Source organism: Roseateles sp. SL47 (genome assembly GCF_026625885.1).
Lineage (GTDB): Bacteria > Pseudomonadota > Gammaproteobacteria > Burkholderiales > Burkholderiaceae_C > Roseateles.
On sequence record NZ_CP113068.1, the window covers coordinates 57,672 to 173,014 of the forward strand.

The 115,343-nt window shown below is 65.3% G+C and carries 91 protein-coding genes (2 of these 91 cut by a window edge); 48 read left to right on the top strand and 43 right to left on the bottom strand.

The features are described from left to right. From OU995_RS00180 to OU995_RS00195, 4 genes are all read right to left on the bottom strand, one after another. Positions 1-1,185, bottom strand: partial view of a BCD family MFS transporter gene (locus OU995_RS00180; RefSeq protein WP_267833341.1) — the 5' portion only. It extends 153 nt beyond the left edge of the window; only the first 1,185 of its 1,338 coding nucleotides appear in the window; the start codon lies at positions 1,183-1,185; its stop codon lies off the left edge, out of view. After that, entirely contained in the window at positions 1,182-2,060 is an 879-nt protein-coding gene (gene chlG / locus OU995_RS00185; RefSeq protein WP_267833342.1) for a chlorophyll synthase ChlG, read from the bottom strand. Before chlG ends, OU995_RS00180 begins: the two co-directional genes overlap by 4 nt. A 57-nt stretch (positions 2,061-2,117) precedes the next feature. Continuing rightward, positions 2,118-3,641 (bottom strand): transcriptional regulator PpsR, encoded by a 1,524-nt coding sequence (ppsR, locus tag OU995_RS00190; protein WP_267833343.1) that lies wholly within the window; start codon positions 3,639-3,641, stop codon positions 2,118-2,120. Positions 3,642-3,765: 124 nt separating this feature from the next. After that, a complete protein-coding gene (locus tag OU995_RS00195) occupies positions 3,766-4,722 on the bottom strand; it encodes a cobalamin B12-binding domain-containing protein (protein ID WP_267833344.1) in 957 nt (318 codons plus the stop codon). A 400-nt stretch (positions 4,723-5,122) separates the two neighbouring features. Here OU995_RS00195 and bchF point away from each other — a divergent pair, with 400 nt between their 5' ends. From bchF to OU995_RS00260, 13 genes are all read left to right on the top strand, one after another. Further along, the gene (bchF, locus tag OU995_RS00200; RefSeq protein ID WP_267833345.1) at positions 5,123-5,737 is read left to right on the top strand and encodes a 2-vinyl bacteriochlorophyllide hydratase; all 615 of its coding nucleotides are present in this window, start codon (positions 5,123-5,125) and stop codon (positions 5,735-5,737) included. Beyond that, entirely contained in the window at positions 5,734-7,038 is a 1,305-nt protein-coding gene (locus OU995_RS00205; RefSeq protein ID WP_267833346.1) for a ferredoxin:protochlorophyllide reductase (ATP-dependent) subunit N, read from the top strand. The genes bchF and OU995_RS00205 overlap by 4 nt, the downstream gene beginning before the upstream one ends. 12 nt (positions 7,039-7,050) lie before the next feature. After that, positions 7,051-8,760, top strand: coding sequence for a ferredoxin:protochlorophyllide reductase (ATP-dependent) subunit B (bchB, locus tag OU995_RS00210; RefSeq protein WP_267833347.1), 1,710 nt, complete (start codon positions 7,051-7,053; stop codon positions 8,758-8,760). Between the two features lie 16 nt (positions 8,761-8,776). Then, positions 8,777-12,538: a magnesium chelatase subunit H gene (locus OU995_RS00215; RefSeq protein ID WP_267833348.1), complete on the top strand. Its 3,762-nt coding sequence runs from the start codon at positions 8,777-8,779 to the stop codon at positions 12,536-12,538. After that, positions 12,535-13,443 carry a ferredoxin:protochlorophyllide reductase (ATP-dependent) iron-sulfur ATP-binding protein gene (gene bchL / locus OU995_RS00220; protein ID WP_267833349.1) on the top strand — a complete coding sequence of 303 codons (909 nt, stop codon included), beginning with the start codon at positions 12,535-12,537 and terminating at the stop codon, positions 13,441-13,443. The genes OU995_RS00215 and bchL overlap by 4 nt, the downstream gene beginning before the upstream one ends. Further along, positions 13,443-14,144, top strand: a complete 702-nt coding sequence (gene bchM, locus OU995_RS00225; RefSeq protein WP_267833350.1) for a magnesium protoporphyrin IX methyltransferase — start codon at positions 13,443-13,445, stop codon at positions 14,142-14,144. Before bchL ends, bchM begins: the two co-directional genes overlap by 1 nt. Further along, positions 14,141-15,604, top strand: coding sequence for a BCD family MFS transporter (locus tag OU995_RS00230; RefSeq protein WP_267833351.1), 1,464 nt, complete (start codon positions 14,141-14,143; stop codon positions 15,602-15,604). The genes bchM and OU995_RS00230 overlap by 4 nt, the downstream gene beginning before the upstream one ends. Before the next feature lie 9 nt (positions 15,605-15,613). Continuing rightward, complete coding sequence (gene puhA / locus OU995_RS00235) at positions 15,614-16,369, top strand: photosynthetic reaction center subunit H (RefSeq protein WP_267833352.1); 756 nt, start codon at positions 15,614-15,616, stop codon at positions 16,367-16,369. Further along, positions 16,366-17,061 (top strand): photosynthetic complex putative assembly protein PuhB, encoded by a 696-nt coding sequence (gene puhB, locus OU995_RS00240; RefSeq protein WP_267833353.1) that lies wholly within the window; start codon positions 16,366-16,368, stop codon positions 17,059-17,061. The genes puhA and puhB overlap by 4 nt, the downstream gene beginning before the upstream one ends. 3 nt (positions 17,062-17,064) lie before the next feature. Further along, entirely contained in the window at positions 17,065-17,541 is a 477-nt protein-coding gene (gene puhC / locus OU995_RS00245) for a photosynthetic complex assembly protein PuhC (protein ID WP_267833354.1), read from the top strand. Beyond that, positions 17,525-18,601, top strand: coding sequence for a magnesium-protoporphyrin IX monomethyl ester (oxidative) cyclase (gene acsF / locus OU995_RS00250; protein WP_267833355.1), 1,077 nt, complete (start codon positions 17,525-17,527; stop codon positions 18,599-18,601). The genes puhC and acsF overlap by 17 nt, the downstream gene beginning before the upstream one ends. Before the next feature lie 17 nt (positions 18,602-18,618). Then, entirely contained in the window at positions 18,619-19,395 is a 777-nt protein-coding gene (gene puhE, locus OU995_RS00255; protein ID WP_267833356.1) for a putative photosynthetic complex assembly protein PuhE, read from the top strand. 117 nt (positions 19,396-19,512) lie between these two features. Further along, the gene (locus tag OU995_RS00260) at positions 19,513-21,171 is read left to right on the top strand and encodes a UDP-N-acetylglucosamine-peptide N-acetylglucosaminyltransferase (RefSeq protein ID WP_267833357.1); all 1,659 of its coding nucleotides are present in this window, start codon (positions 19,513-19,515) and stop codon (positions 21,169-21,171) included. Positions 21,172-21,188: 17 nt separating this feature from the next. Here OU995_RS00260 and OU995_RS00265 read toward each other — a convergent pair whose 3' ends face one another. The 8 genes from OU995_RS00265 to OU995_RS00300 form a co-directional block, all read right to left on the bottom strand. Beyond that, positions 21,189-21,566 (bottom strand): glutaredoxin family protein, encoded by a 378-nt coding sequence (locus OU995_RS00265; protein ID WP_267833358.1) that lies wholly within the window; start codon positions 21,564-21,566, stop codon positions 21,189-21,191. Position 21,567: 1 nt separating this feature from the next. Then, on the bottom strand, positions 21,568-22,470 hold the full coding sequence (locus OU995_RS00270) for a hypothetical protein (RefSeq protein ID WP_267833359.1): 903 nt from the start codon (positions 22,468-22,470) through the stop codon (positions 21,568-21,570). Next, the gene (locus tag OU995_RS00275) at positions 22,463-22,897 is read right to left on the bottom strand and encodes a DUF4265 domain-containing protein (protein ID WP_267833360.1); all 435 of its coding nucleotides are present in this window, start codon (positions 22,895-22,897) and stop codon (positions 22,463-22,465) included. Before OU995_RS00275 ends, OU995_RS00270 begins: the two co-directional genes overlap by 8 nt. Further along, positions 22,897-23,721, bottom strand: a complete 825-nt coding sequence (locus tag OU995_RS00280; RefSeq protein ID WP_267833361.1) for a hypothetical protein — start codon at positions 23,719-23,721, stop codon at positions 22,897-22,899. Before OU995_RS00280 ends, OU995_RS00275 begins: the two co-directional genes overlap by 1 nt. Further along, a complete protein-coding gene (locus tag OU995_RS00285; RefSeq protein ID WP_267833362.1) occupies positions 23,708-28,798 on the bottom strand; it encodes an RHS repeat-associated core domain-containing protein in 5,091 nt (1,696 codons plus the stop codon). The genes OU995_RS00280 and OU995_RS00285 overlap by 14 nt, the downstream gene beginning before the upstream one ends. 14 nt (positions 28,799-28,812) lie before the next feature. After that, the gene (locus OU995_RS00290) at positions 28,813-35,346 is read right to left on the bottom strand and encodes a PKD domain-containing protein (protein ID WP_267833363.1); all 6,534 of its coding nucleotides are present in this window, start codon (positions 35,344-35,346) and stop codon (positions 28,813-28,815) included. Between the two features lie 305 nt (positions 35,347-35,651). After that, positions 35,652-36,407, bottom strand: a complete 756-nt coding sequence (locus OU995_RS00295) for a response regulator (RefSeq protein ID WP_267833364.1) — start codon at positions 36,405-36,407, stop codon at positions 35,652-35,654. After that, positions 36,391-37,836, bottom strand: a complete 1,446-nt coding sequence (locus tag OU995_RS00300; RefSeq protein ID WP_267833365.1) for an ATP-binding protein — start codon at positions 37,834-37,836, stop codon at positions 36,391-36,393. Before OU995_RS00300 ends, OU995_RS00295 begins: the two co-directional genes overlap by 17 nt. Before the next feature lie 136 nt (positions 37,837-37,972). Between OU995_RS00300 and OU995_RS00305 the strand changes: the two genes are divergently transcribed. The 9 genes from OU995_RS00305 to OU995_RS00345 all read left to right on the top strand — a co-directional run bounded on the left by OU995_RS00305 (position 37,973) and on the right by OU995_RS00345 (position 50,309). Then, the gene (locus OU995_RS00305; protein WP_267833366.1) at positions 37,973-39,352 is read left to right on the top strand and encodes an efflux RND transporter periplasmic adaptor subunit; all 1,380 of its coding nucleotides are present in this window, start codon (positions 37,973-37,975) and stop codon (positions 39,350-39,352) included. A gap of 10 nt (positions 39,353-39,362) precedes the next feature. Next, on the top strand, positions 39,363-42,620 hold the full coding sequence (locus tag OU995_RS00310; protein ID WP_267833367.1) for an efflux RND transporter permease subunit: 3,258 nt from the start codon (positions 39,363-39,365) through the stop codon (positions 42,618-42,620). Continuing rightward, a complete protein-coding gene (locus tag OU995_RS00315; RefSeq protein ID WP_267833368.1) occupies positions 42,617-44,251 on the top strand; it encodes an efflux transporter outer membrane subunit in 1,635 nt (544 codons plus the stop codon). Before OU995_RS00310 ends, OU995_RS00315 begins: the two co-directional genes overlap by 4 nt. 225 nt (positions 44,252-44,476) lie before the next feature. Continuing rightward, positions 44,477-46,201, top strand: a complete 1,725-nt coding sequence (gene pilB, locus OU995_RS00320; RefSeq protein ID WP_267833369.1) for a type IV-A pilus assembly ATPase PilB — start codon at positions 44,477-44,479, stop codon at positions 46,199-46,201. A 151-nt stretch (positions 46,202-46,352) separates the two neighbouring features. Further along, on the top strand, positions 46,353-47,585 hold the full coding sequence (locus OU995_RS00325; protein WP_267833370.1) for a type II secretion system F family protein: 1,233 nt from the start codon (positions 46,353-46,355) through the stop codon (positions 47,583-47,585). Between the two features lie 3 nt (positions 47,586-47,588). Further along, positions 47,589-48,527: a prepilin peptidase gene (locus tag OU995_RS00330; protein WP_267836405.1), complete on the top strand. Its 939-nt coding sequence runs from the start codon at positions 47,589-47,591 to the stop codon at positions 48,525-48,527. Positions 48,528-48,543: 16 nt separating this feature from the next. Continuing rightward, complete coding sequence (coaE, locus tag OU995_RS00335) at positions 48,544-49,137, top strand: dephospho-CoA kinase (RefSeq protein WP_267833371.1); 594 nt, start codon at positions 48,544-48,546, stop codon at positions 49,135-49,137. A gap of 76 nt (positions 49,138-49,213) precedes the next feature. Further along, positions 49,214-49,969 carry a cell division protein ZapD gene (gene zapD, locus OU995_RS00340; protein WP_267833372.1) on the top strand — a complete coding sequence of 252 codons (756 nt, stop codon included), beginning with the start codon at positions 49,214-49,216 and terminating at the stop codon, positions 49,967-49,969. A 37-nt stretch (positions 49,970-50,006) separates the two neighbouring features. Then, a complete protein-coding gene (locus OU995_RS00345; protein WP_420714786.1) occupies positions 50,007-50,309 on the top strand; it encodes a DNA gyrase inhibitor YacG in 303 nt (100 codons plus the stop codon). A 17-nt stretch (positions 50,310-50,326) separates the two neighbouring features. Here OU995_RS00345 and OU995_RS00350 read toward each other — a convergent pair whose 3' ends face one another. From OU995_RS00350 to tal, 3 genes are read right to left on the bottom strand one after another with little or no spacing between them, the layout of a single operon-like run. Then, complete coding sequence (locus tag OU995_RS00350) at positions 50,327-50,947, bottom strand: HAD family hydrolase (RefSeq protein ID WP_267833373.1); 621 nt, start codon at positions 50,945-50,947, stop codon at positions 50,327-50,329. Between the two features lie 5 nt (positions 50,948-50,952). Further along, the gene (gene pgi / locus OU995_RS00355) at positions 50,953-52,581 is read right to left on the bottom strand and encodes a glucose-6-phosphate isomerase (protein WP_267833374.1); all 1,629 of its coding nucleotides are present in this window, start codon (positions 52,579-52,581) and stop codon (positions 50,953-50,955) included. Then, entirely contained in the window at positions 52,578-53,528 is a 951-nt protein-coding gene (gene tal, locus OU995_RS00360) for a transaldolase (protein ID WP_267833375.1), read from the bottom strand. The genes pgi and tal overlap by 4 nt, the downstream gene beginning before the upstream one ends. A 283-nt stretch (positions 53,529-53,811) precedes the next feature. On the opposite strand from tal, the gene zwf reads away from it, so the two are divergent. Beyond that, positions 53,812-55,257, top strand: coding sequence for a glucose-6-phosphate dehydrogenase (gene zwf, locus OU995_RS00365; RefSeq protein WP_267833376.1), 1,446 nt, complete (start codon positions 53,812-53,814; stop codon positions 55,255-55,257). Positions 55,258-55,288: 31 nt separating this feature from the next. Continuing rightward, entirely contained in the window at positions 55,289-56,149 is an 861-nt protein-coding gene (locus tag OU995_RS00370) for a MurR/RpiR family transcriptional regulator (protein WP_267836407.1), read from the top strand. A 57-nt stretch (positions 56,150-56,206) separates the two neighbouring features. On the opposite strand, the gene OU995_RS00375 is transcribed toward OU995_RS00370, so the two are convergent. The 6 genes from OU995_RS00375 to OU995_RS00400 form a co-directional block, all read right to left on the bottom strand. Beyond that, the gene (locus OU995_RS00375; RefSeq protein WP_267833377.1) at positions 56,207-56,533 is read right to left on the bottom strand and encodes an STAS domain-containing protein; all 327 of its coding nucleotides are present in this window, start codon (positions 56,531-56,533) and stop codon (positions 56,207-56,209) included. A gap of 4 nt (positions 56,534-56,537) precedes the next feature. Then, a complete protein-coding gene (locus OU995_RS00380) occupies positions 56,538-57,179 on the bottom strand; it encodes an MlaC/ttg2D family ABC transporter substrate-binding protein (RefSeq protein WP_267833378.1) in 642 nt (213 codons plus the stop codon). 77 nt (positions 57,180-57,256) lie between these two features. Next, the gene (locus OU995_RS00385) at positions 57,257-58,411 is read right to left on the bottom strand and encodes a VacJ family lipoprotein (protein WP_267833379.1); all 1,155 of its coding nucleotides are present in this window, start codon (positions 58,409-58,411) and stop codon (positions 57,257-57,259) included. After that, on the bottom strand, positions 58,408-58,884 hold the full coding sequence (gene mlaD / locus OU995_RS00390; RefSeq protein WP_267833380.1) for an outer membrane lipid asymmetry maintenance protein MlaD: 477 nt from the start codon (positions 58,882-58,884) through the stop codon (positions 58,408-58,410). Before mlaD ends, OU995_RS00385 begins: the two co-directional genes overlap by 4 nt. Before the next feature lie 74 nt (positions 58,885-58,958). Continuing rightward, the gene (gene mlaE, locus OU995_RS00395; protein ID WP_267836408.1) at positions 58,959-59,735 is read right to left on the bottom strand and encodes a lipid asymmetry maintenance ABC transporter permease subunit MlaE; all 777 of its coding nucleotides are present in this window, start codon (positions 59,733-59,735) and stop codon (positions 58,959-58,961) included. Positions 59,736-59,743: 8 nt separating this feature from the next. Then, a complete protein-coding gene (locus OU995_RS00400) occupies positions 59,744-60,589 on the bottom strand; it encodes an ABC transporter ATP-binding protein (RefSeq protein ID WP_267833381.1) in 846 nt (281 codons plus the stop codon). A 372-nt stretch (positions 60,590-60,961) separates the two neighbouring features. Here OU995_RS00400 and OU995_RS00410 point away from each other — a divergent pair, with 372 nt between their 5' ends. Genes OU995_RS00410 through OU995_RS00435 form a run of 6 tightly spaced genes read left to right on the top strand, consistent with a single transcriptional unit; the run spans position 60,962 to position 68,150 of the window. Further along, positions 60,962-61,441, top strand: a complete 480-nt coding sequence (locus OU995_RS00410) for a type IV pilin protein (protein WP_324288684.1) — start codon at positions 60,962-60,964, stop codon at positions 61,439-61,441. Continuing rightward, a complete protein-coding gene (locus OU995_RS00415; protein WP_267833382.1) occupies positions 61,432-62,058 on the top strand; it encodes a pilus assembly FimT family protein in 627 nt (208 codons plus the stop codon). Before OU995_RS00410 ends, OU995_RS00415 begins: the two co-directional genes overlap by 10 nt. Further along, positions 62,055-62,468: a type IV pilus modification PilV family protein gene (locus OU995_RS00420; RefSeq protein ID WP_267833383.1), complete on the top strand. Its 414-nt coding sequence runs from the start codon at positions 62,055-62,057 to the stop codon at positions 62,466-62,468. Before OU995_RS00415 ends, OU995_RS00420 begins: the two co-directional genes overlap by 4 nt. Before the next feature lie 2 nt (positions 62,469-62,470). After that, the gene (locus tag OU995_RS00425) at positions 62,471-63,700 is read left to right on the top strand and encodes a PilW family protein (protein WP_267833384.1); all 1,230 of its coding nucleotides are present in this window, start codon (positions 62,471-62,473) and stop codon (positions 63,698-63,700) included. 47 nt (positions 63,701-63,747) lie between these two features. Further along, a complete protein-coding gene (locus OU995_RS00430; RefSeq protein ID WP_267833385.1) occupies positions 63,748-64,344 on the top strand; it encodes a pilus assembly PilX family protein in 597 nt (198 codons plus the stop codon). An 8-nt stretch (positions 64,345-64,352) separates the two neighbouring features. Further along, positions 64,353-68,150: a pilus assembly protein gene (locus tag OU995_RS00435; protein ID WP_267833386.1), complete on the top strand. Its 3,798-nt coding sequence runs from the start codon at positions 64,353-64,355 to the stop codon at positions 68,148-68,150. A gap of 98 nt (positions 68,151-68,248) precedes the next feature. On the opposite strand, the gene OU995_RS00440 is transcribed toward OU995_RS00435, so the two are convergent. The 11 genes from OU995_RS00440 to OU995_RS00490 all read right to left on the bottom strand — a co-directional run bounded on the left by OU995_RS00440 (position 68,249) and on the right by OU995_RS00490 (position 83,781). Next, positions 68,249-69,724, bottom strand: a complete 1,476-nt coding sequence (locus OU995_RS00440; RefSeq protein WP_267833387.1) for a glutamate synthase subunit beta — start codon at positions 69,722-69,724, stop codon at positions 68,249-68,251. Between the two features lie 41 nt (positions 69,725-69,765). Then, on the bottom strand, positions 69,766-74,499 hold the full coding sequence (locus tag OU995_RS00445) for a glutamate synthase-related protein (RefSeq protein WP_267836409.1): 4,734 nt from the start codon (positions 74,497-74,499) through the stop codon (positions 69,766-69,768). Positions 74,500-74,695: 196 nt separating this feature from the next. Beyond that, positions 74,696-75,397, bottom strand: coding sequence for a transposase (locus OU995_RS00450; RefSeq protein WP_267833388.1), 702 nt, complete (start codon positions 75,395-75,397; stop codon positions 74,696-74,698). A 158-nt stretch (positions 75,398-75,555) separates the two neighbouring features. Next, positions 75,556-76,695 (bottom strand): deoxyguanosinetriphosphate triphosphohydrolase, encoded by a 1,140-nt coding sequence (locus OU995_RS00455; protein ID WP_267833389.1) that lies wholly within the window; start codon positions 76,693-76,695, stop codon positions 75,556-75,558. Between the two features lie 28 nt (positions 76,696-76,723). Then, positions 76,724-77,935, bottom strand: coding sequence for a 3-dehydroquinate synthase (gene aroB / locus OU995_RS00460; RefSeq protein WP_267833390.1), 1,212 nt, complete (start codon positions 77,933-77,935; stop codon positions 76,724-76,726). Continuing rightward, complete coding sequence (locus tag OU995_RS00465) at positions 77,932-78,582, bottom strand: shikimate kinase (RefSeq protein WP_267833391.1); 651 nt, start codon at positions 78,580-78,582, stop codon at positions 77,932-77,934. Before OU995_RS00465 ends, aroB begins: the two co-directional genes overlap by 4 nt. A gap of 8 nt (positions 78,583-78,590) precedes the next feature. Next, a complete protein-coding gene (gene pilQ / locus OU995_RS00470) occupies positions 78,591-80,798 on the bottom strand; it encodes a type IV pilus secretin PilQ (protein ID WP_420714909.1) in 2,208 nt (735 codons plus the stop codon). 35 nt (positions 80,799-80,833) lie between these two features. Next, complete coding sequence (locus OU995_RS00475) at positions 80,834-81,385, bottom strand: pilus assembly protein PilP (RefSeq protein ID WP_420714910.1); 552 nt, start codon at positions 81,383-81,385, stop codon at positions 80,834-80,836. Then, the gene (locus OU995_RS00480) at positions 81,385-82,077 is read right to left on the bottom strand and encodes a type 4a pilus biogenesis protein PilO (protein WP_267833393.1); all 693 of its coding nucleotides are present in this window, start codon (positions 82,075-82,077) and stop codon (positions 81,385-81,387) included. The genes OU995_RS00475 and OU995_RS00480 overlap by 1 nt, the downstream gene beginning before the upstream one ends. Positions 82,078-82,084: 7 nt before the next feature. After that, a complete protein-coding gene (locus OU995_RS00485; RefSeq protein ID WP_267833394.1) occupies positions 82,085-82,705 on the bottom strand; it encodes a PilN domain-containing protein in 621 nt (206 codons plus the stop codon). Then, a complete protein-coding gene (locus tag OU995_RS00490) occupies positions 82,702-83,781 on the bottom strand; it encodes a pilus assembly protein PilM (protein WP_267833395.1) in 1,080 nt (359 codons plus the stop codon). The genes OU995_RS00485 and OU995_RS00490 overlap by 4 nt, the downstream gene beginning before the upstream one ends. 319 nt (positions 83,782-84,100) lie before the next feature. On the opposite strand from OU995_RS00490, the gene OU995_RS00495 reads away from it, so the two are divergent. After that, on the top strand, positions 84,101-86,524 hold the full coding sequence (locus OU995_RS00495; protein ID WP_420714788.1) for a penicillin-binding protein 1A: 2,424 nt from the start codon (positions 84,101-84,103) through the stop codon (positions 86,522-86,524). Between the two features lie 64 nt (positions 86,525-86,588). Here the strand turns inward: OU995_RS00495 and cyaY are convergent, their stop codons facing one another. Next, the gene (gene cyaY / locus OU995_RS00500) at positions 86,589-86,921 is read right to left on the bottom strand and encodes an iron donor protein CyaY (RefSeq protein ID WP_267836411.1); all 333 of its coding nucleotides are present in this window, start codon (positions 86,919-86,921) and stop codon (positions 86,589-86,591) included. Between the two features lie 58 nt (positions 86,922-86,979). Between cyaY and OU995_RS00505 the strand changes: the two genes are divergently transcribed. After that, on the top strand, positions 86,980-87,222 hold the full coding sequence (locus tag OU995_RS00505) for a lipoprotein (protein ID WP_267833397.1): 243 nt from the start codon (positions 86,980-86,982) through the stop codon (positions 87,220-87,222). A 7-nt stretch (positions 87,223-87,229) separates the two neighbouring features. Here OU995_RS00505 and OU995_RS00510 read toward each other — a convergent pair whose 3' ends face one another. From OU995_RS00510 to OU995_RS00545, 8 genes are all read right to left on the bottom strand, one after another. After that, positions 87,230-88,270 carry an ABC transporter ATP-binding protein gene (locus tag OU995_RS00510; RefSeq protein ID WP_267836412.1) on the bottom strand — a complete coding sequence of 347 codons (1,041 nt, stop codon included), beginning with the start codon at positions 88,268-88,270 and terminating at the stop codon, positions 87,230-87,232. Positions 88,271-88,307: 37 nt separating this feature from the next. After that, positions 88,308-89,309, bottom strand: a complete 1,002-nt coding sequence (locus OU995_RS00515) for an ABC transporter ATP-binding protein (RefSeq protein WP_267833398.1) — start codon at positions 89,307-89,309, stop codon at positions 88,308-88,310. A gap of 13 nt (positions 89,310-89,322) precedes the next feature. Next, positions 89,323-90,276, bottom strand: coding sequence for an ABC transporter permease (locus OU995_RS00520; protein ID WP_267833399.1), 954 nt, complete (start codon positions 90,274-90,276; stop codon positions 89,323-89,325). 134 nt (positions 90,277-90,410) lie between these two features. Then, positions 90,411-91,625, bottom strand: a complete 1,215-nt coding sequence (locus OU995_RS00525; RefSeq protein WP_267833400.1) for a M20 aminoacylase family protein — start codon at positions 91,623-91,625, stop codon at positions 90,411-90,413. A 1-nt stretch (position 91,626) separates the two neighbouring features. Then, positions 91,627-92,604: an ABC transporter permease gene (locus tag OU995_RS00530; RefSeq protein ID WP_267833401.1), complete on the bottom strand. Its 978-nt coding sequence runs from the start codon at positions 92,602-92,604 to the stop codon at positions 91,627-91,629. Positions 92,605-92,805: 201 nt separating this feature from the next. After that, on the bottom strand, positions 92,806-93,867 hold the full coding sequence (locus tag OU995_RS00535; protein WP_267833402.1) for a porin: 1,062 nt from the start codon (positions 93,865-93,867) through the stop codon (positions 92,806-92,808). Between the two features lie 288 nt (positions 93,868-94,155). Beyond that, the gene (gene ltrA, locus OU995_RS00540; RefSeq protein WP_267833403.1) at positions 94,156-95,541 is read right to left on the bottom strand and encodes a group II intron reverse transcriptase/maturase; all 1,386 of its coding nucleotides are present in this window, start codon (positions 95,539-95,541) and stop codon (positions 94,156-94,158) included. Positions 95,542-96,004: 463 nt separating this feature from the next. After that, positions 96,005-97,039 carry a porin gene (locus tag OU995_RS00545; RefSeq protein ID WP_267833404.1) on the bottom strand — a complete coding sequence of 345 codons (1,035 nt, stop codon included), beginning with the start codon at positions 97,037-97,039 and terminating at the stop codon, positions 96,005-96,007. A gap of 272 nt (positions 97,040-97,311) precedes the next feature. On the opposite strand from OU995_RS00545, the gene coq7 reads away from it, so the two are divergent. Continuing rightward, complete coding sequence (gene coq7 / locus OU995_RS00550; protein ID WP_267833405.1) at positions 97,312-98,058, top strand: 2-polyprenyl-3-methyl-6-methoxy-1,4-benzoquinone monooxygenase; 747 nt, start codon at positions 97,312-97,314, stop codon at positions 98,056-98,058. Between the two features lie 25 nt (positions 98,059-98,083). On the opposite strand, the gene OU995_RS00555 is transcribed toward coq7, so the two are convergent. Then, entirely contained in the window at positions 98,084-98,506 is a 423-nt protein-coding gene (locus OU995_RS00555; protein WP_267833406.1) for an OsmC family protein, read from the bottom strand. Between the two features lie 484 nt (positions 98,507-98,990). On the opposite strand from OU995_RS00555, the gene ilvA reads away from it, so the two are divergent. Beyond that, positions 98,991-100,565: a threonine ammonia-lyase, biosynthetic gene (gene ilvA, locus OU995_RS00560; RefSeq protein WP_267833407.1), complete on the top strand. Its 1,575-nt coding sequence runs from the start codon at positions 98,991-98,993 to the stop codon at positions 100,563-100,565. A gap of 210 nt (positions 100,566-100,775) precedes the next feature. After that, positions 100,776-101,861: a nicotinate-nucleotide--dimethylbenzimidazole phosphoribosyltransferase gene (locus tag OU995_RS00565; protein ID WP_267833408.1), complete on the top strand. Its 1,086-nt coding sequence runs from the start codon at positions 100,776-100,778 to the stop codon at positions 101,859-101,861. Positions 101,862-102,039: 178 nt separating this feature from the next. On the opposite strand, the gene OU995_RS00570 is transcribed toward OU995_RS00565, so the two are convergent. Further along, positions 102,040-102,705 (bottom strand): hypothetical protein, encoded by a 666-nt coding sequence (locus tag OU995_RS00570; RefSeq protein WP_267833409.1) that lies wholly within the window; start codon positions 102,703-102,705, stop codon positions 102,040-102,042. A gap of 64 nt (positions 102,706-102,769) precedes the next feature. On the opposite strand from OU995_RS00570, the gene gspG reads away from it, so the two are divergent. The 13 genes from gspG to OU995_RS00635 all read left to right on the top strand — a co-directional run. Next, the gene (gene gspG, locus OU995_RS00575) at positions 102,770-103,204 is read left to right on the top strand and encodes a type II secretion system major pseudopilin GspG (RefSeq protein ID WP_267833410.1); all 435 of its coding nucleotides are present in this window, start codon (positions 102,770-102,772) and stop codon (positions 103,202-103,204) included. 64 nt (positions 103,205-103,268) lie between these two features. Then, positions 103,269-103,727, top strand: a complete 459-nt coding sequence (locus tag OU995_RS00580) for a type II secretion system protein (RefSeq protein ID WP_267833411.1) — start codon at positions 103,269-103,271, stop codon at positions 103,725-103,727. Next, positions 103,724-104,098 (top strand): type II secretion system minor pseudopilin GspI, encoded by a 375-nt coding sequence (gene gspI / locus OU995_RS00585; RefSeq protein ID WP_267833412.1) that lies wholly within the window; start codon positions 103,724-103,726, stop codon positions 104,096-104,098. The genes OU995_RS00580 and gspI overlap by 4 nt, the downstream gene beginning before the upstream one ends. Next, positions 104,098-104,712: a prepilin-type N-terminal cleavage/methylation domain-containing protein gene (locus OU995_RS00590; RefSeq protein WP_267833413.1), complete on the top strand. Its 615-nt coding sequence runs from the start codon at positions 104,098-104,100 to the stop codon at positions 104,710-104,712. The genes gspI and OU995_RS00590 overlap by 1 nt, the downstream gene beginning before the upstream one ends. After that, a complete protein-coding gene (gene gspK / locus OU995_RS00595) occupies positions 104,709-105,785 on the top strand; it encodes a type II secretion system minor pseudopilin GspK (protein WP_267833414.1) in 1,077 nt (358 codons plus the stop codon). The genes OU995_RS00590 and gspK overlap by 4 nt, the downstream gene beginning before the upstream one ends. Positions 105,786-105,947: 162 nt before the next feature. Further along, a complete protein-coding gene (gene gspL, locus OU995_RS00600) occupies positions 105,948-107,216 on the top strand; it encodes a type II secretion system protein GspL (RefSeq protein WP_267833415.1) in 1,269 nt (422 codons plus the stop codon). Continuing rightward, on the top strand, positions 107,213-107,710 hold the full coding sequence (gene gspM, locus OU995_RS00605; protein ID WP_267833416.1) for a type II secretion system protein GspM: 498 nt from the start codon (positions 107,213-107,215) through the stop codon (positions 107,708-107,710). The genes gspL and gspM overlap by 4 nt, the downstream gene beginning before the upstream one ends. Then, the gene (gspN, locus tag OU995_RS00610; protein WP_267833417.1) at positions 107,707-108,570 is read left to right on the top strand and encodes a type II secretion system protein N; all 864 of its coding nucleotides are present in this window, start codon (positions 107,707-107,709) and stop codon (positions 108,568-108,570) included. The genes gspM and gspN overlap by 4 nt, the downstream gene beginning before the upstream one ends. A gap of 14 nt (positions 108,571-108,584) precedes the next feature. Then, a complete protein-coding gene (gene gspD / locus OU995_RS00615; RefSeq protein WP_267833418.1) occupies positions 108,585-110,837 on the top strand; it encodes a type II secretion system secretin GspD in 2,253 nt (750 codons plus the stop codon). 32 nt (positions 110,838-110,869) lie between these two features. Beyond that, complete coding sequence (gene gspE, locus OU995_RS00620) at positions 110,870-112,303, top strand: type II secretion system ATPase GspE (RefSeq protein WP_267833419.1); 1,434 nt, start codon at positions 110,870-110,872, stop codon at positions 112,301-112,303. A 17-nt stretch (positions 112,304-112,320) separates the two neighbouring features. Continuing rightward, positions 112,321-113,529, top strand: coding sequence for a type II secretion system inner membrane protein GspF (gspF, locus tag OU995_RS00625; protein WP_267833420.1), 1,209 nt, complete (start codon positions 112,321-112,323; stop codon positions 113,527-113,529). A gap of 16 nt (positions 113,530-113,545) precedes the next feature. Next, positions 113,546-114,445 carry a 5'-nucleotidase gene (locus OU995_RS00630; protein ID WP_267833421.1) on the top strand — a complete coding sequence of 300 codons (900 nt, stop codon included), beginning with the start codon at positions 113,546-113,548 and terminating at the stop codon, positions 114,443-114,445. Between the two features lie 27 nt (positions 114,446-114,472). Continuing rightward, positions 114,473-115,343 carry the beginning of a S41 family peptidase gene (locus tag OU995_RS00635; protein ID WP_267833422.1) on the top strand. It continues 2,798 nt past the right edge of the window, so 871 of the gene's 3,669 nt are visible here — the first part of the coding sequence; it begins with the start codon at positions 114,473-114,475; its stop codon lies beyond the right edge, outside the window.

Consider the following 115,343-nt stretch of genomic DNA (forward strand, 5'->3'; position numbering starts at 1 on the left):
ACGCGTCAGGTCACTGGCGGCGGTCCCGACCAGCCCCCCCAGGGCGAACGCCTGGGCCTGCGCCGCGCCCCAGAGACCCATGCGCACACCTTCGCGACCCGGGCCGTCCGCACCGGCCAGGCTCATCATGGCGGCGATGGCCGCAATCGAGAACGCACCGGTACACAGCCCCAGCAGAAAGACATTGGCTGCCAGCGGCCAGCCCGGCCCGGTCAACCCGGCGAGAACCAGCCCGCCCAGCGACAGCCCGGCCGCCACGCAGCCCCAGACGGTCCATTGGCGCAGGCTGCCCCAGCGGCCGCCCGCCCAGCGGCTACCGGCGCCTGCAGCCAGCACCATGCCCAGCAGGGCGCCGCCGTGCTGGGTTCCGGACAGGCGCGTGGTGCCCCCCGGCGTCAAGCCGAACACCACGCCGGCAAACGGTTCCAGGATGAGGTCCTGCATGCTGTAGGCCAGCATGGAGATGAACACAAACACGGTGAAGCGCCGCGAACGCGGATCGGCCCACGCGTCCCGCAAGGCCTGTGCAAACGGCACCGACGCCGCAGCACGGTCGTGTCGTGCCGATGCCATGGGAACGGGCTCGGACCGCCCCTCCAGCCGGAACAGCGCCAGCGCCGCCAGCAACACCGCAGACACCGACACACCTCCGGCCACCATCAGCAGCCGTTGCGGTGTGAACGGATCCAGGAAGCGGCCAGTCACACCGGCCGTCACCACAAAGCCGGCAATCATCATGATCCAGACCATGGTGGCCGCCGCCGCGCGGCGCTCCGGCGCCACCCGCTTGGCCAGCAAGGTCAGCAGCGAGGTGCCGCTGGCCGACACGCCCAGGCCGATGAGGCCATACGCCAGCACCGCCATCGCGATGCCTGCGGCCAGGTAATCGGCCATCAGCACGGTCGCCCCGGCGGCCAGCCAGCCGCCTGCAGCGAGGGTCACCATGCCACCCAGAATCCACGGCGTGCAGCGCCGGCCCTGGTCCGCGCCATGGCCCATGCGCGGCCGGGCCGCCTGCACGACGTAATGCCAGGCCAGCAGCAGCCCGGGCAGCAGCGCGGGCAGCGCCATTTCCACCACCATCACCCGGTTGAGCGTGGAGGTGGTGAGCACCACGATCGCGCCCAGCGCGGACTGCACCAGCCCCAGGCGCACCACACCCAGCCATCCCATTGAAGGCGTCATGACACCACCCCTCGCAGCGCAAAGGCGCTGATCAGCATGCCGCAGACATACAGCGGCACTCCCACACCGCTGTACCAGCGGGCACGCGGCACCGGGTCCGCCAGGAAGCGCCGCATCAGCAGCCCCTGCGCCACCAGCAACACCACCACCGCCACGGCATGGCCGACCTGCCCCCAATGGATCAGCAGGCCGATGACGATCACCTGCGGCAACGCCATCACCGCACAGGCCACCTGTGCCGCGCCGGGGTCGCCCAGCATGACCGGCAGGGAGCGGATGCCCATCTGCCGGTCGCCGGCCGTGGACTTGAAATCGTTCAAGGTCATGATGCCGTGGGCCCCCAGGCTGTAGAGCAGCGCCAGCGCCAGGGAGCGGCCATCGGGCCACTCGCCCATGGCCATCACCGCCGCGCCGGTGATCCAGGCGAGGCCCTCATAACAAAGGCCGCAAGCGGCATTGCCCCACCAGCCATTGCGCTTGAGCCGCAGGGGCGGCGCGCTGTAAGCCCAGGCCAGCAGGAGACCCAATACCGCCGCGAGGAAACCCACCACACCAATCTGCCAGGCCAGCAGCAGCGACAACAGGGTCCAGAGCAGCGCGATGTAGAGGCCCCAGTAACCCGGCATGCGGCCGGACGGGATGGGACGTTGAGGTTCGTTGATGGCGTCGACCTCCCGGTCGAACCAGTCATTCACCGCCTGGCTGGTGGCACACACAAAAGGGCCCGCCAGCAACACGCCCGCCACGATCACCGGCCAACGGCCATCCGGATGCAGGCCCGAAGCCACCACGCCACACGCAAAGGCCCACATGGGCGGGAACCAGGTGATGGGCTTGAGCAGTTCGGCAATGGCCGACAGAGCGGGGCGCTGCATGCGGCCTATTCTGGACCGATGCAGGGAGTTGTCAATCCACCTTTACATCATAGGGTGTCAATGCGGCGGTGCCGACTCCTCCGGCCCGTTGTCACCGAGGATGCCGTAGCGGCGGAGCTTCACATACAGGCTTTGACGAGAGAGGCCCAACATCTCGGCAGCCGAGGCGCGGTGATCCCGTGTCAACTCCAGGGCGGCCTCAATGCACAGGCGCTCGATGAGATCGGTGGTTTCGCCCACGATGTCCTTGAGCGGCATGCGGCCAACCAACCCGGTGAGCTGGTCCACCGAACGCGGCAGCTGCCGCGCCGGGCGTGTCTCGGCGGGGAGGCGCCGCGCCACATCGCGAATGGCAAAACCCAGGCACGCCTGGCTGCCGTCCGGCACCGCCACGGCAGAAATCTCCACCGGGTTGAGTTCACCCAGGCCACTGCGCATGGTGGTCGGGAACAGCCGTAGCACCCCGTGCTGACGCAGATTGCCGATCAGCACATTCATATCCACCGAGGTGCGGCCCAGCCAGCGATCCAGCGACTGGCCCTGGACCGATTCGCCGGGGGGCAGTTGCAGCATGTCGCTGAAGGCCTGGTTGGCCGCCAGGATGCGGCCCTGCATGTCGGTCAGCACAAAGGCGTCGGGCAGGGTGTTGACCACATCGAGCAGGGAAGGAGCATCGCTGCCATTGGCACCATGAGCGCCATCACGCCCGGATGAGGACAACCCGGATGACCGGCTGGAGGACTTGCCCTTCATCGCGCCCGGCATCGGCGAGAGCCGCACCAGCAGCAAGGTGGTGCTGTCCTGCCTGAAAGCGGACGCCGACAGCATCAGTTCCAGGGTGCTGCTGGCCAGCCGGATGGTCAGTTCATCACACCGCCCGCCTGCCCGCGCCTGCGCCAGGCCGGATTGCACGTCGGCATGGCTGCCCGGGGCCAGCACATCCAGCATGCTGCGGCCCACCACCCGTTTGCCGACATCACCCAGCAGGCGGCTGGCGGCGGCATTCTGCTCAAACACAACCAGCGAGCTGGCATCCACCACCAGCACCGCCTCATCCACCGCCTCGAACAGCAGACGGTAGCGGGCCTCGGTGTGACGCAGACGGAGATAGTCCCGCTCCATGGATTGCTGGGCATCCACCAGGCGCTGCTGGACGGTGGCGACCTCCCGCAGATCTCGCCCGAGGGCCAGCACGGCGCCCTGGCTGTCCAGCGGGACGATGCTGTAGCTGATGGGCAGGTCCACCCCGCCCGAGAGCGCATGCGTGACCTGCCGCTCCGGCGGCAGGCCGACACCGGGCGCCGGGCCTCCGGCGGACAGCATGGACTGCACCTTGACGCGGTTCTCGATGGTGACGGTTTCCGCCCAGCGACGTCCCACCCACTGTCGGAGTTCGGCCAGCTCCGCTGCGGCGGAGGCTCCCAGGGACACGTCCCGAATGACGCCCTGGCCGTCGACGACCAGCGCCACGTCGGACGCGGCGGCGACGATTCGAGCCAGGAGGTCGGCGTTCAGCCCAGCGAAATGGCGCTCCGGCGCCTCAAATCGCTGTGGGTGGGCCGCGTTACCTTGGGTCTGCATCAGGTTCCCTGTTGTGATCAAGCGGCAGCACGGCCTTCCCGAGCCGCCAAGCCATCAAAGAACGATCGAGGATTCCCTCCACCTGACCAGCGCCGGGCCCGAACTCGGGACCCGGCAGAAGCGCTCAGACGCCCCGAACCCGGCGGGGCAGGCTGGCATCAGCCAAGGCCACGGCCGAACGGGCGTCGCTGGCCATGGCATCGGCCCCGCAACGTTCCGCGAGGTCCGGCATCAAGGCTGCCATGGGTCCACCGACCATCACAAAAAGGCGGGGATTGGCCGCCGTCCTGCGTATGTCAAGAATACCAGACACCACCTCGGCGATCTGCTCGCCCGAAGAGATTGACAGCCCGAAGACCTCAAAGGGTTCCTGTGCCAGCCGGACGCGAAGGTCCTTCCAGCCGATGCGGGGCTCGCAGTCGACATCCCAGCCGGCACGGCTGAAGAATTCCGCCACGATGGACAGTCCAAAGGTGTGCTGCGTGCCCGGCACGGCCGCCAGCAGGCATCGACGGCCCGCAGCGGCCCCCGTCAGGCGCGGTGGCTCCAACTGGGCAAACTCGTGCAGCACCCGCTGCAAGCGCCACAGGCCGATGGTGACCTCGGAGAAGCTGCAGAGGTCCTCCTCCCACAAGCGCCCCATGTGGCGGGCGCTGGCGGCCAGCAGGTCCAGCAACACCTGCTCATGGGTCGCACCAAGGTCCACCAGACTGCGCACATACAGCAATGCGGCCTCACCATCGTCGTGGACGGCCAGCGTGCTGAGCGTCAGCACATGCGCCTGCGTCGGCACGAACATCGGGCACGGCGGCAGCTCCGCCAGCGGCGGCGGCCGGTGCAGCAGCATCAGGCGCGGAATGATCTCCGCCTCCACCAGCCGCGTGAGCTGCTCATGGGGCCCGGCGCGCGCCCGATGCGGCAGCGGCGTTTCACCGTTCGATTCCAGACGGGCCGCCAGCAAGGCGTCCAGGGTCAGCACTTCGGTCGGGCTGCGCGCGGCGCCGGAGGGCGTTGCATCCAGCTCCGCACGTCGGCGTTGTGGCGGCCTTTTGGCCTGCCGATTGGTCGTCCATCCAGCCACCACGTGTCTCCTCAGAGGTGGATCGGCAGCTTGGGTTCCCTGTGAGGGGCTGGAGAACATCGGCTCCGCCCTCGGCGCTAGGCAGCGTCAGAAATCGCCACTGCAAACAGTTTGGGTAGGTTTGATCTGATTTTTTAGTAGTGACAGCGATTTGTTCAGTCAACTCAAGTCGATGAACAAGCCGATGCAATGTCCCCCTCGCCAAGCCTGACGTCAAGCTGAATTTCCTGAAGCCGATTCAAGTGTCCAGTTTTTATTACGTCAATCTGGATTGACATCCATTTCGGGCAGGCCTAGATTCGGCCCCATGCTTCCACCCCTCGCCTCACCCTCTTCGCTGAGGCCCCCATCGGGCGCTGCGGCGCATGCTGCGCCTCGGCCCCCACGCAGGGGCCCAGGGATGGCGCTGCGGCATGAGACGCTTCAGCAGCCCCATCAGGAGCCCCATCGGCTGGCCCCTGACCAGCCTCGCCACCCGGCGCTCTACACCCCTGAGGAACGCGCCCGCCGGGACGCCACCCGCTGGACCCTGGTCCAGGGCGTGTTGGCCCCGGTGCAGTTCCTGGTCTTCCTCGTCAGCCTGGTGCTGGTGTTGCGCTTCCTGGTCACCGGCGCCGGCGAGCAAACGGCGGCGGTCTCGGTGCTCATCAAGACCCTGCTGCTCTACACCATCATGGTGACCGGCTGCATCTGGGAGAAGGTGGTGTTCAACCGCTGGCTGTTTGCCCCGGCCTTCTTCTGGGAAGACGTCTTCAGCATGGCGGTGCTGGCGCTGCACACCGGCTATTTGATGGCGTGGTTCACCGGCTGGCTGGACAGCCGCAGCCAGATGCTGCTGGCGCTGGCGGCCTATGCGGCCTACGCCATCAATGCCACCCAGTTTGTGCTCAAGCTGCGGGCTGCGCGATTGCAAGGGATGGCGGGGGCGCCAGACGTGCCCGCCGATTTGCCCACCGACTTGCCCGCAAAACAGGGGACATCGCCCCCCCGCTCAATGCCGGGGGCCTGCTCATGAGCCCGATCATTCCCATTCAGGCGCAAGGCGGCTGCCCCGGCAACAGCCCGGGCGCCCCGGTGCTGCGTGAGCGCGGCCAGCGGGAAGTCTTCTGCGGCCTGACCGGCATCATCTGGCTGCATCGCAAGATGCAGGACGCCTTCTTCCTGGTGGTGGGGTCCCGGACCTGCGCCCATCTGATCCAGTCCGCCGCAGGCGTGATGATCTTTGCAGAGCCCCGCTTCGCCACCGCCATCCTCGACGAACGGGACCTGGCCGGCCTGGCCGATGCCCAGGACGAACTGGACCGGGTGGTGCAGCGGCTGCTGGAGCGTCGGCCGGACATCCGCCTGCTCTTTCTGGTGGGCTCCTGCCCGTCCGAGGTGATCAAGCTGGACCTGTCCCGCGCCGCCGGCCGGCTGAGCCAGCGCTACCACCCGCAGGTGCGGGTGCTCCACTATTCCGGCAGCGGCATCGAGACCACCTTTACCCAGGGTGAAGACGCCTGCCTTGCCGCGCTGGTGCCGACCTTGCCGGCCCTGTCCACGGCGCAGGACACCGCAGCGCCCGAGCTGATGGTGGTCGGCACACTGGCCGATGTGGTGGAAGATCAGTTCCGTCGGCTGCTGGAAGCCATGGGCCTGCAACGGGTGTCGTTCTTCCCCTCCCGCAGTTCCACCACACTGCCTGCCGTCGGCCCGCAGACGCGATTCCTGCTGGCCCAGCCTTTCCTGGGCGATACCGCGCGGGCCCTGGAAGCGCGCGGAGCCCAGCGCATTGCAGCGCCCTTCCCTCTGGGGGCCGAAGGCAGTGCCGCCTGGATATTGGCCGCCGCTGATGCCATGGGCGTGGCGGCCACCACCGCGACCCGGGTCATCACGCCGGCTCGCCAGCGGGCCGAATCGGCCTTGTTGACGCATCGGGCGCAGTTGGCCGGCCGGCGTGTGTTCTTCTTCCCGGATTCGCAGCTCGAAATCCCGCTCGCCCGCTTCCTGGCGCGGGAACTGGGCATGCAACTGGTGGAAGTCGGCACACCGTATCTGCATCGCACCCATCTGGCCGAAGAACTGGCCTTGCTGCCCGCAGGCACGGCCCTGTCGGAAGGGCAGGATGTGGAGCGGCAACTGGACCGTTGCCGTACGGAGCGGCCCGACCTGGTGGTCTGCGGACTGGGTCTGGCCAACCCGCTCGAAGCCGAAGGCCTCACCACGAAGTGGTCCATCGAGCTGGTCTTCACCCCCATCCAGGGTTTCGAGCAGGCGGGCGATCTGGCTGCGTTGTTCACCCGCCCCTTGCATCGTCGGCAATTGCTGGCGGCCTGAGACACCACCACCATGCAGCTCACGCTCTGGACCTATGAAGGCCCGCCCCACGTCGGGGCGATGCGGGTGGCCACGGCCATGCGCGGCGTGCACTATGTGCTGCATGCGCCGCAGGGGGACACCTATGCTGACCTGCTGTTCACCATGATCGAACGGCGTGGCGAACGCCCACCGGTCACCTACACCACCTTCCAGGCGCGAGACCTCGGCGGCGACACCGCCCAGCTGTTCAAGGACGCCGCCCGCGAGGCCTACACACGCTTCCAGCCGCAGGCGCTGCTGGTGGGAGCCTCCTGCACCGCCGAACTGATCCAGGACGATCCAGGGGGCCTTGCCGCTGCGCTGGACCTGCCCGTGCCGGTGATCCCGCTGGAGCTGCCCGCCTACCAGCGCAAGGAGAACTGGGGCGCCGCCGAAACTTTCTATCAACTGGTGCGCACACTGGCGGTCAAGCCGACACAGGCGCCGCAGCCACGCCAGCGCGGCGCGGTGCCGCGCTGCAATGTGCTCGGTCCTGCGGCGCTGGGCTTCCGGCACCGCGATGACCTGCGGGAAATCTCGCAACTGCTGACGCAACTGGGCATCGAGATCAACGTGATCGCGCCCTGGCAGGCCACGCCGGCTGATCTGGCCCGGCTGGCCGATGCCGACTTCAATGTGGTGCTGTATCCGGAGCTGGCCCAGACAGCAGCTGCCTGGCTGAGCCGGACCTTCGGTCAACCGGCCACTCGCACCATTCCGATCGGGGTGCGTGCCACCCGCGAGTTCATTGCTGAAGTCGCCACGCTGGCCGGCATCGATCCGGACCTGGCCACTGCACAGGCGCAGTCCCGCTCCGGCTGGTATGCGGCCTCGGTGGATGCCAACTACCTGACCGGCAAACGGGTGTTTGTCTTTGGTGATGCCACCCATGCGGTGGCAGCCGCTCGTGTCGCCGCACAGGAGTTCGGCTTCGAGGTCGTCGGGCTGGGCAGCTACAGCCGCGAATTCGGGCGTGAGCTGCGGGCGGCTGCACAGACTTACGGCCTGGAAGCCTTGATCACCGACGACTATCTGGAGGTCGAAGCGGCCATGGCGGCTGCTGCGCCCGACCTGGTGCTGGGCACGCAGATGGAGCGCCACATCGCCAAGCGCCTGGGCCTGCCCTGTGCGGTGGTGTCCGCCCCTGTGCATGTGCAGGACTTCCCGGCGCGGCATGCCCCGCAAATGGGTTTTGAGGGCGCGAACGTGCTGTTCGACACCTGGGTGCACCCGCTGATGATGGGGCTGGAAGAACATCTGCTCGGCATGTTCCGAGGCGATTTCGAATTCCACGAAGCGGCGGCACCGTCGCACCTGGGACACGCAGCGGCTCCGGCCGGATCGGAATGGCACCCGGCGTCAGGCTCGGCCGTGGCACCCGCTGCAATGGCCGCCAGCACCCACCCTGAGGCTTCTCCCGCACCGACGGTGCCACCCGAAAGTGCCCCCCCCTCTGCCATCGGGATTCCTGCGGTCACGGAGGCGGCGCTCCCCCCAGCCACCGCTGAAGCAGCCACTGCCACGGCAGCCGCCACCGCAGCGGCGACTTGGTCGCCCGACGCCGAGCAGGAGCTCCGCAAGATTCCCTTCTTTGTTCGTGCCAAGGCGCGCCGCAATACCGAGGCCTATGCCCGGACACGAAGCCTGCCCCTCATCACGCTGGAGACGCTTTATGACGCCAAGGCGCACTTCAGCCGGTAGCCCTGCGGCGCCTGCGATGAACGTGGTCATCGTGACCATGGATTCGCATCTGGCCAGCGCTGCCGAACGGGCCAACGTGACCCTGGCCCGGCATCTGCCCGGCCTGCGGCTCACGGTGCATGCGGCCGCCGAATGGGGCGACCAGCCGGAAGCCCTGGCCCGCTGCCGCGCCGACATCGCCGCCGCCCACATCGTCATCGCGTCGATGCTGTTCCTGGAAGACCACTTCATGCCGGTGCTGGCCGATCTGCAGGCCCGGCGCATGCACTGCGACGCGATGGTCTGTGCCATGTCGGCCGGCGAGGTGACCCGCCTCACCCGCATGGGCGGCTTTGACATGAGTGCTCCCGCGAACGGCGCCCTGGCCCTGTTGAAGCGGCTGCGCGGCAAACCCGCCGGCAAGGAGGGCCGCCCGGCGAGCGCGGGGGCGCAGCAGATGAAGGTCTTGCGCATGCTGCCCAAGATCCTGCGCTTCATCCCCGGCACCGCGCAGGACGTGCGGGCCTATTTCCTGACGCTGCAATATTGGCTGGCGGGATCGCAGGACAACATCGCCAACATGGTGAAGCTGCTGGTGGAGCGTTATGCGGACGGCCCGCGCCTGACGCTGCGCGCCAGTGCCCGGCCGGACCAGCCCATTGCCTATCCCGAAGTCGGTCTTTATCACCCGCAGATGAACCACCCTGGCGCCATCGGCCAGATGGCCACGACGCTGGACGCCCTGCCCAGCATGGCCACCACCGGCCCGCGCGGCACGGTGGGGCTGTTGCTGATGCGCTCCTATCTGCTGGCCGGCAATGCCGACCACTACAACGGGGTCATCACGGCGCTGGAAGCGCGCGGGCTGCGTGTGATCCCGGCATTTGCCACCGGGCTGGACCAGCGCCCGGCCATCAGCGCCTATTTCCAGGACAGCAGCGGGCGACCCCGCATCGACGCGCTGGTGTCGCTCACTGGCTTCTCCCTGGTGGGCGGGCCAGCCTACAACGATGCCAAGGCCGCCGAAGACGTGCTCGCGGCGCTGGACGTGCCCTACCTGGCCGTGCATCCGGTCGAGTTCCAGACGCTGGACCAATGGGGTGGATCCTCGCGCGGGCTGCTGCCGGTGGAATCGACCATCATGGTGGCCATTCCCGAGCTGGACGGTGCCACCGGCGCCATGGTGTTTGGCGGGCGCGCCAACGGCACTCACATCGCCTGCACCGGCTGCAGCCATGCCTGCCGCTTCGAGAACACCATCGACTCGCACGACATGCACAGCTGCATCGAGCGGGCCGATGCCCTGGCGGCCCGCGTGGGCAAGCTGGTGGACCTGCGCCGCAGCCAACGCGCCGAACGACGGGTGGCGGCGGTGATCTTCAACTTCCCGCCCAATGCCGGTGCCACCGGGACGGCCGCCTTCCTGTCGGTCTTCGAATCGCTCTACAACACGCTGGTGTCGATGGCGCGCGAAGGCTACACGGTGGAGCTGCCGACCAGCGTGGACGACCTGCGCGAACGCCTCATCCACGGCAATGCGGCGCGCTACGGCGCATTGGCCAACGTGCATCACCGCATCCCCGCCAACGAGCACCTGCGCCGCGAGAAGCACCTCAAGGAGATCGAGGCGCAATGGGGGCCCTGCCCCGGCCGGCAGCAGACGGACGGCAGCCACATCCAGATCCTGGGCGAGCGCTTTGGCAATGTCTTTGTTGGCATCCAGCCCGCCTTTGGGTATGAAGGCGACCCGATGCGGCTGCTGTTCGAGCATGGCTTTGCCCCCACCCATGCGTTTTCCGCTTTCTACCGCTGGCTGCGCGAAGACTTCGCCGCCCATGCGGTGCTGCACTTCGGTACCCATGGCGCGCTGGAATTCATGCCGGGCAAGCAGGCCGGCATGTCGGCCCGCTGCTGGCCGGACCGGTTGATCGGGGACCTGCCCAATCTCTATCTCTACGCGGCCAACAACCCGTCGGAAGGCAGCATTGCCAAGCGCCGGGCCGCCGCCACGCTGATCAGCTACATGACACCGCCCGTGGCCGAGGCCGGCTTGTACAAGGGGCTGGTGGAGCTGAAGGAACTGCTGGAGCGCTACCGCGGCCTGGAACCGGAAGCTGCAGCCGAGCGGGACGAGTTGGCCACGATGATCCAGGCGCAGGCCGCCACGCTGGACCTCGCACCGGTGGCGCCGGCCTGGGCGGATGGCGCGGAGGCGGCCATTGCACGCTTGGGCGAAGCGGTGCTGGAGCTGGAATACACACTCATCCCCCACGGGCTGCATGTGGTGGGGCAGGCCCCTAGCGCGGCGGAGCGGGTGGATCTGCTGATGTCCTTTGCTGACGCGTCTGAAGGCATCAAGCCCGACCGGGCCGTGATCGAAGCGCTGGTGTTGCACGGCATGCCCGCCCACAGCGACGCCCTGGAACATCGCGAGCTGCTGCAAGGTCTCGCCGACATGGACCGTCTGATGGCGGACGACCGCGAGATCGACGGCATCCTGCGGGCCCTGGACGGCCGCTTCCTGCGGCCCGCGCCCGGCGGGGACCTGCTGCGCACCCCCGCCATCCTGCCCACCGGCCGCAATCTGCATGGCTTCGACCCCTTCCGCTTGCCCAGCGCCTATGCGGTGAAGGACGGTGCCCGCCAGGCCCAGCGCCTGCTGGACCGCCATCAGGAAGGCGGCCATGCACTGCCCGAATCGATTGCGATGGTGCTGTGGGGTACCGACAACCTCAAGAGCGAGGGCGGCCCGATTGCACAGGCCCTGGCGCTGATGGGGGCACGGCCGCGCCAGGACAGCTATGGCCGACTCGCCGGTGCCGAGCTGGTTCCGCTGGCTGAGCTGGGCCGCCCCCGCATCGATGTGGTGATCACCCTCTCCGGCATCTTCCGCGACCTGTTGCCGCTGCAGATCAAGCTGCTGGCCGAAGCCGCCTTCCTGGCGGCCAGCGCCGACGAGCCCGACCATCTCAACTTCATCCGCAAGCATGCGCTGGCCTTCCAGGCCGCCCACGGGGGCGACCTGGAAACCGCCTCGCTGCGGGTGTTTGGCAATGCGGAAGGTGCCTACGGAGCCAACATCAACAGCCTGATCGACAACAGCCGCTGGCAGGACGGGGATGAACTCGCCGACACCTACAGCCGCCGCAAGGGATTTGCCTACGGTCGAGCCGGGCGCCCGGTGCAGCAGGCTGCCCTGCTGCAAAGCGTGCTGGCCGATGTGCAATTGGCCTATCAGAACCTGGATTCGGTCGAGCTGGGCATCACCACGGTGGACACGTATTTCGACACGCTGGGCGGGGTGAGCCGTGCCATCCGCCGCGCCAAAGTGGCGCGGGAAGGCGCCGAAGCGCAGATGGCGCCGGTCTACATCGGCGACCAGACCCGCGACGGCCTGGGCGGTGGCACCGTGCGTACCCTCAGTGAGCAGGTGGCGCTAGAGACCCGCACCCGCATGCTCAATCCGAAGTGGTTCGAGGCCATGCTCAAGCATGGCTACGAAGGCGTACGCCAGATCGAGGTGCATGTCACCAACACACTGGGCTGGTCGGCCACCACCGGGCAGGTGGCGCCCTGGGTGTATGAGCAGCTCAGCGCCACTTTCATCCTGGACCCGGCCATGCGCGAGCGCCTGGCCCAGTTGAACCCGACGGCCTCCACGCGCGTCGCCCATCGCCTGCTGGAAGCCGTGGATCGCGACTACTGGCAACCCGACGCCGCCACCCTGCAGGCCTTGCGCCAGGCGGGTGACGAGCTGGAAGACCGCCTCGAAGGCGTCATTGAAAAGGCCGCTGCATGAGCACCATCACCGCCGTCCCCCTGAATGAGATCGGCAACCGGCGACCGGACGGCGCCGGCAGCGTGCAGGTCCAGATGGACCCGACCTTGCAGATCGGCACCGCCAAATGCTTTGCCATCTACGGCAAGGGCGGCATTGGCAAGAGCACCACCTCCAGCAACCTCTCGGCCGCGTTCTCCAAGCTGGGCAAGCGGGTGCTGCAGATCGGCTGCGACCCCAAACATGACTCCACCTTCACGCTCACCAAACGCATGTTGCCCACCGTCATCGACGTGCTGGAGACGGTGAACTTCCACGCCGAGGAACTGCGGGTGGAGGACTTTGTCTACGAAGGCTACAACGGCGTGATGTGTGTGGAAGCGGGCGGGCCGCCGGCCGGCACCGGCTGCGGCGGCTATGTGGTGGGCCAGACGGTCAAGCTGCTGAAGGAGCATCACCTGCTGGAGGACACCGACGTGGTGATCTTCGATGTGCTGGGCGATGTGGTGTGTGGGGGCTTTGCCGCGCCGCTGCAGCATGCCGACCGCGCCATGATCGTCACGGCCAACGACTTCGATTCCATCTTCGCGATGAATCGCATCGTACAGGCCATCGGCGCGAAGGCCAAGAACTACAAGGTCCGGCTGGGCGGCGTGATTGCCAACCGCAGCGCGGCCACCGACCAGATCGACCGCTACAACGAGCGCATCGGCCTGAAGCTCGCGGCGCATTTCCCCGACCTGGACGTCATCCGCCGCAGCCGGCTGAAGAAGTCCACGCTCTTCGAGATGGAAGCGTCACCGGAGCTGGAGAGGGTGCAGCAGGAATACCTGCGCCTGGCCGCTTCGATGTGGACCGGCGGCGCGCCGTATGAAGCCGTGCCGATGAAGGACCGGGATCTCTTCGACCTGCTGGGATTCGACTGATGCGCCACTCCGACTACCTCCAACGCCGCGGCCAGATCGAGGCCTATTTCGACCGCACGGCCGTGGACGCCTGGGCGCGGTTGACCTCGGACGCGCCGGTGGGCCGCGTGCGGGCCAGCGTGCGGGCCGGGCGTGACCGCATGCGCAGCACCCTGCTCTCCTGGCTGCCGGCGGACCTGCGCGGGCGGCGGGTGCTGGATGCCGGTTGCGGCACCGGCGCACTGGCCGTGGAAGCCGCCCGACGCGGCGCCGAGGTGGTGGCCATTGACCTGTCCCCGACGCTGGTGGATCTGGCACGTCAGCGGCAACCCAGTTTTGACAGCGGCGGCCGCATCGACTTCCGGGCCGGCGACATGCTGGACCCCGCCCTCGGCCAGTTCGACCATGTGGTGGGCATGGACTCATTGATCCACTACGAACCGGGTGATGCGGTGGCCGTGCTGGCCGGCCTGGCCGAGCGGACACGCCATTCGGTGCTGTTCACCTTTGCCCCCAGCAATCCGGCCCTGCAGGTGATGAAGGCGGTGGGCAAACTCTTCCCGCGGGGCAATCGGTCCCCGTCGATCGTGCCGGTGGCGGAGCAGCGGCTGCAGCAGCTCATCGGCGCGCATCCCCGCCTGCTGGCCTGGGACCTGCAACGCAGCGAGCGGGTCTACAGCGGCTTCTACACCTCGCAGGCGCTGGAGCTGGTGCGGCCATGAAAGCCACCGTGCCCCGCCCGTTCAATCAGCGCCTGGCGCTGAAGTGGTCCCGGCTGAGTCTGAAGTTTCTGCCCTTCGCCGATGTGGCCACCACCGAGCTGCCGCTGAGCCGGCTGATGCGGCTGGCCCTGTTCCAGGTGTCGGTGGGCATGGCCTATGCGCTGCTGGTGGGCACCTTGAACCGGGTGATGATCGTGGAGCTGGGCGTGGCGGCCTGGGCGGTGTCGGTGATGGTGGCGCTGCCGCTGCTGGCGGCCCCGTTCCGTGCGCTGGTGGGCCACCGCTCCGATACGCATTTGTCCGCTCTGGGCTGGCGGCGCGTGCCCTACCTGTGGTTTGGCTCCCTGCTTCAATTCGGTGGCCTGTCCATCATGCCGTTTGCGCTGGTGCTGCTGCAGCCTGGCGCCGAGGCCAGTGCGCAGCCGGGTGGCGTGATGGTCGGCCGGCTGGCGGCGGCACTGGCATTCATCCTGGTGGGCGCCGGCATGCAGACCACGCAGACCGCCGGCCTTGCCCTGGCCACCGATCAAGCCCGGCCGGACACCCGCCCGCGTGTGGTCGCGCTGATGTATGTGATGCTGCTGCTGGGCATGGTGCTGGCCAGCACCTGCTTCAGCCTGCTGCTGCAGAGCTTTTCACCCACCCGGCTGGTCGCCGTGGTGCAAGGCGCCGCACTCGCCACGATGGTGCTCAATACCGTGGCGCTGTGGAAGCAGGAAGCGCGCGGCACGGTGAAGCGGCTGCCGCCCGGCGAGCGGGTGCCGCCTTTCCGCGAAGTCTGGCGGCACTTCGCTGCCCAGCCGCAGACGCGTCGCTTCCTCGTGGCGGTGGCGCTGGGCACGGCGGCATTCAACATGCAGGACATCGTGCTGGAGCCCTATGGCGGCGCCATCCTGAAGCTGCCGGTGGCTGCGACCAGCCTGCTCACCGCTGGCATGGCGCTGGGGTCGGTCATGGCATTTGCCCTGGCCGCCCGGCTGCTGGGGCGTGGCTTCGACGCCCATCGCCTGGCCGCACTGGGGTTGCTGGTCGGCATCGTGGCCTTCTCGGCCGTCATCTTTGCTGCGCCGCTGGATTCGGGCTGGCTGTTCCGCATCGGCAATGTGCTGATCGGCCTGGGCGGCGGGCTGTTTGCCGTCAGCACGCTGGTGGTGGCCATGGGGCTGGAAAGCACCAGTGGTGCGGGCCTGGCCCTGGGCGCCTGGGGCGCCATGCAGGCCACGGCCGGCGGGCTGGCCGTGGCGCTGGGGGGCACCTTGCGAGACGGTTTTGAAGCCCTGGCGGCACATGGCTGGCTGGGCACGGCCATGTCCGAACCGCAGGTGGCCTACAGCGTTGTTTATCACCTGGAGATCGCCCTGCTGTTCGGCACGCTGATCGCCATTGGTCCCCTGGTGCGCCGCCGTGGCGCATCCCCACCATCCCGCCAGCGCATTGGGCTGGCCGAGTTTCCAGGCTAGGAGGCCTCCATGCAAACCGGTGCCATCACGGGCTACATCGACGTGGCCCAACTCGTGCTCTACGCGTTCTGGATCTTCTTCGCGGGCCTCATCTACTACCTGCATCGCGAGAACAAGCGCGAGGGCTATCCGCTGGAGTCCGACCGCTCACACGCCATCCGGGTGGAGGGCTGGCCGGCGGTCCCCGCACCGAAGACCTACCAACTGGCCCATGGCGGCACGGTGCAGGCCCCCAATGCCCGTCGCGACTCGCAACCGCCGGTGCATGAGGGCGCCTATCGCGGCTCGCCCTTCCAGCCGGACGGTGACCCGCTGCTCGCGGGCGTGGGGCCCGGCAGTTGGGCGAATCGCGCCGATGTGCCGGACATGACCTATGAAGGCCTGCCGCGCATCGTTCCCCTGCGCACCGCTGCCGGTTTTGGCGTGGCCCCGCAGGATGTGGACCCGCGTGGCCTGCCGGTGGTGGGTGATGACGGCGTGGAAGGCGCACGGGTCGTGGACCTGTGGGTGGACCGCTCGGAGATGTTGTTCCGCTATCTGGAGCTGGAAGTGGCCGGCGGCCGCCATGTGTTGCTGCCGATGAACTTTGCGCGGGTGCTGCAGCATCGCATCGTGGTGAAGTCCATCCTCGGCCATCAATTCGCCCAGGTGCCGGGCACGCGGCAAGCCGAACAGGTGACGCTGCTGGAGGAGGAAAAGATCATGGCCTATTACGGCGCCGGCACCCTCTACGCCACGCCCCAACGCCAGGAGCCGCTGCTGTGAGGGCCGTCTCCAATCTCGTGAACGTGCTGGCCCCCGCGCACGAGCATGAGTTCGAGGCCATGCGGGGCCTGCCCGAAGCGCTTCCCGATGGCGAGCGTCAGTTGTGGCAGGGCAGCCCCGACGCGCGGCTGCTGGCTCGCCAGGCGGTGCATCTGGATCTGGTGATCGGCTACTTCCTGCTGCTGCTCGGATGGCGTGTGGCCACGGGTTGGGCCGATGGCCAGCCGGTGGGCCAGATCCTGATGGGGCTGGCCGGCATGTTGCCGCTGATCCTGCTCGCTTGCGGGTTGCTGGCCACCATCGCCTGGATGATGGCCCGCAGCACGGTCTACACCATCACCAACCGGCGGGTGGTGTTGCGGGTGGGCATTGTGTTGAGCATCACCTTCAATCTGCCGTTCTCGCAGATTCTCTCGGCGGGATGGCGCGCCCGCGGACGAGGTGGCGACATCGTGCTGACCCTGGGCGGCTCAGACCGCATCGCCTACCTGCACCTCTGGCCGCATGCACGCCCCTGGCATCTGCGGCGCACCCAGCCCATGCTGCGGGCCCTGGCGGATGCCCCCACCGTTGCAGCGCTGCTGGCCGAAGCCCTGCGGCAGGCAGAAGCGGATCGCCAAACCTTGCCGATGCGGGCGGTACCCACCGACGCTGGCGCAACGGCGGCCCACCCACTGCCGCAGGCGGCCTGAACCATGCGTACCGCCCCGTCTGCCAGCAAACTGCCGGCCCTGCCCCTGGCGGCCCTGGGCGCACTGGTGTTGGCCAGTGTGCTGGGGGTGGGTGTGGTGCGTCTGGCCGGTGTCAGCGCCCAGCAGCAGCCGGACGCCAGCACGGTCACCACCCGCCAACTGCGTTTTGAGGATGGGGCGGACGGCAGCATTGCGGTGCTGGATGCCGGCAGCGGAAGGCTGCTGACCACCATTGCGCCGGGCACCAACGGCTTCCTGCGCAGCGCCATGCGCGGCCTGGTCCGCGAACGCAAGCGCCAGGGCCTGGGGCCGGAAACCCCCTTTGAATTGCTTGGCCGTGCCGACGGCCGCCTCACCCTGGTCGATCCGGGCACCCGCCGCCGCATTGACCTCGAAGCTTTCGGACCCAGCAATGCGGCCGTGTTTGCCCGCCTGCTGCCCGCCACCCCACCAGGAGCCGATCATGTCGCTCAGCGCTGAACTTCAGACCCCCGAAGATGCCGCCCGCCTGGCCAAGGCCGAAACCATGCTGACGCCACGGTTCTACAAGACCGACTACGCGGCGATGGACCGGCTGGACATGGACCCCATTCGCGCGCAATGGGAGGTGATGATGGCCGAGTATGAAGGCGACAACAACCACGACCATTTCACCCGGACGCCCGAATTCACCGCCGAGGCGGCGGCGCTGTCGGCCCAGTGGTCGCCCCAGCTGCGGCGAGACTTTCAGGATTTCCTGGTCAGCTCGCTGACCAGCGAGTACTCCGGCTGCGTGCTCTACAACGAGATTGCGAAGAACGTCAGCAACCCCGACATCAAGCAGCTGATGCGTTATCTCACGCGCGATGAGTCGCGCCATGCCAACTTCATCAACCAGTCGCTGAAGGACTTTGGCCTGCAGGTGGACCTGGTGAATCTCAAGCGCACCAAGGCCTACACCTACTTCAAGCCCAAGTACATCTTCTACGCCACCTACCTGTCGGAGAAGATCGGGTATGCGCGCTACATCAGCATCTACCGCCAGCTGGAGCAGCATCCGGAGCTGCGCTTCCATCCGATCTTCCGGTGGTTCGAGCGCTGGTGCAATGACGAGTTCCGCCACGGCGAGTCGTTCGCGCTGATGATGCGCGCGCAGCCGCATCTGCTGCGCGGCGGCAACAAGCTGTGGATCCGCTTCTTCCTGCTGGCGGTCTACGCCACGATGTATGTACGGGACCATACCCGCCCCTGGCTGAGCCAAGCCTTGGGCATGGACCCGACCGACTACGACTACCGGGTGTTCAACATCACCACCGAGATCTCCCGCCAGGTGTTTCCATTGAGCCTGGATACCGACCGCCCGGCGTTTCGCGCCGGCATGACCCGCCTGTGCAGCATTGCCGCCGCCAACGACCGCGCCAAGGCACGCGGCGGGCTGCTGGGCAAGCTGCAGCAGGGCTGGTGTGCGCTGCAGGCCACGGCGTGCTTTGCGCGGCTGTACCTGCTGCCGGTGAAGACGCATGAGCTGCCCGGCGAGATGCGTGTGGCGCCGAGCTGGTAAGGGTCAGGACCTCCGCCATGCAACACGGCTGGCCCGCGCTCTACACCCTGCTGCTGTGGTGGTTCAGCACGGGGGTGATCATCTATCTGAATGGCCTGCCCCGGTCCACCCACCCGTGGACCATGGGCGCGGCCACGGTGCTGCTGGGCATTGCGCTGACCGGCGTGGCGGTGACGGCGGCGGACACACGCGTCACCGGCGCCTACCTGGCCTTCACTGCGGCACTCACCGTCTGGGCCTGGCAGGAGATTGGATTCCTGCTGGGGTATGTCACCGGGCCGCGCCGCCACGCCTGCCCACCCGGCGCCACCGGCTGGCGGCGCGCCGGGCATGCGGTGATGGCGATTCTGTACCACGAGCTGGCGCTCATGGTGCTGGGCATGGCCGTGCTGGCGCTGACCTGGGGGCAGCCCAACCAGGTGGCGACCTGGACCTTCGGGGTGCTGTGGCTGATGCGGCTGTCGGCGAAGTTGAATGTCTTCCTGGGCGTGCGCAATCTCAATGAGCAGTTCCTGCCCGAGCATCTGCGCTACATGCACAGCTACTTCCGGCAGCGGTCCGGCAACCGGCTGTTCCCGATCAGCGTGATTGCGGTGACGGGGCTGGCCGCCGCCGCCTGGCATGGGGCTGTGGCCGGGAGCGTGCAAGCGTTTGAAATCACCGCCTGCAGCTTTGTGGCGATGCTGTTGAGCCTGGCCTTGCTGGAGCACGGCTTCATGATGCTGCCCTTGCCCAGCGAGCGTCTGTGGGAGTGGGGCATGCGGTCGCGTGGCAGGCCACGTCATTCGGAGTAAGGACCAGCGGCGGCTACCATGGGGGGATTCACCGTTTGAGCTGCCGGCCAGCCCCGATTCATGACTTCCCCTCCGGACTCTCTGCACTCCGATTTGCACTCCGATCTGCACTCTGAGTTGCGCTCCGTTCTGCGCGCCGCACTGGCTGAGATGGCACGCCAGCGGTATGCCGAAGCCGTCGACCTGCTCACGCCCCTGGCCCACCTGCCTTCCAACGAGCTGCAACGCTATCTCGGTGAATCCCTGCGCCGCAGTGGTCGGCCGCAGGAGGCGGTCGGGCCGCTGATGCAGGCGCTGGCCTTGAAGATGGACGACATCGACGCCTATCTGCAACTGGCCTTTGCCCTGCAGAGCTTGCAGATGAAGGTCGAGGCGGCCGAGTGTTTCCGGACGGTGGCCGCCCTGCAGCCGGACAGTGTCATGGCCCAGTCCTATCTGGCCCATGGTGACCAGCAGTGCGCCCGCTGGCAGGACTTCGACGCCAATCTACAGGCCCTGTTGGCGGCCATCCGGCACAAGCCTGACGACGCTGCGGATGAATTCGGTGTGCCGTTCACGCTGGTAGGCCTGCCACACGACCCGGCCGACCTGCTGAAGGTGTCCCGCCTGAGCAGCCGGTTTCTCAGCCGAGGCCTGAAGCCGCTTCCCCAGGTGAAGGCCGGTGACCGTGCCCGCGCTCTTGCGCCGGGAAGGCCGGGTGAGCGCTTGCGCATCGCTTATCTCTCCGGCGACTTCCATGCGCATGCCACGGCCGCCCTGCTGGTGGAGACCTTGGAACAGCACGACCTGGAGCGCTTCGAGATCCTGCTGTTCTCCCATGGGCCTGACGATGGCAGCGAGCTGCAGCGCCGCATCCGCAACACCGGGTCCCGCTTCATCGATGTTTCTCATCTGGACGCTGCCGGCATTGCGGCCCGTATGCGCGACGAAGCGGTGGACATCGCCATCGACCTGAAAGGCCACACCGCCGGTAGCCGCTTCACCGCCCTGGCCTGCCGACCGGCCCCGGTCCAGGTGAGCTGGCTCGGCTTCCCGGGGACCAGCGGCGCCGACTTCATCGACTACATCATTGGTGATGACATCGTCACGCCGTTCAGCCATGCGTCGGCGTACAGCGAAAAGATTGCCCAGTTGCCGGTTTGTTATCAGCCGGGCGATGGCAGGCGCACCCTCACGCCCGGGCCACGGGCGCCGTGGGGATTGCCGGAACAGGCGTTTGTCCTGCTGGGGGCGAATCCCGTCTACAAAATCACACCGGCCGTGTTTGATGCCTGGATGACCCTGCTGCATCAACTCCCGCAGGCGCTGCTGTGGCAGCTCAGTGGCGGTGAGCAGGCGGATGCGCAGCTACGGGCTGAAGCACAGCGACGTGGTGTGGCGCCCGAGCGCATTCACTTCATGCCTCCCGCCGACATGGCCACGCATTGGCAGCGCCTGGCCTGCGCCGATCTGGCCCTGGATACATGGCCCTGCAATGGGCACACCACCACCAGTGACGCGCTGGCCGCCGGGGTGCCGGTGGTGACGGTGATGGGCGATGGCTTTGCAGGGCGGGTGGCGGCCAGCCTGCTCACGGCGGCGGGGTTGCCGGAGCTGATTTGCGACAGCCCGCAGGCCTATGTGCAGCAGGTGATCCGGCTGGCGGGTGGCGTGCGGCCCACCATTCGGCCCTGGATCGATTCGCGGCGTTTCGCACGGGAGCTGGAAGCGCTGTATGAGCGCATGTGGGAGCGGGCCGTTCAAGGGCTGGCCCCGGCCGAGCTTCGGGCCCCCTGAGGGCGCGGGGCCTGGCCTCAGGCCCGCAGGGCGGCGACCAACTCGTCCGAGTCGAAACCGTCCTTCATGTGGTGTTCCTTCCTACCGCGCTTGATCACCAGGAATGGCGTGCCGTCGGCCCCATAAGCCCGGAACTCCGACTGGCAGTGCATGTCGATGCTCATGTTGCATTCGGTGAAGGCAAAACCATTGGCCTGCAGCCAGTTCTTGGCCTGATGGCAGTAGCCGCATTCGGTGGTGGTGTACATGACCACCTCGTCGGCCCGGACGCTGGCGGCCAGGGTGCGGAGTTCGGTCTGGCTCATCCCTTCGGGCGCCGCATGCTGGTGGTAATGTTTCCAGGCCAGATGGCCGGCAATGGCAACGAAGATCAGGAAACCGATGAGGTTTTTCATTTCAGGACTTCTTTCGATGCTGGAGGTGCTGACGAACCTCGGATTCGCTGTGGCTGAAGTGCTTCTGGCGGGTGAACACCGCATACGCCAGGGCGGGGTGTTCCAGCAGGGGCGTCAGATTACCGTCGACCACCGGGGTGCCCATCAGGTTCAGCCATTGGAGATGAGGCATCTTGCCGACAAAAAAGACATTGTCCAGCGCCGGACAGTGCTGCAGGACCAGGCGCTCCAGAGCCGCCAGGTGAGGCAAGGTCTCTGAAAGATCGGCGATGTGCTTGCCGCCGTCAACCTCGAGTTCTTTCAGTGCTGCACACGCCGCCAGATCCTTCACCGATGCCAGTTGGCGGGCCTGGCCGATCATCACCGATTCCAGATGCGGCCAGCGTGCCAGAAGAGCCAGCTTCACAATGCCGGGCCGCATCAGGCCCAGCCTGCGGAGCTGGGGGGCGTCTGGAAGCTGGTGGAGGTCCTTCGTGGGGCTCGAATACCGATCCAGAAACAGCTCACGGAGTGCGGCACAAGGGCCGAACACCGTCTTGGGATGCCAGGGCTGGCTGAGAGATTCCAGGGCGTCGAAGCCTCTGCAGTCCAACAGCGGGTTGGTTTCATCATTGCAGTGATATCTCACCAGGGTGTGCGCATGGTGTCTGACCGGCGACAAGTCCACCTTCACACCGCGCAGCATGATGTGCAGCCGGGTCACGTCCTTGAAGTCATTCAGGCACTCGACCGTTTCGAGATGGGGATTCTCGACGCTGCCAATGTGCAGATCGGTGAACTGACCGGTGGCCCATAACGCCGCACAGGCCCTGGATTCACTCGCATCGACGTTCAGTACCCGATGGCGCCTGCCGCCCACCAGGACCTCCTTGACACTGCTGCGACCAGGAAGTTCCTCATCCATGACAAGCGACTTCGAACTCAAAGGCGTTCTCTCCAGAGCACTCCAGCCCTTGCAGGAAGGCCATCCAATCCGCTTGTGCCACCGCAGGCGGAATGCCCAGGGCGAAGTACTTGCCATTGAAGGCAGTTTCCAGGATGCCGGCGTTGGCTTTGCACCAGTCCAGCAGCCGCTGGGTCTTCTCCGCATCAAAGCTGGAGATGTGAACGGTGGCATAGCCGGACCTTTGCACCACGCGCTCGAACCACCACCCCTCATCGTCGCCGTTGGCGCTGACAACATCGCCCCAGGCGACGTCCTTGGCGAAGTAAGGAACGTTGATCAGCTTGAAGTGATGGCCCTCCATCCGCACGCACCAGATCGACTCCACGGAATACGGGGGCCATTCGTCTTCGTCCTGTTCCAGGGACCAACGGACCTTGAATTCCATCACTTCGCCTTGACGAATTCCCAATAGTCTTCCCGACGTTCCGGCAGAGGGGCAGGCAACGCAAAGGCCACCAGCTTGTCCGGGGGGATTTGATCCTTGTAGCAATTCGCCTGCACGACGGCTTTGCTGCCAGGTTGGATATGACCGACCTTCAGCCAGGCCCCGCCGACCAGAATCTCACCCTCCTTGTCCTTGATCCCGATCGACAGATAGGGGAGAGCCAGCGTCGACGCATTCTCGACCTCGAACAAGGCATCCCCGTCCGGGGCAAAGCCCACATGTCGCCAGTGAAAGTGATCTCTAGCTTCGATGATCTCCTGCTCCGACTTGGAGAAGGGCGGTGCACCGGACAGGACCTGTGTCCACTGGCGTTGAGAGAACTTCTTGCGAGCCCACTGATAGGCGTCTTCCAGCCAGCTTTCGAAACCCGGGTGGAGCTCTTTCGCTTCGGACTTCGACAAGACATAAACCGGCGAGCTTTCCCCACGCTTCACAGCCTGCTCGTCGAAAAATAGATGTTGACTCCCCCGATCCGCGAACGCCACAAACGAACGACCGTCGGACAGCACCTCTCTCCGAAAGACTTTCAACGGATAGATCAGCAACACGATGTCCGGCATGTTGCCCCAGCCGTTGAACAGGCTCGCCTGCCCGAACTCCGCCAAAAAATCGGCAAAAGGCCCAGCCAGCGGTTGACCTGCTGCGTCCCGCCCTTCGTACATCAAGGCGCCGGGCGGCACCGCTTCAAACCGGTGAAAGTCGGTGGCCCGGATGGATGTCCGTTCAGCGCGTAACCACTCAAAGGCCGGATTACTTGTAGCCATTCTTCTTGTGCCAGTCCATGTGCTGAGACGGTGTCATCGGTGTGATGTTCGCTGGATCGGTGGGGTGCCCGCCCTTGGAGACCGGCTGAATATGGTGACCGTCCTGATTACCACCCGGGCGGATCTTTTCATTCGGCGGGTTCTTGGGCCAAGGGCGTCCGTGCAGCTTTTCCCAGGCTCTTCGCATAGACGGCGTGCATCGCCCGTTATGGACCCCGACGCCGTCCTTGCCCACGAAGTACGTGTGGACGTTCGCCACCTCCAGGTTGAACACTTGCATGAGCTTGCGTTCCACACGGGCATCCACCACGTACAGCTTCGGTTCGACCTCATCATGAGACGGCCGCAGCACCACGGCGTCACCCTTGCGCAGCAGCACGGCATCGCGCCAGCCGTCCGGTGTCATGAGCGGGTGTCCCTCGGTCGCTGTCAGCCGTGCGCCATTGGACAAGGTGAGATGAATGAGCGACTGCTCCTTGAGGTTGGTGAAGATGTCGGTCACCGGTTCATAGGAAAGCAGCTCATCCGGAGAGAAACGCCCGTCCAGCTTCTTCCACTCGGCAATCGCGAGCACCCGATCCCCCACCTTCAATTGCCGGATCGGCTTCAACTCAACGGCCGCCGCTGAAGCGCCCGCCTCGGCGCCTTGAGCCGGTTGAACTTGAATCATGGTTTCTCCCGGGAAGCTGTTGATGGGGCACGGCATGCGGTCCCACAGCTTCTTGCCCCACTGGAACAGCTTTCCCAGCCCCATGCCGATGGCACAGCCGATGGCGCAGTCCTTCGCCGTGTTGCCCCAGTTGTTGCACTCCCCGGTGATCGCGTTTTCGAGCGCGGTGGTGAGTGCACAGCTCGCCATACAAACTGCAAAGGCGGCACACTGCGGGCATTCTCCGGTCGGGTCCTTCTGATTGACCGGGTCACCATTGCCATATTGGTACTGATTCAGGCCGCCTTCCAGACCAATCGGATCCTGGCTGATGTAGCGACCGAGGTCCGGGTCGTAGTAGCGACGATAGTTGTAGTGAAGACCGGTTTCGGCATCCTCATATTGGCCGGGGAGCCGCAGGGCGCTTTGGATCACCGGCTGATCAACCGACGCCACTGGCGTTGTAATGGACGCCCTGCCGAACGGGGAGTAGCTCGCGGACCACACCGTCCGCCCGGACTTGTCGCTGGCCTGCAGTGGCGTGAGTTGCTGGTCATGGTGGTAGTACGCAAAAACGTCCTGGCCGGCGCTGTTCACCGTCTTGATGAACAACGGCCCGGTCCCCCACTCGCTGTCCGGACGCAGCCCGTACTGGGTGGTGATGCGGGGAGCCGCACTCGCCGTCACCTGGCCATCGGCACCCAATGTGATGGGTTGCGTGGCTTCTGCAATGAGACCTTCCTCCGCATACAGGAAGTAGGTGCGTTGCGCCTGGGCAAGAGGAAGGCCCTCACGGTCTCTGAATTGCTCCTTCCACAGCCGACGGTCCAGCGGGTCATAGCCGTAACGGGCGATGACCGCATTCGGACCCAGGTCAACCTGGATGAGCCGGTTCAGCGCGTCGTAGCGGTAGTTCAAAGTTCGTGAGGACGTCTGCCGGCTGGTGAGGTTCCCAGCGGCGTCATAAGCAAAGCAGATGACACTGCCCTGCCCGCAGGAGCCATTGCCAATCTGAGTCAGACGATTGTTGGCGTCATAGGTCCAGGCGCCGTTGACCTTGCTGTGCGCGATTCTGTTGCCGACCGCATCCAGCGTGTAGCGTTCGGTGTCGGACCCGTAGGCAGAGCCGTCGGATTGCACTTCAGTCAGACGGTTCTCGTCGTCGTAACTGAATGATTGCGTCTGGGTGCTGCTCAGCCCGTTGAAGGTATCGGCTCGCGCCTGCGACTTGAGTTCCTGCACCTTGCCCCAGGTGTTGCTGAGCGACAAAAGCGTCTGCTGGCCCGGCGTCCTGACCTTCAAGTCCTCGAGATAAAGCAGACCATCGAGCGTCCGTTGCTGGGTGGTTCCTCCCGGCACCGTGACCTTGGTGGGCTCCAGCCACTTGAACTCGTCAACACTGATCGTTCCTTCACCGGGGATGGTCACCGACTGAAGCTGACCATGAGCACTGTGGGCGAACTCAAGCGTGGTGTTGTCCGCCCAGGTCATGCTGGTCTTGTAGCCGGCCGAGCTATATCCATAGCCGTAGGACAAGGTCGGACCATTGGGGTAATTCACGGATTCACCGGTCTGGCGGCCGGCCGCATCGTAGGTCAGCGTGCCGCTGCTTGTCTGATTTCTGCTGTGATCCGCGTCGGTCCATCCAATCAGATGGCTTTCTTCATCCCACTGGTAGTTGGTGGTGCGCAGCAGCACATCGTTGGATGCAAGCTGACGGACCTCGCTCAGCCGATTGAGCGCGTCAAACGCGTACTCCGTCCGGTTGCCATCCGGGTGGTTCTTCTGCACGAGGTTGCCGCCAATGTCATACCGATAACTCGTGGTCTGTCCCAACGGAAGGATTTCCGCAGTGGTCCGGTTGAGCCTGTCAAAGACAAACTTGTTGACGTTGCCGTTGGCGTCTGTGATTTCAATCAGATTGCCACGCGCATCGAAAAGCGCTGTGGTCTTTTTTCCCTGGCTATCGGCCACTTCGATCAGTTGCCCCAGCGCGTCGTAGCGATAGGTGTGTGTTTTGCCTTTCGCATCGGTCTCGCTGGTCAGGTTGCCACGTCGATCGTATTTCCGCGTGCTGACCAGCCCCTCGGTACCGTGGGCATTGGTGTTGATCAGGGACTCGCTGGTCAGCCTCTCCAAGGCGTCATACCGCTGTTGCAAGGTGAAGCTGGGGTATTGAGTTTCGGTCGGGTCAAAGAGCCCGCCTACCGTGCCGCTGCTGCTGCCATCGGGCAGGTCATAGCTGAGCTGCGTGACATGGCCCATGCCGTCGATGTCCCGCGTCTGGCGCAGGAAGTTGTCGAACTCGGCTCTCGATGCACGGCCATCTTCATCCGTCTCTGAAATCGGAAGTCCCTGGGCGTTGTATCGCACCCGATGGACGCCCCCCACGGGATTGGTGAGATTCAATCGTCGATTGAGCCCGTCATAGGTGGCCTGAATCTTCTTGCCACGTGCGTCGGTGGATTCGACCACATTGCCGACCTTGTCGCGCTGATAGGTTCGGCTGTGCCGCAGTGGATCCACCACGCTCAGCAGTTGGCCGCCAGCATCCACTTGGTAGACGGTCGTATTGCTTCGTGGATCCGTGAAAGAGATCAGGTTTCCGAAGCGATCGTACTGATAGCGGCGAACACCGCCTTCGGGGTCGGTGGTCTGGCTGATCTGCCCTTGGCTGTCATAGGCCACCTGCCACACGGCATCCGCCGTCACGGTGCCGTTTGATTCGGTTCGCCCTTTCCGGGTGACGCGGGTGAACTGACCTCGCTCGTTGACTGTGTATTCGGTGACGCGTTGTTCCGGCGTTCCGGCCGCTTCCGTCTTGCGGATGAGATTGCCGACAGCGTCATAGTCATACACCGTTTGGTTCCCAAGCGGATCCACCTCCTCGGTCAGTCCGAGGTGCAAGGCTGAATAGGCCCGCTTGTAGACGCCACCATCCGGATAACTGACCTCGATGGTCTGGTCAAACTCGTTGCGGGTGGTCCGCGTCGAAAAGCCCCGCGCATTGGTATTGGTCTCGGCCCGCGCACCGGTGTCGTACCGGATCTCTTCATCCGTACGCCCATTCACAATGCGGCGCACCAACTTCCCCACCCGGTTGTAGGTGAAGTCATCCACCCGGCGGCCGGCCGCGGTTTCCGGCCCGGTTACCTTGCTGATGAACTGCTTGTTGGTGTCGTCGTAGTCGAAGAAGTAGTCGGTGACGCCGCCGTCCGGTGCGATTCGCTGCTTCACCGTGTCGCCGCTGTAGGCCAGTTGGTCCACCCGGCCTTCCGGGTCGGTCACCTTGGTGATGTGATTGCCGACGTCATACTCGTACTGCGTGACGTTGCCCCGCACATCGGTCACTTGCGTCAGGCGGTTCTTGTCGTCGTATTGATACTTGACGCTGCGGCTGGGCAGATCGCCGGCAATGCCGCTGGCCGGATAGTCCCGGATCTCGGTGAGCAGTTCCCCGGTGTAATGAAGGCTCCACAGCACACGGCCATTGGCATCCACCACCCCTCGCAGAATGCCGGCGCTGTCCCGCAGCATCCACACGGCATTGTTGTTGCGGTCCCCATAGCCAACCATCTGGCCCTGGGTGTTGTAGTCGATCCAGTCGCCACTGCGGTCGATCCAGCGGAAGCCCTTGGCATTGGTCTGCGCATTCAGGTTGATGCGGCCGCTGGCCAGTTGGGCGTAGGCCGTCGTGGCCGACATCACCGGCAATTGCTGCACCGCACGCTTTTCCAGAATGCTGCGGTTGCTGAAGGCATAACGGCCGCTGTCACCGAGATACAGCTCATTGATGCGGCGGATGCCCTCGGTGTCCCGGAAGCTCGATCCGCTGCTGAGGCTGGAGCCCGCGCACAGCCCGGCATAGTCCACACTCACGCGTTGCACGGGCGGGTAATCCGCACTGGCCTCGCCCATCAAGCGGTTGAACGGCGTGGTGCGCACCGGCACCATCGGGCCGACTTCCGGAATGCCACCAATGACGGCGGTTCCGACGGACGGTTGCCAGTCCTCATCCACCCACACCCAGCAGCCGCTGCCGGCGCCCCCGCTGCCACTGGACGACAGCGCCGACCCGCTGCTGCTGCCGCTCCCGCTGCTGTCCGAGACCGTGCCGGCAGTGGTGTCGGCCGACTGGCTTCCCGTCAGGTTCTTCCAGCTCTGGGACAAGCTCTCCCACTGGGGTTGGAACTTCCACTCCTGTCCATCCCACATCCGCGCCCAGCGCACTTCGCCCGCCGTGGTCATCAGGCGCATGTCGTCCACACTGATGACGGCATACCCATTGGGCTGGCTCACGCTGACGCCGGTGATGCTGGTCGAGGGATTGCCCTGGCCGGAAGCCAGGAACGAACTCAGCGCAAGCATCAGGCCCACGCCCAGCGTCAGCGCCTGCCGACTCCATCCATGGGCCTTTTTCTTGGTCATTGGTGCTTCCGCCATCAGTCGCATTGCATTCCACCCTTGGGCACGTAAACGCACTTCTTCCCCTTCAGCTTGATGGGGGTGCTGGAGCCGCTGCCGCCGAAGCCGCCACCGCCCCAGCCGCCGCCACCGCCGCCACCACTGCCACCGCCCGGGCAGGAGCTGCTGCTGACGGCAAACCAGCTGCTGGAGGCCCCGCAGGACGACTGGCTGCCGTTGGCACACTGGAAGTCGCAAGTCACCGCAAAGACATTGCTGTAGCTGTAGCAACCGCCGCCCGAGGCGGTGCCGCTGCTGGCCGCCACATCCAATGGCTGCAGTGCAATCACGCGGTACGGGATCACCACGCGCTGCTTGGCCTCCAGGGTGCCGGGCACTTCCACCAGGAATTCATAACGGAAGTAGGCATCGCTCTGCGGCAGGCGCTGCTGCACGTGGTCGGCGCGGATCAGCCCGTAGTTGGTCAGGCTCAATTCGCCGTAATACACGTCGCCCGCAGCCATCTTGGGCAGGTTGATGCTGGTAGGCTGCATCACCACCACCGCCGCAGGCACGTCGGTTTCGAAGGTGGCGTTCAGCGTGATCTCGTAGCGGTCCTGGATGGTGATTTCACGCACGCTCCATTCCACCGTGATCAGGTTGTAGTCCAGGAACACCGACTGGTTGGCGGTAATGCCGGGCTTGATGAGCACTCGCCCACCGATGTCCTGGTGGTTGCTGGCCCGCGCCCGGAACTTGTAGCGGCCCGCAGGCAGGTTCTGGAACATCGCCTCGCCCAAGCTGTCCGTCAGCAGTTCCTGCGTGATGGTGGCCACGTCCTCGTTCTGCAGGGTGATGGTGGCACCGGCCAGGCCCGGAATCAGCTTGCCGTCCTTGCCGATGGTGGCGGTGTAAATGTCCGCCGCCTTGAACAACACATGGCCTTGCCCGCTCTGCGTGAGGCTGACATAGACATTCAGGCTCTGGCTCGGCAGGTTGTCGCCACTCACGGTCAGCTTGAACTCATACACACCCTCCGGCGTGCCGGCGGGGGGCGAGAAGGCCAGGTCCACCGGACGGCTCTGCCCGATGGCCAGGGTGCCATTGGCCGCGCTGCCGATGCTGGCCCAGGCGGGCGCCGGGCTGCCGTCCGCCTTGGTGAGCACGAACTGCAGGTTGATCGCGTCCTGCAGGCCGTTGTTCTTCACCGTCACCGATTCCAGTTGGCTGCCGCCCTGCACCAGGCCGGTCTCGACCAGGCTGGGGGTGCTCACCAGATACGGCTTGGCTTCGGACAAGGTGAAGTCCACCCGCACCTGACCCATCGGCGTGTTGGCATGCTCGTCACTCAGCACATCAAAGATCAGCGAGCCGGTGGGCTGCGCTTCATTGTTGGCGGTGAACTGCACCGGCAGGTTCAGCGTCTGGCGTTCCGTCAGAGACACCGGCGCCGGCAGATCCACCCTCACGCCCGCCGGAATCTGGCCGGTGGGCTGCGACGCGGCATTCAGCGCCAGCCGGACATTGCTGGCCGACGTGCCCGCACCGGCCCGCGCCGTCAGCGGGATGGTGAAGGCATAGTTCCTCGGCAGGTCCAGCTTGTAAGGCGTTGGGCCCACCGTCACGCGGTTGATGGTGAAGACCTTCTGCTCAGGCCGGTCGGTGATGTCCGGATGGACCGCGCTCACCTTGTAAAGCCCCGCATCGGTCAGCGTCGGCTTGAAGGTGTAGACGAACTCACCGGCCCCATCGGTCAGCACATTGAAGCTGCGTTCAAAGCCCTGCTGATTCAGGATCAGTTTCAGCCGGGCATTGGGCAGCGGCAGCCGGCTGCTGCGATCCAGGGCACGGCCGCTGATGAGAATGTCCTGATCGCCATAGGAGGAGATCGGTCCCACCTGGGTGACCTCACCCAGATAGGCCGTGTCGGACAGAGACACGGTGCGCTCGGAACCTCGGCCCGTGATCTGGACCTCGTCTTCCTCCCCACTGTGATAGCGCAGCTTGTCCACCTCCAGGCGCACCCGGATGCTGTTCGGGCTGGCGCCCGGGACATTCAGGTTGAAGGTGTCCGAGACATAGGCGCTGCCGGCAGGGATACGCGCGACCGTCAGCCCATTGGGCAGGGTGACCACATTGGCGCCAAACACTTGCTTGTAGGACTGCGTGGCGAGAATGTTGTTGTCGGCGTCCAGCAGCTTGAAGCGCAATTCGCTGGACTCATTGGCGCCATTGCCAGTGGCCGTCAGCAATTCGACATCCACCTCGCTGGAGTTTTCGATGGTCAGCTTGAGCTTGCCCGTGCCGCCCCGCGTGAACTCATCGGTGGCCATGCCGACCACCAGCGACCCCTCGGTGACATCCACCGTCTGGCTGCGGGCGATCTTCACCGACTCGCCCTCATTGGTCACTTCAACCCCCACTTCCGCCGACGGCGCGCCGGGTAGGTCGGCATAACCGCCCACGATCACCGGCACCAGTTGCGTCTGGTTGGGGCCCAGCGTCAGGGGGGCGGACTTGTGGTCCTTGAACTGCGTGGCGTCGCGGTTGGTCGGCAGGCGCACCACGGCACGCACACCGGTCACGCTGAAGGCGGACACGTTGGTCAGCTGCACCTGCAGCTTGTTGATCACCCCCCGCTGGATGGGCAGGCCAGAAACGATCTGGCTGCTGAGGTGGGGCAGCACCACCGTCCGCGGCAGCTCCACCCCATTGGCATCCACCGAGGCGATGGTGTAGCGACGCTCCCCGGCGCTGAAGCCGCTATCGGTCAGGCGAGTGCTGGTGATCGGGCTGGGCGTGAGGCGGGTACGACTGCTGTCCGGGCCCACATAGACCAGATAGCCGCTGACATTGCCATTGGGTGCGGCCCAGCTGATGGTGGGCAGTTCGCTGCCCAGCTGTTCCACCCGCACGTCCCGCACGGGCAGGAGGCTGGCATTGAGATAGGCGGAATTGGAGATCGGCGACTCATTGCCCGCCGCATCCACTGCCGTGACGACATAAGCGCCCTGGGTCGGCGAGGGGGCGGTGTCGTAGGTCTGCGGCGTCTTGATGCGGGTCTTGAGCGGCGTCAGGCCTTCGATGCTGGTGATGCTGGTGCCATGGGCCCGGTAGAGGTTGTAGTAGTCGACCGTGCTGTTGAGCGGCGGCTGCCAGGCGGCATAGATGCCCTGGCCGGTGAGCGTCAGCGCCAGGTTCTGCGGAGCACCCGGCGCGGTGGCGCTGGCCAGCACTTCGATGGCGGCCGTCTGCGCCGACAGGGATTCCTGACCATTGGCCTGACGCACGGTGGCCACTGCATAGCTGTAGCGGCCGTCGGCCGGTGTCTGGTCGATGTATTCAATGCCGGCGCTGCGTGCCAGTGGCTGCAGGCTGGTGCCGGGGGTCTGACGATAGATCTGGTAGCTGGTGGCGTCGGTCACGGCCTGCCAGGACAGGCGCACCTTGCCACCCGGCTGCGCCTTGGCGCTGAAACCGAAGGGCGCGTCCAGCGGAGGCAGGTTGCCCTGGTAGACCTGGTGGCGGTTGAAGGCCGAGACCTTGGACGACACGTTGTCGAGGTCGTCACGGGCCTGCTGATTGAAGCTGAGGATTTCGGAGCCACCCAGGCCTGCATCACCCGGCAGCGTGAAGCTGGCGGTGTAGGTGGTGGCATTGAGCTGCGTGAGCGTGCCCACGCTCACCGGGGTACGCAGCGGGCCGGACAGCCCATAGCGGACCTGCGGTGTCTGAGCCGGTGCCTTGCTGAACACGAAGGTGGCCTGCACCGGCGCGCCGCCCTCGTTCTTGAGCGGTGCGGCCGGGTTCAGCGTGATGCCGGAGAGCGCCGGACCTTCGGTATCCACCCGCAGTGTGGCGCCGCTGAGTACATCGGTGCCGCGATTGCCCACCAGATCCCGGGCCGAGAACAGCACATTGGCCACGCCGGAGGGTGTGTTCGCGTCCAGCAGGAAGTTGCCGTTGTAGACGGTGTCACCGGCCTTCACCAGTTCCACCGGAATCGGCACGCCGCCTTGCGGCACCACCGACAGGTAAGGGGTGCTCTGCAGCGGCTCACTGGTGGTCAGCACCAGGTTGATCCGCCCCTGGCCATAACGTCCGGTGGCCAAGTCCACCTTGCCCAGCGAGGTGTAGGTGATGGAGACCGCCTGCGGCGAGGTGTTGTCCGCCGTGGCTTGCACCAGGTTGGACAGCGCGCTGAACGTGCCCAGCGCATTCACTGACGCCACACGGTAATAGTAGCTGCCATCCACCGGCGGCAGGTCTTCCAGGCTGGCGCCCGTCAGCGGGGAAGCCGTCAACAGGCTGCCCTGCGAGGGGGTATCAAACGGGAACGTGGCGCGCCACACCAGATGGCCCACCGATGCGGCATCCTTGGACGACGTCCAGGCCAGCTTGATCTTGCCTTGGGCCTGCGAGCTCGCGGTCAAGGCGCTGGGGCCGGCCGGCTTGGACGTGTCCAGCACGATGGCCAGCGCCTGGCTGGTCACGCTGGTGCCGCGGTTGTTGCGGACCACCGCAGTGATCTGGTTCGGGCCTTCGCTCAACGCGATGTCGGCCTCGAACACCTGGCTGGTGATGGGCACCCAGTCGCCCTGGGCAACCCCGTTCACCTGGAACTGGGCCTCCGCGCCGAGCGGGCTGGTGCCGCGGACCCGCACCGAGCTCTGGTTGGTCCGGGCGGGCAGCGAGCTGGTCAGCACCGGCGCCACCGGCGGCGGCAGGTCGATCCTGACCGCCGAGGTGTAGGTGGTGGTGTTCCCGGCGACGTCGGTCACCCCCAGCGACAGCACATAGTCGCCGTTGGCAAACTGCAGCGGATCGATGCTGAGCTGGTAGGTGTTGCTGCCGAGGTTCTGCAGCGTCAGCGCGGTGGCCGACAGCTCGGCCCGCACACTGGCCACACCACCGGCATCGGACACTGCAAAACGCAGCGTCTCGGTTTTCTGGACCAGCAGCGGGCTGGCCAGCGGCGCGCCATTGATCGTCGGCGGCTGCACCACGGGCTGGGTGACATCCGGCGTCACCACGATGTCGCGGCTGGCCAGGGTGAAACCGCCCACGCCAGTGGCGCGCAGCACCACCGTATAGGTGCCGGGCTGGGTGTAGCGGATGCTGGGATTCGGCGCGGCGCTGGTCCGCCCATCCCCGAAATTCCACAGATAGCTGGTGGTCTCCCCGGACGACTGGTTCTGGAACACCACCGTCAGCGGCGCCTCACCGGTCAGCGCACTCGCGGCAAAAGCGGCCTGCGGCGGTGGCAGAACCAGGACATCCGTCGCGGCGCTGGGTTCGCTCAGATTGCCGGCCGCGTCCCGCACGATGATGCGGCCGTAGAGCCGCTGGCCGGCCACGGCCGCGGTGTAGGTGTAGTTGGTGGTGCCGGCGGAAAAGGCGGAATCCTGCAGCACGGTGGAGAAAGCCGCGTCCGAGGCGATCTGCAGCCGGATCTGATCCACGCCGCTGAGCGCATCGGTGGCCGAGAAGCGCCATTCCACCGACGAGGGACCGGTCTGCGCAGGCGGCTGCAGCTGGCCGGTGGGCAGCACCTGATCGATGGTCACCGGCTGGCTCAAGCCCGACCACAGCTCCCAGGTGCCTCCACTGTTGACGCTGCCACGCACCCGGGCGCGGTAAGTGGCGCCGGAGACGAGCCCGTCAGGCCAGGTGAAGCTGCTGACATCACCCACCGTCTGGGTGAGCAGCGTGTCGCCGGCCTCGCTCTGGATCTCGATCTGGTAGGTGTTGAGGTCGGGCACCTTGGCCCAGGTCCATTCGGGTGCCGCATTGGTATAGCGGCGCAGGACTTGGGGCGGCTCCGGGGTCAGGCCGGAGATATCAATGAATTCATAAGGAGCAGCGGCATTGGCCGCATAGGTCGTACCACCGGCATCCGGCACAAAGGCAATCGCCTGTTGCGGTGCAATCACATTGGACTGATTGCAACCCACCGACGAGGCCTGGTTGGACGGCCCTTGAATGCCGATGGTGGCGCTGCCACCGGTGCTCAATGTTTCCCGCAGATAGCGGTATTGCAGCGTGATCTGATTGCTGCCTTCATGGAGCACCGCCTGGAAGGTGCCCATCGGCAGATTGGAGCCGTAGAAGTATTGATTGGTCCATTGCACCACCAGCTTGCGATTGGGTGCCTCACCAAGGGTCTCGTATTGGATCTTGCCGGTGGGTTGGCCGGAAACGTCGGTCCGCAGGTCGTCCCAGAACACAAAGATGGTGTTGGACAGGGCCGGCAGGCAGGAGTTGGAATAGGCCGTGGTCGGCGACGAAAACTGGATCAGTCCGTTGGTCGTGACATAGAACTGGGTGACCGGCTGGTTGTAGTAGGTGAAGCTGAAGCCGATGGGGAAAGGCCCCGCCACCACGTCGTCCCCGACCAGCCCGGTATTGATGCCGGCCTGTGCGGCCGAGCTGCAGGCCATCAGCAGCGCCAGCAAGAGCAGCCGCGCGCCCTGCACCAGCGATTGGACAAGGCTGCAAAGCCGCTGCAGCAGAGCATGACGCACTGGGCGGACGAGCGCCGCCACGGAGAACCTCCCCGATCTTTTCATCATGCTCCCTCTGCATGTTGGCTTTGCCATCCGCTCCCACCGAGCGATGACCAACCTTCTGTTGGTGAAGGCTACCGTAAAGAAACGCGAAGATTCTTACAGTTGATCCTCGATTCACCAAATTTCTTTAGTCATTTGTAAGCAGCTCGACACGGCGAGCGTATGCGGCCTTTCAGAGGCAGCGATACGGTTCATTCAAGGCCGCGTTGCACAGCCTCACGAGGAGAAACGCCAATGCCTCGTCGCATTCGCGCGACGGCTGCAGTCATTTAGAGGGACACACGCGTCCATTCCTCCCAATGGGCGAATCAGGTGTTTTCCCTGATGCCATCAAACCGATAACCAACGCCGTAAATGGAACGAATGGGTTCCTGGCCTGGGCAGGCCAACTCCAGTTTGCGTCGGAGGTTTTTCACATGGCTGTCAATCGTTCGGTCGCTCAATGCGCGCTGGTCGTCATGCAGCTTGTCCAGCAATTGATCGCGGGAGAACACCCGGCCCGGCGCATCCGCCAAGGCCCGCAGCAAACGGAATTCGGCCGGGGTCAGGTCCAGCAACTGACCTTGCACGCGGGCCTGGTGACGATCACCATCCAGCACCAGGCCGGCGTCAGGGTCAGCTTCGGGGCTGCGTTCAGGGTCAGTGGCCGGGTCAGCACTTGCGCCCACCGCCACCGCAGGCACGCGCCGTTGCCGCCGCAGAATGGCCTTGACCCGAGCCACCAGTTCACGGGGACTGAAGGGCTTGCAGACATAGTCGTCCGCGCCGGACTCCAGGCCGACCAGGCGGTCCACTTCCTCCACCCGCGCAGTGACCATGATGATGGGCACATCGCTGAAGCTGCGCAACGCCTGGCAGATGCTCAGGCCATCCCGGCCGGGCAGCATCAGGTCCAGCACCAGCAGGTCAGGCTGATGCTCACGCACCCAGTCCACCACCTCGGTTCCCTCATGAAGCTGCTGGCACGTGAAGCCGTCGCGGACCAGATAGTCATGGGCCAGTTGGGCCAGGCGGGGCTCATCTTCCACCACCAGCACCAGGGGCAGGTCATGAACGGCTGTCATCGAAGTCTCCCGCCCGCTCCGGGGGCTGATGGCGTGTCAGGGGCAGGCGCAGCTCGATCCAGACGCCCCCCAGAGGGGACGCCTTCGCCTCGATCTGCCCGCCGTGGGCTTCCACAATGCTGCGGCAGATGGCCAGCCCCAGTCCGCTACCGCCACTGGCTCGGCCCCGCGACGCTTCAACACGGAAGAAGCGTTCAAAGAGACGCGGAAGCACCTCGGGCGCCACCCCGGGGGCGGAGTCTTCCAGATCCAGCACCGCATCGTCCTGCTCGCGCCGCAGGCGCAGATGCAGCTCACCGCCCGCATCGGTGTAGCGGATGGTGTTGTCCAGCAGGTTGTGCAGCAGCTGGTGGAGCCGGGCCGCATCGGCGGACAGCATCAATGGGGCGTGCGGCAGCGACATCGTCAGGCGCAGCGCCTTGTCCTGCGCAGCAGCCGAGAAGGCCTCGGCTTCCTGGCGTACCAGCGCCACCATGTCGAGATCCTGCTTGCGATAGGTGAGCGCGCCGGCATCTGCCAGCGCCAGCTCATGCAGGTCCTGCACCAGTTGGGTCAGGGTCTTCACCTCGGATTGCAGCAGGCTCAGCAGGGCGGGTGTCATCGGGTGGATGCCATCTTCCACGGCCTCCAGCTCACCGCGCAACACCGACAGCGGCGTGCGCAGCTCATGGGAGATGTCCGCCATGAACGCCCGCCGCATCTGTTCATTGCGGGCCAGCGCCTGCGAGAGCTGGTTGAAGTCCTGCCCCAGCTGCGCCACTTCGTCATGCCCCTGCACGGGCACCTGGGCCCCGAAGTCGCCCGCCGCCAGCCGGTGGGTGGCGGCGGCCACGCGGCGCACCGGAGCCAGCAGGCCCTTGGCCACCCACCAGGCCGCCAGACCGGCCACGCCCAGTGCCGCCAGCCCGACCCACATCACCGCTTGCAGTTGCCCGCCCAGGAAGCGCAGGGCTGCCTCGTCGGTCGCCGCCTGCACCGGGGCAATCATCAGCCAGCCGACCGTCTGGCCCTCCACCACGATGGGACGTTCCTGGCTTTCCGGCAGCACAAACGGGAAGCCGATTACCCGCAGCCGCTGGGAATCCAGCAGCATCATGCGGCGGCCGGCTCCCAGCAGGTCGGACGCGATCACGTCCTCATCGGCCAGTGGCGGGGGCAGGCCCAGATCGATCAGTGTCTGCTCCGCCCCCAGCAGGCGGAACCAGACGTCCGGCCGGTTGCGGACGAAGTCCCAACTGCCATGCTCGCGCCAGCCTTGCTGCAAGCGCGGAACGGACGCGTCCATGCGGGCCATCTGCTGCTCATTCAAGTAGCCGAAGAAGCCGCGTGTGAAGCTCAGGTGCGTCGCCCAGCCCATGGCCAGCACCGCCAGGGCGGCTGTGGCCAGCACGGCCAGAAACACCCGTATCGTGATGCCAATGCGTTTCATAGGGTTCGAAGCCTACCCCGGGTGGCGGTGACCGCCCTGGTTCACCGTGCAGAAACATCGGCGGGCGGCGGTCTCCAAAGTTCCTGCACATTTGGTCCCGACCATGGCCAACAAGCCCATTCCAGGACCGTCTGCCATGCCTTTGTCCCTCCCACGCTCCGCCACCCCAGGCCCAAGCCCCGCCACGCCCCGCCGCCCCGCCCCCACCAGCCTGGTCCTGTCGCTGGCGGCCCTGGCCATGATGGGTTTCACGTTGTCTGGGTGCGGTGAAGCCGGGTCGGCGCCGTCCGCCGGGACCACGGGCGCCCCGGTGGGAGCCACTGCTGCAGCCACATCGGTGGGTGTCTATACCGTCAGCGCGGAATCGCTGACGCTGAGCACCGAGCTGCCCGGCCGCACCACCGCGCCCACCGTGGCCGAGATCCGGCCGCAGGTCAGCGGCATCATCCAGGCCCGCCAGTTCACCGAAGGCGGACCGGTGAAAACCGGTCAGGCGCTCTATCAGATCGATGCCGCCACCTATCAGGCCAGCTTCGACAGTGCCAAGGCTGCCGTCGCCAAGGCCGAGGCCACGGCGTCCTCCGCCCGGCTCACCGCCAAGCGCCAGGCGGAACTGCTGAAGATCCAGGCCGTGAGCGAACAGGACCAGCAGGACGCGCAGTCCACCCTGCAGCAGGCCGAAGCCGACCTGGCCTCCGCCAAGGCCGCGCTGGACACGGCTCGCATCAACCTCCAACGCACCATCGTCACTTCGCCGATCAGCGGCCTGGCCGATGTGTCCAGCGTCACCACCGGCGCACTGGTCACGGCCGAACAGACCACCGCGCTCACCACCGTGCGCCAGATCGATCCCATCCAGGTGGACATCAGCCAGTCCAGCAGCGAATGGCTGGCTCTGCGCAGGGAACTGGCCGCCGGCCGCTTCAAACAGGCGGACAACGATACGGCGGCGGTGCAGCTGCTGCTGGAAGACGGCAGCACCTATGCACGCGCGGGCAAGCTGAGCGTGCGGGGGGTGTCGGTCAACACCAGCACCGGGGCTGTCACGCTGCGCGCCGTGGTGCCAAATCCGGAGGGGTTGCTGCTGCCCGGCATGTATGTGCGGGCCCTCCTGCAGACGGTCCGGCTGGACCAGGCCCTGCTGGTGCCCCAACAAGCGGTGACTCGCGACACCCACAACACCACCACGGTGCTGACGGTGGACGCCACCCAGCAGGTGCACAAGCGCACGGTGCAACTGGACCGGGTGGTGGGCAACCGCTGGCTGGTCAGCAGCGGGCTGCAGGCCGGCGAGCAGGTGATTGTGGAAGGCGGCCAGAAGGTGCGGGACGGTGACAAGGTCCAGGCCCATCGCGTCAGTCTGCCGGCCGACAGGGGCGCCGCAGTGGACACGGCAACAGCCTCCACCCCGGCTGCTGCCGCCAGTGCCACCGCTGGATCCACCGCTGCCGCCACCGCCACCGCCACCGCCGCCTCCCTCGGCGTGGTCGCTCGCGGCGCGTCCGCCGCGCGCTGAGGAGACTTTTATGGCACGTTTTTTCATCGACCGACCGGTCTTCGCCTGGGTGCTGGCCATCGTCGTGATGCTGGCCGGTGCCCTGGCCATCACCACCCTGCCGCTGGAGCAATATCCGGACATCGCGCCGCCCAAGGTCACGATCAGTGCCACCTATCCCGGCGCCTCGGCCAAGACCATCGAGGACTCCGTCACCCAGGTGATCGAGCAGCAGATGAAGGGCTTGGATGGACTGCTGTCGATGCAGTCCACCAGCTCGTCGTCCGGTTCCGCCAGCATCACGCTCAACTTCAATGCCGGCACGAATCCCGACGTGGCGCAGATGCAGGTGCAAAACAAGCTGCAGCAGGCCGAAGCGCAACTGCCGCAGGCCGTGCAGAGCCAGGGCGTGACGGTGACCAAGACGGGCACCGACTTCCTGATGGTGGTGGCGCTGTATTCGGCGGACGGTTCCGCCAGCGCCATCGACATCGGCGACTACATCAGCTCCAACCTGGTGGATGTGCTCAGCCGTCTGGACGGCGTGGGGGACGTGCAGACGCTGGGCACCGGCCATGCCATGCGCATCTGGCTGGACCCGGCCAAGCTGGCCAGCCATGCGCTGATGCCCTCGGATGTCAGCACCGCCATCACCGCGCAGAACGCGCAGGTATCCGCCGGTCAGGTGGCTGGCCTGCCGGCAGTGACCGGCCAGCAGCTCAATGTCACCATCACCGCGCGCAGCAAGCTGCAGACGGTGGAGCAATTCCAGAACATCCTGCTCAAGACAGCCAGCGACGGCAGCCGCGTGAAGCTCTCGGATGTCGCGCGGGTGGAACTGGGGGGTGAAAGCTACACCATCGCCTCCCGTTATGAAGGTCAGCCTGCCGCCGCCATGGGGGTGAAACTGGCCACCGGCGCCAATGCCATTGGCGTGGCCAATCTGGTCAATGCCAAGCTGGCGGAGCTGCAGCCGTCCTTCCCCTATCACCTGCAGGTGGTCAATGCCTACGACACCACGCCGTTTGTGAAGGTGTCCATCGAAGAGGTGGTGATCACGCTGGCCGAGGCGCTGGTGCTGGTGGTGGCAGTGATGCTGCTGTTTCTGCAGAGCTGGCGCGCCACGCTGATTCCGGCGATTGCCGTGCCGGTGGTGCTGCTGGGCAGCTTCGGTGTGCTGGCCGCTTTCGGTTATTCAATCAACAGCCTGACCATGTTCGGCATGGTGCTGGCCATCGGCCTGCTGGTGGACGACGCCATCGTGGTGGTGGAAAACGTCGAGCGGGTGATGCAGGAGAAGGGCCTGTCCGCCAAGGAAGCCACGCGCCAGTCGATGGGCGAGATCACCGGGGCGCTGGTGGGCATTGCGCTGGTGCTGTCGGCCGTGTTCATTCCGATGGCGTTTTTCGGCGGCTCCACCGGGGTCATCTACCGACAGTTCTCGATCGCCGTGGTGTCGGCCATGTTGCTGTCGGTGGCCGTGGCCATGAGCCTGACCCCGGCCCTGTGCGCCACCTTGCTCAAGCCGGGTGCGCATGGCAGCAACGCGGCGGGCGACGCCCAGGCTGGAAGCAACACATGGGCAGGCGCAGCACCCGCGACGGAGGCGGCGGCACCAGCGGGTGCCCGGCGGCCGAGCGGATTTGTCGCTCGCTTCTTTGCCGGCTTCAATCGCGGCTTCAATCGCGGCTTCGACCGCAGCAGCATCGGCACCCAGTCGCTGGTGGGGCGTCTGTTGCGCCGCAGCGGTCGGGTGATGGTGGTCTATCTGGCCCTCGTCGTTGCCATGGTGGTGCTGTATCAGCGCCTACCCACCTCCTTCCTGCCGGCGGAGGACCAGGGCGTGCTGATGGGCGAGGTGCGCCTGCCCTCCGGTTCCACCGATGAGCGCCTGATGGCCTCGCTGCAAGCGGCCGAGCAGTGGCTGGCCCAGCAACCCGACGTGGCGGGTTACACCGTCATCACCGGCACGGGCGGGGACCAGGCCAGCGGCCGCTTGTTCATCAAGCTCAAGCCCTGGGACGAGCGCAAGGGCCGCGGCCAGAGTGCCGCCGACATTGCCCGCCGCGGCAATCGTGAACTGGCCAAGCTGCGCGATGCTCAGGTGTTCCTGATGCAACCGCCGCCGGTACGTGGCCTGGGGTCGAGCGCCGGGTTCACCTTTGAGCTGCAGGACCGGGGCGGCCTGGGCCATGACCAGTTGGTCGCAGCCCGGGATCGCTTCCTGCAACTGGCCCGCAAGGATCCGGCGCTGTCGCAGGTGCGCATCAGCGGTGTGGACGATGCGCCGCAGCTGGGCATCACCATCGACGATGCCAAGGCCGGCGCCCTGGGTGTGGCCACCGACGACATCAACACCACGCTGGCCACCGCCCTCGGCGGCAGCTATGTGAATGACTTTCTGGACAAGGGCCGGGTCAAGAAGGTGTATGTGCAGGGCGACGCGCCCTACCGCATGGGCTCGGACAGCATCCTGCGCTGGTTCGTGCGCAATTCCGACGGCTCGATGGTGCCCTTCTCCGCCTTCACCGCCATCCAGTGGACCTTCGGGGCGCCCAAGCTGGAGCGCTACAACGGCTTCTCCTCCTATGAAATCGTGGGCGAAGCTGCGGCTGGCGTCAGTTCCGGCACCGCCATGGCGGCCGTGGAAGCCCTGGTGAAGCAATTGCCGGCCGGCATTGGCATCGAATGGGCGGGGCAGTCCTACCAGGAGCGGCTGTCCGGCGCCCAGGCGCCGGCGCTGTATGCCGTGTCGGTGCTGTTTGTGTTCCTGTGCCTGGCCGCCTTGTATGAGAGCTGGTCGGTGCCGTTCTCGGTGATGCTGGTGGTGCCGCTGGGCGTCATTGGCGCCGTGGCACTGACCGGGCTGCTGGGGCTGGAGAACGACGTGTATTTCCAGGTGGGCCTGCTCACCACCGTCGGGCTGGCCGCCAAAAACGCCATCCTGATCGTCGAGTTTGCCAAGCAGTTGCAGGAACAGGGCGCCTCCGCCCTGGACGCCGCACTGCAGGCGGTGCGGTTGCGGTTGCGCCCCATCCTGATGACCTCGCTGGCCTTCATGCTGGGGGTGCTGCCGCTGGCCATTGCCACCGGCGCGGGAGCCGGCAGCCGGCGCGCCATCGGCACCGGGGTGTTGGGCGGCATGTTGAGCGCCACGGTGCTCGGGGTGTTGTTCGTGCCGGTGTTCTACATGGTGGTCCGCCGCCTGGTCGACCGCAAGCGCTCGCAACTGCCCGCTGCCGATTCATCCCATCCAGACGCTCCCCGCCTGACGGAGACACAAGCATGACCATTCCGAAGTTCCGGCTCACCCCCGTGGCCGCCTGGGTACGCAGCGCCAGCCTGGCGGCTGCCCTGACCGCCAGCCTCGGCTTGAGCGCCTGCGCCCAATTGGCGCCTGCCTATTCCACCCCGGCGGCGCCGATTCCGGCGGCATGGCCGGAGGCGCCAGCGATGGAGCAAGAGTCGGCGGGGTCCGCCGGTGTGGTGGTGTCAGCCAGGAGGCCAGGCGCATCCACAGGCGCATCCACAGGCGCATCACCCGCCGCATCACCCGGCGCATCACCCGCCGCTTCCGCCGCTGCTTCCGCAACCGATTCCCCCGCTGCTGCCGGTTCCGCTGCTGCCGGTTCCGCTGACGCCAGCGCCCAGGCCGATGACCTGTCCACGGTGATCACCGCCCCCCAACTGAGGGAGGTCATCCGCCTGGCGCTCGACAACAACCGCGACCTGCGGATTGCGGCGCTGAACATCGAGCAGGCCCGAGCCACCTATCGCATCCAGGCTGCCGCCCAACTGCCAACCCTCACCGGCTCGGCCTCCGACACCGTCAAGCGCACCCCCGCCCAGGCCAATGGCGGCCAGGCCAGCCTGGCCCGCCAGTACGGTGTGGAAGTGGGGGTGACCGCCTGGGAGCTGGATCTTTTTGGCCGCGTGCGCGATCTGAAGGATGCGGCGCTGGAAAGCTACCTCAACACGGAAGAGGCCCAGCGCAGCAGCCGGCTCAGCCTGATCGCGGAGGTGGCGACCGCCTGGCTGACCCTGTCGGCCGATCAGGCCCAGTGGGAACTGGCCCAGCAGACCTTGCAATCCCAACAGCAGACGTATGAGCGCACCCTGCAAAGCCAGCAGCTGGGTGGGGCTTCTGCCCTGACAGTGGCCCAGGCCCGCACCACGGTGGAGTCGGCCCGCAACAGTGTGGCCAGCAGTGCCGCCCAGGTGCAGCAGGACCGCAACGCCCTGACCTTGCTGGTGGGCGCCACGGTGCCGGCGCACTGGCTGCCGGCCGCCATGACCCCGACACCGGCGGCCCAGCTCCAGCTGCCGCCCCAGGGGCTGCCCTCCACCGTGCTGCAACGCCGTCCGGACGTGCTGGCGGCGGAACATCTGCTGAAGGCGGCCCATGCCAACATCGGCGCGGCCCGGGCGGCCCTGTTCCCGACCATCAGCCTGACCGCGACCGCCGGCACCGCCAGCACCGCCTTGTCGGATCTGTTCAAGGGCGGCGCCTGGAGTTTCATCCCGTCCGTCTCCCTGCCGATCTTTGACGGCGGCAGCAGCCGCGCCAGCCTGGCGTCCGCCCAGGCGGCCCAGCAGATCCAGCTGGCCACTTATGAAAAGACGGTGCAGACCGCCTTCAGCGAGGTGGCGGACGCCCTGGCGGTCCGCGCCAGCCTGGCGGAGCGGCTGGAGGCCCAGCAGGCGTTGGTGGACGCTTACCAGCAGGCCTACACCCTGGCCGACGCCCGCTTCCGCCGGGGCGCCGACAGCTATCTGACCGTTCTGGATGCGCAACGCTCGCTCTTCTCGGCCCGCCAGACGCTGGTCACCCTTCGGCTGCTGGACCAGACCAACCGGATCACCCTTTACAAGGTCCTGGGGGGTGGCGGCTGGACGTCTTCCACGGGCTCCGGCGCCTAGGCTGGCCCCTCCACGGACCGGGCACGATGCGGGCAAGCCACGATCCTCACAGATCGTTACCTTGACCAGAATGCACAGACGGAGGTATTTGTTCACTGATCGTCGATGGCGGAGCGGTCCGATCCCGACGGGAAAGGACGAAATTGCACGAAGCTCCCCACTTCCGTGAAACACCCTGTGCCAGGGCGCACTGCGCCAGGGTACAAGGCGGTAAAGTGAGAGGCGATGGACACCACTCTGGCCGAACCACCCCAGTCCGCCCTGTCGGGCGTCGCGCGCGTGCTTGTGCACGCCGGCAAACTTCAGCCAAAGGCCGCTGAGGATCTCGTCCGCCTGGCGCGGGAGAAAAAAACCAGCTTCGTGAACGCTGTCATGGCGTCCGGCACGGTCACGTCCCCCGAGCTGGCGCACACGCTGGCCCATGCACTGGCCATGCCGCTGCTGGACCTGAATGCGGTGGATCCTCACAAGCTGCCCCAGAACATCATCGACGCCAAGCTGGCGACACAGCATCAGGTGGTGGTGCTGGCCCGTCGGGGCAACCGGCTGTTCATCGGCGGCGCCGACCCCACGGATCAGGAAGTGGTCGAGCGGATCAAGTTCGCCACCCAGCTGACGCCCGAATGGATCATCGTTGAGCATGACAAGCTGCTCAAGATGCTGGGGTCGTCGGCATCCGGCAGCACGGCCGAGCAGTTGGAAGCGATTGCGGGTGAAGATTTCGACTTCGACATCGCCGAAGAAGATTCCACCCCTCAGGAAGAAGCCCAGGAAATCGGCGACGTCGAAGACGCACCGGTGGTGCGCTTCCTGCAGAAGATGCTGGTCGATGCCATCAACATGCGGGCCTCCGACCTCCACTTCGAACCCTACGAATACCACTACCGCGTCCGCTTCCGGGTGGACGGCGAGCTGCGGGAAATCACCCAGCCTCCGATTGCCATCAAGGAAAAACTGGCCTCCCGCATCAAGGTGATCTCGCGCATGGACATTGCCGAGCGCCGGGTGCCGCAGGACGGCCGGATGAAGCTGAAGTTCGGCTCCAAGGCCATCGACTTCCGGGTGTCCACCCTGCCCACGCTCTTCGGCGAGAAGATCGTGATCCGTATTCTGGACCCCTCCTCGGCCAAGCTCGGCATCGAGGCGCTGGGTTACGAGAAGATCGAAAAGGATCGGTTGCTGCTGGCCATCCACCGTCCCTACGGCATGATCCTGGTCACCGGTCCGACCGGTTCCGGCAAGACGGTGTCGCTCTACACCTGCCTGAACATCCTGAACCAACCCGGCACCAACATCTCCACCGTGGAAGACCCGGCGGAAATCAACTTGCCGGGCATCAACCAGGTCAATGTGAACGACAAGGCCGGGTTGACCTTCTCCGCCGCGCTGAAGTCCTTCCTCCGCCAGGATCCGGACATCATCATGGTGGGTGAAATCCGGGACCTGGAAACCGCCGACATCGCCATCAAGGCCGCCCAGACCGGCCACATGGTGATGTCCACGCTGCACACCAACGACGCCCCGACCACGCTGACGCGTCTGCTGAACATGGGCGTGGCCCCGTTCAACATCGCCTCCAGTGTGCTGCTCATCACGGCCCAGCGTCTGACGCGGCGCCTGTGCGAAAACTGCAAGGTTCCGGCGGAATACCCACGGGAAGCCCTGCTGCGGGCGGGTTTCGCGGAGAGCGAACTGGACGGCTCCTGGAAGCCCTACCGGGCCGTGGGCTGCTCCAATTGCAACAATGGTTATCGGGGCCGGGTCGGCCTTTACCAAGTGATGCCCATTAGTGAAGCCATTCAGCGGATCATCCTGTCCGAGGGTACGGCCATGGACATTGCCGATCAGGCCCGCAAGGATGGTGTGCGAGACCTGCGCCAGTCCGGGCTGGTCAAGGTCAAGGTGGGTGTCACAACCCTGGAAGAGGTGCTGGCAGCCACCAATGAATAATCGAAGGTCGGCAGTCTGGCGATCCTGTTGAGTCCGAGATGATTCCTTGATGAGGCCATGGATGGGCCCACTGTCAACCTGGGTGAGCAGCACCAGGAACTAAACAACTGATTGGGAGCGCCGTTCGCTTGGCGCGACGGCTGGAGGTGATATGGCGACGACCACCGCGGGTTCCCGCGCAAAGCAGGGCATCAAAGAACATATCTTTGAGTGGGAAGGCAAGGATCGCAACGGCAAACTGGTGCGCGGAGAAATGCGCGCCGGTGGCGAAGCCGTGGTCAGCGCTTCCCTGCGCCGGCAGGGCATCCTGGTCAGCAAGGTCAAGAAGCGCCGCACCGGGGGCGGCAGGTCCATCAAGCAGAAGGACATTTCCGTCTTCACCCGCCAGCTCGCCACCATGATGCGTGCCGGCGTGCCGCTGCTGCAGGCCTTCGACATCGTGGCCCGCGGCAGCACCAACCCGCGCCTGACCAAGCTGCTCAACGAAATCCGCCAGGACGTCGAAACGGGTACCAGCCTCTCGGTGGCCTTCCGCAAGCACCCGCTCCACTTTGATGCGCTGTATTGCAATCTGGTGGAAGCCGGGGAGTCCGGCGGTATTCTGGAAGCCCTGCTGGACCGACTCGCGATCTATCAGGAAAAGACCGTCGCCCTGAAGCAGAAGATCAAGTCGGCCCTGACCTATCCCATTGCCGTGCTGGTGGCCGCCTTTGTCGTGACGGCCATCATCATGATCTTTGTGGTGCCGACCTTCCGCGATGTGTTCAAGAGCTTTGGCGCGGACCTGCCCGCCCCGACGCTGTTTGTGATCTGGCTGTCGGAAATCTTCGTCAACTGGTGGTGGCTGATCTTCAGCGCCATTGGTGGCGGGCTGTACTTCTTCTTCCAGAGCTGGAAACGCTCGGTGCGCATGCAGAAGGTGATGGACCGGCTGCTGCTGAAGGTCCCCGTATTTGGCGACCTCATTTATAAGTCGGTGATTGCTCGCTGGACCCGTACGCTGGCAACGATGTTTGCCGCCGGTGTGCCGCTGGTGGAAGCCCTGGACTCCGTGGGCGGCGCCTCGGGCAATGCCGTCTTTGTGGAGGGCACCGAGAAAATCCAGCGCGATGTCTCCACCGGCGCTTCACTGACCAACTCCATGCAATCCACGGGCTTGTTCCCGGTGATGGTGCTGCAGATGTCGTCCATCGGCGAAGAATCGGGCTCGCTGGACCACATGCTGGGCAAGGCGGCCGACTTCTATGAAGAAGAAGTGGATGACGCGGTGAAGTCATTGTCCAGCCTGATGGAACCCATCATCATCGTGTTCCTCGGCACCCTCATCGGCGGCATCGTGGTCGCCATGTATCTGCCTATCTTCAAGCTTGGCTCGGTGGTCTGATTGCTGGATCGGGACGTTTTTACACTGCTGCTGTCGCCGTGGTATCTGGGGCTGCTGGGCCTGTGTGTCGGCAGCTTCCTGAATGTGGTCATTTACCGGCTCCCGGTGATGATGCGGCGCCAGTGGCTGGACGACTGCCAGCATCAGCTGTCAGCCACTGACGAGCTTCGGGACGTGCTGATGCTCCCGGCCGACCAGGCCCAAGCGGTGGCGGCGGGTGTGTTGCCGGTGCGTCAGGCGCTGGAGGCCCAGCCCAAGCTTGGGCTGGTCACACCACGGTCGCGGTGCCCGCACTGCGGCCATCCGTTGCGCTGGCATGAAAATCTGCCGGTGCTGGGCTGGCTGCGGCTGGGCGGCAAATGTGCCTCGTGCAAGGCCGCCATCTCGTTTCGTTATCCCTTCATCGAATTGCTGACGGGCTTGCTGTTCCTGGGTATCGGCTGGCAGGTCGGTCCCCAATGGGCGTCCGTGCTGTACTGCGGTTTTGCAGCAGCTCTGGTGGCACTGGCGGGCATCGACTGGGACACCACCTACCTGCCGGACAGCATCACGCAACCCCTGCTGTGGGCCGGTCTGGTGGCGGCCGGCCTGGGCATGCTGCCCGTCACGCTGTCGGCATCGCTGACGGGCGCGGCGGTCGGTTATCTGTCCTTGTGGTCCATCTACTGGGTGTTCAAGCTGGTCACCGGCAAGGAAGGCATGGGCTACGGTGACTTCAAACTGCTGGCCGCGCTGGGCGCCTGGCTGGGTTGGCAGATGATTCTTCCCATTGCCCTGCTGGCTTCGCTGATCGGTGCCTGCATCGGCCTCTATCTGAAGCTGTCTGGCGGGCTGAGGGAGGGTCGTTATGTGCCGTTTGGCCCCTTCCTGGCCGGTGGCGGATTGGCCGTTTTGCTGATCGGTCCGCGAACCGTTGCCGTCTGGCTGGGCTTGCCCGGCTGACGCAGCATTGCTCGCCATGCGCATCGGCCTCACCGGCGGCATCGGCAGCGGCAAGAGCACGGTGGCGCACGCCTGGGTGACGCTGGGAGGCGCTCTGCTGATCGATACCGACGCCATCTCCCGGGCGCTCACCCAGCCGGGTGGTGCCGCCATGCCGGCCATTGCCCAGCGCTTCGGGCCCGATTTTGTGACGCCCGAAGGCGCACTCCATCGTCCCGCCATGCGTGAACTGGCCTTTCGTGACCCCTCGGCCCGGCTCGCCCTCGAAGGCATTCTTCATCCCTTGATCGGTGCGGAGACGGAGCGCCAGGCGGGTTTGGCACAACCCGGTCAGCGGGTGGTGTTCGATGTGCCCCTGCTGGTGGAGTCCGGCCGTTGGCGGCAGAAGGTGCAACGGGTAGTGGTCGTGGATTGTGAAGAATCCACCCAGGTGCGCCGGGTGATGCAGCGCTCCCAGCTCAGCGAGACGGCGGTGCGGGACATCATGGCGCAACAGGCTTCGCGGGCCCGCCGGCGGGCCGCTGCGGACGCCATCATCTACAACGACGGGTTGACGCTGGACCAACTGCATCGCGAGGTAGGAACGCTGCTGGCAAGCCCCCTGTTCTGACCACCCCTCACCCTGTCGGGGTGGGTCAAGTCCGGCCTGTGGAACAATGGCCCCTTGACGTAACAGGATGGTCGACTTGATCCTCTACGAATACCCATTCAACGAGAGCATCCGAACGATGCTCAGGCTGGAGCATCTGTTCGATCGATTGGGTCAGTTGGTCGCGCGCGATACGCAGCTGGATCACCACTATGCGCTCGCCACCATCTTCGAAGTGATGGATGTGGCTTCGCGTGCCGACCTGAAGGCCGATCTGCTCAAGGAACTGGAGCGCCACCGCACCCAGCTCAACAGCTACCGGGGCAACCCGGCCATTGCCGAGTCCGTGCTGGACGAGGTGGTGGGCCGCATCGACCATGCCTTCGACAAGCTGAACCAGTTGCCGGGCAAGGCCGGCCAGGCGCTGACGACCAATGAATGGCTGATGAGCATCCGCAGCCGGATTTCGATTCCCGGCGGCACCTGTGAATTTGATCTGCCGGGCTACTACACCTGGCAGCAGTACCTGCCCGCCCGCCGCCGTAACGACCTGATGCAGTGGGCTCAGACCCTGATGCCGCTGGCAGAAGCCCTGAACGTGCTGCTGGGTCTGCTGCGGGACAGTGGTTCACCGCACAAAGTGGCCGCCCATGCCGGCCAATACCAGCAAAGCCTGCCACAGGGCCGCAGCTTCCAGTTGCTGCGCATGCGGATCGACCCCAGCCTGGGCCTGGTGCCGGAGATCAGCGGCCACCGGCTGATGGTTTCCATCCGCCTGATGCGCCAGGATGAAGAAGGCCGCTTGAAACCGGCCCCCGTAGACGCCACCTTTGAACTGACGCTGTGCGCCTGAGTGGCCCCGGCGTCCGCCGCCCCACTTGTCAGAAGTCATGACCAGCAAGCCAACTTCCTTGTCCGGCCCCAGGCCGTCCGCCACAGACCGCGCCCAGGAGCGCTCAACCGGCCTGACCCCCGCGTCCTCCTTGTCAGCAGCCTCCCCGACGGTGGCGAGCCCGCCTCGCATCGTCCCCTGCCCGACCTGCGGTGGAGACAGCATCTTTGCACCCAGCAATCTCTGGCGGCCCTTCTGCGGCGAACGCTGCCGTCAGATCGACCTCGGCCACTGGGCGGATGAGTCGTTCCGGGTGGCGGCACCACCAACCACCGAGAACGAGAACGACGCCGAGCAGTAAGCCAGCCTCGGTGCGATTTAGCGCGGCAGAAGCCCTCGCCGCACCAGTTCCACCCGGGCGGCTTCCGGCGTCGTATAGAGCCAGGCCTGCCATCCCAGGGCCGTGGCCGCTTCAATGTTGGCCGGGTGATCGTCCAGGAACAGAAGGTCTTGCGGCTTCGCCCCGAACTGGCTCAGTGCCAGATCAAAAATCGGCGGATGGGGTTTGGACTGCTTGACCCGGCCCGAAAAGATACCCGACACGAACCAGTCGCTCAGCGGATGGTGGGTTTCCAGATGGTCCGCATACGGTTCCGGCATGTTGGACAGGAAATACAGCGTATGGCCGGCCTGCTTCAGATCCTGGATCAGTTGGGCCGTCCCCTGGATCAGTTGCAGTTCCTGTGGCACGGCCTCCATCACCGCCACCACCTCGTCACGGGGCCAGCCGGTGCGGGCGGTAATGCGGTCGGCCGTGGTCGCAGCATCCGCCAAGCCCTGGTCAAAAGCGCCCCAGTCACCGGTGTAGTTCTGGAACAGCTCCCGGGCCACTTCAGCGCCCACGGTTTCGTCTGGCACCCGGTGGGGCCACACCCGCGCGAGGAAACTGGGCGGGTGCCAGCGAAAGACGACCCCGCCAAAGTCAAACACAATCTTCATCGAACTCACCCTCGCAGGCGGCCGAGCAGGCCGGCGGTGGAGGCATCCAGGCCGGCGGTGTCGCCGGAGCTCAGGCGTGGCAGCAGGCTGTTGCACAAGGCTTTGCCCAGCTCGACACCCCATTGATCGAAGCTGTTGATGTTCCAGACTGCACCGCTGACAAACACCCGGTGCTCGTACAGCGCAACCAGGGCGCCCAGCGAGGCCGGTGTGAGCGCCTCCAGCACAAGCGTGGTGCTCGGACGATTGCCCGGGAAGCTGCGGTGGCGGGCCAGCACCTCCGGCGCCAGGTCCTTGGAGGCGGTCGGCGCCGATTCGGCTGCGGCCGCCTCGGCGGTCTTGCCCTGCATCAGGGCCTGCGATTGCGCCAGGCAATTGGCCAGCAGTTTGGTGTGCTGATCCTGCAGCCGTGCAAGCAGTTCACCGCCCACATGCTCACCGAAACGCGGTGTCTTGACTGCAATGAATTCCACCGGAATCACATCGGTGCCCTGATGCAGCATCTGGAAATAGGCATGCTGGCCATTGGTGCCGGCCTCGCCCCAGACCACCGGGCTGGTGCCGTAACCCAGCGCCTGACCGTCCCGGTCCACGCCCTTGCCGTTGCTTTCCATCTCCAACTGCTGAAGATAGGCCGGCAGCCGGCGCAGCCCCTGGTGATAGGGCGCCACCGAGCGGCTGGTGAAGCCATGGAAGTTGCGATACCAGACGTCCAGCAGCCCCAGAAGCACCGGCAGGTTGGTGTCCAGCGGTGCGGTGCGGAAATGCTCGTCCATCGCATGGGCACCGGCCAGCAAGGCCTTGAAATGCTGCGCGCCGACGGCGATGGCGATGGGCAGGCCGATGACCGACCAGAGGGAATAACGTCCCCCCACCCAATCCCAGAAACCGAAGGTGGTGGTGATGCCGAAATCCGCGGCCGCCTTGGCATTGCTGGTGGTGGCGGCGAAGTGCCGCGCAACGTCGGTGCCTCCCTGCTGCAGGAACCAGGCCTTGGCCGCCTGGGCATTGGCCAGGGTTTCCTGCGTGGTGAAGGTCTTGGAGGCCACGATGAATTGCGTGGTGGCCGGATTCAGGCCACGCAGCACCGGGGCCAGGTCATGCCCGTCCACATTGGAGACGAAGTGCAGCTTGAGCGTGGCCGGCACATAGGCCTGCAGCGCCTGCACCACCATGGCCGGGCCGAGGTCCGAGCCACCGATGCCGATATGCACCACATCGGTGATGCCGCTGCGCGCCTGGTCTCGCACGCTTTCAGCAAAGGCCAGCATGCGATCCAGCGAGGCCTGCACCTCATCACTGAACGGGGCGCCGCCCGCCGGCGCGCGCAGGGCAGTGTGCAGCACCGCGCGGCCTTCGGTGTGGTTGATGGGCGCGCCGGTGAACAGCGCTTCGCGTTGCGCCTCCAGTTTCACGTCCGCCGCCAGGCCCAGCAGCAGCTCAAGCGTCCTGGCGTCGATGCGGTTCTTGGACAGGTCGGCAAACACCTCGGGCGCCTGCAGCGACCAGCGCTGGAACCGGTCCGGATCGGCCGCAAACGCCTGCCGGACGTCAAAGGCTGCACCGGCGTGCTGGAAGTGGTTGTGAAGGGCGGCCCAATGGGGGCTGCTGTCGCAACGCGGGAACAGGCTCATCGCAGGCTTTCGATCATCTGGTCCAGCTTGCCGGCATCAGCGGCAAACAGGCGGATGCCTTCGGCCAGTTTTTCCGTGGCCATGGCGTCCTGGTTGAGGGCAAAGCGGAAGGCCGCTTCGTTGAACGAGACCTTGGGCAAATCCAGGGCCTTGGCGACATCGGCATCCAGCGCGCGGGACAGGGGCGCTTCGCTGGCCTGCAGCTGTGCCAGCAGGTCGGGGCTGATGGTGAGCAGGTCGCAGCCGGCCAGCGCCTGGATCTGCCCGATATTGCGGAAGCTGGCCCCCATCACTTCGGTGGCAATGCCCTGCTTCTTGAAATAGTTGTAGATGCTGGCCACCGACTGAACGCCGGGGTCGTTCACCCCGGCCTGAGCGGCTTCATCCCACTGGCTGCCCGCCGACTTCTTGTACCAGTCGTAGATGCGGCCCACAAACGGGGAGATCAGCTGAATGCCGGATTCACCGCAAGCCACCGCCTGGCAGAAGGAGAACAACAGGGTGAGGTTGCAATGGATGCCTTCCTGCTCCAGCTCACGGGCGGCCTGGATGCCTTCCCAGGTGGAGGCGATCTTGATCAGCACCCGGTCACGGCCGATGCCTGCAGCTTCGTACAGGCCCATCAGGCGGCGCGCACGGGTCAGCGTGGCCACGGTGTCGAAGCTCAGGCGGGCGTCCACTTCGGTGGACACGCGGCCCGGCACCACTTTCAGGATTTCCAGACCAAACGCCACCAACACGCGGTCCACGATCAGGTCCAGCGGCTCGGACTGGTGGGCCGCTACGGTGTCTTCCAGCAAGTGGGCATAGTCGGGCGATTGCACCGCCTTGAGGATCAGCGACGGATTGGTGGTGGCGTCGCGCGGGGTGAACTGCGCCAGTTGCTTGAAGTTGCCGGTGTCGGCCACCACGGTGGTGAAGGCCTTCAGTTGTTCGAGCTGGTTCATAGGAGGGTGCGCCCGGAGGCGGTCACAATCGGTGGGTTGAAGCCGGAAGCAGGCGCGGCATGAGCCTTGCCCATCTGCCCCGTATTAGAACCGCTGCGGACCTCTTTCCGGACGCTCGTCGCCCGCCTCCCTGGGGTGCCCTCCTGCGAGGGAGGCCCCTCTGTCGAGGGACGATTTCAGGCGGATTGACCGTCCGAAGAAACTGCGGCATCATAATTCCGGTAACTTCGTTACATCAAGACGTCAGCCAACTTTCGCGCTCCTTCGCAGGAGTGCCGCGCACATGTCCTTCGATCTTGTCTTTTTTGGTGGCACGGGTGACCTGACCTGGCGAAAGCTCATGCCCGCGCTGTTCCAGGCCTTCCGGCATGGCAAGCTGCCTGAGAATGGCCGCATCCTCGCCGTGGCCCGCGACGAGATGCCTGATGAACGCTATCGGGAATGGCTCAAGGAGCGCTTCCGCGAAGTGGAAGAAGGCAAGCGCCCGTCGGACGAGGAATTCGAGCGTTTTGCTTCGCAGGTGCACTACCGGCGCATGGACCTCTCCCAGCCAGACCATTATTCGCGGCTGAAGGAATGGCTGGGCGAACGCAATGCCGATACCGTGGTGCTGTACCTGGCCACCAGCCCGCACTTGTTCACCCAGATCTGCGAGCAGCTGGGGGCCGCCGGCCTGAACGGCCCGAAGGTGCGGGTGGTGCTGGAGAAGCCGCTGGGGCATGACCTGGCCAGCGCCCAGCAGATCAACAAGGTGGTGCGCAGCGTCTTTGACGAAACACAGGCCTTCCGGATCGACCACTATCTGGGCAAGCCCTCGGTGCAGAACCTGATGGCCCTGCGCTTTGGCAATGCCCTGTTCGAGCCGCTGTGGCGCCGGGAGAGCATCTCCAACATCCAGATCACGCTGGCGGAATCGCTGGGCGTGGGCACGCGGGGTCCGTTCTATGACGGCACGGGTGCCCTGCGCGACATGATCCAGAACCACGCGCTGCAGTTGCTGACCATGATCGCCATGGAGGCCCCCTCCAGCAACGATGCGGATGCCATCCGCGACGAAAAGCTGAAGGTGTTGCGAGCGCTCAAGCCATTCACGCCCGAGACCGTGTCTCGGGATGTCGTGCGGGGTCAATACCGCGCCGGGACGGCGGGTGGCAAGCAGGTGCCCGGCTATCTGGAAGAAGGCAAGGTGCCAGCCGGCAGCCACACCGAGACTTTTGTGGCCCTGCGCACCGAAGTGCAGAACTGGCGCTGGGCCGGTGTGCCCTTCTATCTGCGTACCGGCAAGCGGCTCGCCGCGCGGGATGCCCAGATCGTCATCAATTTCCGCCCGGTGCCTCATCCGATCTTCCCGGGTGGCAGTTGCCCGAACCGGCTCATCATCAAGCTGCAGCCGGAAGACGGCCTGGAGCTGCAACTGATGGCCGCCAAGGGAGGTTCCAGCAACGAAGCCCTCAGCCCGGTGTCGCTGGACCTGGACTTCGACAAGGCTTTCGCGGCGGACCGTGTAGGCGCCTATGAACGTCTGCTGCTGGACGCCATCGCCGGTCGCCTCAACCTCTTCGTCCGCAGCGACGAGCAGGAGCAGGCCTGGAAATGGGTGGAGCCCATCCTGAACTACTGGAAGAACGACAGCACCGGCCCCCGCAGCTATGTGGCCGGCACCTGGGGCCCACCGGCAGCCAGCGCCCTGGTGGCGCGCGACGGCCATTCCTGGATTGAAGAGTGCTGACCCCCTTGCCGCGTGAGTGCCTGACATGAGCATGCTGGAACGCATCAAGGCAGCGTTGCCCGCTCTGCCACCGGCTGAACAGCGCGTGGCCAAGCTGCTGCTGGCCGACCCGCGCGCATTTGCCAACCTGCCGGTGAGCGAGCTGGCGGACCGCTCCCATGTCAGCAAACCGACGGTGGTGCGCTTCTGCCGCAGCGTCGGTTACGACGGTCTGGCCGACTTCAAGTTGAAGCTGGCCGGCAGCGTCAATGAAGGTGTGCCGTTTGTGCACCGGGCGGTGGATGAGGACGACAAGCCGGGCGACCTGATTGTGAAGGTGGTGGACAACGCGGTGGCGGCCCTGCTGCATTACCGCAATGACGCCGCCAGCCATGCCTTCGAACGCGCCATCCTGGCACTGTCGGAAGCGGGCCGCGCGCACAAGCGCATCGAGTTCTACGGCGTTGGCAACTCCGGCATCGTGGCGATGGATGCGCAGCACAAGTTCTTCCGGCTGGGCGTGAACACCTTTGCCTGCAGCGACGGCCACATCCAGCTGATGAGCGCCACCATGCTGGGCCCGGGCGACTGCGCGGTGATCATCTCCAACTCCGGTCGCAGCCGCGACCTGATGGATGCCGCCGAAATCGCCCGCAAGAAAGGCGCGACCACCATCATCATCACCGCCAGCGGCTCCCCCCTGGCGCAGATGGGCCAGTTGCCCGGACAAGTGCTGCTGGCGGTGGATCATCCGGAGGACTACGACCGCTACAGCCCCATGGTGTCGCGCCTGCTGCACCTGGTGGTGGTGGACGTGCTGACCACCGGTGTCGCGCTGCGGCTGGGTGAAAACCTGCGGCCGATGCTGCAGGAGATCAAGAAGAACCTGCGAAGCAAGCGCTACGCGCAATGAAAAAAACCGGGCCACGCCCGGTTTTTTTTCGTCTGGCCTTCTCTCAGTTCTCTCAGGTCAGGCCGGAAGCGCCGGCGCCGCAGGCGCGGCCACGGCATCCGCCCAGAAGAGCGACTCCAGCCCATACACCCGGGCCAGCTCGCGCAGTTGAGGCGGCGACTGGAGCAGGTCCAGTTGCCAGCCGTTCTGCCCACACATGCGCAGGGCGCTGAGCAGCAGGCTGAGGGCGGCAGAGTCGAAGTCGTTCAGGCCGCTGGCATCGAGGCTGACCGAACGGCCGGCCGCATTGCCCACCTGGACCATCTCGGCCCGCAGCGCATCTTCCAGCTGAGCCCAGACCTGCGGCACGTTGTCCATGCGCAGGCGGGCAGGCAGCTTCAGCATGGCATCAGCCCTTCTTCGGGGCCGACGCAGCCGGCTTGGCGGCGTTGCGCTCAGCCAGTGCCTTGATCAGGCCATCGATACCATTGGCATTGATTTCCTGGGCAAAGCTGTTGCGGTACTGATCGGCCAGCCAGATGCCCAGCACGTTGACGTCATAGATCTTCCAGCCGGCGGCGGTCTTCTCCAGACGGTAGTCCAGCTGGATGGGATCACCACGGCCGCGGATCTCGGTACGCACCACCACTTCGGTGTCTTCCGGGGCTGCACGCAGCGGCTTCAGGGCAATGGTCTGGTCCCGCACCTGGGTCAGTGCACCGGCATAAGTGCGCACCAGCAGGGTCTTGAATTCATCCTGCAGACGCTGCTTTTGCTCCGGGCTGGCCTGGCGCCAGAAACGGCCCACCGCCGACGAGGTGATGCGCTGGAAGTCCACATGCGGCATCACCTTGGTGTCCACCAGCTCCATGATCTTGTTGACGTCACCGCCCTGGATGGCCTTGTCGCCCTTGACCGCATCCAGCGTCTCGATCGACAACTGGCGGATCAGTTGGTCCGGCGTGCTGCTATCGGCAGCAAAGGCCGACAGCGGGCTCACGGCGGCCACGGACAGGGCCAGCTTCAGCAGCAGTCGTTTGGTGGAAATCATGCTTGTCCTTTCTCTCTTGGCAGGGACCTGACTACAACGCGCCAGGCCCGTCATGGGTGTACCGGGAAACGCCGCGCTCAGCGCGTGGCGGGTTTTTCGTCCGGTGTGATGACTTCGTAGTCGTCTTCTTCATCATCGGCACTGGAATGGGCCTTGATGTTGCGGCGCTGCAGATAGGCGTCCCGCACGAAGGTGTATTTATCCAGGGCGATGCCGTCGAGCATGTCGGTGACCTTCAGCAGGCCAGCCCGGGTGTTGACCAGTTGCAGCGCGGAAATCACCAGCTTGTATTCACCGTCATCAAACAGATAGGCCGGCGAGTAATAGATGTTGACCGGCAGCGCCACTGAATCGCGCAGCGACGAGGGGCCCAGAATCGGCCAGACGATGTACGGTCCGGTCTTCACACCCCAATACCCCAGCGTGCGGCCCAGATCTTCAGAATTCTTTTCCAGGCCGGACGGCGTGGCAATGTCGATCAGGCCGGCAATGCCCAGCACGCTGTTGACGGCCACCCGCATCGTCTGCTGGGCGCCGGTCTTGAAGCGGCCCTGCAGGAACAGGTTGATCGCCGACCAGGCGTCGGAGAAGTTGCCAAAGAAGTTGTCCACCGCCTGACGGGCGGGCGAGGGCACGAGATTGCTATAGGCCGTGGCGACCGGACGCAGGACGTTCTCGTCCACCTTCTCGTTGAAGTTGAACACCTTGCGGTTCCAGCGCTCCCACGGGTCGAGGCGGTTGCGCACTCGGGGGGCCGGGGCCGGAATGTCGCCCTGCTCGGCGGCTTGCGCAGCCTGGCCGGCCTGACCGGCGGCGGCGGGCACCTGGGTGTCGCTCGTGGCGGTTGCGGAGGCTGCGGGGGCCGCAGCGGCTGGCGCGGCAGCGTCGGTTTCAGCGTCTGAAGCCGCCACCGCTGGTGGGGCTGCTGCCTCATCGGCAGCGGCTGCAGCGGCTGCTTCAGCATCGGCCGCAGCGGCTGCGGCGCTCTCGGGCGCAACGTCCTGGGCAGTGGCCAGGGCGGCTGTGCGAGCGGCTGTGAGCGCGGCTGTGAGAGCGGCTGTTTCGGTGTCGGCCGGAGCAGCAGCTTGGGCTTGGGCCTGGGCTTGGGCCAGCTCAGGATCCTGCGCCTGCGGCGCTTCAGTGCCGGCCTGCGCCGACTGGCCCGCCAGGGCGGCCAGCAGCGCTGCGCTCAGCAGTCCGGCGCGAAGGCTGGACTTGGCGATCTGCGTCATTTGTTCTCTCCCGAAGATGCATCGGCCGCCTTGTTGTAGAGGAACTGACCAATGAGGTTTTCCAACACCACCGCCGACTGCGTCTGCTTGATCATGTCGCCGGCTGCCAGATTCTTCTCGTCCGCCCCCGGCTCCAGGCCGATGTATTGCTCACCCAACAGACCCGAAGTGAGGATCTTGGCCGAGCTGTCCTTGGGGAAGGCCACGCCCTGGTTGAGCTTCAGCACCACACGGGCCTGGAAGCTCTTGTCGTCAAAGCTGATCGAGTCCACACGGCCGACCACCACACCCGCGCTCTTCACCGCTGCACGGGGCTTCAGGCCGCCGATGTTGTCGAACTTGGCGGTGACCGTGTAGGTCTCTTCCAGATTCAGACTCAGCAGATTGCCGGCCTTCAGGGCCAGGAACAGCAGCGCCGCGCCGCCCAGCAGCACGAAGAAACCGACCCAGGCGTCATAACGAGAGGATTGCATCTGCAACTCCGGATCAAATCGAAATCAAACAATACGAAATCAGGGACTGCACGGAACGGACGACCGGCGCCCGATCAGATCGAGAACATCATGGCGGTCAGCATGAAGTCCAGGCCCAGCACGGCCAGCGACGCCATCACCACCGTCCGGGTGGTGGCCTCGGACACGCCTTCGGGCGTCGGCTTGCAGGTATAGCCCTGCAGCAAGGCCACAAAACTGACGGTCAGGCCAAACACCAGACTCTTGATGACACCGTTGCCCACATCGGCAAAGACATCCACCCCCCCCTGCATCTGCGACCAGAACGAGCCCGCATCCACCCCGATCAGCGGGACGGCAACCAGCCAGCCGCCCACAATACCGACCGCCGAGAACACGGCCGCCAGCAGGGGCATCGCAATGAAACCGGCCCAGAAACGCGGCGCCAGCACCCGGGTGACCGGGTCGACCGCCATCATTTCCATGGCTGTGAGCTGCTCACCGGCCTTCATCAGACCGATTTCGGCGGTCAGCGAAGTGCCGGCGCGGCCAGCAAACAGCAGCGCTGCCACCACCGGCCCCAGTTCCCGAACCAGGCTCAGCGCCACCAGCAGGCCCACCGCTTCGGCCGAGCCGTAGCGCTGAAGCGTGTAGTAGCCCTGCAATGCCAGCACGAAGCCGACAAACAGGCCGGACACACCGATGATCGACAAGGAGCGGTTGCCCAGGAAGAAGATCTGCTCGCGCACCAGCACAAACCGGCGCAGACAGGCCCCCAGGCCCAGCAGAAGGCGTGCCAGCAGACGGGCGGACGACCCCCAGTCCACCAATTTCAGCCGCAGGCCGCGCCCGACGGCGGTTGGCGCATTCATCAGGCCCTTCATGCGGCCTCCTCGGATTCAGGCAGGCCGAAGTCGGCATTCACCGGCGGCGCGGGCTGATGGAAGCGCACCGGACCATCCGGCTCGGCATTCACAAATTGGCGCACCAGCGGATCGGTGCTGGCCTTCAATTCCTCAGGGGAGCCCTGCGCCACCACACCACCGTTGGCCACCATGACCACGTGGTCAGCAATGGCGAAGGTTTCGTGCAGGTCGTGGGTCACGATGACGCTGGTCAGGCCCAGCGCATCGTTCAGGTCACGGATCAGACGGGCGGTAACGCCCAGGGAAATCGGATCCAGGCCGGCGAAAGGTTCGTCGTACAGCACCAGGTCCGGGTCCAGCGCAATGGCACGCGCCAAGGCCACTCGCCGGGCCATGCCGCCGGAGATCTCATTGGGCATGAGATCGCGGGCGCCGCGCAGCCCCACGGCATTGAGCTTCATCAGCACCAGATCACGAATCATCGGTTCCGACAGCTTGGTGTGTTCGCGCAGCGGGAAAGCCACGTTCTCAAACACGCTGAGGTCGGTGAACAGCGCACCAAACTGGAACAGCATGCCCATGCGCCGCCGCTGGGCATACAGCTGGTCCTGCGTCATCGGTGCCAGGTCCTGTCCGTCGAACAGCACCTGGCCAGACACGGGTTTGAGCTGCCGGGTCAGCAGGCGCAGCAAGGTGGTCTTGCCGCCGCCGGACGAGCCGATCAGCGCCAACACCTTGCCGCGGGCAAGGCTCAGATTGACGTTGCTCAGGATGATGCGCTCTGCATAGCCGCAGGTCACATCCCTCACTTCAATCAGAGGTCCAGCTGGATTTGTGGGATGGGGATCGGTGAATGCCATTGTGAGTGAGTTCGGCGGGCGAGCGTCCGACCGGGAGCCGGGATCATAGGGTAAAGCCCGGATTGATGCCGGAGCTCATCTGGGGCGCAGAAGAATTGCGACAGTTTCGTGAAGCGGCTTGACGATCAGACGCAATCCGTGACCGCCAGCGGCTCGCGCTCCGCTCACCGGGGCCCCTGCCCTGCTCATGTCGCAGCGCTGCTCCAGGGTCCGACGCCAAGCGCCCCCCCAGCCCCCTGCTGAAGTTGTGACGAAGTTCACAACTCAAGACCCCCACAAGACGGGCGGAACCTGAGGCGCGATGAGCGGACTGGCCTTCATCATGTCGCTACCGATAATTTCGGCAAACAGGAGTGATACATGGCTGGGACTATGCAAATTAATGTAGGAAAGCCTGCAAAGGCCGGTCAGCGGGGCTTCACGCTCATTGAGCTGATGATTGTGGTGGCCATCATCGGGGTGCTGGTGGCCGTGGCACTGCCGGCCTACAAGGATTACGTGATCCGTGGCGCCGTGACCGACGCCATCACCGGGCTGACCAATACCCGGGCGGACATGGAACGCTACTTCCAGGACTACCGCACCTATCAGGCGGTGGGCAGCACCGCCTCCCCGCCGTGCACCAGCACCGGCACGACGGTCGGCAAGTTCACCATCAGCTGCGCCACGGCCGACCTGACGGCGACCACCTACATCATCAAGGCGCAAGGCAGTGGCGTCGTGGCCGGTTTCCTCTACGAGGTGACCCAGGCAGATCAGAAAGCCACCACCATCACCAACACCCCGGGCTGGAATCAGGCTCGCTGCTCGGGCACAAAGTGGATCACGAAGAAGGGGGACTCATGCACCTGAGCCCACGCCCCCAACGCGGCCTGACGCTGCTTGAGCTGATGGTGGTGATCGCCATCATTGCCATGATCAGTGCCTATGCCGTGCCAGGCATCCGGTCCTGGTCGAACAATGCGCAACTGCGCACGACCGCGACCAACCTGCAGGTGGCGCTCAAGCAGGCGCAGGGGGAAGCCTCCCGCAGCTTCCGCCAGGTGGTGTTCTTCCGGACCGCCGCCACCACTTGCAACGGCACCGAGCAGGCGTCCAGCACCGGCACCCGCTGGGTGATCAAGATGCTGCCCATCGTGTCCACCGAAAGCGCCTCGGCCACGCTCTGCGGCAGCCTGAATGAAGCTGCGCCTCTGGTCTCCGTGACCGGCCCACAGGCGGTCTGCTTCAGCGGCGCCGGACGGCCCACGGCGCTGGCTTCCAGCGTGACCGGGGTCGGCGTTGCCTGCACCACCGGAACGGACAGCCAGATCATCTTTGGCATCTCGCCGACCACCACCACGTCCAACACCAAGAAGATGCAGGTGTGGATGAACCTGGGCGGATCGGTCCGCAGTTGCGACCCCACCCGACTGTCCTCCGCCGCGCCGGATGGATGCCCTGCAGTCAACCAGACGCCCACCACATGAAGCCGACCTTCCGTCCGTTGCCCGCACGGCGCCGTGCCCGTGGCATGACATTGATCGAAGTCCTCTGCGCCATCCTGGTGATGACATTGGGCCTGTTGGGTCTCGTGTCGGTGATGGCCAAGGCCTCGCAGGCCACGGTTGCCACCGATGACGCCCAGCGTGCCGCCTCGCTGGCCAATGAACTGGCCACCGAAATGTGGCTGCGCGGCACAGTGAATGTGCCCACCGCCACGCTCAACGCCTGGAGAACCCGCGTGAGCACCGCCTCCGACATGGGCCTGCCCAGCGGGGTTGGCGCCGTGTCCCAGCCGAACACCTCCATCAATTTCGCACGCATCACCATCACCTGGACTCCGCCGGGTGCTACCAATGCGCGCCAGTACTTCACCGATGTGCGGTTGAACAACTGATCATGATCCAGCACCGCCACCTCTCGCCCCGTCCCGGTCCCGGCCGGGCACGCGGCTTCAGCCTTGTGGAACTCATGGTCTCCCTGGTGATCGGCATGGGCCTGATTGTCACCATGGGCCTGCTGAGCAACAAGTTCGAGACTTCCAAGCGGGAAAGCACGGCCTCCTCCGACCTGTCGTCGACGGCCGCTTTCCTGAGCTACGACTTCGACCGCCAGATCCGCAGCGCGGGTTCCGGTTTCACCACCGGTTATGACGACACCTTTGGCTGCGAGCTGACCGCTTCGAAAAGCAGCACGCAGATCCTGCCGGCGCCCGCCGCGCTGCCCGATCCGTTTGCGAGCGTGCCGCAGTCGATCCGCCTGGTGCCGCTGGCGGTGTTTCCCGTCGCAGCGTCGAACACCACCGGCTCGGACGTGATCCAGATCATGACCGGCACGGGTGGCGTGGGCGAAGTGCCTAATCAGGTCCGGAGCAAGTCGGTGCAGACCAACATGCTGCGCCTCACCTCCTCGGTCGGCGTGCAGTCCAACGATCTGCTGCTGATCGCTGAAAAGGGCCGCCCCTGCATGCTCGAGCAGGTCTCCGGCAGTTACAGCGCCAGCAGCGATCAGGTGGATCTGGCGGGCACCTACTATGCCGCCGTGATCAACGGTCAGGCGCTGAACGACCGCGCCACCGGTTCATCGGTCAATGCCAAGGCCTTTGGCCTGGGCAATGCCAGCAACAACAACCCGCCGCGTTTCAACCTGCTGGGCGTCAACAGCAGCAACCAACTGGTGCGGTATGACCTGCTGGGCTTCACCAACGGCGGCACTGGAGCCACGCAGCCCGTCCCCTTGGCCGACGGCGTGATGATCATGCGCACGCTGTACGGGGTGGACACCAATGGCGATGGTCTGATCGATTCCTGGGTCCGCCCGGGCACAACCGGATACACCGCCTCCGACGTGACCACCAACGCCGCCATCACGCGCCAGATCATCGCGGTGAAGGTCGCCATGGTGCTGCGATCTGAGACCGTGGAAGACAAAGCCACCACGACGGCCCAGTCCACCACCCGCTCCACCTTTGATGTGGCGCCGGCCACTCTGACGCTCTTCTCGAGCCAGGCCAGCGCGCTCCAGACCACCTACACGGTCACGGACCGCCAGCGCCGCCACATCGTGGTCGAGTTCACGGTGCCCCTGCGCAACCTGCTGGCCAGCCTCAGAACGACCCCTCCGACCTGAACGCCGCCATGCATTCCAAGCGACCCCATCCTCAGAACGCCATGCGCATGCCCACTTCCGTTCATCGCCGCCAGCGCGGCATCATCATGGTGATCGCGCTGATCACGCTCGCCATCATGATGGTGGGCGCCGTGGCCGCGCTCCGGGCAATGAATGCCACGCTTACCGGCGCCGGCAACATCGGCATGAAACGCGACATGGGCAATCAGGCCGAGGTGGCACTGCGCAAGGCCATGGCTGGCCTGAACAGTGGCACCGACCTCACCAGCAACGCCACCTCCATCAATTACAGCGCCACGATGCTGGCCACCACGCCGGAAGGTATTCCCACCGCACTGCTGGGCACCACGCCCTCCACCGTGGGTGGGCTGGGCGTGGCCTCCAATGTGGTGGACCTCACCTCCGCCGCCGCTTACGGCACCGGCACCGCACCCAAGGTCAAGATGTATTACGTCATCGACCGGCTGTGCCGGACCACCGGTGTGATGGACACCACCAACTGCCTCACCTCCAGCCAGCAGAACCCCGGCGTGGACGGTAGCGGCGGCGTGCCCGCCCCCAGCAAACCGGTCTATCGCGTGTCGGTCCGTGTGGACGGACCGCGCGGCTCCCAATCGTTCTATCAGGCGACCTTGTCCAATTAAGGCCTCTCATGAACCAGTTCTCCAACCTTCCCCGCCGGCTTGGCGCGGCCACCCTGGTGGCCGGGCTGATGCTGTCCGGTCTGGTGCAGGCGCAGACCAACCTGGCCAACCAGCCAGTGCTCTCTGCGACCGCTGCGCCTGGCAATCTGGCGTTGACCTTGTCGGTGGAATATCCGACAGCGGTCAGCAACACCCACCAGGACACGACCTATTCCCCGGCCAACACGTACATCGGCTACTTCGATTCGCAGAAGTGCTACAACTACGTGTACGCGAGCAATGAGCCGGATCGGTATTTCCAACCGGCCGGCCTGGCCACCAATCACGTCTGCAACAGCAAGTGGAGTGGCAACTTCCTGAACTGGGCCACGATGCAAACCATCGACCCGTTCCGCTGGGCGCTCACCGGTGGTTATCGGGTGAAGGACACTGCCGACACCACCATCATCGAAAAGGCCTGGGCCAGCGGCCAAGGCGGATCTGGGAACTTCCCGGACCGGACTATCACCGCCAACATTACCGGTGCTACACCGCTGCCATGGACGAAGCTTCAATTGCGCATCCAGGGGCTGGGCAACCGGCTGCGGGTGACATCAAGCGGCGATAACAACGGCACGAAAAACATCGTTGCCTATCAGTCGCAGAGCAACCCGAGCGGGTCCAACGTCTATGAGATCAGTGTACGGGTCAAGGTCTGCGATTCCAGCACTGCGGCCGGTAGCCTGGAGAGCAACTGCGTCAAATACAGCGGTGGCTACAAACCGGAAGGCCTGATTCAGCAGTATTCGGACAAGGTGCGGTTCAGTGCCTTCGGCTACATCAACGACGCGACATTGGGTCGGGATGGTGGGGTGCTGCGTGCCAAGATGAAGTTTGTCGGCCCCAACAAGCCGGTTCCCGGTGCCGACCCGGTGGCCAACACACTGGCCGAATGGGATGGCACCACGGGTGTGATGTTGACCAACCCCGACCCCACCGATGCGGCGGCGATGTCCACGTACTATGGGATCACCATCACCAACAGCGGGGTGATGAACTACCTCAACAAGTTCGGCGAGATCACCAACAACTACAAGACCTTTGACCCGGTCGGTGAGTTGTATTACGCCGCGTTGCGCTACTACCGCAACCTGGGCAACGTCCCGGAATACTCCAGCGACAACGGCGCCTCGACCAGCACCAAGACGGCCTATGCGGACGGCTTCCCTGTGATCAGCACCTGGGACGACCCCATTCTCTACTCGTGCCAGAAGAACTTCATCCTGGGCATTGGTGACGTCAACACCCATGCGGACCGCAACCTGCCCGGCGCCACCGGAAACTCCGAGCCGACCAAGCCGGCCACAGTGACCGCAGACACGCTGAATACGGTGACGTGGACCAACCGTGTCGGTACTCTGCAGGGCATCAACAACCTGGGCACCACCCAGAACTACAACGGATGCTGCAACAACAACGGGGCGCTGATGGCCGGCATGGCGTATTACGCCAACACGACCGATATCCGCTCCGACCTGGCCGGTTCCCAGACCATCAAGACCTACTGGCTGGACGTGCAGGAGTATCAGGCCTACAAGTCGAACAACCAGTTCTATCTGGCGGCCAAGTACGGCGGCTTCAATGTGCCCACCGGCTTCGACCCGGCCAACATCGCCCCGGCCGATTTCCAGACCGGCTGGTGGCACACCGGCCCGGCGACGGACACCGTGGGCGGCCAACTGCGCCCTGACACCTACTTCACGGCTGCCAAGGCCGACACGATGGTCAGCGGCCTGACCACGGCCTTCGCCTCGATCGCGGCGGCCATCCAGGCGCCGACCTCGTCGTTCCAGACGGTCGATGCGACGCTGACTGCGGGCGAAGCCTCCTACGGCACAACCTACGACTCCAGCGCCTGGTCCGGCAACGTCTGGGCGGCCGCGGTGAACTCGATCACCACCGGCCAGCCGATCCAGTACAACCAGGTCAGCTGGAACTTCAGCGACAAGCTCTATACGCAGATGGGGACGGCTGGTGACGGCTGGTCTCTGCGTCGCATCGTCACCATCAACCCGACGACCCAGGCCGGCATTCCCTTCCGCTACAACAGCCTCACAGCGGCCCAGAAAACGGCGGTGAACCCCACCTACACCTCGGCCGACGACGGTGCGTTGTACGTTCAGTGGGTGCGTGGTGACCAGAGCCAGGAACAGAACGCCGTCAGCACCGACAGCCTGCGGGCCTACCGCGTGCGTACCGCCAACAAGATGGTGGGTGACATCGGCGACAACGGCGTCACCGTGCTGGGTCCGCCGTCGTTGGACACGGGCTCCCTGTCGGACTCGGCCAACCCGGGTTATGCAGCCCATGCTGCGACCTATGCCAACCGTCCCAACATCGTGCTGGCCGGCGCCAATACCGGCATGGTGCATGTGATCAACGGCGCCCTCACGGGTACCGGTGCAGGGACGGAGCTGTTCGCCTATGTACCCAACGCCGCGATCTCTGGGCCGAGCAACACACCCAGCACGGACGGCATTGCGGCGGTTGGCAACCCGTCCTATAGCCACCGCTACCTGGTGAACGGCAAGATCAGCGTCGGCGAAGTGGACTTCAAGAAGACCTCCGGCTCGACGCTGACGGCCAATGAGTGGCACAGCATTGCAGTGGGCGGTCTGGGCAAGGGTGGCCGCAGCGTCTATGCACTCGATCTGACACGCGCCAATCAACTCACCTCCGAAACCGACGCGGCCAGCCAAGTGCTGTGGGAGTACACCGACGCCAATATGGGCTTTGTGTTTGGCAAGCCGATCATCACCAAGATTGCCCGTTGGGGCTGGGTGGTGGTGTTTGGCGCCGGCATGAACACGCCGGACGGCAAGGGGGCCTTCTACATCCTGAACGCCCGCACCGGCGCACTGCTGCAGCGGGTCACCCTGCCCACGACGGGCACCACCGGCACGGTGGACGATGGCACGGTGGCCAGCCCGGCCGGCCTGACCTACGTCAACGTCTGGCAGCCGGACAGCACCGATCTGACGGCGGAAGCCCTCTACGCCGGTGACCTGCACGGCAACCTGTGGCGTCTGGACGTGACGGCCACGACCGGCAGCTTCCCGGCTCCGGTCAAGATTGCCAAGCTCACCGATGCCAGCGGACGTGAACTGGCGGTGACCAGCGCGCCGACCATCCATGTGGACGATGTGGGTCGCCGTTGGGTGGGCGTGGGCACCGGTCAGCTGCTGAATACCGACGACATTGCCAGCACGGCCCTGAACCGGATCTTCATGATCCGAGACGGCACCAACAACAGCTACTCCGGGACCAGCCTGCCGACCGGCATCACCTACCCGATCCAGGAGAACAACACCGTTCGCCATGACCTGCAGGACATCAGCACCACCGGCGTCTCGCTGCCGCTGAACAAGGCCGGTTATTTCATCGACCTCCGCACGGCCATCGGCACGACCGGCTACCGTGTGATCGGGGACGGAGACGGCTTCAGCCACTACATGCTGTTTGCTGCCATCCAGCCCACGGCGGCCAACGGCGGCTGCTCGACGTCGGCCACCTCCGCCGCCTTCCTGGTCGACCTGACCTCGGGGGGAATCACCAAGTACTCGGTGAACTTCCTGGTGACCTCAGCACGCTTCGTGTCGATCGACGGCAAGGTGTATGCAACGGTGGCCGGCAACAAGGCACCGGACGATCCGATCGACCCGACGGACACGACCAACAACGGCGACAAGCCATTGGGCGATGACCTGGGCGGCGCCTCCGGCACCAGCCGCCTGATCAACTGGCGCGAAATCCCCCTGCGCAACTGATCCCGGGTCCTCGACGGCCGCCACACCCGGCGGCCTCTGAAAAACAAAGGCCTTCGTCTCACGACGAAGGCCTTTGTACTTGGCGAGAAGAAAACCGGTCAGCGCGGCAGGTCGCTGCTGCCCATCAGGAACTCATCCACCGCACGTGCGGCCTGGCGGCCTTCACGGATGGCCCAGACCACCAGCGACTGCCCCCGGCGCATGTCACCGGCGGTGAACACCTTCGCCACATTGGTCCGATAGCCGCCGCTGAAGTCGGTGGTGGCCTTGGCATTGCCACGCGCGTCCTTGGTGACACCAAAGGCGTCCACCACCGACGCCACCGGCGACACAAAGCCCATGGCCAGCAGCACCAGGTCGGCCTTGAGCACCTGCTCCGACCCTTCCACTTCGGTCATCTTGCCGTTGACCCACTGCACCCGCACCGTCTTCACGCCGGTGACCTTGCCCTTCTCGCCCAGGAACTCCTTGGTGGCGATGGCGAATTCGCGGTCGCAGCCTTCCTCATGGCTGGACGAGGTGCGCAGCTTGATCGGCCAATAGGGCCAGGTCAGCGGCCGGTCTTCCACTTCGGGCGGCTGGGGCAGCAGTTCAAACTGCGTGACGCTCTTGGCCCCGTGGCGGTTGCTGGTGCCCACGCAATCGCTGCCGGTGTCGCCGCCGCCAATCACGATCACGTGCTTGTCGTCGGCACGCAGCTGGTTCTTCTGCTTGTCGCCGGCATTGACCTTGTTCTGCTGCGGCAGGAACTCCATCGCGAAATGCACACCCGCCAGCTCGCGGCCCGGCACCGGCAGATCCCGCGACTGCTCCGCACCACCGGCGAGCAGCACCGCATCGAACTGCTCCAGCAACTCGCCCGCCGACACCACGTCCTTGGCCCAGTTGGTGACCTTGGAACCCTCCGGCAGATGGGACACCATCACACCGGTGCGGAACACCACCCCTTCCGCCTCCATCTGCGCCACACGGCGATCGATGTGGGTCTTCTCCATCTTGAAGTCGGGGATGCCATAACGCAGCAGGCCACCCACCCGGTCATTCTTTTCGAACACGGTCACACTGTGGCCGACCCGGGCCAGTTGCTGGGCCGCCGCCAGACCGGCCGGGCCGGAGCCCACCACCGCCACCGTCCTGCCCGTCTTCACCTTGGGCGGGCGCGGGGTGACCCAACCTTCCGCCCAGGCGCGGTCGATGATGGCGTGTTCGATCGACTTGATGCCCACCGCATCATCATTCACGTTCAGCGTGCAGGCGGCCTCGCAAGGCGCCGGGCAGATACGGCCGGTGAACTCGGGGAAGTTGTTGGTCGAGTGCAGCACCGCAATCGCGTTCTTCCAGTCCACCTCGCTGTTGCGGTACACCAGATCATTGAAATCCGGAATGATGTTGTTGACCGGGCAGCCGCTGTTGCAGAAGGGCGTGCCGCAGTCCATGCACCGTGCGCCCTGCTGCTTGGCCTGCTCGGCATTCAGCCCGATGACAAATTCCTTGTAATTCTTCAGACGGACGGCAACGGGGGCATAACCCTCTTCCAGCCGCTCGTATTCCATGAAGCCGGTGACTTTTCCCATGTCGGTCTTCTCCTGATCCTGTGTCTGACGTCAGCGGCCCATCACACCTTGGCCTTGGCCGCAGGGGCCTTGGCATGGGCGATGGTGGCGGCGGTTTCCTTGGCGGCATTGATCTCGCCCAGCGCGCGGCGGTATTCGTTCGGGAACACCTTGACGAACTTGGCGCGGGATTCGGCCCAGTGGTCGAGGATGTCGCGGGCGCGCTGGCTGCCCGTCCAGCGGTGGTGGTCCTCGATCAGCTTGCGCAGCAGCACCTCGTCGGTCTTGCTCTCGCCGTCGCCCACGTGATGCCACAGGGCACGGTCCATCGACACCTCCTGCTCATGCGCCGGCAGCAGCTTGTCCAGGCTCACCATGCTGGTGTTGCAGCGCTTGGCGAACTGGCCGTCCTCGTCAAAGACGTAGGCAATGCCGCCGCTCATGCCGGCCGCGAAATTGCGGCCGGTCTTGCCCAGCACCACGACGGTGCCGCCAGTCATGTATTCGCAGCCGTGGTCGCCGGTGCCTTCCACCACGGCGGTGGCGCCGGAGAGGCGCACCGCAAAGCGTTCACCCGCAACGCCCCGGAAGAAGGCCTCACCCTGGGTGGCCCCGTACAGCACGGTGTTGCCAACGATGATGTTCTTGGTGGCATCGCCGCGGAAGTCGATCGAGGGGCGCACCACAATGCGGCCGCCCGACAGGCCCTTGCCGGTGTAGTCGTTGGCATCCCCGATCAGGTAGAAGGTGATGCCCGGTGCCAGGAAGGAGCCGAAGCTCTGGCCACCGGTGCCTTCGAACTGGATGAAGATGGTGTGGTCCGGCAGGCCCTCGGGCTTGCGGCGGATCAACTCGCCCGACAGCATGGCGCCCACGGTGCGGCGCACATTGGTCACCTCCTGCATGAACTGGACCTTCTCGCCCTTCTCAAAGGCGGGCAGGCACTTCTCGATCAGCTTCACGTCCAGGGCACGCTCCAGGCCATGGTCCTGGGCGTCGTTGTGCAGGCGGGCCACATCGGCCGCCAGCTCGGGGCGATGGAACACGCGGCTGAAGTCCAGACCCTTGGCCTTCCAATGGCTGATGCCCTTGCGGGTGTCCAGCAGGTCGGAGCGGCCGATCAGCTCGTCGAACTTGCGGATGCCCAGTTGCGCCATGATCTGGCGGGCTTCCTCCGCCACGAAGAAGAAGTAATTAACGACGTGTTCCGGCTGGCCGGTGAACTTCTTGCGCAGCAGCGGGTCTTGCGTGGCCACGCCGACCGGGCAGGTGTTGAGGTGGCACTTGCGCATCATGATGCAGCCTTCCACCACCAGCGGGGCGGTGGCAAAGCCGAATTCATCCGCGCCCAGAAGCGCACCGATCACGACATCGCGGCCGGTCTTCATCTGGCCATCGGCCTGCACCCGCACACGACCGCGCAGGCGGTTCAGCACCAGGGTCTGCTGCGCTTCGGCCAGGCCCAGTTCCCAGGGCGTGCCGGCATGTTTGATGGACGACCAGGGCGACGCACCGGTGCCACCATCGTGTCCGGCGATGACGATGTGGTCGGCCTTGGCCTTGGCCACACCGGCGGCAATCGTGCCAACGCCCACTTCCGACACCAACTTCACCGAAATGTCGGCACGCTGGTTGACGTTCTTCAGATCGTGGATGAGCTGGGCCAGGTCCTCGATCGAATAGATGTCATGGTGGGGGGGCGGCGAGATCAGGCCCACACCCGGCACCGAGTGGCGCAGGAAGCCGATGTATTCGGTCACCTTGCCACCGGGCAGCTGACCGCCCTCGCCGGGCTTGGCGCCCTGGGCCATCTTGATCTGGATCTGGTCGGCGCTCACCAGGTATTCGGTGGTGACCCCAAAACGGCCGGACGCCACCTGCTTGATGCGCGAGCGCAGCGAGTCCCCGGCCTTCAGCTGGTAGTCGACCTCGATGACCTTGGGGCCGACCACATCCGACACCTTGGTGCCGGCGGCAATGGGGATGCCCTTCAGCTCGTTGCGATAACGCGCCGGATCTTCACCGCCCTCTCCCGTGTTGCTCTTGCCGCCGATGCGGTTCATGGCCACGGCCAGGGTGGCATGGGCCTCGGTGGAAATGGAGCCCAGCGACATGGCACCGGTGGCAAACCGCTTGACGATATCGGCCGCCGATTCCACCTCTTCCAGCGGAATGGCCTGGGTCGGGTCGAACTTGAATTCAAACAGACCCCGCAGCGTCATGTGGCGGCGGCTCTGGTCGTTGATCAGCTGCGCATATTCCTTGTAGGTGTCGAACTTGCCGGAGCGGGTGCTGTGCTGCAGCTTGGCAATGGCGTCAGGCGTCCACATGTGCTCTTCACCGCGGGCACGCCAGGCATATTCGCCACCGGCCTCCAGCATGTTTTCCAGCACCGGGTCGTCCCCGAACGCAGCCCGGTGCAGGCGCAGGGCTTCTTCCGCCACTTCGAACACACCGATGCCGCCGACCTGGGTGGGCGTACCGCGGAAGTACTTGGCCACAAAATCCGTCTTCAGGCCAATGGCCTCAAAGATCTGTGCGCCGCAATAGGACATGTAGGTCGAGATGCCCATCTTGGACATGATCTTCGACAGCCCCTTGCCCACCGCCTTGATGTAGTTGTAGATGGCCTTGTCCGCCGACAGCGTCGAAGGCAGTTCGGCATGCATCGCAGCGATGGTTTCCAGCGCCAGATAAGGATGCACCGCTTCCGCGCCGAAACCGGCCAGCACCGCAAAGTGATGCACCTCGCGGGCGGTGCCGGTTTCCACCACCAGACCCGCGGTCGTGCGCAGGCCTTCACGCACCAGGTGATGGTGGACGGCGGACAGCGCCAGCAAAGCCGGAATGGCCACGCGGTCGGCGCCCAGGCGGCGGTCGGTGATGATCAGGATGTTGTGGCCGCTGCGGATCGCGTCCACCGTCTCGGCACACAGCGACGCCAGTTGCGCCTCCACCCCTTCGCGGCCCCAGGCCAGCGGATAGGTGATGTCCAGCTCGTAGGGCTTGAACTTGCCGTTGGTGTGCGATTCGATGGCGCGCAGCCGGGCCATGTCCTCGAAGTCCAGCACCGGCTGGGTGACTTCCAGGCGCATCGGCGGGTTGATGGCGTTGATGTCCAGCAGGTTCGGCTTGGGGCCGATGAAGCTGTTGAGCGACATCACGATGTTCTCGCGGATCGGATCGATCGGCGGATTGGTCACCTGCGCAAACAACTGCTTGAAGTAGTTGTAGAGCGGCTTGTTCTTGTCGGAGAGCACCGCCAGGGGCGAGTCATTGCCCATGGAGCCGATGCCTTCCTCGCCATTGACCGCCATCGGGGCCAGCAGGAACTTGAGGTCTTCCTGGGTGAAACCGAACGCCTGCTGGCGGTCCAGCAGCGCTGCGGCGAAGGTGGCGGGGGCCGCCTGCGGCGCAGGGATGTCGTGCAGCTTGACGCGTACGTTTTCGATCCACTGCCGGTAGGGACGCGCGTTGGCGTATTGGGTCTTCAGCTCTTCGTCATCGATGATGCGCCCCTGCTCCAGATCGATCAGGAACATCTTGCCGGGCTGCAGGCGCCACTTCTTGACCACGCGCGATTCGGGAATGGGCAGCACGCCGGATTCGGACGCCAGCACCACCATGTCGTCATCGGTCACCCAGTAGCGGGCCGGGCGCAGACCGTTGCGGTCCAGCGCGGCGCAGACCTGGCGGCCGTCGGTGAACACCATGGCGGCGGGGCCGTCCCAGGGTTCCATCATGGCGGCGTGATACTCGTAAAACGCACGGCGGCGTTCATCCATCAGCTCATGCTGTTCCCAGGCTTCCGGGATCATCATCATGGCCGCATGCGCCAGCGGGTAGCCGGACATGGTCAGCAGTTCAATGGCGTTGTCAAAGGTTGCCGTGTCGGACTGATGCTCGAAGCTGATCGGATACAGCTTCTTCAGGTCGTCGCCCAGCACGGGGGACTTCATCACGCCCTCGCGGGCCCGCATCCAGTTGAAGTTGCCCTTGACGGTGTTGATTTCACCGTTGTGCGCCACCATGCGGTAGGGGTGGGCCAGCGGCCATTCGGGGAAGGTGTTGGTGGAGAAGCGCTGGTGCACCAGGGCAATGGCGGAGACCACACGCGGGTCGGCCAGGTCCTTGTAGTACTTGCCCACCTGGTCGGCCAGCAGCAGACCTTTGTAGATGACGGTGCGGCAGCTCATGCTGGGCACGTAGTACTCGCGGCTGTGGGTCAGCTTCAGTGCCTGGATGGCGCTGGACGCCGTCTTGCGGATGACGTAGAGCTTCCGTTCGAGCGCGTCGGGCACGATGATGTCCGGGCCGCGGCCGATGAAGATCTGGCGGATGATCGGTTCCTTCTCACGCACGGTGGGCGACATCGGCATGTCGCGGTCCACCGGCACATCACGCCAGCCGAGCAGCACCTGGCCTTCGGCCTTGATGGCGCGCGCCAGTTCCTGCTCGCAGGCCAGGCGGGAGGCATGTTCCTTCGGCAGGAAGATCATGCCGACCCCGTATTCCCCGGGCGGCGGCAGGTCCACGCCCTGACGGGCCATTTCTTCGCGGTAGAACTCGTCCGGAATCTGGATAAGGATGCCGGCGCCGTCCCCCATCAGCTTGTCGGCACCCACGGCGCCGCGGTGGTCCAGGTTTTCCAGGATCTTCAGACCCTGCTGGACGATGTGATGGTTCTTCTGGCCCTTGATGTGCGCCACGAAGCCAAGACCACAGGCGTCTTTTTCGTTGGAAGGGCGGTACAGACCGTGCTCGGCGAGCGCGCGGATTTCCTCGGCAGAGGTCACCACCGGCGCGGCGATGCCGGTCTTCTCGGTGGACGGAGCGGCGCTTTGCGCCTGACGATCTTGAGCTGCCGACATCGGTGGCCTCCAGGGGGTTCTAGAACAAACCCGCGCAGATTAGCGCCGGTGGTGGGCACACACAAGCAGAACTAAATGGGGTCAGAATCGAATTAAAGGAGAACGAGGGTGAGAGGGCGTTTTAAATGGGGACGGAGTGGATTTTACGGGGGCGCCCACGGGGGCGGGGGGCGGTGGGCCGGTCACTGATCTCCCCCAACGCAGCCAGAAATGCCGGGGATCCGAGCGGCCAGCCTTTCAGCGCCGCTTCCACCAGCCGCTTGCGTTCGGCTTCCAGTTCCCCCTCTTCCAGCCAGCGGCGCCAGGTCAGCTCCCGTTCGAACGGGGTGTTGCCCAGCGCCCAGAAGTCGGGGGGATCGCTGATCAGCGGGTCGCGGCGGCGGCCCAGATGGTGGGCGGCCGAGGACCAGGGGTAATCCGCCGGCTCGGCGGCCAGACCAGCCCGCAAGGGATTGAGCTCAATGCTGCGCATGAGCGGCAGCAGGAAGGTGGCCGCCTCGACCGGCGCGGCCCGGAAGCGCCCTTCCCACAGCGTGCCGACCCGTTGATGCCGCTGGTTGTAGGCGGCGACATAACGTCTGCCCAAGGCCTGCATCATGCGGCTCAGGCCCTCGTTGCTGCTGGGAGTGGCCAGCAGATGAAGGTGATTGGGCATCAGCACATAGGCATGGATGGCCACCGTGTGCGTGGCGGCGCAGTCCTGCAGCGCAGCCAGCAGCGCGCGGCGGTCGTCGTCATCCTGCGCGATCGGCTGGAGGTTGTGCCCCCGGTGGATGATGTGGTGGAGGTGGTTGGCCAGGGCCAGGCGGGCAAGACGTGCCATGTTGAGGGGATGCTGATTGCAATCTGTCCCCAATTATTGACTGGAAAGCGCTGGCAGTCGTGGAAGGCCGGTCCCGACCTTGGCCCGGCACGGACGATGCCGCCCATGGATGCCACCATCAACCGGCGCCGCCGGAGGGTGCGCATGAGGAACTGGGCTCAGCCCAGCAGATGCTTGCCGGTCAAACGCTGATGTTCGCGCAGGGCATAGCGATCGGTCATGCCGGCGATGTAGTCCGCACAGGCCCGGGGAGGGTCTTCCGGATTCACGCAGTCAGCCGGCAGCTTGGCGGGATCGGCCAGGTAGATCTGGAACAGGTCCCTCAGCACCTCCTCGGCGCTGGCGCGTTTGTCCTGCACCGCTGGATGGCGATAGAGGTTGGCAAACAGAAAGCGCTTGAGCGCGGTGCTGGCATGCCGCATGTCCGGACTGAAGCACACCAGCGGACCGGCGGCGCGGGCCTCGTCTGCCGTCGTGATGCCGGCCGCCACAATGGCGGCACGGGTGGCGGCAATGATGTCGTACACCTGCTCGGACAACATCCGGCGAATGGTCTCCGCCAACAGCCGCTTGCCGCTCAGCCGGGGATATTCCGCCAGGGTCTCGTCCAGGAACCGCTTCACCAGCGGGACCTGCTCCAGTTGCTCCAGCGTGAGGAGACCGGACCGCACACCGTCATCCACATCGTGGGCGTTGTAGGCCACTTCGTCCGCGAGATTGCAGAGCTGGGCCTCCAGACTGGGTTGTCCGCCCGTCAGAAACCGCGCGGCCACCCCCCCGGGCTCCAACGCTTCCAGCCGCAGTGCGTCACGCTTGCTGCAGTGCTTGAGGATGCCCTCCCGGCTTTCGAAGCTGAGGTTCAGTCCGTCAAATTGTGGATAACGCTGCTCCAGTTGATCCACCACCCGCAGCGACTGCAGGTTGTGCTCAAAGCCGCCATGGGCCTGCATGCAGTCGTTGAGCACATCCTGGCCAGCGTGGCCGAAGGGCGTGTGACCGAGGTCGTGCGCCAACGCCACGGTTTCGATCAGGTCCTCGTCCAGGCCCAGGCTGCGGCCGATGGAACGGCCCAACTGCGCGACTTCCAGCGAATGGGTCAGGCGGGTGCGAAACAGGTCGCCCTCATGGTTGAGGAAGACCTGCGTCTTGTAGACCAGCCGACGGAAGGCGCTGCTGTGCACGATGCGGTCGCGATCGCGCTGGTAGTCGCTGCGCGTCGGCGCCGGCCGTTCCGGGAAGCGCCGACCGCGGCTGCGTGCGGGATGGGAGGCATAAGAGGCACGCAGCGTATCGGTCATGGTCGGCGTCGGGATCGAGTGTCGTGAATCAGCGGCTGCCGGGACGGGGGGCGGCAGCAGATCCGCCATCGGGTCCGCCATCCCGCCCGCCATCAGGTCCACAATGGGTGGCCAATACCTCCGCCACCAGTTCGGCCGGCGCGCTTCGGACGCCTGCTTTTCCGAGGCCCTCAATCACCACGAAACGGATGTCGCCGCCTTCGTTTTTCTTGTCGATCTGCATGAGCTCCATGTAGCGTGCGCGCCCAAGGTTCGGGGCCACCACCGGCAAACCAGCGTCCTGGATGAGGCGCTTCATGCGGTGCACAAAACTGACGGGCACCAGTCCGAGCCGGGCGGACAGGTCGGACGCCAGCACCATGCCGCATCCCACCGCCTCCCCGTGCAGCCATTCCCCATAGCCCATGCCGGTTTCAATCGCATGGCCAAAGGTGTGGCCGAAATTCAGGATGGCGCGCAGCCCGGACTCCCGTTCGTCCTGGCCCACCACCCAGGCCTTGATCTCGCAGCTGCGTTGAACCGCGTAAGCCAGTGCTGACTTATCTCTCGCCCTCAAGGCTGTGAGATTCGCTTCGATCCAGTCCAGGAATGCGGCGTCAGCAATCGGACCGTATTTGATGACCTCCGCCAGGCCGGCCGAGAGTTCACGGTCTGGAAGGGTGTCCAAGGTGTCCAGGTCGGCCAAGACCCGTACCGGCTGGTAGAACGCCCCCACCATGTTCTTGCCGCGTGGATGGTTGATGGCGGTTTTGCCACCCACCGAGGAATCAACCTGGGCCAACAGCGTGGTGGGCACTTGCACAAACGGAACGCCGCGCATGTAGATGGACGCGGCGAAGCCCGTCAGGTCGCCGATCACCCCGCCGCCCAGCGCAAACAACACCGTTTTGCGGTCAGCGGTGACGGCCAGCAGGTGATCGATGATGCGGTCCAGACTCTCCCAGCTTTTCTGGGCCTCGCCGTCCGGCAACACCAGCGCTTCAACGCGCCCATACACGCTGGACAGTTGCTGACGCAGCCGCTCCAGGTAGAGCGGCGCCACGACATCGTTGGTGACGATCAGCGCAGTGGCGGCTCGTGGCAGTCCCGTCCAGGTGTCAGGACGATCCAGCAGACCCGGGCCGATGCGAATGTCGTAGCTGCGATCACCCAGTTCGATGGGCACGCAGGCATGACCGCTGGTGCTCAGGGTGGCGGGCGAAGACGAGGGAAGAGGAGAAACCGGTACGGAAAGGCTCATGTCCCCGGAGTGTACGGGGCTTGTGGTGCCGGGGCGGTCTGTGAGGCTTCCGTGCCCGGCGCTTCGGGCTCCCCGCCCGGCGGGTGCGTGGACGTGGCACCGACGGTCGCCGCCACACGGGCCGGGTCGATATGCCCGGCCAGTTCCAGCTGCATCAGGATCATGTTGGACAGCCCATGCACCGACGGCCGGCTGGTCTCCAGCACGAAATGAGCGCAGCGGCGGTAGAGGGGGTCGCGCTGCGCGTACAACTCACGGAGCTTCGCCAGCGGGTTGCCGACCTGCAACAACGGGCGGGTGGTGTCGTGGCGCAGGCGGCGGAAGAGTTCGTCCGGCGAGGAGCGCAGGTACACCACCGTCGAATGCTGATGCAGCCGCTCGCGGTTGAGGTCCCGCAACACGGCACCACCGCCGGTGGCCAGCACCATCTCGCCGGGCTGCTTCAACAGGTCGAGGATGACCCGGCTTTCGATGTCCCGAAACGACGATTCGCCCATGCGGGCGAAGTAGTCCTTGATCGTCTCGCCGTCGAGCAGCTTTTCGATCTCGGCGTCGGCGTCCACAAAGGGCGCGTTCAGTTGTCTGGCCAGCACACGGCCGACGGTGGATTTCCCACCGCCGGGCATACCGACCAAAGACAGTTTCATCCAGGGGATCAGCGCGCGGCCGACACCCGGTCGCTCACCACCTTGGGGGTGATGAAGATCAGCAGTTCGGTCTTGTTGGACGTCTTGGAGCGGTTCTTGAACAGGTTGCCCAGCACCGGGATGTCACCCAGGTAAGGCACCTTGTTCTCGGATTCCTGCTCGTCCTGCGTGTAGATACCACCGATCACCACCGTGCCGCCGTTCTCCACCAGCACCAGCGTCTGCACATGCTTGTTGTTGATGGCGTAGCCCATGGTGGTCAGCGTGCCACGGCTGTCCTTGTTGACATCCACGGTCAGGATCACATTGCCTTCCGGCGTGATCTGCGGCGTGACTTCCAGCTTCAGCACGGCCTTCTTGAAGGTCACCGACGTGGCGCCGCTCGACGTGGCTTGCTGATACGGGATTTCTTCACCTTGCTCGATCAGCGCCTTGGTCTGGTCAGCGGTGACCACACGCGGGCTGGACACGATCTTGCCCTTGCCGTCCGATTCCAGGGCCGAGAGTTCCAGGTTCAGGAAGCGGCTGGCGCTGGAGCCGAACAAGGACACTGCGAAGGTCGCGGCACTCGCACCGGCAAACACGTCGGACGTGGTGTTGGCACCGAAGTTCACGAACTGGCTGCTGGTGAAGTCAGGCTGGGTTTCCACCTGGCCCGTCTGGTAACCCACACCGTTGTAGGAGCCACCGACAACGGCCTTGGTGCCGCCACCGAGGCTGTAGCCGCCAGACGCACTCGTCGTTGTCCCCAGCTTCGCACCCAGCGAGCGGCCGAAGGTGTCCGTGGCTTCCACGATACGGGCTTCGATCAGCACCTGGCGCACCGGAATGTCGATCTTGGCAATCATCGCGGCGATCTCTTCCAGCTTGGAAGGGATGTCGCTGATGAACAGCTGGTTGGTCCGGGTTTCGTAAATCAGGCTGCCGCGCGACGACAGGATGCGACTGGAGTTGTTGCCGCCGGAAGAGGAAGAGCCCCCGGCGCTGTTCTGTCCCGTCAGACCCTTGGCGATTTCTTCAGCCTTGGTGTAGTTGAGCTGGAAGGACTGCGTGCGCAGCGGCTCCAGTTGCGTGATTTGCGCCTTGGCTTCGAGCTCGGCCTTTTCCTTGATGGCGAGTTCTTCCTTGGGGGCAATCCACAGCACATTGCCGGTCTTGCGCAGGCCCAGGCCCTTGGCTTGCAGGATGATGTCCAGCGCCTGGTCCCAGGGAACGTCCTTCAGGCGCAGGGTCACGTTGCCAGTGACGGCATCGCTGGTCACCACGTTGAAGTTGGTGAAGTCGGCGATGACCTGCAGCAGGGCACGCACTTCAATGTTCTGGAAGTTCAGGCTGAGCTTGTCGCCGGCATAGCCCGGGCCTTGCGTCAGCTTGTTGGGATCAACCTTCTGCGGACGTACTTCCAGCACAAACTGGTTGTCGCTCTGGTAGGCGCTGTGCTCCCAGTTGCCACGCGGCGTGACGATCACCCGCACCCGGTCCCCCTGCTGGGAGGCCACCACGGTATCCACCGGGGTGCCAAAGTCAGTGACGTCCATGCGGCGACGCAGGCGCTCCGGCAGCGAGCTGCGCGGGAATTCCACCACCAGGCTCTTGCCCTGCTGCTGGATGTCCACACCAATCTGGCTGCTCGGCAGATTCACGATCACGCGGCCGGCACCGTCGGTACCCCGGCGGAAATCGATGTCCTGCAGAGCTTGAACACCATTGTTCTGGCTCGGCGCGAAATGCAGCGGCTCGGTCGTCACACCGGTCGCAGCGTCGGCATGGGCGGTGGGCTGCGGTGCGGGCGAAGAATCCAGGAAGATCAGCAGCGCGTTGTCCTGCAGTTGCGCACGGTAGGTGCTCGCCTGACGCAGGTTGAGCACCACACGGGTACGGTCACCCGCCTGGGCCACATTGGCCGTCCGCATGTTGCCGCTGTTGATATCCACCATGTTGCGGCCCATGCCGTTGCTCACGCCCGGCAGGTCCAGCGCGATGCGCGGCGGCACCTGCACGGCGAAGCCCTTGGGCACTTCCGGCAGCGGCTTGGACAGCTCGATGCGCACGACATCATTGCCGGACTGCTGCGTCGAGGTGATGGAACGGATGAGATTCTGCGCGAATGCCTGCACCGGCATCAGGGCCGCCAGGCCCAGGGCACAGGCCAGCACACGCCAGCTGGCGGTGCGGGTCTTGGGCTGGCTGGTCCCGTTCGTCGACGGGTCGCTCATTCGGGCGCTCATGGAAGCGTTCTCCACAAAAGTCTTCATCGTCCCTGCTCCTGTAGCTGGAGAGTACTGGTGCGTTCAATCCATTCGCCCGCAGCGTCCTGGACGACTTCTCGCAACGTGATTTCGGTTTCGCTGATCTTGGTGATTCGGCCAAAGTTCTGACCCAGGTAATCACCCGCCTTGACGTAATACAGCAGCTTTTCCACCCTCAGAAGTGCAAACTGCCGCCCATTGCGGACCACGCTGCCCACCATGGTCATGCCGTCCAGGGGGAAAGCTTCCAGCGGCTCCTTGCGGCGCTTCATCTCCGAAGCCAGCAGCGAACTCGGTTGGGCAGCTTCCTGCTTAAAGGCCACCGTCAGCTTCTGGAGGCTGAACGGATCCACACCGTTCATGGCCTCATAGGGCTGAGGCAGGAACTTCTTTGGCGCCTGCAGCGGTTTGACCGAAGGACGCGTCTGTTGACGCTGCTCTTCCATCCATTGCTGCAGCTCGTCGGTCGAAGACGTGCAGGCCGCCAGCGCCATGCCGCACAGCCCGAAGGCCAGCGTCCTGCCCAGCAGGGAGCGAGTGAGCGCGAAACGCATCATTTCTTCTTCCCTGCTTGTTGGACCGCACGCTTTTGCTCTTCCACCTCTGCAGGATCGAGATAACGATAGGTACGGGCGGTGGCATCCATGGTGAGATGGCTGGGGTCACTGGTCCGGCCAGTGCCGGTCTGTGGCGCAGCGATGTTCAGATCATGCAGCGTCACGATGCGCGACAGGTTGGACACGTCTGCAGTGAACGAACCAATATCGTGATATCGGCCCGACACCTTCAAAGAAATCGGCTGCTCGGCGTAGTAGTCCTTCATGACGATCTGCCCCGGGCGGAACAGTTCGAACTGGAGACCACGGCCCAGCCCCGCTTGGTTGATATCGGACAAAAGCGCGTCCATTTCAGCCTTGCCGGGCAACTGCTTCTCCAGTTGCAGGACGTATTCCTCAACCTGCCGCTTTTGTTTGCGCAACTCCGGCAGGTTCACCGCTTGAGCCAACTTGCCGCGATAGTCCTCTTTCAAGGTGGGCTCGCGCGCCTTCTCGGCCTCCAGCGCGTCATTCGCGTCGGACAGCAACACAAACCACGCCACCGCCACCGCAGCCATCGCCACGAAGATGAAAGTGACGATCTTGGGCGCCGTCGGCCATTGGCCGGGCTTCTTGGGATCGAGGTTCTGGAACTGGCTCGAGAAATCCGCGAACCAGGCATTCAGATCCAGGTTTTTGAGGTCAGCCATGCAGTCCTCAGCTCTTGTTGGCCCGGGCCGGCTGGGCGCCAGCCGGTGCGCTGGCGGCGCCTGGGGCGGCCTCCGGCGCGGTGCTCTTGATGGCCACCTTCATCGAGAAGTCGAACAGGCGGCGGGGGTCGCGCGGATTGGGCGCGGCCAGCTTGATTTCCACCAGTTCGGGGTTCTCAAGCCAGTCTGCATGACCCAGATTGCGCAACATCTCGGACACCCGCTCGTTGGTGGCCGCCTGGCCATTCACGATGACGGACTTGCCGGTCTGGCGCAGGCCCAGCAGGTAGATGCCTTCCGGGGTCATCTTGGCCAGATCATTGAGCAGGTGCACCGGGGTGTTGCGATCGCTCTGCAGGTCTTCCACCGCCCGCTGGCGGGCCCGCAGCGCATCGATTTCGGCGCGCAGCGTGGCGATGTCCTTGATCTGCTCATCGAGCTTGCCGATCTCGGACTTCAGGAAGTTGTTGCGTTCGACCTGGGCGGCGGTCATCTGCTCCAGGAGCAGATAAATCACACCAGCCACCAGGGCGCCAGCGACCAGCGACATGCCCAGACCGACGTAGAACGCGGTCTCACGGCGCTTGCGTTTCTCCTCGCGGTGCGGGAGCAGGTTGATCAGAATCACTGAAAAAACCTCCGCATCGCCAGCCCGCAGGCTGTCAGGTAGGCCGGTGCTTCGCGACGCAGTTTGTTTTCACGCACTGCGGAGCCAAGCACCATGTTTTCAAAGGGATTCACCACCATGCAGGCGAATCCGGTCAATTCGGTCACGCGTTCCTTCAGACCCGGAAGCGTGGCAGTTCCACCCGCCAGCATCACGTAGTGCACCTTATGGTGAGGGGTGCTGGTGAAGAAATACTGCAGTGCGCGGCCGATTTCCTGCGACAAACTGTCGACAAAAGGATTGAGCACTTGGCTCTCATAGTCCTCCGGCAGTTCGCCATTGAGTTTCTTCTGCTCGGCTTCTTCAAAGGAGAAACCGTATTGGCGAGAAATCAGCATGGTGAGCTGGGAGCCACCAAAGGCTTGATCCCGGTCATACAGCATTTCGTCGTCACGCAGCACTTTCAGGCTGGTCGTGTCAGCGCCAATTTCGAAGAGCGCCACCAACGCGTCCTTGCCTTCATTCGGAAGGGTTTCGACGAGGCGGCTCATGGCCATGCGCGAAGCATGCGATTCAATGTCCAGCACCGTCGGCCGCAGGCCGGCAGCTTCCGCCAGCGCCTGACGGTCCTGCACCCGGTCTTTGCGGGAGGCGGCAATCAGCACCTCCACATCACCCACCGACGTGGGGCTGGGCCCGATGACGCAGAAATCCAGGCTCACTTCGTCCAGCGAGAACGGAATGTATTGATTGGCCTCGGCTTCTACCTGAAGCTCCAGCTCTTCTTCACGCAGCCCGCCCGGGAGCATGATTTTCTTGGTGATGACCGACGACTGCGGCATCGCCAGCGCGGCATGCCGCGTCTTGCTGCCGCTGCGCGTCACCACACGGCGCACAGCCTCCGCGACCTCGTCGAATTTCTCGATCTGGCCGTCGGTGATCCATCCCTTTTCAAAAGGCTCGGTGGCAAAACGTTCGAGAACGTATTCACCATTCGCGTTTTGACTCAACTCCACAAGCTTGACGCTGGACGATGAAATGTCCAGGCCAATCATGGGCGGATGGGTGCGTCCCAGTAGTACGTCCAACAACCCCATGATGCGTTCCCCCAACGCGCCGCACACTGCGCCGGTTTGTTAATAAGTTACTTGAATGCTAGCAGCAAAGCCTTTGATGCCCCAAGGCAAAGCGGTCACAGCACGTAACACCGCGTTGCGTAACCTACACGCTACGAAAAGGTGCCATCAGCCGGAAAAGTGCCCAGAAAGCGTGCGTGGCCATGCGCGGTCGCTGTTCGCGTCAGTGAACCCATCGGGCACTGAAACGGCTTCCTATAATCGCCGCAAGCGGCCGGATTCGCACCCGTACAGCCCCTGATCGGGAACGGGTGGGCACGCAAAAATGCACACTTTGGTCATGCCCGCGAAGAAAACCTCCGACGACGCCCCCGACTCCCCCTCTTCCTCCTTTGCCGCCGACCCGCGGGATCGCGGATCGCAAGGGCGCAAGAAGTCACGCACAAAACCCCGTCACTGGCTGCTTCGCGCGCTGGGATGGCTGTTCGGACTGTTACTCGCTGGCGTGCTTTCTGTTGCTTTGTTGGCAGGAATGGCCCTGGCCATGGCCTATCCAAGCCTGCCCGACATCAGCGGCCTGACGGACTACCAGCCCAAACTGCCGCTGCGTGTCCTGTCGGCCGACGGCCAGTTGCTGGGGGAATACGGCGAGGAGCGTCGCTCCTACTCCAACATCCGCGACATCCCGAAGGTGATGCAGGACGCCGTGCTGGCCATCGAGGACGCGCGCTTCTATCAGCACGGAGGGGTGGACTACCTTGGGGTGATCCGGGCCGGTCTCGCCAATGTGGGGGAGTCCAAAAGCCAGGGGGCGTCCACCATCACGATGCAGGTGGCGCGCAACTTCTATCTCTCCACCGAGAAGACCTTCACGCGCAAGATCTATGAAATCCTGCTGGCGCTGAAGATCGAGAGTGCGCTGCCCAAGGAGAAGATCCTCGAGATCTACATGAACCAGATCTTCCTGGGGCACCGGGCCTACGGCTTCGCGGCTGCGAGCGAGGTGTATTTCGGCAAGCCGCTCAAGGAACTGTCGATTGCCGAAGCCGCCATGCTGGCCGGGTTGCCAAAAGCACCATCTGCTTACAACCCGATCAACAATCCCCGCCGCGCCGCGTTGCGGCAGCAATACATCATCGACCGCATGCTGGAGATGGGCTTCATCAGCCCGGAACAACATGCCCAGGCCAAGGCCGAGAAGCTGCGCATCCGGCCGCCGCAGGACACGGTGAGCCATGCCGAATATGTGGCCGAACTGGCCCGGCAACTGATCTTCAGCCAGTATGGGGAAGAGGCCTATACCCGCGGGCTGAACGTCTATCTCACCTTGAAGTCCGACGAGCAGGAACGCGCCTATCGCGCCCTGCGGCGCGGCATCATGGATTACGAACGGCGCCAGGTGTACCGCGGCCCCGAGGCCTATGTGGACCTGCCGGCCGATCCCAAGGAGCTGGACACCCGCATCGCCGAAGCACTGAGCGACCATCCGGCCAACGACGAACTACTGGCCGCCGTGGTGCTGGAAGCCGATCCGAAAAAGGTGGTCGCCGCGCTGCAGAGTGGCGAAACCCTCACCATCACCGGCGAAGGCCTGAAGCCCGCCACCTCGGGCCTGTCTGACAAGGGCAATCCCAAGACACGCATCCGGCGTGGCGCGGTCATCCGGGTGGTGAAGCTGGTCCGCAATAACAAGGACGACTGGACCATCACCCAGTTGCCCGAAGTGGAAGGTGCCATGGTGGCCCTGAATCCGAAGGATGGCAGCGTGCATGCGCTGGTGGGCGGGTTCGACTACAACAAGAACAAGTTCAATCACGTGACCCAGGCCTGGCGCCAGCCCGGCTCCAGCTTCAAGCCGTTCATCTATTCGGCCGCGTTGGAGAAGGGGTTCAACGGCGCCACCGTGGTGAATGACGCGCCGCTGTTCTTTGACGCCAGCACCACCGGTAGCCAACCCTGGGAGCCGAAGAACTACGACGGCACCTTTGATGGCCCGATGCCGCTGCGCCGTGCATTGGCCAAGTCCAAGAACATGGTGTCCATCCGGGTGCTGCAGGCCATCGGCGTGAAATATGCGCAGGACTGGGTCACCCGCTTCGGCTTTGATGCCGAGAAGCATCCCGCCTATCTCACCATGGCCCTGGGCGCCGGTTCGGTCACGCCGATGCAGATGGCCCAGGCCTATTCCGTATTCGCCAATGGCGGCTACCGGGTCGGACCGGCGCTGGTGCAGCGCATCACCGACCATCAGGGCCGTCTGCTGTATCAGGCTGTCCCCAAAATCCTGGACGAAAGCCAGCGAGCTATTGACCCGCGTAATGCTTTTCTGATGGACAGCCTGCTGCAGGAGGTGGCGCGCAGTGGCACAGCGGCTCGCACGCAGGCCACACTCAAGCGGCCGGACCTCTATGGGAAGACCGGCACAACCAATGATTCGATGGATGCGTGGTTCGCCGGCTTCCAGCCCGATCTGGTGTCGGTGGTGTGGATCGGCTACGACCAGCCCCGCAAGCTGGGAGACCGCGAAACCGGTGGCGGCCTGGCCCTGCCGGTCTGGATCGAGTTCATGCAATATGCCTTGCGCAATACCCCAGTCGCGGAGATCCAGCCGCCCCCCACCGGGGTCACCAACATCAATGGTGAGTGGTATTACGACGAATTCGCCGAGAACCAGGGCGTCAAGGCCCTGACCGGCGATGACCATGTGCCGGCCTCCGGCAGTGAGGATGAGAAAAAGAGCATCCTCGACCTGTTCAAGCGGTAATACACCCAGGCGCGGGGTCGGCGTGCGCAGGCCCTGCGCCTCGCACGCTTCCGGGCGCCTGCGCTCAGGCGCCCTGCACCGTCAGCGGCTTGCCACCGTGGAAGCTGATTTCCTGGGACAGCCGCTCGAAGAACTCCACGCCGTCCTTGGTATCCAGCCAACGGCCGTCCACGAACTTGAAGTGGTAGCCCCCCCGGCGGCTGGCCAGCCACAGTTCATGCAGCGGCGGCTGGGTGTTCACAACGATCTTGCTGCGATCCTGGAACTGCAACTCCAGCAGCCCGCCGGTGCGCTGGGGATCGATGTCGATGCAATCTTCTTCCAACCAGGCATCGGCCTGCCGCTCGATGCTGGCCAGCACGGCGGCAGTGCGAGCGTCGTATTCGGCATCGGTCAGGGGCGTGGCAATGGCGGTCATGGGGCGCGGAGTCGGTAGACTCAAGGTCATGGAACAGATGAAGACACGAAGTGTAGGCGCCTCGGCGCATCGCTCTCAGCCGCAGCGCGGCAAGGCCCTGCTGGGCCTGATGTTGTCGGTGGCGCTGCTCGGCATCGTCGGTTGCGGCCAGAAGCGCCCCCTGCAACTGCCCCCTTCGGCCAAGGCCGGCACGGGCGGCACGGGTGGCGCCACCACGCCACCGGCCAAAGCCCCTGCCGCGTCAGCACCGGCCAGCGCCGCAGTGATGCCGCAGCGCTGACCCACCGTCAGATCCGCCCCTCCTCCACCGCATGGCAGGCCACACGCACGCCATGCAGCGGGAGCAAGGCCGGGCGTTCCTGCTGACAGCGGGCGTTGGCATGCGGACAGCGCGGATGGAAGCTGCATCCCGTGGGCGGATGGAGCGGATTGGGCACCTCGCCGCGCACCGGCGTGCGGGCCCGGCCGGTCATGTGGATGTCGGGAATCGCATCCAGCAGCATGCGGGTGTAGGGATGGCGGGGCGTGGCAAACAGGGCCCGCTTGTCCGCCTGCTCCACCAGCCGCCCGAGGTACATCACACCCACCTGGTCCGCCACATGGCGCACCACCGCCAGGTTGTGGGAGATGAACAGATAGGTCAGGCCCCGCTGGCGCTGCAGGTCCTTCATGATGTTGAGCACCTGCGCCTGCACCGACACGTCCAGTGCGGAGGTCGGCTCGTCGCACACCAGAAATTCCGGCTGCGTGGCCAGCGCCCGCGCAATCGAGATCCGCTGGCGCTGACCGCCGGAGAACTGATGCGGAAACTTCTCCACATCCGCCGGTGACAGGCCCACGGACTGCAGCAGTTCCGCCACGCGGCGCCGAAGCTCCTCCGCATCCTTCACCAGGCCGTGCTCACGCAAGGGCTCGGCCACGATGTCCTGCACCTTCCAGCGCGGGTTCAGGCTGGCATAGGGATCCTGGAAGATCATCTGCATGCGACGCCGCAGTGCCTGCGCCTGCGGGCCGGCCAGCGTGGCGGAAATATCGGCGCCGTCGAATTGCACCTGTCCGCCGCTGGGCTTGTACAAGCCCACCAGCAAGCGCGCCACGGTGCTTTTGCCGCAGCCGGACTCCCCCACCAGCGCCAGCGTGGAACCCCGCGCGATCTGGAAGCTGACGCCGTCCACCGCATGCACAAACTGGCGGGGACGACGTTCAATCACCCGGTTCAACCAGGGCGCTGACACATCAAAGGTCTTGGACAGATCCCGGACTTCCACCAGCGGGCGCGCATCTGCTGCGGTGCTGCCGGTTCCACGGTGGGCGGCCGCCCCCGGCATGTCGGTCACGATGCTCATGTGTTGCTCCTCGGTGCCGTCATGCTGCTGCGCCTGCGGCCAGACCCGCATGTCGCATCGGCTCCGCATGCAGCCAGCAGGCGGCGGACGTGGCCGTGGCCGGCATCAATTCCGGCCGCTCCTGATGGCAGCGGTCCCAAGCCCTGGGGCAGCGCGGATGGAAGGCACATCCCGAGGGAATGGCCGTCAGGCGTGGCATGGACCCATCGATCTGCAGCAGCCGTTCGCGGTCTTCATCCATGGCGGGAATGGAACCCATCAGGCCCACCGTGTAGGGATGGCCGGGCCGATGGATCACCTCCTGCACCGGCCCGATCTCCGCAATCCGCCCGGCATACATCACGGCCACACGGTCGCAGGTTTCCGCAATCACCCCCATGTCGTGCGTCACCAGCATCACCGCCGCGCCCTGCTCGCTGCAGACGCGTTTGAGCAAGGCAATGATCTGCGCCTGGATGGACACATCCAGCGCCGTGGTCGGTTCATCCGCCACGATCAACTTGGGATTTGCGGCCAGCGCCAGCGCAATCACCACCCGCTGACGCATGCCGCCGGAGAATTGATGCGGGTATTGATCCACGCGCGCTTCCGGCGCAGGAATGCCGGTGGCCGCCAGCAACTCGATGGCCCGTACCCGAGCCTGCCGCGGGCTGAGCTTGAGATGGGTGGTGATGGTCTCCACCAACTGCCGGCCCACGGTGTAGAGCGGGTTGAGTGAGGTCAGCGGGTCCTGGAAGATGGCGCCGATCTGCCGACCGCGCACATGGCGCATCTCATCCTGGCTGAGCCGATCAATGCGCCGCCCTTCCAGCAGGATCTCCCCGCTCGTGATGCGGCCGGGCGGTTCCAGCAGGCCAATGATGGCCGCACCGGTCAGTGATTTGCCGGCACCGGATTCCCCCACCACGCCCAGCACTTCGCCAGGCGCAATATCAAAGGAGATGTCGTCCAGCGCCACCAGCGTGCCGTGGCGGCTGGGAAATTCCACCCGCAGGTGGCGGACTTCAAGCAAGGCAGGCATGCAGACTCCGGATTCAGCGCAGGCGCGGATTGAGCGCATCACGCAGCCAATCCCCCAGCAGATTCACCGACAGGGCGATCATCACCAGCATCAGGCTGGGCCAGATGGTGATCCACCATTCCCCGGAATAGAGGAAGTCGCTGCCAATGCGGATCAGCGTCCCCAGCGACGGCGTGGTGGGTGGCACGCCCACCCCAAGAAACGACAGCGTGGCTTCGATCAGGATGGCCGAGGCCACCTGCAGCGTCAGCAGCACCAGCACCGGGCCGGTGACATTGGGCAGCACATGGCGCCACATGATGGCCAGCGGCTTCACCCCGATGACACGGGCCGCCTGCACATATTCCTTGTTGCGCTCCACCAGCGTGGACCCTCGCACCGTGCGGGCATATTGCACCCAGCCGGTCAACGAGATGGCCAGAACCAGCACCAGGAAGGCCAGGGTGCCATGGGTGTCTGGCAGCACCACGCGCCCGATCCCATCGACCAGCAGGGCCACCAGGATGGCGGGGAAGGACAGCATGACGTCGCAGATGCGCATGATGATGCCGTCCACCTTGCCGCCGAGGAAACCGGCCAGCAGACCGAGGCCCACGCCGATCACCATCGACAACATCACCGAGGCCACTCCGACCACCAGGGAGATCCGGGCCCCATACATGATGGCCGACAGCAGGTCCCGGCCCTGATCGTCCGTGCCGAGCAGGAAACGGCTGGTGCCGCCCTCCACCCAGGCGGGCGGCAGACGGGCATCCATCAGATCCACCGCAGTGAGGTCGAAGGGATCGTGCGGCGCGATCCAGGGCGCAAACACCGCGCAGACCAGGCAGACCAGTGCCACCAGGGCCGCCAGCATGGCCACCGGGGAACGGGTGAAGGAGAACCACACATCGCCCTGCAGGAACCGGCGCAGCCGGCCCGGTGCGGGCGGAACGGAAGGGGCTTGGGTCGGTGAGGACAAACTCATGGGAAGGACGCTCTCTCGGAATGCGGGACTTGCAGGGCCCCCGGTTCCACCACCGGAGGTCGGCCAGCCGTCAGGGACAGGAAGCGACGCTTGTGCATGCAAACGTCATACCGGCGCAGCCATCACGGCAGACTTCACGGAGCCTCCAGCGGCAGCCCCTGCTCCACCAGTGCTGCGAATAACGCGGCGCCGAGTGGCAGGATCTCATCATTGAAGTCATACCGGGGCTGGTGCAAGCCGCAAGGGCCGCCCTGCCCCAGACGCAGATAGGCCCCCGGCCGGGCCTGCAGCATGAAGGCGAAGTCCTCCGACCCCATGCTGGGCGGCAGTTCATCCTCCACATGTTCGGCCCCCACCAGCCAACGGGCCACCCGGACCGCGAAGTCCGCTTCGCGTGCGCTGTTGATGGTGGCGGGGTAGAGACGTTGATAGTCGACCTTGGCGCTGGCTCCAAACCCAAGCGCCACGGACTCCACCAGCCGGGTGAGGCGCTCCTCCAGCACCTGCTGCACCTCAGGCTTGAAGCTGCGCACCGTGCCCGTCAGTTGGGCCAGCTCCGGAATGACGCTGAAGGCCCCAGGGTCTCCGGCCTGCAGCGCACACAGGCTGACCACCGCCTGATCCACCGGTGCAATGTTGCGCGACACCAGACTCTGCACGGCGGTGATGATGTGCCCGGCAATCAGCACCGGATCCACGCTCAGGTGCGGATGCGCACCGTGACCGCCACGGCCCTGGATATTGATCTGGACCCGGTCGGCCGCCGCCATCATCGCGCCACGATTCAACCCGATCTTGCCGGGAGGCAGATGGGGCCAGTTGTGCATGGCAAAGATCGACTCGACCGGAAAGCGATCGAACAGACCGTCGGCAATCATCTCCCGCGCGCCTCCGTAACCCTCCTCACCCGGCTGGAACACCAGCACGGCGGTCCCGGAGAATTGACGCGTCTGCGCCAGATAACGCGCCGCCCCCACCAGCATGGCGCAATGCCCGTCGTGGCCGCACGCATGCATCAGGCCGGGCGTGGCGGATTTCCAGGCAAAGTCGTTCTGCTCGCGCAGTGGTAGCGCGTCCATGTCGGCACGCAGGCCGAGCAGCCGGGCACCGCCGGGCCGGGTGGAGGGCTGGCCATGGATCACCGCCACCAGACCGGTCCGGCCGATGCCTTCATGGATTTCATCCACGCCACAGGCGCGCAAGGCCTGGACGATGCGCGCCCCGGTGCGGCGCTCCTCGAAGCCCAGTTCCGGCATGGCATGCAGTTCCCGCCGCAAGGCCACCAGTTCGCCACGTCCTTCCATCAGACGTTGATAGGTGCCGGCGGCGGCGCTTGTGATGGCATTCATGTCAGTGGGCGCCGCCACCCACGCGCAGGCGCGGGTCGACAACAAAATACAGCAGGTCCACCACCAGGTTGATCACCACAAAGATCAGGGAGATCAGGCAGAGATAGGCAGCCATCACTGGAATGTCGGGGAACTGCACGGCCTGGATGAACAGCAGCCCCATGCCCGGCCAGTTGAAGACCGTTTCGGTGATGATGGAAAAGGCAATCAGCGATCCCACCTGCAATCCGGTGACCGTGATCACTGGCACCAGGGTGTTTTTGAGCGCATGGCCGAAATAGATGGCGCGGTTGCTGAGGCCTCGCGCCTTGGCAAATTTGATGTAGTCCGCCCGCAGCACTTCCAGCATCTCCGAGCGCACCAGCCGCATGATGAGCGTGAGCTGGTAAATCGCCAGCGTGAGGGCGGGGAGCAGCACATGGCGCAGCCCGTCGAGGGTGAGCAAGCCAGTGGTCCAGCCTCCCACAGCCACCACATCCCCACGGCCATTGCTGGGCAGCCACTGCAACTGCACGGCAAAGACCAGAATCAGCAGCACACCAATCAGGAAGGTGGGCAACGACACCCCAATGAGCGACACCGCCATGGCGATCTGCGTGCCCACGCTGCCGCGTCGGAGTGCCGCATAGACGCCCAATGGAATGGCCACCACCAGCGCAATGACAGCGGCCACCGCCGACAGCTCCAGCGTGGCCGGGACCCGCTCCGCCAGCAAGGACGACACTTTGCGCCGCTGCTGCAGGCTGATGCCGAACTCGCCCTGCACCGCATTGCCAACGAAGGTGGCGAACTGGGCAACGAACGAGCGATCCAGGCCCAGGTCATGACGGATCTGCTGGCGTTGCTCGGGTGTGGCGTCCTGCCCGGCCAGGCTCGCCACCGGGTCTCCCACGAACTGGAACAGCATGAAGGCAACAAAAGCCACCGTCAGCATGACGGCAACGGCCTGAACCAGGCGGCGAAGAATAAAAACCAGCATGTCGTCTGGGCCGCGGGACTGCTGCCCGGCTCGTGGCCTGCAGCATCACCAGGCCCTGCGGGCGCACATTTGTGAAGGACCCATCATCCGGACGTGGGCCGTCACGGGCAAGAGGGAAACTCCATAACGTGCGCATGACGCGACAGCCCAACAAAAACCGCCCCGAAGGGCGGTTGCAGCAGATCGTGCCGGCAGGCCGCGTCAGAAGCGATGCCGCAGGCCAACGATGGAGCCCCCACGCTTCTCCGCGTTGTTGGCAAATCGCACGGCACCGTCATACTTGGTGTAGTCCAGTTCCAGGTAGACGTCGGTCCGCTTGGAGAAGGCATAGTCCGCCACAAAGGCCAGGTAGTGGCCTTTGCTCTTGGTATTGGCCAGCGCGACCGAGTAGTGCGTCTGCTCCGCAAACCAGTAGTGGCCGCCGATGTTGAGCTGAGGGGTCAGCTGGTAGGTGGCGCCGGCCGAGAACATGTCGCGCTTGCGCACATCATTGGCCGCTGTATTCAGCACGGTCCCCAGCAGGCCCGCCGTGTAGGCCGCACCCAGCAGACCGCCACGGTCGAACTTGTTGCTGGCCCATGAGACGTTGGCATACCACGGGCCGCTGGTGTAGGCCGCGCCAGCGGTGTAGCCGCGAACCTTCTTGCCCAGCGTGTCTTCCACGGTGAGGAAGGCACCGCCCACGGCAAACTCACCTTCCGCATAACGCAGCAGACCACCGTAGGACTTGTTCTGCGAATTGCCTTCACCGGCGGACACCTGGATCTCGCCCCGCACCGGGCCCTTCTCCACCAGGTACTTCACCATGTTGTCCTGCCGCGCCCCCATGGACAGGCCGATCTCCGGCTTGTAGGCCTCGATGTAGGGCGAGTATTTGAAGGATGCGTAGGTGGAGGTGTAGATGTCGAACAGGATGTTGTATTGACGGCCCAGCATGATCCGGCCGAAATCAGCCGACTGGATGCCCACCCAGGACTGACGCCAGAAGTCGGTCGCGGCCTGGGTGCCGTTATCGGAATTCAGGCGATGTTCGAGGTTGACCAGGGCCTTCATGCCGCCGCCCAGATCCTCATTGACATTCACACCCAGCCGGCTCTGGGACATGCCACCCGGAATGACCTGCTTCTCGGAGGACCCGGCGTTGGCATTGCTTGTCCAACGCAAACCGACGTCGACGATGCCGTAGAGCTGAACGCTGGACTGGGCCCAGGCGGACCCGATCGACGCAGCCAGCAGGCCGACTGCCATGGCGGCTTTTTTCATGCGATGTCTCCTTTGTTTGATGTGGTCGTTCGCCGTGGTCGATTCTGGAGGAACGGTCGAATATCAAACCGCTTGCGTTGCAGATCGCCCACGCGAACTTACCCTGTCAAATGTGGGACATTCGCGTACTACTTTGGTGCAAGCCGCCCCAAAAGAGGCACAGCCGTCCACCGGTGTCCGGTCCCGCAGTCACGCGTGTACAGATCGGGATAGGGGCAGCCCCTGGGCTGAACCCCTCCCACACCACCCGGCATGCGGGTCCGCACCGGGCGGTTCGAGAGCTTGAGGTCATGAGAGACGAGGCACGCCAAGGCGGTCGAACCAAGCCACCGTGAGCACGTTGTTGAGCGACTTTGCGCTGTTTCGCCACCAGCGGCGGCTATTCGCCGCCACGCGGTGGGCCACAGCAGGATTGGCCCCCAAGGCCCGCAACTGTCGGTAAATGGTCGGCCCGCGCTTCCACTGCTTGAGCTGGAGCGCCCGCAACCGGTGCCGCAGCCACTCGTCCAGCTCGCGCCAGACTTTGGGTGTCTGCGCCATCCGGAAGTAGCCCTTCCAGCCCAGCAGGTACGGCCGCAACCCTTGCACGACCTGTTCCATGCTGCGCCCGCCAGAGCGCCGTGTGAGTTGCCGGATGCGCGCCTTGAAGTCGTTCTGGGCCTTGACGGCCACCGCACACTTCACCTCCCGCCCCTTGGCCACCCACAGCTCATAACCCAGGAACTTGCGCCCGAAGGCGCTGCACACGGCACTTTTGGCTTCATTGATCTGAAGTTTCAGCTTGCCGTAGAGCCTCCTGAGCCAGGCCATCACCCGCTCACCGGCCTTCCTGCTGCCCACATAGACGTTGCAGTCGTCGGCGTAGCGCGCGAAGCAGTAGCCCCTCGCCTCCAGCGCCTTGTCCACCTCGTCGAGCAGCACGTTGGCCAGCAGCGGGCTCAGCGCCCCCCCTTGCGGCGTCCCCTGGTCTCGCTCCACCTTGACCCCGCCATCCATGATCCCGGCGTTCAGGTACGCACGGATCAGCCGCAGCACGGCTGCGTCCGGGATGCGTCTCTTGAGCCGGTCCATCAGGATGTCGTGATTCACCCGGTCGAAGAACTTCGCCAGGTCCACATCCACCACCACGCGCTTGCCCGACTGCACGTAGGCCCGAGCAGCTCTCACCGCATCGTGCGCACTCCGTCCCGGTCGGAACCCGTGGCTGTGCTTGCTGAAGGTGCGATCGATCAGCGGTTGCAGCACTTGCAGCAGTGCCTGCTGGATCAACCGATCCGTCACCGTCGGGATACCCAGCTCACGCTGGCTCCCATCCGGTTTGGGGATCATCACCCTGCGTACCGGCGATGGCCGGTACTTCCCCGCCAGCAGCGCCTGGCGAATCTGCGGCCAACTCGTTTGCAGCAGGCGACGCGTGTGCTCAATGTCGAGCCCGTCCACGCCCGCTGCGCCCTTGTTGGCTTTGACCCGCTTCCACGCCACTTGCAGGTTCTCTCTTGTCAGCGCCGCCGCCAGCAGGGGGCCAGCCCCAGCCTCCGGCGTGGCCGACCCTGTGCCCGGGTGCTCACGGAACGGGCCGCAGGCTTCGTCGCTGGCAGGATCACGCCCGGCTTCACCGTGCGCTACGCCTGCCCGCCCGGATGACTCCGGCATCTGACGCTTGGCCTTTGACATCCCCGTGTCCTCGGTCACTCACTCTCGTTCGGTCCTTCGCCTCTCGCTGCTGGCCTTGGCGGCCCCGCTACCCAGCTACTACGACCTCTGCTGACTCCTCGCTCCGGCAGCGCCGTCGCCCTTTCAGGCATGAGGCGAGGTCTCCTCAGGTAAGAACGCACTCTTTCACTGCACAACCGCCGGATCTACACCGCCTCGCCTTGATCACGAGAGCTTCGCGGTTACGTGCCCGCTCACCCTGCTCGGCAGCGCCTTCTATCCGGTTCTTGTCCATCGGCTCGCAGCTTCGCTCCACGCTTCCTCCCCACACTCGGTCACCCTCATGCAGTTGCGCTTCACTTCGTTCGCTGTGATCAACTTACGGCGGGACTTGCACCCGCAAGAGTGCGCTCATGCTGAGCGCACACGAAAAAAAAAGCCGCCCCGAAGGGCGGCCTTTGCACAAGTGCTGATCCGCGAGGGATTAGAAGCTGTGCTTGATGCCGACGTCGAAGCCGCCCGACTTGCCGCCACGAGCAGCAGCAACAGCGTTGCTTTGCACGCGGAAGTTGGCGCGGCCGCTGTTGTCGATCAGCGAAGCGGTGGTGTACACCGAGGTACGCTTCGACAGGTTGTGCAGATAGCCAATGGTGTAGAACTTGGCGTCGCCAGCAGCAGTGTTGCTTGCGTCAGCAGCGTTGTTGGTTTCAGCATCGCTGAACTGAGCCAGCACCGAACCGGCAGTGGTCACGGGGACCACAGCGCCGATCGTGTAGATGTTCTGCTTCAGCGAGTTGAACTTCAGCTGAGTCCACAGGCCGCTGACCTTGGCCATGCCGAAGTCATAGCTGCCGCCCAGCGACAGTTGCTTGAACTTGGCGGTAGCAACGCCTTCGGTGGACTGGTAACCAGCAGCCACGTTGATGGCGCTGTCCTTCCAGCCCAGACGGCCGCCGTAGGACTTGGCACCCACAGCGCCTTCGCCAGCAGCGACGTCGAACGAACCATAGGCACCGCCCAGGCCGCCCGGCAGGAAGTACTGAGCCAGGTTGTCAGCACGGTTGATGGTTTGGGTGCCGCTGCCCAGCGTGTTGTACACGCGGGTCACGTCGCCCAGGCCGGTGGTGGAGTACACGTCGAAGTCGTCAACGACCAGACGGGTGGAGGTCTTGCCACGGCCCAGACGGACTTCACCGAAGTCGCCCATCAGGCTCACGGAAGCACGACGGTTCCAGAACTTGTTGGTGGTGGAGGTGTCACCAGCGGTGCCGGTGTCAGACGACAGGGCGCTTTCCAGCCAGAAGCCGGCCTTCAGGCCACCGCCCAGGTCTTCAATGCCACGGACGCCGAAACGGCTGGAGCTGCTGCCGTCGTTCGTCAGCTGCTTGACGTTCTGGCCGTTGGCCTTGGTGTAACGGGCGGCGACGTCGATGACGCCGAACAGGGTCACCGACGATTGAGCGGCAGCGGCACCGGCGAAACCAGCCAGCACAGCCAGCGCGACGAGAGATTTCTTCATTAGAGACTCCTAGATCTTAATGAGGCTTGTGGGCCCACCAGGGCCTCCACAAACCAAGCTCCTGCAATGAAGCTGTGCCGTATTGCAACAGTTCCCATCCCACCTGACCAGCGGCATCCCCGAGAAAGTCCTGATTTCGTTGGATGCAAGCAACGCGTATGTGATTAAAAAATGTGTCATCACCCATTCGCACAAATGCGAAGCCACCCCACCAGAGCGGGTATGTCGCATGCCCCTAAACTGCCTCTTCACCGCATCACCAAGTCAATGCCATGACGGTTTCAGCCCCCACCCCCACCGCCATTCCGCCGGTTTCCGGCACATTGAATGGAAATGGGGCAGAACCGGCGGCGGCGGCCCATTCAGCGCATGATCCGCGCGCCGGACGGCAGCCGAACCGCCTGGATGCGTGGATTTCCACACTGGACCACAGCCTCAAGACGCTGGCCGGCGTCGCCCCCATGTCCCGCCCGACACCCGCCGCTCAGTTTCCGAATGAAACCTTGACGGAAGAACAGCGCCGCGAAGCTGCGGCCCTGATGCGGGTAAACCATGTGGGGGAGATCTGCGCCCAGGCGCTGTACCGGGCCCAGGCCTTGACCACGCAGGACGACGAACTGCGCCAGCATCTGGAGCATGCCGCCCAGGAAGAACTGGACCATCTGGCCTGGACGGCTCAGCGGCTGCAGGAACTGAATGACCGGCCGAGCCTGCTGAACCCGCTTTGGTATGCCGGGGCGTTTGCCATCGGCACGGTGGCGGGCCTGGTGGGCGACAAGGTCAGCCTCGGTTTTGTGGTGGAGACCGAACGACAGGTGGAGGCCCATCTGGACAGCCATCTGACCCGGCTTCCGGCGGGTGACCACAGTTCACGCGCCATCGTTGCCCAGATGATGGCGGAGGAGGTGGAGCATGCGGACGCCGCCCGGGCTCGCGGTGCAGTGGACCTTCCGGCCCCGATCAAGGGGCTGATGCGGCTGGCCGCCAAGGTGATGACCACCACTGCCCACCGGATCTGAGGCCTTCCCAGGCGCCCCTCCCCGATCAGACTTCGACCAACTCCACGGATGTGGTGATCTCGGCCGTCTTGGCCAGCATGATGCTGGCCGAGCAGTACTTCTCATGGGAGAGCTTCACCGCGCGCTCCACGACCGGCAGCGACAGGTCGCGCCCTTCCACAATGAAATGCATGTGGATCCTGGTGAACACCTTCGGGTCGCTCTCCGCCCGGTCGGCTTTCAGCTGCACCCGGCAGTTGCGCACATCATGGCGCCCGCGCTTGAGGATGAGCACCACGTCATAGGCGGTGCAGCCACCGGTGCCCAGCAGCACCATCTCCATCGGCCGCGGGGCCAGGTTGCGGCCACCGCCGTCCGGTGCGCCGTCCATGGTCACCAGATGGCCGCTGCCTGTTGTGGCCGCGAAGCTCATGCCGTCCTTGCCCATCCAGTCGATCGTGCATTCCATGCGCTCTTCCTCCTTGCACCACAGACCGCCCACGGGCCGGTGATATTGCTCATTAGAGACCTGTCTCCAACGAGAAGTCATACAAAAAATATTGCGGCGCAGCATGCTCCGCCCTAGAATTCTAGACATGCGATAGCGCTACCCGTACCGGTACCGTGCAATGCCCACGCGGCTGTGCCCGTAGCCGTAGCGCCCGCACCGTTTGTCTCCTCCACCGCCTCCATGGTGGATTCAGCCCAAGGCCCCCAAGGCCTTGGGCTTTTTTTCTGCCTGACGGGCCGGGCATTGCTGCCCGACGTGCCAGGCATTGCTGCCTGACGGGCCGGGCAGTGTCCCGCAGCGCTCCCACTGGCCCACCCCGAGGCAACCCGCCCTCCTCCAACCGCGAACCCTCCGGCCCACCGGGGGGCCCCGACAGCGCCGGGACTCGGACAAACCCTCGCTTATCATCATCCGCCGCCTGATGCGGCATGGAGGGAATTCAATGGTCGGCCCCCGGCGCGCCACGCGCCAGTCCACATCCTCGCGCCACCCGGCGCTATTGCCCGCAGATCAGAGCTATCTGCAGCGAATTCTGAATGCCCGGGTATATGAAGTGGCCCAGGAAACCTCACTGGACTTTGCCCGGGATCTCTCCAAGCGAATTAACAATAAGGTCTGGCTCAAACGCGAAGACCAGCAGCCGGTATTCAGTTTCAAGCTGCGCGGCGCCTATAACAAGATGGCGCAGTTGTCGGCCGAGCAATTGCGCCGTGGCGTGATCTGCGCGTCCGCTGGAAACCACGCGCAAGGGGTTGCCCTCTCAGCCCGCAAACTCGGCTGCCGCGCTGTGATCGTCATGCCGGTGACCACGCCACGGGTCAAGGTGGATGCCGTCCAGGCTCTGGGGGGTGAGGTGGTGCAGGTCGGTGAATCGTTCACCGATGCCTACCACCATGCGCTGGAACTGGAACGTGCACAGGGCCTGACCTTCGTCCACCCCTTCGACGATCCGGATGTCATCGCCGGCCAGGGGACGATTGCGATGGAACTGCTGCGCCAGCACCCCGGCCCGATCGACGCGATCTTCTGCGCCATCGGCGGCGGCGGTCTGATTTCCGGCGTGGCGGCCTACATCAAGGCGGTGCGCCCCGAGATCAAGGTCATTGGGGTGCAGACCCGCGATTCGGACGCCATGGTGCGCTCCATCCAGGCCGGCAAGCGGGTAACGCTGCCGGATGTCGGGCTGTTCTCCGACGGCACCGCGGTGAAGCTGGTCGGCGAGGAAACCTTCCGCATCTGCCGCGAGCTGGTGGATGACTATGTGGTGGTGGATACCGATGCCGTGTGCGCCGCCATCAAGGATGTGTTTGTGGACACCCGCAGCATCCTGGAGCCGGCCGGTGGCCTCGGCGTGGCGGCCATCAAGCAATATGCGGCCGAGCACGGATTGAAGGGCCAGACCTTCATTGCCATCACCTGCGGCGCCAACATGAACTTCGACCGCCTGCGCTTCGTGGCCGAGCGGGCCGAGGTGGGTGAGCATCGGGAAGCCCTGTTTGCCGTCACCATCCCCGAGGAGCGCGGCAGCTTCCGCCGCTTCTGTGAGCTGGTGGGCCCGCGCAGCGTGACTGAATTCAACTATCGGATCTCCGATACGCGGGTGGCTCATGTCTTTGTGGGCCTGAGCATCAGCAAACGGGAAGAGGCGGACAAGCTGGCCCGCCAGTTCGAGAAACACCGCTTCTCCACCGTCAACCTCACCGATGACGAACTGGCCAAACAGCATGTTCGGCACATGGTGGGCGGCCGCACGGAGCTGGCGAAGAACGAGCGGCTGTTCCGCTTTGTGTTCCCGGAGCGGCCCGGGGCGCTGATGCGCTTCCTCTCCGCCCTGCATCCGGATTGGAACATCAGCCTCTTTCACTACCGCAACCAGGGCGCGGATTACGGCCGCATCCTGGTCGGCCTGCAGGTGCCCAAGGGGGACTCGAAGGTCTTCAAGGCGTTTTTGGAGCAGCTCAACTACCCCTGCACCGAGGAAACGGACAACCCGGTGTATCGCCTTTTCCTGCGCTGATCCCGGTCCTTGCGCAGCCCGACGTCCGGCGCGGCGTCGGGTCGCCACCACGAGCTTGGTCGCTGAGCGCACACTTTGCCCCTGGTCCAGGTGGCCCCGGGCATTTGCCGATCGAGTCCTGGTGTGGGTCAACACACAATGGGGGCTGGGCGTTGCCGCCCTGGTGGGATGCCTGGATGCACCCCGCTTGCTGTTGCTCCGCGCCCGACCATGTCCATCCATCAGTCCCTGATCTGCCCCACTCTCAATCCAGAGCTGGAGCGCGCCCTGCGCGCCCGTCTGGATCAGCGCAGTGCCATCGCGGGGCGGCTGGGCGAACTGGAACCGCTGTCGGTGCGCCTGGGCCTGATCCAGAACACACTGACGCCGGAACTGGACATTCCCACGCTCATGCTGTTTGCCGGGGACCACGGCCTGGCGGTTGATGGCATCAAGCTGCCCAATGGCCGCAGCACCCGTGAACAGGCCCTGCTGGCGTTGCAGCATCGCTTGCCGTCAACCGTGTTTGCCAACAACCAGGGCATGCATGTCACGGTGGTGGATTGCGGCATTGCCGAACCCCTGAGCCCGCAGCGTGGCCTGCTGGCCCGCAAGATTGCCCACGGCACGCGCAATTGCCGGGTCGGCCCGGCCATGACGCTGGAGCAGGCGCATGCCGGCGTGCGGGTCGGCATGGAAATTTCGGACAACCTCACCAGCAATGTGCTGGCCTGCGCGGGGCTGGGCCAAGGCTCGATGGAGGCCGCCGCGCTGGTGCTGTCACGGCTGATGGACCTGCCGGTCCGGGACTTCCTCATCTCCGGCCCGGACATGCCCCATGAGGACCTCACCCACCTGCTGGTCGTGCTGCAGAGTGCGCAGGCCCGCCACCGGGAGGTGGAGGAGCCGATGGCGGTCCTGGCGGCCTTCGGAGGCTTTGAACTGGCGGTGATGGTGGGGGCGATGCTGGTGGCCGCCAGCAAACGGCAACTGATCCTGGTGGATGGCATGCCGGCCTGCGCCGCCCTCAAAGTGGCGTCCATGATTGCGCCACCAGTGACCGACTATGCGGTGTTCTGCCGCAGCACCACCCATCGTGGCCTGGACGAAGCGCTGTCGCTCTTCCACGCTGCCGCCCTGCTGGAGTTGGGCATGGACTGCAGCGATGGCACCGGCGCCCCGCTGGCCTGGCCGATGATCCGCTGCGCTGCGGCGCTGCTGACCGAGGTGCAGGACATTCCGGACGGCCCCATCCACAGTCGCCCGACCGACCTGCAGCACGGCGCTGCGGCCGGCGCCGGCCCCCTGGGCCATTGAAGAAAGAATTGAAACGGTCAGTGACGGCTGAATACAACCCGCCCAGCGGTTCAGCGGTTCAGCGGTTCAGCGGTTCAGCGGTTCAGCGGTTCAGCGGTTCAGCGGTTCAGCGGTTCAGCGGTTCAGCGGTTCAGCGGTTCAGCGGTTCAGCGGTTCAGCGGTTCAGCGGTTCAGCGGTTCAGCGGTTGACCATGTTGTCAGGCTGCTGCGGCGGTGGCCCGCCCTGTGGGAGCGCACCACCGATGCCGGTCAGCGGCGAGCCGCCCTGGCCCATTCCCCCCATGCCGGGATTCATCGGCACGCTGCCCGGAGGGGCATTCAGCTGGATGCCCTGCTGGTTGGGTGGCAGCGACCCGGCGGGCAGGATGCCCATGCCGGGTTGGGCCACGTCCGGCCCGGGCTGCACAGGCATCGGCGACGGGGCCGCACCTGGCAGCGGGGTGAGCGCCAGGCGAATGGACACGGTCGTGCCACGCCCCAGCCCCACCTCGCGGCGGCTGACCTCCACCAGCTGGATGTCCCCATCCACGGCCTGGCCCACCCGGAACGGGCGGGCAAAACCGCCGCCGACTGCAATCAGCGCCACGCCTTCACCGGTGGCCTGGCCGGTGGACGGAGCCACCACACCCAGCAACTGATACCGGGCGGACGCCGATTCCACCGGAGACGCCGAGGGTGCCTCCTGGGTGAACACACGGGTCCAGTCTCCCATCGAGCCCGACGACACGGCAGGCAACACCTGCCCCGGCGCCGCCGGCCCGCGAGCGATGAGTGTGAGCGACCAATAGGCCAGGCTGGCCGCCATCAGCGCCCAGATCACGAAGCTTAACCAACGTGCATGCATGTGCCGATTATGATTGAACGGAACGGGCCGCAGACGGGCAGCCCAGCGCCAGGATTGCAAAACCATGCAACGCAAGATTTCTTCCCGCCGCGCCAGCCGCGGTTTCACCCTGATCGAACTGATCGTGGCCATCACCATTGTGGCCGTCATGGGCGCCGTGGTGGTGCCTGCCGTGATGAACCATGTGGCGGAGGCCCGGCGCACCGCCGCACGGCAGGATGTCACCACGCTGATGCAGGCGCTCAAGCTCTACAAGATGGACAACGGCCGCTATCCCAGCGGAGACCAAGGGCTGAACGCCCTGGTCAGCAAGCCCACCAGCGGCACCGTGCCGGGCAACTGGAAGGTCTATATTGAGAAGCTGCCCAAGGACCCCTGGGGCAACCCCTACCAATATGACAACCCCGGCCTGAAGGGCGAAGTTGATGTCTACAGCCTGGGTGCGGACGGCAAGCCGGGCGGTGAAGGCAACGACGCCGACATCGGCTCTTGGGAATAAGCCGCTCGGCGCCGCCTGCCGCGTCCGCGACCTCCCGCATCTTTCGCATTCATATCGAGCGCCCATGAACGCAAGCCGCAGCCGCGGCTTCACGCTGATCGAACTGCTGGTGGCCATCACCATCATCGCCGTGGCCAGTGCCACCGTGGTGGTGGCATTGCGCAACACGGGCGGGGCCGATCTGGAGCGAGAAGCCCTGCACCTGGCCAGCGTGCTGGAGACGGCCCGTGCCGAGGCGCGGGCCGCGTCGCTGGACGTCACCTGGCAGCCGGACCAGGGCCGTTTCCGCTTCACCGGCCTTCCGCAGGACCTGGTGGACCGGCTCAAGCTCAACCGGGGCTGGCTGGGGGACGAACCCTCCGTCACCATCCGGGGCGCGAGCGACAACAACGGCCGCGTCCGGCTCGGACCGGAACCCATCATCGGCGCCCAGCACATCCTGCTGACCCGGGGCGACGCCCACATCACCCTGGGCACGGATGGCCTGCGGCCCTTCAGCATTGAGCGGGAGACCGCCCCATGACCCGGCCGATCCCCCCACGCCCGCGCGGCTTCACCCTGATCGAAGTGCTGGTGGCGCTCACCATCGTGGGCCTGTGCCTGGCGGCCGGCATGCGCGCCGCCGGCACCATGACCAGCAATGCGCAGCGGCTGTCGCTGAACAACATGGCGCAATGGTGCGCCGAGAACGAACTCACCGAGATGCGGCTGAACACGACGTTCCCCGGCACCGGCAGTACCGACTTCTCCTGCACCCAGCTCGGCCACTCCTTCACCGGCCGCACCGAGGTGGCCACCACGGCCAATCCGAACTTCCGCCGCGTGGAAATGCGGGTGTTCAACAACGATGGCCAGGCCTTGCTGAGCATCACCACCGTGGTCGGGAGGTATTGATGCGCCGCTCGTTGCAGGCCCGCGGTTTCACCCTCATCGAGGTGCTGGTGGCCCTGGTCATCATGGCGATGATGAGTGTGATGGCCTGGCGCGCCGTGTCGGCCCTCAGCACCACCAAGGACGCGACCGAAGCCCATATGGACAGCGCCGAAACCATTGGCACGCTGGTGCGGCAGTGGGAGCTGGACCTGCGTGAGGTGCAGGACAGCAAGCAGGTCACCGCCCTCGCCTTCGACGGCGCCACCCTGCGCCTCACCCGGCGCAGCGACAAAGGCCTGCAACTGGTGTCCTGGCAGATCCGGGACGGTCGGCTGATCCGCTGGGCCTCCCCACCCGCGACCACCCTCAGCGGCCTGCAGGACGCCTGGTTCCGCAGCCAGCAGCTCAGCGCGCAGGACCTGCGGGACAGCCCCGGCGTCAGCGGTGTGCTGGGCTGGCAGATGTATTTCTTCCGGAACAATGCCTGGAGCAATGCCCAGTCCAGCGGCGACCAGGACGATGCCGTCACCAAGACGGTGCCCAGCGGTGTGCGCATGAAAGTGCAGTTTTCCGGTGGCAACTACAACGGGGAACTCACCCGGGAAGTGATCGTTCCGGCCGGAGGCACACGATGACACCGGCCCGCTGCAGCCGGGGCGCGGCGCTGCTGACAGCGCTGCTGATCGTCACCCTGGTCACCACCCTGGCCGCCGCCATGCTCTGGCGCCAGGCGCGCAGCATCCAGATTGAATCTGCCGAGCGCGGGCGGGCCCAGTCTGACTGGGTGCTGCAGGGCGCGCTGGATTGGGCCCGCCTGATCCTGCGGGAGGACATGCGGGCCAACAACAATGCCAGAGGCAACGCAGTCGATTACAACGGTGAAGTCTGGGCCGTGCCCCTGGCCGAAGCCAAGCTGGCCAGCTTCCTGTCCACTGACGACAACCATTCGGCCGACTCGGGCCCGGAAGCCTTCCTGTCCGGTCGCATCGAAGACGTCCAGGGGCGCTTTAATCTGTACAACCTGATCCCGATCGAGACGCCCACGGCCCCCAATCCGCCCAAACAGATTGCCATCGCTCGGCGCATCTTCCAGGCCGCCGGGCTGAGCTCGGGCTTGGCCGACGATGTCCAGAAGCGTCTGCGCCAAGCCTGGCCCCAGCAGACCACCGAGTCCTCGAGCAACGGTGGAACCAGCGGGAGCTCCAGCGGGACGAACAGCGGCTCGGGCTCCAGCTCCGATGCCACGGCACCGGTGCTGCCGGTGCGCGTGGAGCAACTCACCTGGCTGGGCCTGACGCAAGAGCAGGTGGACCGGCTCAAGCCTTACGTGACCATCCTGCCGCCCAGCGCGACGAATGCCAAGGTGATCACCCCAACCGCCATCAACATCAACACCGCCCCGAGGGAGGTGCTGGCGGCGCTGGATGCCAACATGAGCCTGACCGACGCCGACCGGATCGTCCGTGCCCGCGAGGCCAAGGGCATCACCAGCAGCCAGTGGGGGAACTATGCGCCGCAGAATGTGGATGTGGCCGACGTGATCCAGTACACCAGCAACTACTTTGTGGTCACCGGCCAGTTGCGCCTGGATGACCGCCTGGTCACCATGCGCTCCCTGGTCTGGCGGGACACCAGCCTCACCACCCGCGTCCTGGACCGCCAATTCGTCCAACAATCCACCTCCCTGCTGGCCAGCCAAGGTAAGTAGGCATTACCCACTGTCACCATCCGTCACCTGCTTCAGCGGTCTCCGCCCCCCAACCTGCCTCACACTGCGGCACCCTGACAACTTCTACAGGGTTCCCTAGGGGCTTGTTCGGAGTCTTTGCCGCCGTTCTGTCGCGGAAGCCCTCCTAGAATCCGCCTTCTCATGAGTACCCTGCTCATCCTGCTGCCTGAAGCGCCGCCTGCGGCCACCGGCACCCAAGATTACGAATTCTGGTTCAGTCCCGATGCCCAGGCGCCTGCCCGGGCGGGAGGGCGGGGCGAACGCGCCCCTCTGGCGACGATGCCGAAGGCGGACCGGGTGATTGCCCTGCTCGCCGACGCCGCCGTGAGCTGGCATACCGTCCGTCTGCCGCTCGCCCTGCGAGGCCCGAAGCTGCGCAGCGCGCTCTCCGGCACGCTGGAAGAGCAACTGCTGGACGACCCGGAACGCCTGCATCTGGCCGTGATGGACGCCAGCAAGGGCCTGCCCGGACTGGCGGAAGACGTGGACCATCCGGAAACCCGCCTGGAAGATGGCGAAAACCCGCCCCGCTGGGTGGCCGCCGTGGCCCGCGAGCCGTTGCGCGCGCATCTGGACGCCATCCAGGCCGCCGGTCTGCTGCTGGAAGCGGTGTTCCCGCTGTCCTGGCCGGACGGCAGCCTGGGCGGCCATGTGGACCAGGGCAGCGACGGGCAAGCGCGCCTGCGTGCCTGGTCCCCCCCGGGCATTGCCACCTTCCCGATGACCAGCGCCGGTGTGCGCACCTGGCTGGGCGACAGCTGGTGGACCCTGGCCAAGGTCAGCGCCACCCCGGTGGTGTCGGCTGAAGCCGAACGTCTGCTGGGCCGCCCGGTGGAGGTGTTGAACGACACCGAACGCGCCTGGGCCGCTCTGCGCTCGCCCATCAACCTGCTGCAATTTGAACTGACCCCGCGCCAACGCGGCTGGCAGCGTCTGTACCGCAGCTGGCAGATCATGCAGGGACCCGAGTGGCGCCCGTTCCGCTGGGGCGTGATCGCCCTGGTGGTGGTGCAGGTCATTGGCCTGAATGCGATGGCCTGGCAACAGCGCCGCGCGGTGGACAGCCGCCGTGCCGAGCAGGAACAGCTGCTGCGCCAGGCCTTCCCGCAGATCCGCACCGTCCGCGATGCACCGGCCCAGATGCAGCGCGAGACCGACCTGGCCCGCGCCCGTGCCGGCCAGATCGGCCCCGGTGACCTGGAAGACCTGCTGGCGGCAGTGGCCCGGGCCATGCCGCCGGGGCAACCGCCCTTGCAGGGCCTGCGTTATGAATCCAATCGCCTGTTGCTGACCGGCCTGCCCGCGCCGGTCCGTGAGCAGGTGCGCGACCGTCTCTTCCAGAACCCTGCCCTGCGGGTCAGCGATGAAGGAGATTCCCTCCAACTGAGCCTGCGGCCGACGACACGATGAAAAGTACTCCCCCTTGGCTGCGCCAGCTTGAGGAGCGCTGGCAGGCCGCTCAGCCGCGTGAACGGCAGATGGTGCGCACGGCTGCGGTGGTCGTGGGTGCCGCTTTGGTCTGGCTGATCGCGATTGCGCCGGCCTGGCGCACGCTGTCCAAGGCGCCGGACGAGATCGACCGCCTGGATGCGGAACTGCGGCAGATGCGCGCGCTGGCGCAGCAGGCCCAGCAGCTCAAGCAGGCCCCGGCCATCTCCCAGGATCAATCGATCACCGCCCTGCGCAGTGCCACCGAGCGCCTGGGCCCGAATGCGGAACTGACCCTGAGCGGTCCGCAGGCCCAACTGCGTCTGCGCGGCATCTCCGGCGCAGCCCTGGCCACCTGGCTCACCGAAGCCCGGCAATCGGCCCGCGCGCGGCCGCAGGAGGTGGAGCTGCAGTCCGGGCCCCAAGGCTACACCGGCCGCCTCACCGTGACCCTGCCTGGAGCCTCCGGCTCATGAAGCGGCCCTCCTTCAAACGGCCGGCGGCGGCGCCTCGCTCGTCGAGAGCGGCGCTGCTGCCCACGCCCAAACCACGCACCCGCCGCTGGGCCTGGGCCGGCGGCATCCTGGGGCTGGTCGTGGCCCTGGTCTGTTTTGCTCCGGCGGCCTGGCTGGGCTCGGCCCTCGCGGCCGCCACCCAGCAACGGCTGCTGCTGGCGGATGCCCGAGGCAGCCTCTGGACAGGCAGCGCGCGTCTCATCCTCAGCGGTGGCACCGGCAGCCGGGACGCCAGCGAACTGCCGGACCGCCTGCAATGGACCTTGCGCCCGGCCTGGATCGCTGGCGGCATCGGCCTGCGGCTGACCCTGAACCAGGACTGCTGCATCCGTCCGGACGCCCCCATCACCTTGCGCCTGGGTCTGGGCAAGCTGGCGATCAACCTGCCGGACAGCGCCGACGGCCGCCCCTGGATCCAATGGCCGGCCTCCTGGCTGGCGGGTCTGGGCACGCCCTGGAACACGCTGGCCCCGGACGGCCGCATGGCGCTGAGCGCCCAGCAATTCCGCGTAGAGCGGGACCAGGGACGCTGGCAGGTGCAAGGCGTCATTCAACTCGATCTGCAGGAGCTGTCCTCGCGACTCTCCTCCGTGGACCCGCTGGGCAGTTATCGCCTCAGCATCCTGGGCTCGACCACGCCGCAGCTCATGCTGCAGACGCTGCAGGGGCCACTAATTCTGAATGGCCAGGGCAGCCTGGGTAATCGCGTGCAATTCCGCGGGGACGCCACTGCGGCACCCGGCAGCGAAGCCGCGCTGGCCAACTTGTTGAACATCATCGGGCGCCGCGAGGGAGCGCGCTCGATCATCTCGGTGGGATGAGCATGAACACACACATGATGCGACCGACAGCCCTGGCCTTGGCCATGAGCCTGATCGCCGCCAGCCTGCCTGTGCAGGCGCAGCAGAACAGCCAGCAAGGCAACCGCCGCCAGCCGGCCGTCAAGCCCAGCACGCCGGTGACGCTGAACTTCGTCAACACCGACATTGAAGCGGTGTCGCGCGCAATGTCGGCGGCGCTGGGCAAGCCCATCCTGGTGGACCCGCGGGTGAAGGGCACCATGACCCTGACCGCCGAACAGCCGGTGCCGGTGCAGGAGGCCTATCTCAGCTATTTGGCGTCGCTGCGCGGCCTGGGCTTTGCCATGGTGGATGCGGGCGGCATTCTCAAGCTGGTGCCGGAGGCGGAAGCCAAACTCCAGACCGGCAGCGTGTCGATCGGTGGCGAAAGCCGCCAACGCGGTGACCAGATCGTCACCCAGATCTTCAAGCTGAACCATGAGAACGCCAACAACCTGGTGGCGGTGCTGCGGCCGCTGATCACGCCCAACAACACCATCAATGCCAACCCGGGCAACAACAGCCTGGTCATCACGGACTACGCCGAAAACCTGCAGCGCATCAGCCGCATCGTGGCGGCGCTGGACCAACCGTCCAACACCGACATCGAGGTGATTCCGCTGCGCAATGCGGTGGCCTCGGATGTGGTGCAACTGGTGCAGCGTCTGTCTGATGGCGGCAGCGGCGCGCCTGGGCAGCCCAGCGGTGGCGCCAGTGCGGGCGGCAACAGCGTGCTCGCGGACCCGCGCAGCAACTCGCTGATCGTGCGGGCCACCAATCCGGCCCGGTTGATGCAGCTGCGCGCCATGATTGCCAAGCTGGACACCCCCGGCATCGATGCGTCCAACGGGAACATCCGTGTCATCTACCTGAAGAACGCGGATGCGGTGCGTCTGGCCACGGTGCTGCGCGCCGCGTTCAGCGCCACCAGCGCTGCGTCTGGCGGCGGCAGTGGCTCGAGCGGCAGCAATGCGACCGTCGGTGGCCTGGCCCTGGGCGGCGGCGGGGGCGGCAGTGGCGGCTCCAGCGGCAACAGCAGCTTCTCCGGCGGGAACTCGTCCTTCGGGGGCAGCAGCAGCAGCTCCAGCAGCTCGTCGTCCGGCAGCTCCGGCGTTGGCTCGTCCACCCAGGTCAGCGCCACGGCCCAGCCCAATACCGGCGGATTCGTGCAAGCCGACCCGGCCACCAACTCGCTCATCATCACCGCGCCGGAACCGATGTACCGACAGATCCGCGCCGTGGTCGAGCAGTTGGACACCCGCCGTGCCCAGGTCTACATCGAGGCCCTGGTGGTCAAGGTGGATGTGAGCAAGATCGGTCAATTTGGGGTGCAGTGGCAGAACCTGTTCGGATCAGTCGGCATCGGCACCAACTTCGGGTCCGGCTACAGCAACATCCTGAATCTGTCTGCGGCCGCCGCAGGGGGTGTGCCGACGTCGAGCAGCTCCTCCTCCTCCGTCAACATCGGCACGGCCATTTCCTCCGGCAGCATTTCGCAAGGCCTCAACATCGGCGCCACCACCCGGATTGGCAGCTACCTGACCCTGGGTGCAGTGGCCAACGCGCTGGAGCAGCTCTCGGGCACCAATGTGCTGTCCACGCCCTCGCTGGTGGTGCAGGACAACGAAGAGGCCGACATGATCGTGGGCCGCAACGTGCCGGTGAAGAGCGGTGGCTACAGCACCTCGTCCACCACCACGACCAACCCGTTCAACACCTATGAGCGCCGGGACGTCGGCCTGCGGCTCAAGGTGAAGACGCAGGTCGGTGAGAATGGAACGGTACGGATCAAGGTCTATCAGGAGAACTCCTCGGTGATCGACGGCACCTCGTCCAACGATGCCGGCCCCACCATCGACAAGAGCGCCGTGGAAACCTCGGTGACGCTGGAAGACGGCCAGGTGCTGGTGCTGGGCGGCATGCTCAAGGACGAATACAGCGATGGCGAGAACAAGGTGCCGGGGCTGGGTGACATCCCGCTGCTGGGCAACCTGTTCAAGAACCAGACACGCAATCGCAGCAAGTCGAACCTGATGGTCTTCCTGCGCCCGATGGTGCTGCGAACCCCCGAAAGCGCCAATCAGGTCTCGATTGACCGTTACGATGCGATCCGGGCTTATCAGCAAGAAGTGCAGCCCAAGAACACCCTGGTCCTGCCCAACACGGGAGCTCCGTTGATCCCGGAAAAGCCGGCCTCGTCGCCGACCCTTCCCACACCACCGGTGCCCGCGTCGGAGCCGACTCGCTAAGCCTGACCGACGAGCAACAAGGACACCTCACCATGGCCACCCGCCATCCCCTGCCCTACGCCTTCGCCCGCAGCCAGCAGCTGCTGCTGGAGGACGACGGCGAGCAGCGCACGCTCTGGGCCACCCCCGTGGCCAGCCTGTCCACGCTGTCTGAACTGCAGCGTGTGCATGCACCGCATCGGGTGGAATGCATCAGCCCCGCCGACATGTCCGCCCGGCTGCAGGCCGCTTATGCCGGCGGCGAGGACAGTGCCGCGCTGGTGGTGGGTGAGGTGGAAAGCGCCGTCGATCTGTCCCGCCTGATGCAGGACCTGCCTGCGGTGGAAGACCTGCTGGAAGCCGCAGACGACGCGCCCATCATCCGGATGCTCAATGCGCTGCTGACCCAGGCGGCCAACAACGGTGCCAGCGACATCCACATCGAACCCTACGAACGGGAAAGCAGTGTGCGTTTCCGCGTGGACGGTACGCTGCGTGAAGTGGTGCGCCCCAACCGCGCGCTGCATGCGGCGCTGATCTCTCGCCTGAAGATCATGGCCGAGCTGGACATCGCCGAAAAGCGCCTGCCCCAGGACGGCCGCATCTCGCTGCGCATCGGCGGCCGTGCCATCGACGTACGGGTCTCCACCCTGCCCTCGGCCCACGGCGAGCGGGCGGTGCTGCGTCTGCTGGACAAGTCCGAATCCCGCTTCACCCTCACCGCCCTGGGTATGGACGGCGAGCGGCTGGAGCGCTTCCAGCGCCTGGTGCAGCAGCCGCACGGCATCGTGCTGGTAACCGGCCCCACGGGCTCGGGCAAGACCACCACGCTGTATGCCGCCATGCAGACACTGGACACGTCCACCACCAATGTGCTGACGGTGGAAGACCCGATCGAATACGAACTGGCGGGTGTGGGCCAGACGCAGGTCAATGCCCGCATCGACCTCACCTTTGCCAAGGCCCTGCGCGCCATCCTGCGGCAGGATCCGGACGTCATCATGATTGGTGAAATCCGCGATTACGAAACCGCCCAGATCGCCATCCAGGCCTCGCTGACCGGCCACTTGGTGTTGGCCACGCTGCACACCAACGATGCGGTCAGTGCCGTGACCCGTCTGACCGACATGGGGGTGGAGCCCTTCCTGCTGAGCTCCAGCCTGCTGGGCGTGCTGGCGCAACGGCTGGTGCGCAAGCTCTGCCCGGTGTGCAAGGCCGAACGGGCCTTGCCGGAAGGCGGTGTCCGCTATACCCCGGTCGGTTGCGCCGCCTGTTCCACCAGCGGCTATAAAGGCCGGACCGGTGTGTATGAACTGATGGTCTGCGACGAGAAGATCCGCCATCTGATCCACGGCCAGGCGGCCGAATCCGAGCTGCTGGCCGCTGCCCGAGCCAATGGCCTGCGTTCCATGCGCGAGGATGGCGACCGGCTGGTGGCTGCGGGTGTCACCTCCGAAGAGGAAGTGTTGCGGGTCACCCGCGAGTAGTTACCGGTCTTCCCGTCATGCCTGCCTACAAATACGAAGCCCTGGACAACGCCGGCAAGCCCCGCCAGGGCCTGCTGGAAGCGGACAATCCGCGCGCTGCGCGAGCCCAACTGCGCGGCCAGGGCCTGGTGCCCATGGAGGTGCAGGCCGTGGCGGCGCCGAAGGCCAGCGGCCGCTGGTCCCGCCGGGTCTTTAATGGCGCCGGCTTGTCGGTCTGGACGCGCCAACTGGCAGGTCTGGTGGCCGCCGGGCTTCCGCTGGAGCGTTCGCTCGCCGCCTTGGCCGATGAATCCGAAGAAGCGCGCCAGCGGGATCTGATGTCCTCGCTCAAGGCCGAGGTCAATGCCGGCTCGCCCTTCGCTCGTGCCCTGGCCATCGCGCCGCGCGAGTTTGACGATGTCTACCGCGCCGTGGTGGCCGCCGGTGAACAGAGCGGCGCGCTGGGCCCGGTGCTGGAAAGCCTGGCCGACGACCTGGAAGAGCGGCAGCGGCTGCGCTCCGAGCTGTTCGGTGCCTTGGCCTATCCGATCATCGTCTGCTTCATTTCGCTGCTGGCGGTGGGCTTCCTGCTGACCTATGTGGTGCCCCAGGTGGCGGCCGTTTTCACCCAGACGCGCCAGACCCTGCCGCTGCTCACCCGGCTGATGATGGGCACCTCCGACCTGCTGCGCCAGTGGGGTCTGGTGTTGATCGTGCTGGTGGTGGGGGGCGTCATCACCGCCCGCCAGATCCTGAAGAAGGAAGGCCCGCGCCAGCGTTTTGACGCTGCCTGGCTGAACATGCCGATCGTCGGCCGCATTTCCCGGGGCTACAACGCGGCGCGGTTCTCCGGCACGCTGGCCATGCTGGCCGGTGCCGGGGTGCCCATCCTGAAAGCGCTTCAGGCCGCCGCCGAGACGCTCTCCAACCACGCCATGCGCGCCGATGCGATGGACGCGCTGGCCCAGGTGCGTGAAGGCGCACCGCTGGGGGCTGCCCTGGCAGGCAAGAAGCGCTTCCCGGGCCTGCTGTCGATGTTTGCCCGCCTGGGCGAGCAGACCGGCCAGTTGCCCGACATGCTGCAACGCGCGGCCCGTCAGCTGGGCAATGAAGTGAAGCGCCGGGCCATGACGCTGGCCACGCTGCTGGAGCCGCTGCTGATCGTGGCCATGGGGGGCGTGGTGATGATGATCGTGTTGTCGGTGCTGCTGCCGATCATCGACATGAACAAGCTGGCCACGCAGTAAACCGAAGGTCTCCCGTATGCCTGCGAATCTGGACGGACAACTGGTCGTGGCGATCTCGTCACGGGCCCTGTTCGACTTCGAAGAGGAGAACCAGCTGTTCGAGGCGGGGGATGACCGCGCCTATATGCAACTGCAGCAGCAGCGGCTGGAATTGCCGGCCAAGCCGGGCACGGCCTTTTCGCTGGTACACAAGCTGCTCGCCTTCAACACACCGGGACAAGCGCCACGGGTGGAGGTGGTGGTGCTGTCCCGCAACGACCCGATCTCCGGCATGCGTGTGTTCCGGTCGGCCCAGCATTACGGCCTGCCGATCCTGCGCGGGGTGTTCACCCGCGGGCAAAGCCCCTGGCGCTATCTGCGGCCGTTGAAGGCCCATCTGTTCCTGTCGGCCAATGAGGAGGATGTGCGCTCCGCCCTGGCGGCCGGGGTCGCGGCGGCGCGGGTGTTTCCGCAGTCCGCCCGTGCGTCGGCGTCTTATCCGGAAGAGCTGCGCATCGCCTTTGACGGCGACGCCGTGCTGTTTTCCGATGAAGCCGAACAGGTGTTCCAGCGCGACGGGCTGGATGCCTTCCAGGCCCATGAACGGGAGCGCAAGCTGACGCCTCTGCCTGCGGGCCCGTTCAAGCAGGTGCTGCATGAACTGCAGCGGCTGCAGAAAAGCCCGCTGGGGCCGATGCGCATCCGCACCGCACTGGTCACGGCCCGCAGTGCCCCTGCCCATGAGCGCGCCATTCGCACACTCATGGACTGGCAGGTGGAGGTGGATGAAGCCATGTTCCTCGGGGGGCTGGCGAAGGGGGAATTCCTCAGGGAATTCGAGCCGGATTTCTTCTTCGACGACCAGGCCGGACACATCGAAAGTGCCGTGGTGCATGTGCCCTCCGGCCATGTGACCACGGGTGTGACGAATCACTGACGCAGTTTCGCTGCGCAGAATAGGGCCATGCGCCCTACTCCTCTCCCCCCTTCCCGCCGCGCCGCTGCAGGCCAGATGGTCGGCATGCTCCACACGTCCTCCGTGCCCGGCACACCTGGCACACCTGGCACCTCCGGCACATCCGGCACAGCTGGCACCTCCGGTTCACCCCGAGCGCTGCGTGTTTCCTTGCTCACCGCCGCCGTGCTGGCGACCTGTGGCTGGACGATGGTGGCCGATGCGGCCACCGCCCTGTCGGGGACATCCAGCACGTTTGGCACGTCCGCCGCCGCGTCCCCTCGGACGGGTGCCGCAGTGACCTCTGCGCCCCCTTCAGCCGCCTCGGCGTCCACCTCCGCCATCACGGAAGGCTTCTACCGGCAACCCGCGCTGCAAGGCGACCGGCTGGTTTTTGTGTCGGAAGGGGATCTCTGGCGTGCAAGCGCCCAGGGCGGTGCAGCCCAGCGCCTGACCACCCATCTCGGCAGCGAAACGTCCCCAGCCCTGTCGCCCGACGGCCGCTGGCTGGCCTTCGTCGGCCAATACGACGGCGGCATCGGTGATGTGTATGTGATGCCGGCCACCGGGGGCGTGCCTCGCCGCCTGAGCTGGGACACCGGCGCGGTGCGTGTCTGGGGCATCACGCCCCGCAACGAAGTGATCTACACCGGCGCCACCGAACGCGGGGAAGCCGGAACACAGCTGTATCTGGTCCAGATCGACACCGGCGTGCGCCGCGCATTGCCGGTTGGCCAGGCGGCCGATGGTGCGTTGAGCGACGACGGCCGATGGCTGTACTTCACCCGCAATGGCCTGCGCGGCGACAACGCGCGGCAATACCGTGGCGGGGCCATGGCCCGCCTGTGGGTCATGGACCTCAACAGCCAGACTGAAGCAC

Coding starts and splice junctions, on each gene's coding strand:
- chlG (WP_267833342.1), bottom strand. CDS start 2,060: ATGCAGCGCCCCGCTCTGTCGGCCATTGCCGAACTGCTCAAGCCCATC.
- ppsR (WP_267833343.1), bottom strand. CDS start 3,641: ATGCAGACCCAAGGTAACGCGGCCCACCCACAGCGATTTGAGGCGCCG.
- bchF (WP_267833345.1), top strand. CDS start 5,123: ATGGCGCTGCGGCATGAGACGCTTCAGCAGCCCCATCAGGAGCCCCAT.
- OU995_RS00205 (WP_267833346.1), top strand. CDS start 5,734: ATGAGCCCGATCATTCCCATTCAGGCGCAAGGCGGCTGCCCCGGCAAC.
- bchB (WP_267833347.1), top strand. CDS start 7,051: ATGCAGCTCACGCTCTGGACCTATGAAGGCCCGCCCCACGTCGGGGCG.
- OU995_RS00215 (WP_267833348.1), top strand. CDS start 8,777: ATGAACGTGGTCATCGTGACCATGGATTCGCATCTGGCCAGCGCTGCC.
- bchL (WP_267833349.1), top strand. CDS start 12,535: ATGAGCACCATCACCGCCGTCCCCCTGAATGAGATCGGCAACCGGCGA.
- bchM (WP_267833350.1), top strand. CDS start 13,443: ATGCGCCACTCCGACTACCTCCAACGCCGCGGCCAGATCGAGGCCTAT.
- OU995_RS00230 (WP_267833351.1), top strand. CDS start 14,141: ATGAAAGCCACCGTGCCCCGCCCGTTCAATCAGCGCCTGGCGCTGAAG.
- puhA (WP_267833352.1), top strand. CDS start 15,614: ATGCAAACCGGTGCCATCACGGGCTACATCGACGTGGCCCAACTCGTG.
- puhC (WP_267833354.1), top strand. CDS start 17,065: ATGCGTACCGCCCCGTCTGCCAGCAAACTGCCGGCCCTGCCCCTGGCG.
- acsF (WP_267833355.1), top strand. CDS start 17,525: ATGTCGCTCAGCGCTGAACTTCAGACCCCCGAAGATGCCGCCCGCCTG.
- puhE (WP_267833356.1), top strand. CDS start 18,619: ATGCAACACGGCTGGCCCGCGCTCTACACCCTGCTGCTGTGGTGGTTC.
- OU995_RS00265 (WP_267833358.1), bottom strand. CDS start 21,566: ATGAAAAACCTCATCGGTTTCCTGATCTTCGTTGCCATTGCCGGCCAT.
- OU995_RS00270 (WP_267833359.1), bottom strand. CDS start 22,470: ATGGATGAGGAACTTCCTGGTCGCAGCAGTGTCAAGGAGGTCCTGGTG.
- OU995_RS00275 (WP_267833360.1), bottom strand. CDS start 22,897: ATGGAATTCAAGGTCCGTTGGTCCCTGGAACAGGACGAAGACGAATGG.
- OU995_RS00280 (WP_267833361.1), bottom strand. CDS start 23,721: ATGGCTACAAGTAATCCGGCCTTTGAGTGGTTACGCGCTGAACGGACA.
- OU995_RS00285 (WP_267833362.1), bottom strand. CDS start 28,798: ATGACCAAGAAAAAGGCCCATGGATGGAGTCGGCAGGCGCTGACGCTG.
- OU995_RS00290 (WP_267833363.1), bottom strand. CDS start 35,346: ATGATGAAAAGATCGGGGAGGTTCTCCGTGGCGGCGCTCGTCCGCCCA.
- OU995_RS00295 (WP_267833364.1), bottom strand. CDS start 36,407: ATGACAGCCGTTCATGACCTGCCCCTGGTGCTGGTGGTGGAAGATGAG.
- OU995_RS00300 (WP_267833365.1), bottom strand. CDS start 37,836: ATGAAACGCATTGGCATCACGATACGGGTGTTTCTGGCCGTGCTGGCC.
- OU995_RS00305 (WP_267833366.1), top strand. CDS start 37,973: ATGCCTTTGTCCCTCCCACGCTCCGCCACCCCAGGCCCAAGCCCCGCC.
- OU995_RS00310 (WP_267833367.1), top strand. CDS start 39,363: ATGGCACGTTTTTTCATCGACCGACCGGTCTTCGCCTGGGTGCTGGCC.
- OU995_RS00315 (WP_267833368.1), top strand. CDS start 42,617: ATGACCATTCCGAAGTTCCGGCTCACCCCCGTGGCCGCCTGGGTACGC.
- pilB (WP_267833369.1), top strand. CDS start 44,477: ATGGACACCACTCTGGCCGAACCACCCCAGTCCGCCCTGTCGGGCGTC.
- OU995_RS00325 (WP_267833370.1), top strand. CDS start 46,353: ATGGCGACGACCACCGCGGGTTCCCGCGCAAAGCAGGGCATCAAAGAA.
- coaE (WP_267833371.1), top strand. CDS start 48,544: ATGCGCATCGGCCTCACCGGCGGCATCGGCAGCGGCAAGAGCACGGTG.
- OU995_RS00345 (WP_420714786.1), top strand. CDS start 50,007: ATGACCAGCAAGCCAACTTCCTTGTCCGGCCCCAGGCCGTCCGCCACA.
- OU995_RS00350 (WP_267833373.1), bottom strand. CDS start 50,947: ATGAAGATTGTGTTTGACTTTGGCGGGGTCGTCTTTCGCTGGCACCCG.
- pgi (WP_267833374.1), bottom strand. CDS start 52,581: ATGAGCCTGTTCCCGCGTTGCGACAGCAGCCCCCATTGGGCCGCCCTT.
- tal (WP_267833375.1), bottom strand. CDS start 53,528: ATGAACCAGCTCGAACAACTGAAGGCCTTCACCACCGTGGTGGCCGAC.
- zwf (WP_267833376.1), top strand. CDS start 53,812: ATGTCCTTCGATCTTGTCTTTTTTGGTGGCACGGGTGACCTGACCTGG.
- OU995_RS00370 (WP_267836407.1), top strand. CDS start 55,289: ATGCTGGAACGCATCAAGGCAGCGTTGCCCGCTCTGCCACCGGCTGAA.
- OU995_RS00375 (WP_267833377.1), bottom strand. CDS start 56,533: ATGCTGAAGCTGCCTGCCCGCCTGCGCATGGACAACGTGCCGCAGGTC.
- OU995_RS00380 (WP_267833378.1), bottom strand. CDS start 57,179: ATGATTTCCACCAAACGACTGCTGCTGAAGCTGGCCCTGTCCGTGGCC.
- OU995_RS00385 (WP_267833379.1), bottom strand. CDS start 58,411: ATGACGCAGATCGCCAAGTCCAGCCTTCGCGCCGGACTGCTGAGCGCA.
- mlaD (WP_267833380.1), bottom strand. CDS start 58,884: ATGCAATCCTCTCGTTATGACGCCTGGGTCGGTTTCTTCGTGCTGCTG.
- mlaE (WP_267836408.1), bottom strand. CDS start 59,735: ATGAATGCGCCAACCGCCGTCGGGCGCGGCCTGCGGCTGAAATTGGTG.
- OU995_RS00400 (WP_267833381.1), bottom strand. CDS start 60,589: ATGGCATTCACCGATCCCCATCCCACAAATCCAGCTGGACCTCTGATT.
- OU995_RS00410 (WP_324288684.1), top strand. CDS start 60,962: ATGCAAATTAATGTAGGAAAGCCTGCAAAGGCCGGTCAGCGGGGCTTC.
- OU995_RS00415 (WP_267833382.1), top strand. CDS start 61,432: ATGCACCTGAGCCCACGCCCCCAACGCGGCCTGACGCTGCTTGAGCTG.
- OU995_RS00420 (WP_267833383.1), top strand. CDS start 62,055: ATGAAGCCGACCTTCCGTCCGTTGCCCGCACGGCGCCGTGCCCGTGGC.
- OU995_RS00425 (WP_267833384.1), top strand. CDS start 62,471: ATGATCCAGCACCGCCACCTCTCGCCCCGTCCCGGTCCCGGCCGGGCA.
- OU995_RS00430 (WP_267833385.1), top strand. CDS start 63,748: ATGCCCACTTCCGTTCATCGCCGCCAGCGCGGCATCATCATGGTGATC.
- OU995_RS00435 (WP_267833386.1), top strand. CDS start 64,353: ATGAACCAGTTCTCCAACCTTCCCCGCCGGCTTGGCGCGGCCACCCTG.
- OU995_RS00440 (WP_267833387.1), bottom strand. CDS start 69,724: ATGGGAAAAGTCACCGGCTTCATGGAATACGAGCGGCTGGAAGAGGGT.
- OU995_RS00450 (WP_267833388.1), bottom strand. CDS start 75,397: ATGGCACGTCTTGCCCGCCTGGCCCTGGCCAACCACCTCCACCACATC.
- OU995_RS00455 (WP_267833389.1), bottom strand. CDS start 76,695: ATGACCGATACGCTGCGTGCCTCTTATGCCTCCCATCCCGCACGCAGC.
- aroB (WP_267833390.1), bottom strand. CDS start 77,935: ATGAGCCTTTCCGTACCGGTTTCTCCTCTTCCCTCGTCTTCGCCCGCC.
- OU995_RS00465 (WP_267833391.1), bottom strand. CDS start 78,582: ATGAAACTGTCTTTGGTCGGTATGCCCGGCGGTGGGAAATCCACCGTC.
- pilQ (WP_420714909.1), bottom strand. CDS start 80,798: ATGAGCGACCCGTCGACGAACGGGACCAGCCAGCCCAAGACCCGCACC.
- OU995_RS00475 (WP_420714910.1), bottom strand. CDS start 81,385: ATGCGTTTCGCGCTCACTCGCTCCCTGCTGGGCAGGACGCTGGCCTTC.
- OU995_RS00480 (WP_267833393.1), bottom strand. CDS start 82,077: ATGGCTGACCTCAAAAACCTGGATCTGAATGCCTGGTTCGCGGATTTC.
- OU995_RS00490 (WP_267833395.1), bottom strand. CDS start 83,781: ATGGGGTTGTTGGACGTACTACTGGGACGCACCCATCCGCCCATGATT.
- OU995_RS00495 (WP_420714788.1), top strand. CDS start 84,101: ATGCCCGCGAAGAAAACCTCCGACGACGCCCCCGACTCCCCCTCTTCC.
- OU995_RS00505 (WP_267833397.1), top strand. CDS start 86,980: ATGAAGACACGAAGTGTAGGCGCCTCGGCGCATCGCTCTCAGCCGCAG.
- OU995_RS00510 (WP_267836412.1), bottom strand. CDS start 88,270: ATGCCGGGGGCGGCCGCCCACCGTGGAACCGGCAGCACCGCAGCAGAT.
- OU995_RS00515 (WP_267833398.1), bottom strand. CDS start 89,309: ATGCCTGCCTTGCTTGAAGTCCGCCACCTGCGGGTGGAATTTCCCAGC.
- OU995_RS00520 (WP_267833399.1), bottom strand. CDS start 90,276: ATGAGTTTGTCCTCACCGACCCAAGCCCCTTCCGTTCCGCCCGCACCG.
- OU995_RS00525 (WP_267833400.1), bottom strand. CDS start 91,625: ATGAATGCCATCACAAGCGCCGCCGCCGGCACCTATCAACGTCTGATG.
- OU995_RS00530 (WP_267833401.1), bottom strand. CDS start 92,604: ATGCTGGTTTTTATTCTTCGCCGCCTGGTTCAGGCCGTTGCCGTCATG.
- OU995_RS00535 (WP_267833402.1), bottom strand. CDS start 93,867: ATGAAAAAAGCCGCCATGGCAGTCGGCCTGCTGGCTGCGTCGATCGGG.
- ltrA (WP_267833403.1), bottom strand. CDS start 95,541: ATGTCAAAGGCCAAGCGTCAGATGCCGGAGTCATCCGGGCGGGCAGGC.
- OU995_RS00545 (WP_267833404.1), bottom strand. CDS start 97,039: ATGAAGAAATCTCTCGTCGCGCTGGCTGTGCTGGCTGGTTTCGCCGGT.
- coq7 (WP_267833405.1), top strand. CDS start 97,312: ATGACGGTTTCAGCCCCCACCCCCACCGCCATTCCGCCGGTTTCCGGC.
- OU995_RS00555 (WP_267833406.1), bottom strand. CDS start 98,506: ATGGAATGCACGATCGACTGGATGGGCAAGGACGGCATGAGCTTCGCG.
- ilvA (WP_267833407.1), top strand. CDS start 98,991: ATGGTCGGCCCCCGGCGCGCCACGCGCCAGTCCACATCCTCGCGCCAC.
- OU995_RS00565 (WP_267833408.1), top strand. CDS start 100,776: ATGTCCATCCATCAGTCCCTGATCTGCCCCACTCTCAATCCAGAGCTG.
- OU995_RS00570 (WP_267833409.1), bottom strand. CDS start 102,705: ATGCATGCACGTTGGTTAAGCTTCGTGATCTGGGCGCTGATGGCGGCC.
- gspG (WP_267833410.1), top strand. CDS start 102,770: ATGCAACGCAAGATTTCTTCCCGCCGCGCCAGCCGCGGTTTCACCCTG.
- OU995_RS00580 (WP_267833411.1), top strand. CDS start 103,269: ATGAACGCAAGCCGCAGCCGCGGCTTCACGCTGATCGAACTGCTGGTG.
- gspI (WP_267833412.1), top strand. CDS start 103,724: ATGACCCGGCCGATCCCCCCACGCCCGCGCGGCTTCACCCTGATCGAA.
- OU995_RS00590 (WP_267833413.1), top strand. CDS start 104,098: ATGCGCCGCTCGTTGCAGGCCCGCGGTTTCACCCTCATCGAGGTGCTG.
- gspK (WP_267833414.1), top strand. CDS start 104,709: ATGACACCGGCCCGCTGCAGCCGGGGCGCGGCGCTGCTGACAGCGCTG.
- gspL (WP_267833415.1), top strand. CDS start 105,948: ATGAGTACCCTGCTCATCCTGCTGCCTGAAGCGCCGCCTGCGGCCACC.
- gspM (WP_267833416.1), top strand. CDS start 107,213: ATGAAAAGTACTCCCCCTTGGCTGCGCCAGCTTGAGGAGCGCTGGCAG.
- gspN (WP_267833417.1), top strand. CDS start 107,707: ATGAAGCGGCCCTCCTTCAAACGGCCGGCGGCGGCGCCTCGCTCGTCG.
- gspD (WP_267833418.1), top strand. CDS start 108,585: ATGATGCGACCGACAGCCCTGGCCTTGGCCATGAGCCTGATCGCCGCC.
- gspE (WP_267833419.1), top strand. CDS start 110,870: ATGGCCACCCGCCATCCCCTGCCCTACGCCTTCGCCCGCAGCCAGCAG.
- gspF (WP_267833420.1), top strand. CDS start 112,321: ATGCCTGCCTACAAATACGAAGCCCTGGACAACGCCGGCAAGCCCCGC.
- OU995_RS00630 (WP_267833421.1), top strand. CDS start 113,546: ATGCCTGCGAATCTGGACGGACAACTGGTCGTGGCGATCTCGTCACGG.